Source organism: Pseudomonas sp. SCA2728.1_7 (assembly GCF_018138145.1).
In the GTDB taxonomy this organism is placed as follows: Bacteria; Pseudomonadota; Gammaproteobacteria; order Pseudomonadales; family Pseudomonadaceae; genus Aquipseudomonas; species Aquipseudomonas koreensis_A.
This window is the reverse complement of record NZ_CP073104.1, coordinates 5174853-5288097: the sequence shown is the minus strand read 5'-3', so window position 1 is coordinate 5288097 and position 113245 is coordinate 5174853. Positions and strand designations below refer to the sequence as shown.

The window sequence follows — 113245 nt, the reverse complement described above, 5'->3', positions numbered from 1 at the left end:
CGCGGCACGGTTCAAGGCACCTAATTGGCCGAGAGCCTGACGGGTGTCTTTGACCAGCAGTTGCGGCAGCGTGCTGTCGGCGACTTCACGCTCGACCAGCGCGGCAACCGCGCCTTTGCCAGCGACATCATTCAGATAGTCATGACCATCGAAACGCGGGCCGGTCAACGCAATAAACAGTTGGCCGGGCTGGATCGCGCGGCTGTCGATGCTGACGCCGTCGAAACTGGCATCACCCGCGATCAAACGTGCGTCGAGCGCGTTGGTCAGTTCGCTGAGCTTCAGGGCCTTAAGCATGGGCCACCTCCCAAGCGGTCAGGGCGTGATCGGCCTCGACCAGATCGGAGAAAGCGTGGCGCTCGCCGTTGATTTCCTGATAGTCCTCGTGACCTTTACCGGCCAGAACAATCACGTCATCGGCGGACGCGCCGGCAATCAGTTGCGCGATCGCCTGACCACGGCCGGCGACGAAGGTGACTTTATCCACAGCCGTGAAACCGGCGCGGATGTCATCGAAAATCACTGCAGGATCTTCGGTGCGCGGGTTGTCGTCGGTGACCAGCACTTGGTCGGCCAGACGCTCGACCACTTCGGCCATCAACGGACGTTTGCCGCGATCACGGTCACCGCCGCAGCCGAACAGGCACAGCAGCTGACCTTTGACGTGCGGGCGCAGCGCGGTCAGGACTTTTTCCAGAGCGTCCGGGGTGTGGGCGTAATCGACCACCACCAACGGCTGCGTACCGCCACCCAGACGCTGCATGCGACCGGCCGGGCCTTCGAGTTTTGGCAGCACTTTGAGAATTTCGTCGAGCGCGTAATCCAGACCGAGCAAGGCACCGACGGCTGCCAGTACGTTGCTCAGATTGAAGCGGCCGAGCAGCGTGCTGCGCAGATGATGCTCGCCCTGCGGCGTCACCAATGTGGCACGCACGCCGTGGTCGTCAAACTGCGCTTCACGGCAGAACAGGTACGCGCTGCTGTCGAGCAGGCTGTAGGTGATCAAGCGCGATTCACGTTTTTCAGCGGCCAGTTGCCGGCCGAAATCGTCGTCGAGGTTGACCACGCGGCATTTCAGATCATTCCAGGCGAACAGCTTGGCCTTGGCCTCGGCGTACGCCTGCATGGTGCCGTGATAATCCAGGTGATCGCGGGACAGGTTGGTCATCACCGCCACGTCGAACGCCAGCGCCGTGACGCGGCCCTGATCCAGTCCGTGGGACGAAACTTCCATGGCCACAGCTTTGGCGCCGGCCTTTTTCAGGTCGCCCAACGTCGCTTGCACGGCGATCGGATTCGGCGTGGTGTGCAGGCCGCTTTGCAGCGCGCCATAGAAGCCGGAACCCAAGGTCCCGACGATGCCGCAATGCTGACCGAGCAGATCCAGCGCCTGCGCGACCAATTGGGTCACGCTGGTTTTACCATTGGTGCCGGTCACGCCAATCAGATTCAGGTGATGACTTGGCTCACCGTAAAAACGCCCGGCGATGTCCGACAGCTGCGCTGCAAGGCCTTTGACCGGAATCAGCGGCACGTCGGTGATCGGCAGCACGGTGGCGCCTTCGACTTCATAAGCTACCGCCGCAGCACCGCGCTGCAGTGCATCGGCAATGTGCGCACGGCCATCGAATTTGCCACCAGGCACGGCGAGGAACAGATCGCCCGCGCGCACGTTACGGCTGTCCAGCGCCAATTCACGGATCAACAGATCGTGGCCGGCGTGGGGGAATATCTTGTTCAGACTTAATGACATCAGCCGCGCCCTCCATTGGCTTTCAGCGGAATGACCGGGGTAGCGTTGGCTTGTTGCGTCGTCGGCAGGTTGTCCGGCGTTACGTTCATCAGGCGCAGGGTGCCGGACATCACACGGCTGAACACCGGCGCGGAAACCAGACCACCGAAGTAACCGGCCTTGGACGGCTCATCGATCACCACAACAATCGCGTAACGCGGATCGCTCATCGGGCCGAAACCGGCGAACAGCGAGCGATAAGAGTTTTCCGCGTAGCCCTTGGTGCCCACCGAAGTCTTACGCGCGGTACCCGACTTGCCCGCCACGTGATACGCCGGCACCTGCGCACGGAACACGCCGCGCGGCGCTTCGATCACCTGAGTGAGCATGCCTTGCAGGGTTTTCGCCACGGCTTCCGGCAGCACTTGCGTGGTCTGCGGCGGCTTGTCGGTTTTGATCAGGGTCAGCGGTGCGAGACGACCGTTGTTGGCCAGCGCCGAGAACGCGTGGACGAGTTGAATCGCGGTCACGGAAATACCGTAGCCGTAAGAAAGCGTTGCGGTTTCAGCCTTGCGCCAATCGCGGTAGTTCGGCAGGTTGCCGACACGTTCGCCCGGGAAGCCAAGGCCGGTGTCTTGGCCGAGGCCGACTTTCTGCGCGAGGCGGAAAATCGTTTCGCCGCCGATATCGAAGGCGACCTTACTCATCCCGACGTTACTGGAATTGATCAGGATACCGGTCAGGTCGAGCACCGGACCTTCGCTTTTGGAGACATCCTTGATCGTGTACTTGCCGATCTGCAGGGAGCCCGGATACACCTCGACGGTGTCACTCGGTTTCCAGCGGCCGGTTTCGATGGCAGCGGCCATCGAGATGGCTTTCATGGTCGAACCCGGCTCGAACACGTCGATCATCGCGCGGTTACGCATCATCGCCGGTTGCAGGTTGCGACGGTTGTTCGGGTTGTAGGTCGGCTGGTTGACCATGGCCAGAATCTCGCCGGTCTTGACGTCCATGATCACCAGACTGCCGGCCTTGGCGCCGTTCTCGATGATCGCGTTGCGCAGCTCGCGGTTGGCCAGGTATTGCAGACGCAGGTCAATGGACAACGCCAAGGGCTTGCCGGCCTTGGCGTTTTTGGTGACCTGGACATCCTTGATCAGCCGTCCGCGCCGATCCTTGATGACCTGTCGTTTGCCCGGCACCCCGGCGAGCCATTCGTCATAAGCCAGTTCGACACCTTCACGACCGTGGTCATCGATGTCAGTAAAACCGACCATGTGTGCGGTGACTTCACCGGCCGGGTAGAACCGGCGGAATTCTTCGATGCCGTAAACGCCCGGCACTTTCAGATCAAGCACAGACTGGCCCTGCTCGGGGGTCAGCCCGCGCACCAGATAAATGAATTCTTTGTTGGCCTGAGCTTCGAGGCGTTCGGTCAGGGCTTTCGGATCCTGACCCAGCGCGGCGGCGAGTGCCGGCCACTTCTCTTTCGCCGTTTGCATTTCCTTGGCGTTGGCCCACAGCGTGGTCACCGGGGTACTCACGGCCAAAGGCTCGCCGTTACGGTCGGTGATCAGACCACGGTGAGCCGGAATCGGAATGTGACGCAGGCTGCGCGCATCGCCCTGACCTTTGAGGAAGTCACGGTCAACCACTTGCAGGTCAATGATGCGCCAGCAGATCGCCGCGACCATCACGCCGAGCAGCGCCACCATCAGGCGGAAACGCCATGGGAACAGTGCGCCTTCGAGTTTCATCATGGCGCCACCATCTTCACGTCAGCCGCGCCAGGGATGTGCATTTTCAGTTGTTCGGTGGCCAGCACTTCGATGCGGCTGTGCGCGGTCCAGGTGCTTTGCTCAAGAATCAGGCGGCCCCACTCGGCCTGCGCCTTGTCGCGCACGCTGAGTTCGTTATAAAGGGTATTGAGCAACTGCCGGTTCCAGTGCGCGCTGTACGACACGGCGATGGCCGAGACGAGCACGCCGATGAACAGCAGCAGCATCAGAAAGCTGCCGCCGGGCAGTGGCTTGGCGAAAAGCTTGCTCACCGCAGCTTCTCCGCGACGCGCATGACGGCGCTACGGGAACGTGGGTTGGCTTTGAGTTCGGCGTCGGAGGCCGTCTGCGCTTTGCCATGGACTTTGATTTTCGGTTCGAACGCGACATGGCGAACCGGCAGGTTGCGCGGCAGGTTGTCGGCTTCGCCTTTCACCAGCTTGCGCATGAACAGTTTGACGATGCGGTCTTCCAGCGAGTGGAAGCTGATCACCACCAGACGGCCGCCGATTTCCAGAGCGTCCAGCGCGGCTTCGAGGCCGGCTTCCAGATCACCCAATTCGTTGTTGACGTGAATGCGCAAACCCTGGAATGCACGGGTGGCCGGGTTCTTGCCCTTTTCCCATGCCGGGTTGGCGACTTTCAATACTTCGGCCAGATCGGCAGTGCGCTCGAACGGCTTGATATCACGACGCTCGGCGACGGCGCGAGCCATACGCCCGGAGAAACGTTCTTCGCCGTATTCCTTGAACACCCGGGCGATTTCCTCAGCCGGCGCGGTGTTGACGAATTCGGCAGCGCTGATGCCGCGGGACGGATCCATGCGCATGTCCAGCGGGCCATCGTTGAGGAAACTGAAGCCGCGCTCAGCGTCGTCGAGCTGCGGCGAAGACACGCCGAGGTCGAGCAGAATACCGCTGACCTTGCCGCTCAGACCTTGCTCGGCAACCACCGAACCGAGCTCGGCAAAGCTGCGCTGCACAACGACAAAGCGGCCGTCTTCGGCCGCTAGCGTTTGCCCGGTGGCAATCGCTTGTGGATCTTTGTCGAATCCGATGAGCCGACCGTCCGTGCCGAGCTGGCTGAGGATCAACCGGCTGTGTCCGCCGCGCCCGAACGTTCCGTCCAGATAGCAGCCATCAGGACGTACGGCGAGAGCCTCGACGGCTTCGTCAAGCAGTACGGTGATGTGGTTAAAGCCGCTATCAATAGTCACAGGATCAAATCACGCAGTTCATCAGGCATCGCGCCCGGTTGTTGAATGGCAGCAAGGTCAGCGGCAGATACCGCGTTCCATGCATCCTCGTCCCACAATTGGAACTTGTTCAGTTGGCCCACCAGCATCGCGCGCTTATCGAGCTTGGCGTATTCGCGCAAACGCGGTGGAACCAGAAAACGGCCACTGCCATCGAGCTCAAGGTCGACGGCGTTGCCGATCAATAAACGCTGCAAGCGGCGGTTCTCTTCGCGAAGCGAAGGGAGTGCGCGCAACTTGGTTTCAATAATTTCCCACTCGTCGAGCGGATAGACACACAGACACGGATCAACGGCATCAATGGTCACGATCAATTGGCCGGAACTGCGCGAATCGAGCTCGTCACGGTACCGGCTCGGCATAGCGAGACGGCCCTTTGCGTCGAGACTGATAGCGTTAGCTCCGCGAAACACGTCTGCGTTTCTCCAATTTTTATCGTTTTGAGCTCAAAAAACCCACTTCATGCCACTTTCCGCCACTTGCGCACACTATAGGAATGCGCCCACCACACCGTCAAGGCGCGGATTAAAGGAAAACCCTTACAGAACGGAGATTTAGGAGCATAAAAGGAGGAGTAACGACAATCTGGCGGAGAGTTTCGACCCATAACTTGATGCAGCACTGATAGCTGCGCTCGAAAGTTAAAGTGATTTGTTAAGAGTAAGATTTTTTCGGTATTACGAAAGCGCTTCTGCTGTTGATTGAAGCAAGGTGGGAAATGGCTATTACTGCGTGTGCCGCTGCCGAACTTTCAGAACAGGCCTGCTGATATTACACAGCCCTGTTGCCAATGATTCAAGCAGGGAAAGAAAAAGGTGGAGAGTCGATCTGTAAGCCGGGTTCTGTCTTGAACAGTCATTCGTCTACGATGGCCATCACTGGACATCTTTAGCAACCTACCCGGTCCCAGCGCGGGCCACGCCTTGGGACCCTATTTGGTCTTGCTCCAAGTGGGGTTTACCTAGCCACGAACTGTTGCCAGACGTGCGGTGCGCTCTTACCGCACCTTTTCACCCTTACCGGCGCCGAAGCGCTTAGGCGGTTATTTTCTGTGGCACTTTCCGTAGGCTCACGCCTCCCAGGCATTACCTGGCACTTCGCCCTATGGAGCCCGGACTTTCCTCCCCCCCCTAATTTTCATAGAGGGCAGCGACTGTCCGATCGACTCTCCGCCGCGAAGGTTAACGGCAGAGCGCCCGAAGAACAAGCGCTAAAAGCCTCAAGACCGCTATGGGCGACGGCTTACACGCCTTTCTGTTTCTCCAGCGCGACCTGATACAGCACGTTTTTGCGCTCACCGGTGATCTGCGCGGCCAACGCGGCGGCACGCTTGAGCGGCATCTCTTCAAGCAACAGATCGAGAATGCGCATCGCCTCGCTGCTGACTGCATCTTCAGACTCCGGCGCGGTCCAGCCAGCCACCAACACGACGCATTCGCCGCGCTGCTGATTGCTGTCCGACTCGACGAACGCGCGTAGCTCAGCCAGCGGCAGACCTTTTAGCGTCTCAAAGGTTTTGGTGATTTCCCGGGCGAGCAAGGCCTGACGCTCACCGCCGAACACTGCTTCCATATCCTGCAGGCATTCAAGAATGCGGTGTGGTGCTTCATAGAAGATCAATGTGCGCGGCTCTTCCTTGACGGCTTCCAGTCGCGCCTTGCGCCCGACCGATTTGGCCGGCAGAAAACCTTCAAAGATAAAGCGATCGGATGGCAGACCGGCCGCCGACAGCGCGGCGATAAGGGCACAAGCTCCCGGCACCGGCACCACATTGATTCCAGCCGCGCGAGCCTGGCGCACCAGGTGATAACCCGGATCGGAAATCAGCGGTGTCCCCGCATCGGAAATCAGCGCGACGTTATCGCCCGCCAGCAGACGGGTAATAAAGCGGCTACCTTCATCTCGTTCATTGTGTTCGTGACACGCAGCCAACGGCGTGCCGATCCCGAAGTGCTGCATCAGGCGCGCCGAGTGACGGGTGTCTTCGGCAGCGATCAAGGCGACTTCGCGGAGGATCTTCAGGGCCCGGGCGCTGATGTCGTCCAGGTTGCCGATGGGCGTCGCCACCACATAAAGCGAGCCAGCAGCGGAATTCAGGGAACCTGGAACAGTCAAAGCGCACACCTCGTGATCGGTAAAAGCGGCCATTGTAGCGCGTCACGAGGCTTGCGATGCGTTCAAGCCGAGCCCGGTTTTGCACGCCGTTGTGCGCCGTCGCAACATTTACTCCAGCTAAATCGTCCGATTCACGCCAGTAACATCGCGCCCCGGCCAGTGCTTGGGTACAATTCGACGCTAATTTGATCGAGTATCAGGAACACTTACATGATCGCTTGCCTGCGGCTGTTCACTGCCCTCTGCTTCGCTGCCCTGTTGGCGGCTTGCGCCAGCTCCCCTTCCTCCAGCCTTGGCGAACTTCCACGGACTCCGGATGCCAGCATCGAGCAACTGCTCGAACAGGCTACCCAGGCGAAAACCCCGGAAAAAGCCGCCCTGTTGCGCCTCAGCGCTGCAGATCTGGCTTATCGCCAGGGCAACGCCGGTCAGTCTGCGCAAATCCTGCAGCAAGTGCCGACGGAGCAACTGAAGCCCGGCCAGCAGATTTTTGCCAGCACGCTGAATGCCGAACTGGCCATGACCCGCAATCAGCCGAAAGCCGCGCTGACTGCCCTGAGCCATCCAAGCCTGCAACATTTGGGCGAGATGCCTGAAGAGCAGCAAGTGCGCACCGGCACCGTGCATGCCCGCGCCCTTGAAGCTGATGGCCAGACTTTGGCTGCCGCCCGCGAGCGCGTGTTCATCGCACCGATGCTGCAAGGCGAAGCCGCGAGCAAGAACCACGAAGCGATCTGGACCCTGATCGGCTCGCTGCCAACCGATCAACTGCAGCCCAACACCACCGACGACCTCGGCGGCTGGATGGGTCTGGCACTGGCAGTGAAATCCGCCGGCACCCTGGAACAGCAACAAGCCGCGATCGACACCTGGCGCGCGCAGAATCCAAAGCACCCGGCCGCAATCAACCTGCCGCTGCCGCTGACCAAACTCAAGGAACTGGCCAGCCAGCCCCTGAGCAAAATCGCCCTGCTGCTGCCGCAAGATGGCCAACTGGCAGCGGTCGGTAAAGCACTGCGCGAAGGCTTCATGGCTGCGCACTACCAAGCCCAACAAGCCGGACAAAAGCCGCCAGCGATCGAGTTCTACGACAGCTCCAAGCTGACCTCGATGGACGAGTTCTACCGCAAGGCTCAGGCTGATGGCGTGCAACTGGTCGTTGGCCCGTTGGAAAAACCCTTGGTCAAACAACTGAGCACCCGCCCGCAACTGCCGATCACCACCCTCGCGCTGAACTACAGCGAAGGTGATCAAGGCCCGGCGCAATTGTTCCAGTTCGGTCTGGCCGCTGAAGACGAAGCCCGCGAAGTCTCGCGCCGCGCCCGTGCCGACGGCCTGCATCGCGCCGCGATCATGGTGCCGAAAGGCGAATGGGGCGACCGTGTACTGCGCGCTTTCAGCCAGGACTGGCAGGCCAACGGTGGCAGCATCGTCGCGACCGAGCGTGTTGATCAGCCGGTGCAACTGGCCCAGCAGATCGCTGACATGTTCCAGCTGCGTCAGAGCGAGGCCCGCGCCAAGAGCCTGCAAAATGCCGCTGGCACTAACGTCGCCGCGCAGCCGTCGCGTCGTCAGGACATCGAGTTCATCTTCCTTGCCGCCACGCCGCAACAGGCGCAGCAGATCAAGCCGACCCTGAACTTCCAATACGCTGGTGACGTTCCGGTTTACGCGACCTCGCACGTTTACAGCGCCAGCGGCGACGTCAACCAGTACAACGACATGAACGGCATTCGCTTCTGCGAAACCCCATGGCTGCTGGACAACAGCGATCCACTGCGTCAGCAAGTGGTTGCGCAATGGCCGCAAGCCGCCGGCAGCCTCGGCCGCCTGTACGCGATGGGCGTGGATGCCTATCGTCTGGCACCACGTCTGGGTCAACTCAAAGCCCTGCCGGACAGCCGCATCGATGGTGAGTCGGGCAGCCTCGGCATGACCCAGACCCAACGCGTTGTACGTCAGTTGCCTTGGGCGCAGTTCGTCAGCGGCCAGGTACAGCGCCTGCCGGACACCCCGCGCTGATGCCCGACAGGTCACGCTCGCAAAGCGGCAAGGATGCCGAGCGCCAGGCGCTCGAGCATCTGCAACAACAAGGTCTGCGCCTGCTGGCGCAGAACTGGTTTTGTAAACGCGGCGAGCTTGATCTGGTCATGCTTGATGGCGATACAGTAGTATTCGTTGAAGTTCGTTACAGAAAAAACACTCAATGGGGTGGCGCGCTCGCTAGCATCGATGGGCGCAAGCAGCAGAAACTGATTTTCGCTGCGCAGTATTTTCTTCAGCGCGAGTCGCGTTGGGCCAATTCCCCTTGCCGCTTCGACGTGGTGGCCATCGACAGCCATCCGGATCAGCTGAACTGGTTGCAGAATGCTTTCGACAGTTGATCGCAGGCGTTGCGACCCGGACAATCCCACCGACAAATTTTGCTCTTTGCTTTGCGGGCTGCACATTCATGTGCCGGACAGCCGCGCTACTTAAGGTCACACAGATGGACATGCAATCCCGAATTCGCCAGCTTTTCCAGGCCAGTATCGACACCAAGCAACAGGCGATGGACGTACTTGCACCGCACATCGAGCAAGCCAGCCAGATCATGGTCAACGCCCTGCTCAACGAAGGCAAAATGCTTTCGTGCGGCAATGGCGGCTCGGCCGGCGATGCCCAGCACTTCTCCTCCGAGTTGCTCAACCGCTTCGAGCGCGAGCGCCCGAGCCTGCCGGCGATCGCCCTGACCACCGACACCTCGACGATCACCTCGATCGCCAACGACTACAGCTACAACGAAGTGTTCTCCAAACAGATCCGTGCGCTCGGTCAGCCAGGCGATGTCTTGCTGGCGATTTCGACCAGCGGCAACTCGGCGAACATTATTCAAGCGATCCAGGCCGCACATGATCGCGAAATGATTGTCGTAGCTATGACCGGACGCGATGGCGGCGGCATGGCGTCGCTGCTGTTGCCCGAGGACGTCGAGATTCGCGTACCGGCCAATGTCACTGCACGTATTCAAGAAGTCCACTTGCTGGCGATCCATTGCCTTTGCGATCTGATCGACAGCCAACTGTTCGGGAGTGAAGAATGACCCCTAATCGCCTTGGCCTTCTGGCCTTGACCCTGTGCCTCGGCATCAGCGGCTGCACCTCGGTGGTAAACGCCAGCCGTGAAGCGCCGATCGACGACGATCGTGGCACGCGCACCTTCGGCAGCAAGATCGACGACTCGTTGATTGAAACCAAAGTGGGCGTGAACGTGGCCAAAGCCGACCCGGCCCTGGACAACGATTCGCACATCGTCGTCACCAGCTTCAACGGCGTCGTACTGCTGGCCGGCCAAACCCCTCGCGCAGACCTGAAAGCCAAAGCCGAACAGGCAGCAGCGGCGGTTCAACGCGTAAAAACCGTTCATAACGAATTGCAAGTCATCCCACCGTCCGGTTTCCTGGCGCGCCAGAACGACACTTGGCTGACGTCCAAGATCAAGACCCAGATGCTCACCGACGCCAGCATCCCCGGCTCGCGCATCAAGGTCGTGACCGAGAACGGTATCGTCTACCTGCTGGGCCTGCTGACCAAACAGGAAGCCACTCAGGCGACCAACCTGGTGCAGGGTGTTTCCGGCGTGCAGAAAATCGTCAAGCTCTTCGAATACATCGACTGACAGCCGAAACGCGCACACAAAAAAGGCGATCCATCCGGATCGCCTTTTTTATTACTTCACCACTTTCAAACTAGGCCGGCCGCTAGGGCGCGGTGGCTCGCTGTCCGGTGGCGGCAAGTCGTCATCCGACTCGATCTCTTCTTCGTCATCCATCGGCGACTCAAGATCAAACACCATGCCCTGACCGTTCTCCCGGGCGTAAATACCCAGGATCGCGCTGATCGGCACGTACAAGCTGTGCGGGACACCACCGAAGCGACCTTCGAAGGTCACCACGTCGTTGTCCATGTGCAGATGACGCACCGCGCTTGGCGAGATGTTCAGGACAATCTGCCCGTCACTGGCGAAACCCTGCGGCACCTGCACCGCCGGGTATTCGGAATTGACCAGCATGTGCGGGGTGCAATCGTTATCAACAATCCACTCATAGAGCGCGCGGACCAGATAAGGTCGACTGGAGTTCATAGCGGCTCCTTAAGCCTTAGCGCATATCGCGTTCGACACCAGACAGACTCGCCTGGAAAGCCTCACGCGCAAACGAGCGCTCCATATAATCAAGCAGCGGCTTGGCTGGCCGCGGCAGTTCAATACCCAGAATCGGCAAACGCCAGAGTATTGGCAATAGGCAGCAATCCACCAGACTTTGTTCCTCACTGAGGAAAAACGGCTTGTCGGCAAACAGCGGCGACACACCCGTCAGGCTTTCGCGCAATTCCTTGCGCGCCACGACACGCGCAGCCTCCTTGGACTTGGGATCCAGAATCAGATCCACCAGACCACACCAGTCGCGCTGAATGCGATGAATCAGCAGCCGACTGTTGGCACGCGCCACCGGATAAACCGGCATCAACGGCGGGTGCGGGTAACGCTCATCCAGATATTCCATCACCACGGTCGACTCCCACAACGCCAGGTCACGATCGACCAGCGTCGGCAGACTGCCGTAAGGGTTTACCTCAATCAGTTTAGGCGGCTGACGACCAGCCTCCACATAAATGATCTCGGCGCTGACACCCTTCTCTGCAAGCACAATGCGCACTCGGTGGGAATAGTGGTCGGCGGGGTCGGAGTAACAGGCCAACCGATTGGTCACGCCCATGGCGATCCTCCTCGCTTGTTGAAATTATCGGAACCGGAAAAACGCGCGCGCCCAGAGGGCGCCTCCCGCAACGTCTGGCTGACCAGAGTTGCGCTATCGGAGGCGCCCTTGGGCGCGCGCGATTAACAGCAATGCTTGAAGCGTATCAGTGCACGTCTTTCCAGTATTCACGCTTGAGCAGGTAGGCGAACACAAAGAAGAACGCCAGGTACAGCAAGACATAAGTACCGATGCGCTGATGTTGCAGCTTAACCGGGTTAGCCGAGTAAGCCAGGAAGGTTACCAGATTCTTGACCTTCTCATCGAACTGCTCTTCGTTCAGAGCACCGGATTTCGGCACGATGGTCAGTTGATCGCACGCTTCATGGGTCAGAGGCGTACCGGTCAGCGGATCATATTGCTTCTTGCCGTCTTCGACGATCTGCACCTGTTTGCAACCCACGACCTGACGACCTTGCAGGCCGACCAGCACGTTAGGCATGCCGACGTTCGGGAAGACCTTGTTGTTCACACCCCATGGGCGTGCCGGATCTTCGTAGAACGACTTCAGGTAACCGTAGAGCCAGTCGGTGCCGCGTACGCGAGCGACCAGGGTCAGATCCGGTGGTGCCGCGCCGAACCAGGTCTTGGCGTCCGCCGGCTGCATGCCGATGTTCATGTGATCGCCAATCTTGGCGCCGGTGAACACCAGTTTCTCCAGCATCAGTTCGTGCGGCACACCAAGGTCATCGGCAACCCGCTCGTAACGCTGGAACTTGGCACTGTGGCAACCCATGCAATAGTTGGCGAAGGTGCGCGCACCATCCTGCAGAGCAGCTTTATCGGAGACATCGATGTCGACTTTTTCCAGCTCCGGACCACCATGTTCAGCGGCGAAAGACAGGACAGGCAACGCAGCAAAAATCAGAGCAAAAAATAACTTTTTCATCAGCCAGTCACCCTTTCCGGAACCGGTTTGGTCTTCTCGAGCCGGGTGTAGAACGGCATCAGAATGAAGTAGGCGAAGTACAGGAAGGTGCAGACCTGCGACAGCAAGGTTCGCTCCGGCGTCGGCGCAAGCACACCGAGAATGCCGAGAATCACGAACGAAATGCAGAACACCAGCAGCCAGATTTTGCTCAGCCAGCCTTTGTAGCGCATCGACTTGACCGGACTACGGTCGAGCCACGGCAACACAAACAGCACCGCAATCGCCGCCCCCATGGCGATCACGCCCATGAGCTTGTCCGGGATCGCACGCAAGATTGCGTAGAACGGTGTGAAGTACCAAACCGGCGCAATGTGCTCTGGTGTCTTGAACGGGTTAGCTTGCTCGAAGTTTGGTTTTTCGAGGAAGTAACCGCCCATTTCCGGGAAGAAGAACACAATGAAACAGAAGATAAACAGGAACACTACGACACCGACAATGTCTTTCACGGTGTAGTACGGATGGAAGGCAATGCCGTCCAGCGGGATGCCGTTTTCGTCTTTGTGCTTCTTGATGTCGACGCCGTCAGGGTTGTTCGAACCGACTTCGTGCAACGCCAGAATGTGCAGCACCACCAAACCGAGAATCACGATCGGCAGCGCGACGACGTGCAAGGCGAAGAAGCGGTTCAGGGTGATTCCGGAGATCAGGTAGTCACCACGAATCCACTGGGTCAGGTCGTTGCCGATGACGGGAATCGCACCGAACAGCGAGATGATCACCTGGGCACCCCAGTAGGACATCTGGCCCCACGGCAGCAGATAACCCATGAAGGCTTCGGCCATCAGCGCCAAGTAAATCAGCATACCGAAGACCCAGACCAGCTCACGCGGCTTCTGATAGGAGCCGTAGAGCAGACCACGGAACATGTGCAGATAAACCACGATGAAGAACGCCGAAGCACCGGTCGAGTGCAGCAGGCGCAGGATCGAGCCGTACTCGACGTCACGCATTATGTATTCGACGGAAGCGAAGGCTTCTTCTGCCGACGGCGTGTAGCTCATCGTCAGCCAGACCCCGGTGACGATCTGATTCACTAGCACCAGCAGCGCCAAAGAGCCGAAGAAATAGAAGAAGTTGAAGTTTTTTGGAGCGTAATACTTGCTGAGATGGTCTTCCCACATTTTGGTCGCAGGAAAGCGCGCATCAACCCAATCCATGAACTTGCTCATCACGCTTTCTCCGTATCGACGCCAATGACAATCAGATCATCGGTCTCATAGGAATGCGGCGGAACTGGCAGGTTCAAAGGCGCAGGTTGCGACTTGTAGACGCGGCCAGCCAGATCGTAGTGGGAACCGTGGCAAGGGCAGAAATAGCCACCGACCCAGTCTTTACCGAGATCCGCAGGTGCCACTTCGGGACGGAAGGTTGGCGAGCAACCCAGGTGCGTGCAGATCCCGATCAGCAGCAGAATTTCCGGCTTGATCGAACGCGTTTCAGGGTCGACATAGGTGGGTTGCGTGGAGTTTTTGGAGTTCGGATCGGAGAGCTGGCCCTCGATCTTCTTGAGATTCCCCAGGATTTCCGTAGTACGGCGGACAATGAACACCGGCTGGCCGCGCCACTCAGCAATCATCTGCTGTCCTGGCTCGATTTTGCTGACATTCACTTTCACCGGTGCACCGGCGGCTTTCGCCTTGGCACTGGGAAACCATGACCCCACGAACGGGACCGCAGCCCCCACCGCTCCTGCAGCACCCACCACGGATGTGGCTGCTACCAAGAAGCGACGCCGGCCTGCATTCACGCCGTCATTGCTCATTCAGTCCTCTCCCATCAGCTTTTGTGGCCTGTTAAATCAGGCATCTACTAAATAAATCAATGTTACTTATAAAAATTTTGCCGAGATGGTAATGAAAAGCCCCCATTCTGACAAGGGAATTACCCGGAGCTCATACCCTCAAGCCTTGCAGTATAGGGGGTCTACGGAAGTGGCAAGTTGTCGCAGCGCAATTCTTTAATAAATCACAGGCATAAAAAAAACGCCCGCTTCCGTGAGGAGGCGGGCGTTCTTTTTGAACGCGGAAGCGGAATTAACGCTTCGAGTACTGCGGACGCTTACGCGCTTTACGCAGACCAACTTTCTTACGTTCAACTTCACGGGCGTCGCGAGTAACGAAGCCAGCTTTGCGCAGAGCGCCACGCAGGGTTTCGTCGTAGTCCATCAGAGCGCGAGTGATGCCGTGGCGGATTGCGCCAGCTTGACCACTTACACCACCACCGATCACGGTGACGTAGATGTCGAACTTCTCGACAGTCTCAGTCAGCTCCAGCGGCTGGCGAACTACCATGCGGGCAGTTTCACGGCCGAAGAAGTTTTCCAGCGAACGGTTGTTGATGGAGATGTTACCAGTACCCGGACGCAGGAAAACGCGTGCGGTTGCGGTCTTGCGACGGCCAGTGCCGTAATTTTGAGTCGCCGACATAATGTACTATTCCGTTAAAACTTCAGTTCTTGGGGCTGCTGAGCAGTATGTGGGTGTGCAGCGCCCGCATAGACTTTCAGCTTACGGTACATGTCGCGACCCAGTGGGTTTTTAGGCAGCATGCCTTTAACCGCGGTCTCGATCACGCGCTCAGGGGCTTTAGCGATCAGCTTTTCAAAGTTGATCGACTTGATGCCGCCCGGGAAACCGGAGTGGGAGTAGTACATTTTGTCAGTGGTTTTAGCACCGGTAACACGAATCTGCTCAGCATTGATTACGACGATGTAGTCGCCGGTGTCAACGTGAGGAGTGTACTCAGGCTTGTGCTTGCCACGCAGACGGCTCGCGATTTCGGTGGCCAGACGACCCAGGGTCTGACCAGCAGCGTCGACGACAAACCAGTCGCGCTTTACTGTTTCCGGTTTAGCAGTAAAAGTTTTCATTCTTTATAGCCTCAGGGGCCGCCCTGTAAATTAGACGGCGGATCTTACTGAATAGTGCGTACTTTGACAAGTCAAAGGCAGCCGGATACAGACGCTTTCGGGGGCTCGGGTCGGCGCGTCCGTTCAACGGCAAGATTCTTCGGCGGCGGCGCATCACTTCCACTGCAGAAAGAGGTCGGCAATTATGCAGATTGCGAAAAATATTTCAACCTGCTTTTATGATTGTTTTGCCCAAGGAGCACCTGATGGACTATCGCCAGCTAGGCCGTACCGACCTGAACGTGAGTGCAATCTGCCTCGGCACCATGACCTGGGGCGAGCAAAACACTGAAGCTGAAGCCTTCGCGCAGATAGAAAGGGCCAAGGAAGCCGGGATCAATTTCATCGACACCGCCGAGATGTACCCGGTGCCGCCGAAAGCCGAAACTTACGCCACCACCGAGCGCTACATCGGCAATTATTTCAAAAGTCGCGGCGACCGGGCCGACTGGATCCTCGCCAGCAAGATCGCCGGCCCGGGCAATACCATCGACTACATCCGCGACAAAAACCTGCGCCACAACCGCCAGCACATCACCGCAGCGGTCGACGCCAGCCTCGAACGCCTGCAAACCGACTACATCGACCTATACCAATTGCACTGGCCGGAGCGCAGCACCAACTTTTTCGGACAACTGGGCTACAAGCACAAGATCGAAGCCAACCTGACGCCGCTCGAAGACACCCTCGAAGCGCTCGACGAACAGGTGAAGGCCGGCAAGATCCGCCACATCGGCCTGTCCAACGAAACCCCGTGGGGCACCATGCGTTTTCTCGCACTGGCCGAAGCCCGTGGCTGGCCGCGCGCGGTGTCGATCCAGAACCCGTACAACCTGCTCAACCGCAGTTTTGAAGTGGGCCTGGCAGAAATCGCCATCCGCGAACAATGCGGCCTGCTGGCCTATTCGCCGCTGGCGTTTGGTTTCCTGTCGGGTAAATATGAAGGTGGCGCTCGTCCGCCGAAAGGCCGCCTGAGCCTCTACAGCCGCTTCAGCCGCTATTTCAATGCGCAGTCGGAAGCAGCGTGCAGCCGCTATGTGGCACTGGCCCGTGAACACGGTCTGGATCCGGCGCAGATGGCCTTGGCTTTTGTGAATCAGCAACCGTTTGTCACCAGCAACATCATTGGGGCGACCACGCTTGAACAACTGGACAGCAACATTGCCAGCTTCGATCTGAAGCTGTCGGATGAAGTGCTGGAAGGGATCGAGGCGATTCACAAGGATCACCCGAACCCAGCGCCTTGATTGATTCATAGAGCCAATCGCGAGCAGGCTCACTCCTACATTATGGAATGCATTTCCCTGTAGGAGTGAGCCTGCTCGCGATAGCGGTCTGACAGTCACGAGAATTTCAGAGCGACCGCGCAATGATCTCCTTCATGATTTCATTGGTGCCGGCATAGATCCGCTGCACCCGCGCATCCGCCCACGCCCGGGCCACCGGGTATTCCCACATGAAGCCGTAGCCACCATGCAACTGCACGCACTCGTCGAGCACCTTGCATTGCAGATCGGTGCCCCAGTATTTCGCCATCGCTGCCGTCGGCACGTCCAGCTTGCCTTGCAGGTGCAGCTCCAGACACTTATCGACGAACACCCGGCCGATCTGGATTTCCGTGGCCATCTCTGCCAACTTGAAGCGGGTGTTCTGGAAGTCGGCAATGGCTTTGCCGAAGGCCTTGCGATCGCGGGTGTAATCCAGCGTCCACTGCAACGCTGCTTCGGCTGAGGCCAGACCACCGATTGCTACAGTCAAACGCTCCTGCGGCAATTCCTGCATCAGGTAAGCAAACCCTCCCCCAGCCTGCCCCAACAGGTTTTCCTTCGGTACGCGCACATCCTGGAAGAACAATTCCGAGGTGTCCTGCGCCTTCATGCCGACCTTCTCCAGGCGCTTGCCCTTGTCGAAGCCCGGCGTATTCGCTTCCACCAGAAACAGGCTGGTGCCCTTGGCGCCGGCCTTCGGGTCGGTCTTGGCGACGACGATCACCAGGTCCGCTAGAAAGCCGTTGGTGATAAAGGTTTTCGAGCCGTTGATCACATATTCGTCACCGTCCAGCACGGCGGTGGTCTTCACGCCTTGCAGGTCGGAACCGGCACCCGGCTCGGTCATGGCGATGGCCGTGACCATCTCGCCCGAAACCAGTTTCGGCAGGTATTTGTGCTTCAGCGCTTCGCTGCCGTAATGCAGGATGTACGGCGCAACAATGTCCGAATGCAGCGAGAAACCGATGCCGGTCAGGCCCAGTCGCCCGACCTCCTCGATCACCACCGCACTGTAAAGAAAGTCCGCCCCCAACCCGCCGTACTCTTCCGGCAGGTGCGAGCAGAGCATCCCCGCCTCCCCTGCCTTGTTCCACAGTTTGCGGTCGATATAACCTTGTTTCTCCCATTGCGCATGGAACGGCACCGCCTCTTTTTCGAGGAAGGTTCGTACGCTGTCGCGAAACAATTCGTGCTCGGAGCTGAACAAGGTTCTGGGGATCATGCGGCACCTTTCTTTCTTGTTGGAGGGAGATGACCTTCAGAGACTAAGCCTCCCCTCTGACACAGGACACTGGACACATCCGACAAAAAATAAGACGATCCAGCCGTCTGGTGACCACTTTCCCTTATAAAAACAAAACAAAAGTTGAATTATGTCCAAGCAAGTCTCCACGCCCTTGCGGCGCGTCAGCATCCTGGCAATCGACCGGGTTTTCGCCTCCACTCTCATGCAAGCCAAGGATTTCTTCCATCTGGCTAGCCTGCGTTATGGCAAACAACTGGGCCACGGCCTGACTCCGGCGTTCGAAACACGCCTGGTCAGCCCCGACGGCAAACCGGTGAACAGCTTCAGTGACGTCGTGATGCCGGTCGACGGCGGCCTGGAAAACGCCGATGTCATTATCCTCCCGGCGTTTTGGGACGATTTCGACACGCTGTGCAGCCGTTATCCGCAAGTCCTGCCGTGGCTGCGTGAACAGCACGCCCGTGGCGCGGTGTTGTGCGGCGAAGCCACCGGGGTGTTCTGGCTGGCCGAGGCCGGCCTGCTCAACGGCAAGGAAGCGACCACCTACTGGCGATTCTTCAATGCCTTCGCCGAGCGTTTTCCCAAGGTCTATCTCAATCAGGACAAGCACCTGACCGACGCCGACAATTTGTATTGCGCTGGCGGCACCACCTCAGCCTGCGATCTTTACATCTACTTGATCGAGCGCTTTTGCGGGGCCAACGTCGCACAAGCCGTGGCCCGCGACATTCTCTACGAAGTGCAGCGTAGCTATGCGCCGGGACGTATCGGTTTCGGTGGGCAGAAGCTGCACCAGGACGTGATCATCCTGCAGATCCAGCACTGGCTCGAAGAACACTTCGCCGACAAGTTCCGCTTCGAAGACGTGGCACGCGAGCACGGTATGAGCATCCGCAACTTCATGCGGCGCTTCCAGACAGCCACCGGTGACAAACCGCTGCATTACTTGCAACGGCTGCGCATCGAGACGGCGAAAGGCTTGCTGTCCGGCAGCCGCAAGAGCATCAAGACCATCAGTTATGAGGTCGGTTACGACGACGCGAGCTTCTTTGCGCGGCTGTTCCGCCAGCACACCGAGCTGTCGCCGAACCAGTATCGGCAGCAGTTCCAGCAGGCTGCATAACCCTCTGCCCACACACAAACCCATGTAGGAGTGAGCCTGCTCGCAATTGAGTCCGTCCATGCAGCATTTATGTGACTGATACACCGCTATCGCGAGCAGGCTCACTCCTACAGGGTATTGCGGTGAATTCTGGACATAAAAAAGGGCCTGCAATTGCAGGCCCTTTTTATTTGCCGAAAATCAGCTTAAGGCTTGTGCGCCCGCGACAGGAATTCGTGCGATTGCATCTCTAGCAAACGGCTCAGCGTGCGCTGGAATTCGAAATTCAAGCGGCCGCCGGTGTACAGATCCTTCAGCTCGACTTCAGCCGAAATGATCAACTTCACGTTACGGTCGTAGAATTCGTCGACCATGTTGATGAAGCGGCGGGCGATGTCGTCGGTGGTGACGCTCATCTGCTCGACACCGCTGAGCAGCACGGCGTGGAAGATCTTGCCCAGTTCGATGTAGTCGTTCTGGCTACGCGGGCCGTCGCACAGTTCGCGGAAGTCGAACCAGGCCACGTCATCGCACGTGCGCAGGGCACGGATTTCGCGGTTCTCGATCATCAGCACATCGTTTTCGACCGCGGCAGTGCATTCCGGCGTCAGCGCCTTGAAGCTCTTGCGCAGGCTTTCGTGAGCGGCTTCGTCGAGCGGATAGTGGAACAGCTCGGCTTGTTCGAGGTGACGCAGACGGTAGTCGACGCCGCTGTCGACGTTGACGATCTCGGTGTTCTGCTTGATCAGCGCAATCGCCGGCAAGAAACGCGCGCGTTGCAGACCGTCCTTGTACAAGCCATCCGGAACGATGTTAGAGGTCGCGACCAGGGTCACGCCATTTTTGAACAGCTCTTCCATCAGCGTGCCGAGGATCATCGCGTCGGTGATGTCGGAGACGAAGAATTCATCGAAGCAGATCACCCGCGACTCGGTCGCGAAGCGCTTGGCGATGATGGTCAGCGGGTTTTTTTCGCCGCCGAGGGTTTTCATTTCTTCGTGCACGCGCTTCATGAAGCGGTGGAAGTGGGTGCGGGTCTTTTCCTTGAACGGCAGCGCTTCGAAGAAGGTGTCGACCAGGTAAGTCTTGCCGCGACCTACGCCGCCCCAGAAATACAGGCCCTTGACCGGCGTCTGATCTTTTTTGCCGAACAGTTTGCTCAGCAGACCCGGCTTGTTCTGATCGGCGGCGATCAGATCCTCGTACAGACGCTGCAAGTGACGCACAGCAGTTTCCTGCGCGGCGTCATGGAAGAAGTCCGGGCGTTTCAGATCAGCTTGGTATCGTTCTAGGGGCGTCATAATTCGTTAGCAAGGCAACAAAAACGGGCCGTCACTGTAGCGACGGCCCGTGGGAATGGCAATCGGCCCTTGGTCGGACCGTGCCGCCGATTAGTCCTGAACCGGGGTCAGCGCAACGCGCAGCGCCTCAATGGCCGCGTCCCGCGCAGCAGCGTCGGCGAATGCCGGGCTGTCGCCAACGCACTCACCTTCCAGCCACACGCTGAAGCTCAGATCTTCGCTGCGTACGTCCAGCGGCTGGCCGGATTGCAGTTGCTTGGTCACCTGCCCTGCGGTTTTGCCGTCGGCGAAGTTGCGCGACAACAGCAGTTGCTCGCCATCGGCCGCCAGCAGACGGAAACGGAAGCTGCCGTCGTCTTCGCGGAAGCTGACGAAACGTGCGGCTTTCGCGGCTTTCTTCTTGGTGGTCGCGGCAACCTGAACCTGATTGACGAAGGAGCGCAGGCCAACGGCTTCGCGCAATTCGTTGAGGAACGGCGTTGCCACCGCACGGGCCTTCTTGGCGCCGATCTGCAGGATGTCTTCCAGATCCGCCGGACGCTCGATCAACTGGTGATACTTGTCGCGCGCTTCGCCTAGATCGTTGTCGAGCAACTGGAACAGACGATTCTTCGCCTCGCCCCAACCCAGACCGCCCAACAGTTCGCTGCGGAATTCGTCAGCCTGCGCTGGCGTGGCGAAGGCCTGGAACAGGGTGAACAGGTGCGAGTTGTCAGGATCCTTGGCTTCGCCTGGCGCTTTGGAGTCGGTGACGATCCGCGAGATCGCATCCTTCATTTCTTTGGCGCTGGAGAACAACGGGATGGTGTTGTCGTAGCTCTTCGACATCTTGCGACCGTCGAGGCCTGGCAACGTCGCCACGCTTTCCTCGATCAGTGCTTCAGGCATGGTGAAAAATTCTTTGCCCTGACCGAACAAGTGGTTGAAGCGCTGGCCGATATCGCGGGCCATTTCCACGTGCTGGATCTGGTCGCGACCGACCGGCACCTTGTGCGCGTTGAACATCAGGATGTCCGCCGCCATCAGCACCGGGTAGCTGTAGAGGCCCATGGTGATGCCGGCATCCGGGTCTTCACCGGTTTCGACGTTCTTGTCCACCGAGGCCTTGTAAGCGTGCGCACGGTTGAGCAGGCCCTTGGCCGCGACGCAGGTCAGCAGCCAGGTCAGCTCAGGGATTTCCGGGATGTCGGACTGGCGGTAGAAGGTCACGCGGTCGACATCGAGGCCACCGGCCAGCCAGGTCGCGGCGATTTCCAGACGCGAGCGCTGGATGCGCAGCGGGTCATCGCATTTGATCAGGGCGTGGTAGTCGGCCAGAAAGTAGAACGAATCGGCATTGCTGTCGCGGCTGGCAAGGATCGCCGGGCGGATGGCGCCGGCGTAGTTGCCCAGGTGCGGCGTGCCGGTGGTGGTGATGCCGGTGAGGATTCGGGTACGGTTCGTCATGGGTAATCGCTTGTCAGACTGCAATCAATTCGAGAGACGCGGCAGGAGCAGATCCTTGAGATCGGTCAGCTTGCCATGAAAAAAGTGTCCGCATTCTGCCACTTTCAGCAGCTCATGGGGGCGCTGGAGTTTTTCCGACCAGTCGTAAACCAGCTGCGGATCGATGACTTCGTCGGTTTCCGGCTGGATCACCGTGAGTTCACCCTGCTGCGGCAGTTGATCCTGCTCGCCCAGACGCATTACCGCCGGGGCGACCATGAACAGGTGCTTGAGCTGCACGCCCTGCGCTTCGAGACGACCGCCGAGACTTGCTGCAACAAATCCACCGAAGGAAAAACCGAACAGGGTCAGCGGCAGATCCGGGTGTTTTTCACGCAGCCATGCAGCGGCAGCCTGAGCATCGTCGACTTCACCGGTGCCCATGTCGTGCGAACCTTCGCTGGCACCGACGCCGCGATAGTTGAAGCGCAAGGTGATCAGGCCCGCGTCGCGCGCGGTGCGCTGCAGGGTCGAGACGACCTTGTTGAGCATGGTGCCGCCCTGCACCGGGTTCGGATGACAGATCAGCGCAATGCCGATTGGCTGCTCGTTATCCAGGTACAGAGACTCAAGTTGACCCACCGGGCCGTCAATCACTACAGGGGTTTCACGCATCAGCAAGGAAGGAACTCCGTGACCTCGAATCGGGTCGACTCGTCTAGCAAATTGTCTGTGCCAATCTATTGCGAGTGAATCGCGGTATACAGCGCAGGTTCGAGCCGTTAACGTAAAGCAAAGCCGTTTATAGAGGAAGGACTCGTGGAACACTCGCTCTTAGTTTGGTTGTTACCGACTCTTGCCCTGGTTGTGGGTGTCGCCATTGGATTCCTGATCGCGCGCGTTGCGCCGAACGCCGCGCCGAGCCGTACGCAGCGTCAACTGGATGATATCCAGGAGCGTTTCGACAGTTATCAAAACGAGGTGGTCACCCACTTCAACAGCACCGCGATGCTGGTCAAGAAGCTGACCCAGAGCTATCAGGAAGTGCAGGATCATCTCGCCGAGGGCGCCAATCGTCTGGCCCTGGACGAGCAGACCCGCCAGCGCCTGATCGCTGCCCTGCACGCTGACGCGGCAGTCGCGCCACGTGAACGCCTGACGCCACCGCGCGATCAGGAGCCACCGCGCGACTACGCACCGAAGACCCCGAACTCGCCGGGCATGCTCGATGAGCACTATGGTCTGAAGAAGTAATCAGCCTTCGCTGACAAACAAAAAGCCCCCGGACAGTGATGTGTCCCGGGGGCTTTTTTGTGTCTGATAGTTTTGTGGGGCCTATTTGATCGCCATCGCGAGCAGGCTCACTCCTACATTTTGAAATGCATTCCCCTGTAGGAGTGAGCCTGCTCGCGATGAGGCCATAACAGGCCAGACAAAAAAATGCCCGATCACCGGACCGGGCATTTCTTCATTCGGGCAAGCGCTTACGGATACTGCTGAACCGTACCCGGCTGCTGTTGCTGCTGACCACCATACTGCTGACCCGGAATCGCCTTCAGGTTGACTTCAACGCGACGGTTCTGCGCCCGGCCATTCACGTCACCGTTGCTGGCAATCGGGTTATCCGGACCGGCGCCACGGGCCGACAGATTGGCACCGCTGACACCTTGCGAGGTCAGGTAAGTCGCCACGCTCTGCGCACGACGCTGGGACAGGTCCATGTTGTGCTGGCGGCTGCCCGTGCTGTCGGTATAGCCAACGATTTCGATCTGGTTCTGGCTGAACTCTTTCAACGAGCCCGCAAGGTTGTTCAGCGGCTGATAGAAGCTGGAGGCGATGTTCGCCGAATCGGTAGCGAATGTGATGTTGCCCGGCATGATCAGCTTGATCTGATCGCCCTGGCGCTGCACTTCAACGCCAGTGTTGGCCATGCTCGCGCGCAGTTTCTTTTCTTGCTGGTCGGCGTAGTAACCGTAACCGGCAGCGGAAGCACCGACCACAGCGGCGCCGATCAATGCGCCTTTGCCGCGGTTGTCGTGACCGATGGCGGCACCGGCCAGTGCGCCGGCAAGTGCACCGAGGCCGCCGTATTTGGCGGTTTTGCTCATGCCTTGAGAGCCGCTGTCAGCCTGGCCCTGATTGTCATACGGGTTAGGCGAGGCGCAGCCGGACAGCAAGGCCACGGCAGTAGCGACAATAATCAAACGACGCTTGGTGAACATGGAGAGCTCCTGGTTTTTCGCATTCTGTGGTGCAGCGGCCACTGGGTAAAATGGACCTGCGCGGGCGTTGGATCATGACAATGCACAAAAATTCCGCCGGGCACTCGTGACAAAATATTCAGGCGCGCACAAACGGGTTTTCGCGCATTTCGTCACCCAGACGCGTGTCCGGCCCATGTCCGGTCACCACTGTCGCATCCTCGTCCAGCGTGTACAGCCGCTGCTTGATCGAGCGCACAATGGTCGCCTGATCGCCGCCCCACAAATCCGTGCGCCCTACGCCGCGACGAAACAACGTATCGCCGGCTATCAACAGCTTAGCCTCGGAAAACCAAAAGCTCATGGAACCGGGTGTATGTCCCGGCGTATGCAGGGCCACGCCGCAACCGCAGGCCAGTTCTTCATCGTCGCTTAACCAGCGATCGGGCGATGGCACCGGGATGTATGGCACACCGAACATCTGGCACTGCATTTCGAGGTTGTCCCAGAGGAACTGGTCTTCCTTGTGCAAATGCAGGGTCGCGCCGGTCTTCTCTTTCATCTGCCCGGAAGCGAGGAAGTGATCGAGATGCGCGTGGGTGTGGATGATGCTGACGACTTTCAGGCCATGCGCATCGAGGCGCGCCATGATCAGATCGGGGTTGCCGCCGGGATCGACGACGATGGCTTTCTTGGTGACCGGATCGCCGATGATCGTGCAATTGCACTGGAGCGGGCCGACGGGGAAGGTTTCGCGGATCAGCGCTGAGCCTGGAACGGTCATAGGAGGTAATCCTGGAAAAATAGTCAACAACGGCCGGAACCGGAAAAACCGCAATTTTACCGTCGCTAGATCATTAACCCCAGCTCTTTGGCCCGCGCCACTGCCTGTGTGCGCCGCTCAACCCCCAGCTTGCTGTTGATATGGCTGGCGTGGGTTTTCACGGTGTGCAGGGAAATGAACAATTGCTCGCTGATCTGCTGATTCGAACAGCCTTGAGCAATCAGGCGCAGGACGGCCAGTTCTCGACTGCTGAGTTGTTCGGCCACCGAACCCTCAGCGACGGGACGCGCAGCGGGAAGAGGCAGGTGTTCCAGCAATTGCTGACTGACGGCTGTCGAAGCGATCGCGACCAATTGCCCGCGCAACCAGTCGCCATGCTCCTTCACCAGCAGATCGAATGGCTGCGCCACGCCGCCGGTTGCCGCCTCCAGCGCCTGACTCAGTGCTTTTCTGGCCTCCGGCTCACGCCCCCCCACCAGCAGCAACGCCACTTTCTGCGTCAGTGCCATGACACTGAGCAACTGCCGGCCGGTTTGCTGGCCGTTTTCATGCAACACATTCAACCGCCCTTCGGCGAGCATCGGTTGCCCCTGAATCATGTCAAGCAACGCCTGTTGCAGCTCCACATGCAGCGGCAGTTGTGGATGAAATTCCGGTGGTGCGGCGGCGCGTTCTCCCGTGTACGTCTGTCCCAACCGCGCGAGCCACGCTTCTGCCAGATCAGTACGGCCCTGGGCCAGCCACAGCTCGCATTTGACCAGCGTGATCATCGCCAGGTAGTAGATCGGCGGCACATCCCAGATGTGCATCAGGCGTTCGGCTTCGGCGAGCTCGGCAAAGGCCTTGGCGAACTCGCCACTGCTGCCATCCAGTCGAGCGATCACGCAGTGGCCGATCAACACGCTGATATCGCGACAGGCGCGTGCCTCGCCGATTCCGGCCAACAACCGCACGCGTGCCGCCTGAGGCTGCAAGCGCATGGCCAACAGAAAACCCTCATACAACGTCAGCCGTGCGCGCACCGCGTACAGACGTTGTGGCGACAAGCCACGCAAGCGCTCTAGGCCCTGATGGACTTCATCGAGTGCGCGCAGAATTTCACCACGCGATTGCAACACCCGTGCACGGTCGTAATGGGCCAAAGCTTCGAACAGTGGATTGCCGACCCGTTGCGCCAGTTCAAGGGATTCACGGTTAAGACCGCGTGCACGCCACAGATCGCCGTCGGCAATGGCCAGATTGGACAGGGTCGATAAACACATCAGCCGTTGGCCATAGCGTTTGGCCGGCAGGCTTTCCAGGGCCTCGGTGCAATATCTGATCGTCAGCTCACGATGGCCGCGACCGCGGGCAATGATTCCGCTCAATGCCAGCCATTGCGCCAGCATCGACTTCTGCGCGGTGGCAGAAGGTGCCGGCAGGAAACGGCTCAGGTGGCTGGACAACTCTTCGGCGGCATCGAGCTGACAGGCCAACCCCAGCGCCCAGCTGTACAACACGATCAAACGCGGCGTGCTGATCAGCAGGCTGTCGGGCAAGTCCATCTTCCAGCGCAGCAACATGCCGACGTTTTGCTCGGCCAGCAGTTGCTCCTCGGAAAGGTTTTGCACCAGATTTGCCGCCACATCGAGGTGGCCTGCGCGTAACGCCTGTTCTACCGCCTCGTCGAGCAAGCCTTGGGCGTTGAACCAGCGACAGGCACGCAGATGCAGCGTGGCCGTCGGCACCATCGCTTGCGCAATCGGCCGGCTGCGCAGCAGGTCCGAGAACAAATGGTGATAGCGATACCAGTGGCCGTGTTCGTCCAGCGGCACCAGAAAGACCTGATGCGCCAACAGGAAACGCAGGATCTCGGCGCTGTCATGGGCTTCGCGCACGGTATCGCACAGTTCGCTGCAGAAGCGCTCTTGCGGTGCCGTGTCATAGAGAAAGGCTTGCACTTCGGCTGGCAGACAGTCGATGACTTCTTCCAGCAGATAGTCGCGTATCAGCCCTTCCCCGCCGTTCAGCGCTTGTGGCAATGCGGCATCGCTGCCCGCCTCGGACACCGCCAGCAGCCAGAAACGCAAACCGGCGACCCAGCCCTCACTGCGCAGGATAAGACTCTCGAGGGCTTCTCCGCGCAGTGAGCTGCTGTGGCGATTGAGCAAGGTCAGGGCTTCGTCGTGGGTCAGGCGCAGATCCGCCTCATGCAGTTCCAGCAACTGCCGGGACAGACGCAAGCGTGCCAGATGCCAGTCCGGACGCTGGCGGCTGGTGACCATCACCAGCAAGCCATCAGGCAGATGGTTGAGGAAAAATTGCAGGCAGCGATCGAGCACCGGGCCTTGGGCGAGATGATAATCGTCGAGCACCAGCAGCAATGGTGCAGCGGAATCGAGGTTCAGGGTCAGTTCATCGAGCAAGCCGTCGAGCCATTCTTCGAAGGCAAATGGCTGATGGCGTTGGCGCATTTTCAGCAGGCCGAGTGCGCGACTGCCCAGTTGCGGAAAGTAGTCCTGCAAGCCTTCAAGCAAACGTTCAAGAAAGCGTCCGGGGTCGCTGTCGCGCGGGCTCAGGCCCAGCCAGAGGCTTTGCCAGTGCGTCGGCAGACTCTGACAGAACTCCACCGCCAGCGAGCTCTTGCCGAACCCGGCGGGGGCGCTGACCAGCAACAGTCGGCCACCGAGCCCGGCCTGCAGGCGCTCGCAAAGGCGTGGTCGCAAGACGTAGCCGTCGGGCAACGGAGGGCGAAAAAAACGCCCGTCCAGTGCCGCGACGGCAACGCTTGCGGGACCCGGAAGTGGGGACAGATCAGTCATGGCCGGCTCTTGTTCGAATTGCTGTTGGCGGCGTTGCAGATGTCCGCAGACTAGCCTTAAACGTACCGGGAATGAAGGTTGCTGCTACAAATGGCTACAAAAGTCTTTCCAGAATGCGCCATTCCCCCCCATTTCGACCTGTAGGAGCTGCCGAAGGCTGCGATCTTTTGATCTGCTTTGGCTCCTGCTTTTGATCTGGCTTTTGATCTGGCTTTTGATTTTCGCCCCCATCGGCAGGCCGAGCGAAGGTGTTCATCCGGGGCAGGCGCGCAGCGCCGTGCGGCGTAGCCGCATACATCGAGAGGAGGTGCAGCGAAGCAAACCGTAGGCGATGCCCCCGGATGAACACCGTAGCGAGGGAACACCGAGCCTAAGCGAAGTGCCGTACGCCGGGGGCCAAGCCTTTTGGTTCCTTTTTGCTGGGCCGGCACTCCGGCGTTTGAAAAAGGGACTCGCTGTAAGAGCGAAACCGCCAGAGGCCCCAGCCACAGCAACGGATATGCCCCCAAAACCCACGGTCCAAACAAAAGATCAAAAGATCGCAGCCTTCGGCAGCTCCTACAAAAGCGGTTCGAAGGCGCGGAGGCCGCGCAAAAAAAAACGCCCCGAACCAGTCGGGGCGTTTTCACGAGGATGCGGCCTCGGTTTTACAGCGGTTTAGCGAACACCATCCTGACGCAATGCGGCCGGGGTGAAGTCGCTGGTGGTGGCAGTGAAGCCGAAGTCATACGCACTCTTCTCTTCGTTCTTCATGCCCAGTGCCAGATAGCGGCCGGACTGCAGGTCGTAAAGGGTTTCCAGGGCATACCACGGCACTTGCTTGTCGTAGTAGTTCTCGGCGTGTGCTTCAGCAACGCGCCACAGTTGACCACGACCGTCATAGTGGTCGATCACTGCTGCCTGCCAGGTGTCTTCGTCGATGTAGAAGTCACGCTTGGCGTAGATGTGACGCTGACCTTCCTTCAGGGTTGCTACCACATGCCAGACGCGGCGCAGCTCGTAACGCGCCAGGTCCTGGTTGATGTGGCCGGCCTTGATGATGTCGGCGTATTTCAGTTTCGGATCGTCGAGCTTGTAGCTGTCGGAGGCGATGTACATCTCTTTCTTGCCTTCGAGTTTCCAGTCGTAGCGATCCGGTGCACCGTTGAACATGTCGAGGTTGTCGGAGGTACGCAGGCCATCCGCCGCAGTACCCGGGCCGTCGTAGGACACTTGTGGCGCCCGACGCACACGGCGCTGACCGGCGTTGTAGACCCACGCCGAACGTGGCTCCTTCACCTGATCGAGGGTTTCGTGCACCAGCAGCACACCACCGGCCAGACGCGCTGGCGCGGTCACTTTCTGCTTGAAGTAGAACAGGATGTTGCCCGGGTTTTTCGGGTCGTAGTCCTTCATCTTGTCGCGGAACACGAACTGATCCTGGAAGTACACCAGGCTGTACGAGCCGTTCGGTTGCGGCGTGGCCTGGGTTACCAGACGGGTCACGCTGCCGCCGCGATAGCGGGTGATGTGGTTCCAGATGACTTCCACACCGCTTTTCGGAATCGGGAACGGCACTGCCGTGTCGAAGTTCTCCAGACCGTTGCCGCCGGACACCAGGTTGGTGGTGGTGGCGTTTTTCTTGATGGCGGCAAACACGTCATCCGGCACGGTCGCGCCGCGGTGTGACGGGTACACCGGCATCTTGAAGGTCTCCGGGTAACGCTTGAACATCGCGTATTGACCCGGCGCCAGCTTGTCCTTGTACTTGTCGACATCCTTGGCAGTGATGGTGAACAGCGGTTGTTCACTGGCGTAAGGGTTGGACAGGAAACCACGCGCATCGACCGTGCCGGCGTTTTTCGCCAGCGGCTTCCACGCCGGGATCGAATTGTCGGCATTGCCGGCCATTTCCGCGCCCATCGGCGTCAGGCTCTTGCCCAGTTTATCGGCTTCGGCAGCAGGCACCGCGGCCATGACGCCGGTCGCCAGCAGCGACAGACCCAGAACACCGGCGTGGAACAGACTCTTTGTTATTTTCATAAATTCGTTCGTCCTGAATGCAGTGCTTAGAAGTTCACGCCGAAGCTGAGCGCAACGAAGTCGCGGTCATCCACAGTGGTGTACTTGCCGTCAAAGAAGTTGGTGTAAGCCAGGCTCGCGGTGTAGGTGTTCTGGTATTCGGCATCAACACCCAGGCTGACCGCTTTGCGACCTTCCTCGAAGTTGCCGCCAGGGCCTGGCGAGTAACCGCTGACGTCGTGCGACCAGGCCACGTTCGGCTTGAGGTTCACACCGGCAAAGACGTCGTTGTATTCCCAGATGGCGCGACCACGGTAGCCCCACGACATTGAGGTGGTGAAGCCGTCGTTATCGCAATTGCGGCTGCGGTTGTTCTGCGGCGAACCCGGCCCGGCCCCGTTGATGGTGCTGGCGTTGAGAATGTTGGCGCAGGTGTCGGTTGTGCCAGTGGCTGGCAATTCACCCGGGCCATACACCGGATCGCGGCCATAACGCTTGTCGGAACGGCTTTCCAGCCCGCCGACGTAGGTCGCGCCGACTTCACCGACGAGGGTCAGACGGCTGGCGCCCATGACCTGATCGAAGAAGTGCGTGAACGTCGTCTGGATCTGGGTGATTTCCTTGCGCTCGTAGCCATGCAGGTCCTGACCCGGCACACCATTGAGTATCGATGCGTTGGTCAGTGCACCGCCGATCGGACGCACACCGGCGAACAGAATGTCGGTGGAGTTCAGTTGTACCGGCGCGTTTGGACGGTAGCTGATCTCACCGCTCCACGCCGTACCGGTAGGCAGAGTGGTGGAGAAGCTCAGACCGTAGAGGCGAATGTCTTCTGGATATTCGATGAAGTAGTTCGAGTTGCCCGCGACCAGCAGTGGTGCAAGTGCCGCAAACGGCCCCGGCAGAGCGCGCGCGGTGTTGTAGACCGATTGCGGAGCACCGGTGGCGCTGAAGATCGGCGCACGGCTGTGGTAGTTCATGAAGTAGGCGCCGAACTCGGTATCGAGCGGCTCGTACATGTACTTGAAGGACGCGCCCCACTGGCCGCTGTCACGGGCATCGCGGTCCGGACCACGGCGCACCAGAACGCCTTCTTCGTTGACGTTGACACCGTTGGCCGCCAATGGCCCCAAAGCGATGGCCGGGATTTGCGAACGCTTGTTCAGCACGCGCAGGTTGTCGTTGCAACCGTCGGCCACGATGTCCGGCTGCGAGAAGAACGTGCCGCAGTTGTCGACGACGGTCTGGTCCCATTCCAGCTGATAGAACGCTTCGGCCGACAGGTTTTCGGTGAGGCTCTGCGATACGTAGAACATGTTGACCGGGATCAGGCCTTCCTTGATCTCGGCGCCCGGACGACGGAACGCGGAAACGTCGATCGGGTTGATCGAGTTGATGCCGCCGCCGATGAAGGTACTTTCACCCCAGCTCACGACCTGCTTGCCCAGACGCACGGAGCCCGGCTGATCGGCAATCGAATAGTTGTGGTAAACGAAGGCGTCGAGGATCTGCCCGCCGGACGACTTGGCGCCCTCTTTGCGACCCGAGTCGCTGATGTCCTTGAACTCGCGGCTTTCATCCTTGAGTTCGAAGTCGTACCAGTATTTGCCACGGACGAACACACCGGTGTCGCCGTATTTCAGTTCAAGGTCATGGATGCCCTTGAAGATCTTCGAAAAGGTTTCACCGCTCTTGAAGTTGGCGTGACCGTCATCGGACGTCTGCGACAGGCCGTGGCCGCCGTTGTTGACGCCGATCAGGTTCTTGTTCGGGCTCTGAGTAGACCAACTGGCACCGATCGACAGGGACGAGTCGAACTGGCCTTCGATTTCACCGACGTTGAAACTGACGCCGAATGCGGGCCCGGCGAGCGAAGAGGCAAGACTGACTGCCAGAGGCAGTTTCGCCCGGCGCCAGAACTGGTTTACTGAGGTCATCGACGCTACTCCATGTGCATTATTGTTATGGCAGTGAGTACTTTTAAAAACGTCCGAAGGACCGGGTGCCAGAGACAGCCCGACGTCACTCCAAAGATGCATCGCCCCGATTTGTGCGTGTGCCCCGTTCTTAAAAATCCTTGAGCGGACTATAGCCAGCAGGTGGTACTGCTTGATCCCTCTAAAGTGTGATTTGCAGCTGCCGGCCACTCTGGAACAGTCCTTTCGCCAGTCCGACGCATGTCGGCACGGCAAGGATGGCCTAATTTTTCGATTTCACAAGCCAAGCGCTTGCTTGGTGGGTCTGGCGCGCCGTTTTCGGCGCGCCAGCAGACACTCAAAGTGTCGAGAGGAAGGTGCTGTTGTTGGCCTGCCATTCGGTGATGTCGAGGCGGATGCGCTTCTTGTCGAGCTTGCCGACACTGGTCTTGGGAATTTCGGTAACAAGGGCAATCTGACTCGGAATCGCCCACTTGCTCAGGTGGCCCAATTCCACGAACGGCTTGAGGTGTTCCTTGAGCTCGCGCGCCCCGATCACGTGCCCTTCGCGGATCACCAGCAAGGCAAACGGACGCTCGCCCCACTGCGGATCGGCGATGCCCACCACTGCTACTTCGCGTACCGCGACGTGACGGCTGATCAGGTCTTCGAGGTCCAGCGAGGAGATCCACTCGCCGCCGGTCTTGATCACATCCTTGATGCGGTCGCGGATGTCGATCACGCCCATGCTGTCGAGCGTGGCGACATCGCCGGTATGCAGCCAGCCGCCAGCCCAGAGCTCGGCACCCTTCTGCGGCTCGTTGAAATAGCCCTCGGTGAGCCACGGCGCGCGCAGCACCAATTCGCCTTGGGTCTCGCCATCGGCCGGGAGAAAGTTACCCTCGCCGTCGACAATCGCCGCTTCCACCAGCGGCCCCGGTACACCGGCCTTGATCCGGTAAGTGGTGCGTTCGTCTTCGGTGCCGGCCATCAACTCGTCATTGAGGTGCGCACAGGACACCAGCGGACCCGTTTCCGACATGCCATACGCGGCAGTCAGCTGAATGCCCCGCGCCTTGGCGGTTTCGTAAAGCGTGCGATTGAGCGCACTGCCGCCAATGACGATTTTCCAGCCGCCGAAATCGGTGCCTTGTGCGCCCTTGGCGTTAAGCAGCATTTGCAGAATGGTTGGCACGCAGTGGGAGAAGGTGACCTTCTCTTTGCGCCACAACTCCACGAGAAACTCAGGATCGTAGCGCCCCGGATAAACCTGCTTAAGGCCAAGCATGGTCGCCACGTACGGCAGACCCCAGGCGTGAACGTGGAACATCGGGGTGATCGGCATGTACACATCGTTGGTGCCGAGCAAGCGCACGCTGTCGATGGAGCCCATGATCGTCGACACGCCCATGGTGTGCAGCACCAGTTGCCGGTGGGTGAAATACACGCCTTTCGGGTTGCCGGTGGTGCCGGTGGTGTAGAACGTGGTGGCGACCGAATTTTCGTCGAAGTCCTGGAAATCGTACTGCGTACTCGCCGCCGCCAGCAGTTGCTCGTACTCGCCGACCAGATTCGGCAGATCGGCGGTTTTCTCTGGCAGATCGGTCAGCAGCAGGGTGTTCTCGACCGTGGTCAGGTGCGGTGCGATCGCCTGGTAGAGGCCGACAAACTCGCTGTTGACCAGCACAAAGCGGTCCTCGGCGTGGTTCATGGTGTAAAGGATCTGCTCCGGCGACAGGCGCACGTTGATCGTGTGGATCACCGCGCCAATCATCGGTATCGCGAACATGCATTCCAGGTAACGGTGACTGTCCCAGTCCATCACCGCCACGGTGTCACCGGCCTTCACACCGGCCGTCGTCAGCACGTTGGCCAACCGCGCCACGCGCTCGATCAGGGTCGGGTAGCTATAGCGAATCTGGTCGCGGTAAATGATCTCGCGGGTTTTCTCGTAACGGGCACCGGACATCAGCAGCCGTTTGATCAGCAATGGATACTGGTAGGCCCCATCGGCCGGGGGAATGACGCGAGTCTGCAACATAAGAATCCCTTTTCTGACTGCACGGTGTTGGCGTAGAGATTGGTACTCTAGAACCCTTATACGCCAGCCAAATCAGCCAAAGGAATGATTTGCAAAGCCGTACAAATGCTAGCTTTGCGCCAGCATTTGCCGGTTTTCGTCATCGATCAGGCGGTTTGTCCTACTGCCTCCTCGGAAGGCGTGCGTGGGAAAACCACCGCAGCGAGGAAGGTCAACGCGCCGAAACCCGCAAGAATCAAGTACAGGCCTACAAAACCATGGCGCGGTTCGACATAGGAAATCAGCGGAATCGCCGTCGCACTGGCACCGAACGATAAACAGTAACGCAGGGCGAACACCCGTGATTGCCACTGTGGGGCGACGAAGTTGGCAACCATCGCATCGTTCACTGTTACCTGCCCGAACACCACGAACATGAACGCCGCACCGAGGGCGATCACCGCCCAGCCGTCGGCATAGGCCAGCGCAAACAGCAGCGGTGCCTGGCACAGCGTCAGGACAATGAACGGCCATTTCAGGCTGAGCCGATGCAGCACTCGACCGATGCTCAACTGCGCAACCGCACCAAAGGCATAGGCCAGACTGACCACCACGCCGAGGGTTTGCGGCGAGGCGAACAGCTCATGCAAACGTTCCTGAAACAGCTTCGGATAGGTCATGGTGGTGGCGTTGAACACCACGCCGCCGGTAGCCGTGGCCAACGCCAGCACGCCGAACACCATCATCATCGAGATACGCTGGCCGGCGGCGCCTTTGAGTGGTGTGTGCGCACGCTTCGGAATCGGTTCCTCACGCACCTGCAAGGCGAAGCCAAAACCCAGCACAATCGCCACCGCCCCCGGTAACAGGAACGCTGAGCGCCAGCCGAACTGCGCCACCAGCAAACCGGTGATCAGCGCCGAAAACGCCACGCCAAGATTGCCCCACATGCCGTTGATGCCGATTTCACGGCCACGGTTTTGCGCGTAGGCCACCAGCATCGCCGTGCCCACCGGGTGATAGATCGCAGCGAAAATACCGATCAGGGTCAGGCCGATCACCAGCATCGTCGGACTGTTACTCAGGCCGGTAAAGATCGCCGAGGCGCCGATGCCGAAGAAAAACACCAGCATCATCTGCCGCCGACTCCAGTGATCACCAAGCCAACCAGCGGGCAGCGAACAGGCGCCGAAGGCAATGAAGCCGCCCAGCGACAGGCCGATCAGCGCGGCGTAATCGAGACCGAACGCTTGAGTCATGCCGAGCACGGCGGCGGGAAAAATAAGCATGAACATGTGATCGATCACATGGGCGGCGTTGATGTAGCGGATGACATTACGGGATTGATTCATGGCGGCACGCTTTACGTTGTTGTGTGGCGCTTATGCTAAGTTGGCCGTAAAGCGCATTCCTGCCAAGCAACTCATCAAATCAGACATGTTAATCAGCCACTTCGAACACGGCCCGGTGAGCGCCTACCCTCGGGATTATCTGGATGGCGCGCACCAGCCGCTGCACCTGCATCGCGAGGCGCAACTGCTGTATGCCGTCAGCGGGATCATGCGTGTGGTCACGCAATCGGGGGCGTGGGTGATTCCGCCGAGTCGCGCGGTATGGATTCCACCCGAGGTGGCGCACGAGATTTTCATGAGCGGCGATGTGCAGATGCGCTCGCTGTTCATCGCGCCAGAATTGTCACCCGCCAGCCTGCAACAGTGCTGCGTATTGGCCGTGACGCCGCTGCTGCGCGAGCTGATCCTGCGAGCCGTGCAAGGGCCGCCGCATGCCGACAATCCGCTGATTCAGCAACTGATGCTGGAGGAACTTGCCAGCCTGGAAAACCTGCCACTGCACATTCCGATGCCCACTGACCGGCGCCTGCAAAACATCTGTCTGGCAATGCTGCACACCCCCGATCATGCCAATACCCTGGAAGACTGGGCGCAGCAGGTCGGCGCTAGCTCACGCACGTTGGCACGGCTGTTTCAGCAACAAGTGCAGATGAGTTTCAACGCCTGGCGCCAGCAACTGCGCCTGATGGAAGCCCTGCCGCGCCTGCTCGCCGGGGACAGCGTGCAGCGTGTGGCGCAGGATTTGGGTTACGGCAGCGCGCGGGCGTTCAGCGCGATGTTTCGTCGTTTGCTTGGGGAAAATCCCCGCGAATATCTGAATACCCTGAGCAAGCTCAGCGAGCTTGTGTAAGACCCTGTGGGAGCGAGCCTGCTCGCGAAAGCGGTCTTTCAGCCACCAATAATGTCGACTGACCCAACGCCTTCGCGAGCAGGCTCGCTCCCACAGGTTCAAGTCGCGGTTCTGAGATCAATGCATCTCGGTAAACGCGATTTTCACGCCGAGAGCGATCAGCACCGCGCCCATCGTGCGATCAAACCAGTGGCCCATACGGGCGAAACCGGCACGCACCCGTTGCTGACTGAACAGCATTGCCACCAGACAGAACCAAAACGCAGTCGCGACCGCCAGATAAACCCCGTAACCGGCCTGCACCGCCAGCGGCGTGTGCGGATTGATCACCACGGTGAACAGCGACAGGAAGAACAGCGTGGCTTTCGGGTTCAGGCCATTGGTCACGAAGCCTGAGGTGAACGCGCCGCGAGCGGTGCGAACGCCCGCCTCTTTGTGCAGATCATCGGCCACGACTTTCGCCGGTTGCGCGCGCAGCGCCTTGAAGCCGATGTACAGCAAGTAAGCGGCTGCGGCCCATTTCAAGGCGTTGAACAGCACGATCGACTGCGACACGATCAGGCCGATCCCCAGCAACGAATAACCAACGTGGAGGAAAATCGCCGTGCCCACGCCCAGCGCGGTCCAGGTGCCGGCGCGGCGACCGTGGGTCACGCTCTCGCGCACCACAACGGCAAAGTCCGGGCCGGGGCTGGCGACGGCCAACAAGTGGATCAGTGCAACGGTCAAGAACTCGGTCCAGTACATGGGGGCTCCTTTCGGCCAAGCGTATCAATTTGTTTCATCTGGTAGGCTCGGCAGATTACGCCCAACGCTCACAGCACAAAAGGTACAGTTGATGACGAACACGCGCCGCGCCGTTTTCCTTGATCATCCTTCGCTGGATCTCGGCGACCTCGACCTCAGTCCGTTGCGCGAGTGTTTCAGCGATCTGCAGCTGTTCGCCCAAACGTTGCCCGAACAAGTCGCCGAACGCCTGCAAGGTGCCACAGTGGCGATCAGCAACAAGATCCTGATCGACGCCGTCGCGATGGCCGCCAATCCCGATCTGAAACTGATCCTGATCACCGCCACCGGCACCAACAACGTCGACCTCGCCGCCGCCCGCGCGCAGGGCATCACCGTGTGCAACTGCCAGGGTTATGGCACGCCGTCGGTGGCGCAGCACACGATCATGTTGCTGCTCAACCTCGCCACGCGTCTGGCCGATTATCAGAAAGCCGTCGGCGAAGGTCGCTGGCAGCAGGCGAAACAATTCTGCCTGCTCGACTATCCGATCGTTGAGCTGGAAGGCAAAACCCTCGGCTTGCTCGGTCATGGCGAACTCGGTGGCGCCGTGGCGCGACTGGCAGAAGCGTTTGGCATGCGCGTGTTGCTCGGGCAGATTCCCGGGCGCCGTGCTCGCCCGGATCGCCTGCCGCTGGATGAACTGCTGCCACAAATCGACGCCCTCACCCTGCACTGCCCGCTCAACGAACACACCCGCCACTTCATCGGTGCCCGCGAACTGGCCTCGATGAAACCCGGCGCCTTCGTGGTCAACACCGCACGCGGCGGCCTGATCGACGAACAGGCACTGGCCGACGCTCTGCGCGCCGGGCATCTGGGCGGCGCGGCTACCGATGTGTTGAGCGTCGAGCCACCGACCCAAGGCAATCCGTTGCTCGCGGCGGACATCCCACGCCTGATCGTTACGCCACACAACGCCTGGGGTAGTCGCGAAGCACGGCAACGCATCGTCGGCCAATTGACCGAAAACGCTCAAGCGTTCTTCAGCGGTAAAGCGCTGCGGGTCGTCAGTTGATAAACTGCGGCACTTTTTTTTGAGGAGCAGTTATGGATCCGCGCAGTGAAGTACTGCTTCGTCAGCCCGAGTTGTTCCAGGGTTCGTTGTTGTTGGCCGGTTTGCCCGCCGACGATTTGCTTGGGCGCCTGCCCAACGCATTCGGCTGGTGCTGGCATGCCGGCGATCAAGCCGCGCTGGACGCCCGTTTCGAGGGCCGCAGCCATTTCGGCGTGAACATTCCCGAGCGCGAGTTCGACAGCGCCGTGGTGTTTCTGCCCAAGTCCAAGGACCTGACCGATTACATCCTCAACGCTGTGGCCTCACGTCTGGCCGGGCGCGAAGTGTTTCTGGTCGGGGAAAAACGCAGCGGCATCGAAGGCGCGTCCAAGCAGCTCAACCCGTTCGGCAAGCCGCGCAAACTCGACAGCGCGCGGCACTGCCAGTTGTGGCAGGTGACCGTGGCCAATGCCCCGGAAGCGAAATCCCTGGAAAGCCTGGCGCAGACCTATGAATTGCCACTGGCCGAAGGCCCGTTGAAAGTCATCAGCCTGCCGGGCGTGTTCAGCCACGGTCGACTGGATCGCGGCAGCGCCCTGCTGCTGGAGCATCTGGACAAACTGCCGAGCGGCCATCTGCTCGACTTCGGTTGCGGCGCTGGCGTGTTGGGGGCTGCGGTCAAACGTCGCTATCCGCACAATCAAGTGACGTTGCTGGACGTGGATGCTTTCGCTGCTGCCAGCAGCCGTCTGACGCTGGCGGCCAACGGTCTGGAAGCTGAAGTGCTGACTGGTGACGGTATCGATGCTGCGCCGATGGGTTTGAATGCAATTCTGAGCAATCCACCGTTTCATGTCGGCGTGCACACCGATTATTTCGCCACGGAGAATTTGCTGCGAAAAGCGGCCAAACATCTGAAAAATGGCGGCGAACTACGCTTGGTGGCGAACAGCTTCCTCAAGTATCAACCGCTGATCGAAGAGCATCTTGGCGTGTGTGCGATCAAGGCTGAAGGCAATGGTTTCCGGATTTACCGGGCCAAGCGCGGCTGAAACCTCTTTTAAAAAAGAGGCTTGCTCAATCGGATTTGCCTAGGCAGAATCCGCTCCGTCCTAGGGGAGTAGTCTCCCACGAGCGCCAAGCTCGTCCGGCATACGTCAACATACTTGATCCTCAGATCATGGCGTATGCGACCCAAGCGTCCGCAGCAGACGGATCGCAGGGTTTGACAAGACCTATGACACGCACACCTTACCCGGGGCGGGAAGGCTGTACGTGTCATAGCCGTGTCGACCCGCCCCTTAGGAAATCCTGATGCTGGACTCGTTACTCGTTCCCACCGCAATCGTTGCCTTGGCCGAAATCGGCGACAAGACGCAACTGCTCGCGCTGATTCTCGCCGCTCGCTTTCGCAAACCCTGGCCGATCATTGCCGGCATCGTCGCTGCGACCCTGGCCAACCACGCAGCAGCCGGTGCGGTAGGCGCCTGGTTCGGCAGTTTCTTCTCGAATGCGACGCTGCACTGGATCCTCGCGGCGAGCTTCACAGCCACGGCGTTGTGGACGCTGGTCCCGGACAAAATGGACGACGATGAAACCAGCACCGCGCGCAAGTTCGGGCCGTTCCTGACCACGCTGATTGCTTTCTTCCTGGCAGAAATGGGTGACAAGACTCAGGTCGCTACGGTGATGCTCGCCGCGCAATATCCGGAACTGTGGCTGGTGATTATCGGTACCACGGCGGGCATGTTGATTGCCAACGTGCCGGTAGTATTGGCGGGTAACTTTGCCGCGGACAAATTGCCGCTGACCTTGATCCGTCGCCTCGCGGCGTCGGCGTTCATGATTCTGGCGATCGTTGCGGTGTACAAGGCGATGCAGAGCAGTGGCTGGGTTTGACGGCGTAAGTCGATAGACCGAGTCAGCGTTCTTCGTCGGAACGCCCCCCGGAGACAGGCTCGCTCCCACTTTGGAATGCATTCCAAATGTGGGAACGAGCCTGCTCGCGAAGTGGCCGTCAGCCGACCTGTAAATCCATCAGGATTTAGGCGCCTGTTCGTACAGCGGCATAACCTTCGGAATCGCCGCCTGCAACGAGGCAATCCGGCTGGTCGAAGCCGGGTGAGTGCTCATGAACTCCGGCGGCGAACCTTCCGACGCCTTGCTCATCTTGTTCCACAAGGTGATCGCGGCGTTCGGGTTGTAGCCAGCGCGTGCGGCCAGTTCCAGGCCGATCAGATCAGCTTCGTTTTCGTTGGCGCGGCTGTTCGGCAGGGTCATGCCGTAGTTGGCCACAGTATCGGCCAGCGCCAGACTGTCCTGACCCAGACCGAGCAACGCACCCGCGCCCTGCTTGGCCATTTCAATCCCGTACGCCTTGGACATCGCTTCACGACCGTGCTCGCGCAGGGCGTGGGCGATTTCATGGCCCATGACCGCGGCGATTTCATCGTCGGTGAGTTTCAGGCTGTCGATCAACCCGGTGTAGAAAATGATCTTGCCGCCAGGCCCGCAGTTGGCATTGAGTTCATCACTCTTGATCAGATTGACCTCCCACTGCCACTGCGCCGCATCCGGACGGAAGTTCGGCGCCTGGGCGATCAGGCGGTTGGCAATCGCCTGAACCCGCTTGGCCTCAGGACTGGTCTTGTCCAGCACACCCTTGCTGGAGGCCTCGCCGACAGTCTTCTGATACGACTGGGCATACATCTGGTCGACCTCTTGCGAGGACAGCATGCTGAACATGTACTGCTTGCGCTCCACACCCACGGCGCCGCCGCTGGTGGTGTTGACCGACTGACAACCGGCCAGCAACAGCGCTGCGCTCAGTGCACTTACAACCAATGTCTTGTTCATTCAAAAGCTCCCTGAAAACCTGCGCGTATCCTAGGCGGGTAATTGTATCGACGCCAGATACAACGGACGTATTGCAGCGACTTTCAGACGTTTCCCACTTGAGCTGTCGTAAAAAATTCACAGCGATCGCCAGGCCCGCAGCAACAGCGTCGTGCACCGATCCATTTACGACATCGGCTTGCAATTGCACCTGCTCGCACTCATGGCCCAATGCCGCCTGCCGATACATCAGCGCAGACGTCCTCTTGCGTGCGGAGCTCCCATGAAGTTCAAGTCGATCCAGTTTTCCGTCGCCGCCCTGGCCGGCGCCATCGTCCTTAGCGTGGTGGCCGCGCTGGTGCTGTACGCGCTGTTTTCCGGCGCCCGTACGCAAGAGATGGTGCAACAGCGCACCCAGGCCCAGTTCGAGCAAGTCATCGAACAGCGCCTGACTTCGCTGGCACAAACCCAGGTCAGCCAGATCCAGCGCGAACTCGAAGCGCCGCTGCTGATTGCCGGCGGACTGGTGCGGGTCAACGCCCTGCTCGGCACACCGGGCGCCGATGGCCAGCCGCGCCTGACCGTCAGCCGCGAACAACTGATCAGTCTGATCAAAGAAAACGTCGAAAAGAACCCGAAGATTCTGGGCACGTATATCGGCTGGGAAAAAAACGCCCTCGACCACAATGACGCGGCCTATGTCGGCACCAGCGTGGTCGGCATCGACGCGGCCAACGGGCGCTTCCTGCCGTGGTGGTTCCGCAACGACGACGGCACCCTCGGCCTGGACAAACTGGTCGACGTCGACGACCAGAAAACCCTGTCCACCGGCGTGCGCGCCAGCGAGTACTACCTGTGCTCGAAAGAGAGCAAAAAGTCCTGCGTGATCGATCCGGCGCCATACAAGGTCGGCGACAAGATCGTCATGCTCGCCTCCTTCATTGAACCGATCATGCTCAATGGTGCCTTCCAGGGCATCGTCGGTGCTGACCTGTCGGTGAACTTCATCCAGGAAATGCTCCTCGCTGCTAACCAGAAGCTCTACAGCGGAGCCGGGCAAATGGCCCTGATCGGCGGCAATGGCCGGATCGTTGCCTACACCAAAGACCCGAGCAAATTCGGTGAAAAAGTCAGCGACATCCTCGACGCCGAGCAGACCGCCAACATGGCCAATCTCAAGCGCGGCGAAGTGACTTACTCGGTCAACAAGGACAAGGGCCGCATCGAATTGTACCTGCCGTTCGGCATCGGCCAGACCGACGCGCGCTGGACATTGATGCTGCAATTGCCACTCAACGCGGTGATGGCTGATCTGCAGAAGCTGCAGGCCGACCTCGATGCGCAACGCAAGTCCGACACCTTCGGCATGGCCATGGTCGGTCTGCTCATCGCCGGCCTCGGCCTGCTAGTGATCTGGCTGGTCGGTCACGGCATCGCCCGGCCGCTGAAGCAGATGGTCGCGATGCTCAATGACATCGCTCAGGGCGAAGGTGATCTGACCCGCCGTTTGAGCAGCGATCGCAGCGATGAACTGGGCTCGATCGCCAAGGGTTTCAACACCTTCCTCGCCAAGTTGCAGGCGATGATCACTCAGGTGGTCACGTCGGTGCAGAGCGTCAGCGATTCCTCGGAACACACCGCTGACATTGCCATTCGCACCAACATCGGCATCCAGAAACAAATGGCCGAGATCGATCAGGTCGCCACGGCGGTGCAGGAAATGACCGCCACCGCGCAGGACGTGGCGCGCAACGCGACGCAGGCTGCACAAGCGGCCAGTCATGCCGATCAGGCGGCGAGTCAGGGCATGCAGATCGTGCGTGACACCTCGAATTCGATTGGTGTGCTGGCGGTGGAAATCGGTAAGGCGGTAGGCGTAGTGCAAACGCTGGCCAAGGACAGCGAGAACATCAACGCCATTCTCACCGCCATTCGCGGGATTGCCGAGCAGACTAACCTGTTGGCCCTGAACGCGGCGATTGAAGCGGCGCGTGCCGGCGAGCAGGGTCGTGGTTTTGCCGTGGTCGCCGACGAGGTGCGCAATCTGGCGCAGAAAACCCAGAAAGCCACCGAAGAAATCCAGAGCATGATCCAGCAACTGCAGCAGGGCACACGCGATGTCGTGCGGGTCATGGAAGACAGTCAGAACCGCACCGACGAAAGCGTGCAACACGCGGCGAAAGCGGCTGAGGCGCTGGAAAGGATTACGCAGGCGGTGTCGGTGATCAACGACATGAATACGCAGATCGCCAGCGCAGCGGAAGAACAGAGCGCGGTGGCCGATGACATCAATCGCAATGTGATCAACATCGGGCAAGTGGCCAATGAAGTGGCAGGCGGTGCGGATGAGTCGAGTTCGGCGAGTGCCGATCTGACTAAACTGGCGGAGCAGCAGCGGCGGTTGATCAATCAGTTCAAGGTCTGAAAAGCCAAGAGCCCCCTCACCCTAACCCTCTCCCAAAGGGAGAGGGGACTGACCGAGTTGTCTCCCGTCATACATCGACCTGAAATAACCAGTCGATTATGGATTCAAAGTAGAGCGTTCAAGTCGGTGTATTACTTCAATATCCCCCATTCAGTCCCCTCTCCCTCCGGGAGAGGGCTAGGGTGAGGGGCTTTTGATCTACAGGCTTTAACCCGGAGTCAAACACTCCGGCCCATTGAGCTTCGGATCATTAATCAGATTCGCCAACACCCGCTCACGCAACGCCGCCGGTTCACTCGCCAACAGCCCCTGCAACACATGCAACGGCGTCTCCGGATCCAGCCACGCCGCCTGCCCCGCCTCATCCAGAATCAACGGCCGCCGCTGACTCGACGCCGGTTGAGTAATCACCGCCGTACTCAACCACACCTGTTCCTGTACCGGATACGCCTCCCAGATCGCCGCAAAAAACAGTGACGAGCCTTCCCCCGGCGTCAGCCAGAACGGCCGCTTGCGCTGCGTTCCACGCCACTCGTAAAAACCATTCGCCGGCAGCAGGCAGCGACGTTGACGCAGCGCCTCACGGAACATCGGCTGCTCGGCAACCGTTTCGGCACGGGCATGCGCCGGTGTTTTCGACAAATCGGTCAGCCACGGCGGCGTCAATCCCCAACGGGCGCGGGCCAGAGCGCGCTGGCCATCTTCACCGGCACGCAGCATCAACACCGAATCATTGGGGGAAATGTTCCACTGCGCCTGCTGATCGGCGGGAAAACCTGGCAGGGCCGCGAAATCGCGGTTCCAGCGAAACAGGGCATAACGTCCACACATGGGGCAACACGACTCTGAAGTAAAACGAAGCTCAGCCTAACAGACCAGCGTCCCGGGGAAGCTCTCCGGTTCATCGCCGGGCAGCGGCAGCGCGGCATTGTACGCGGTGATCAGCTCGCGGGCGTATTCGGCCTGATCGTTATCCACAGACAAGCCCAACAGACCGAAGATCGGCAGCTCGCCCGTACCACCGAGCAAATCGCGGCCAATCAAGTGCGCCTCGATGCCTTCGCTGGCGAGCATGCCCTTGAGCATTTCACCTTCCATCAGGTTTTCCGGCTCGTAGATTCGCTGCATGGGCGCCCCTCACTCGTTTTCGCTGAAGACTTCCAGAAACCAGTGCTCTTCATGGACCTGCAAGACGAACGTTATGGGCCGGCAACACACCTGACAGTCTTCGATATAGGTCTGATCGCCGCCGGACAAGTCCACCGTCGTCTCGACAGGCTCTCCACAATAGGGACATTCGTATTCAGCAGGTTCCAGCATCGCGGTCTCCCAAGTGACTTGTGCGTATAATCGCCGGTCTATTTGCAGGGCTATTTTTGTCTGGCTACTTTTTCAGACCGTGCCCCGCGGGTTTTCGATCAAAACCTTTACTTACCCTAGCCGTTTCCAACAAGAGAGCATGATGGGCGAATTCGATGCCATCCGACCTTACGACGACAGCGAAGTACCTGTGGTACTGGCAAGACTGCTCGGCGACAAGGCGTTTCTAGATATCCTCACCCACTTCCGCTTCCCGCGTTTTGCCGGTGCTTTCGGCTGGATGCTCAAACCACTTATAGCCCATCGGCTGCGTCGTGAGTTCGCCGACGTGACCTCAGTGGCGACTTTGCAGGACAAGGTCGAGTCCTACGTCGACCACACCATCGAGCGCGCCACCGACGGCGTGACCTACACCGGTGTCGAGCAATTCAAGTCCGGCAGCGCCTATCTGTTCATCGCCAACCACCGCGACATCGTGATGGACCCGGCCTTCGTCAACTATGCCGTGTACCACGCCGGCCTGCCGACGCCGCGCATCGCAATTGGCGACAACCTGCTGCAAAAGCCGTTTGTCAGCGATCTGATGCGTCTGAACAAGAGCTTCATCGTCCACCGTTCGATCACCGGCCGTCGCGAGAAAATGGCCGCGTATCAACTGTTGTCGGCGTACATCAACCATTCGATCCGCAACGATTGCGCCTCGATCTGGATCGCTCAGGCTGAAGGTCGGGCGAAGGACGGCGACGACCGTACCGAGTCGGCGATACTCAAGATGTTCCACATGAGCCGCAAGGACGAGCCGTTCGGCGAAGTCATTCGCTCGTTGAACGTCACCCCGGTGTCGATCAGCTACGAATACGACCCGTGCGACCAGGCCAAGGCCCGCGAGCTGTTCATCCGCGCCACCACCGGCACCTACGCGAAAGCGCCGGGTGAGGATGACGTGAGCATCGCCAAGGGCATCACCGGCTACAAGGGCCGCGTGCATGTGAACTTTGCCGCGCCAATCACCGAGCTGTTCGAAGACACCAAGCAATTGGCGGTCGAAATGGACAAGCAGATTCTCGGCGGCTACCGGTTATTCCCGGTGCATTACCTGGCGTATGCGCAGTGGGCCGATGCTGATCCGCAGTTGAATGTGCCGAAAGCTGCCGAGGTATTCCCGGCGGATGAACTGGCCAAGGCGCAGGAAGAATGGCAGAGCCGGCTGGATGCGTGCCCTGCAGAGCACCGTCCGTATCTGGTGTTGCAATATGCGACGCCGGTGCGCAATCAGTACCGGGTCAAGGCTGGGTTGCCGTTGTAAGCGGTTTCCACCTGACGCAAAAACGGCGCCTTCGGGCGCCGTTTTTTATGCCTGAAGCTTTTAGAAGCGCGTGCTGATCCAGGAAACGACCAGGGCCAGAGCGAGGCAAGCAAAACCGAAGCGATAGAAAAACCGGTTCATGCGCAAGGTCGCCCAATCCAGGATCGGCTCGGCATTCGGCTGCGCCTGACGCTGGGCGGCAATGCTGGCCATCGCGCGCTGTTCACGGCGGCGGGTGGCGTGCAGCAGCCAACTGCCGGGAAACGCCAACAGCAACGCCAGCAGGTTGATCAACTTGGCGGGATGGGCGGTAAACAGCGTCATCAAGTGCAGCGACATCACAGACCTCTATCTGAACCGGTATGGCAGACGCCAGATCGACGACCGCGGCGCGAATTCTACCGAAACCTTGCTTCCCTGCCCCAGCCTTTGCGACAAATTACCTGACAATCGACCGATGGCTGTCCTGTGTCACGGCTTCGTCATGTGGATAGGCCACCCTGCGCGCCTCGAAACACACATGGAACGCGAAATGCTTCACGCTGAAAACCAGGATCGTCTGTACCTCATCACGCCTTATGAAGAACAACAGAGCCTCGTCGGTAGTCTTGCCTTCAATGTTCAGGATCGCCATTGGCTGGTGTATTGCGCGCTAGGTGGGCATCAGCATGCGGATTTGCCTGAGACGGATTTGCTGACGGGCGTGAGCGTGCTCGACTTTTACTCTCAGGCTGCCTGAAAGCAAAAGCCCCCTCACCCTAGCCCTCTCCCAGAGGGAGAGGGGACTGACCGAGGTGTTTGGTCGAGGTACATCGACCTGAAATATCCAGCCGAACTCAGATTCTGAAAAGCCCCCGATCGGCTCCCTTTCCCCCTCGCCCCCCTGGGGGAGAGGGCTGGGGTGAGGGGGATCGATCTCCCATACGACACAAATTCCAACCCTGACACCCACAAAAAAGCCCGAAACCATCACTGGCCCCGGGCTTTTTCACATCCGCCGAAAACTTACTCAGCCAAAACCTGACCCACAGTCGGGTCCTTGAACAGACGCGTCAACGCATCGCTCAACACATCGCTGACCAGTTTGGTGTTGGTTTCCTGATTCGGCGCCATGCCGAAGCGCTGGTCCAGCGAAGCACCGTAACGACCGCTGTAACGGCGGTTGGCGTTCTGCACGTCGGAGCGGAAGGTTGCGCCGATGGTCGCTTCGGTCACGTACATGCCTTCTTTCGGCGACTGATACTTCAGCTCGGCCAGGGTCACGGTCAACTGCGGAGCATTCGGTGCGTTATTGGTCGGGGTGAACCCGAGCAGACGCACGGCGGCTTCAGCCTGAGCCTGCAGCTTGGGCAGGATCTGCTCGCGCTGCACGGTGATGGCGCTGGTTTCCGGGTACAGGCCGCCACGGGTACCGAGGGTTGGCGACGGACGACCGTCAACCACACGCACGACAACGGGCTGGCCACGGCCGACCGCTGGCAGCTGGGTGGTCAGCTTCGGCTCCGGGTTCAGTTGTTGCGGGCTGTGGGCGCAGCCGGCCAGGGTCAAACCGGCCACAGTGATCAAACCGAACAACAGGCGTTGCAACATGCTCTTCTCTCCAGAATCAGGCACAAACAGGCCGGCAGTATAGCGGTGGGCCACTGCGGGTAACCAGCGCCCGACAGTGAATAATGAAATGTCTGACAAACCCTTGGGAAAGCGGTTCCTGTCACAGATTATTCACCCGCCATACACGTTCACGTCACGGCGCCTTGGCAACCTTGCAATCAGTCCCCCACAAGGTACTCAACCATGCGTTATCTGATCTCGTTGTTCGCACCGCGCCCGCTGCACCGCAGCTTCGCCCTGCTCGATCGCAATGGCCATTGCCAGGCATTCAAGCAGTGCAGCCTGCAACCGATGGGCGACGGCTGGGTGGAAATCGAAGAAATCCGCCTCCACTGGTTGCACCAGCCACTGCCCGCCAGCGCCCGCGTCATAGCGTCGCAGCCCCGTGCACGGGTGCAAGCGATGTTGAGCATCTGACCGGATGCCTAATAAAAGTCATTAAACACGAGCAACTGCCCGCATTTCTTCGATACAATCTCCCCCCGATTATAAGGACGTCTCCTGATCGGGCCCCGCAACAGCGTCAATGCGCATGCATCTGACATCAAAATCGCCCACAGAGAGCCGCCCACACAGATCGAGTGAAGTTGGCGCGCTTGCCTGTTCTTCCGGCAAAAACCCCGCTTTTCGCGAATCTGCAGAGCTGTCATGACGCTCGGCCACCGCGTTGTTTTTGCCCTCGGGCAAGGTGCCAGGCCTGGACAGCCCTTTTTTGAGGTTCACGTCTTCAAAAGAGCGTGAAAAAAACGGGTTTTCACAACTTCACAAGAGTGTGGCGAGCAAATGAAAAGTTTTGCGTCTGAACATGCACCATTAGCGTCTGAAACAGCCCAACGACACAGGACCGGGTATACCTCGAATATCGGAGCCTGAAGCCTGTCCGCTACGGATTTGGTTGCACAAAAACGGATGTCTCGACCATAAGTCGAATTGCCAGCTGCGTGCTGAAATGAGTTCATGGAGCTCTTGAAAGCCAAGCCGCATACATCCGTCGAAGTTGCGAAAAATTGCGAAGATTCGGACATGGCGAACCTGACCACGGATAGCTGGGGCATAACTGATCTGTCCCGGAACGCCTGGCAGCCATGCCGACAATTTGGTGCTGCAGATTTTGGAGACGCGTTAAATGGCGCATAACGAAGCAGTCGACGTAGTTCTGGTTGGGGCGGGCATCATGAGTGCCACCCTGGCCGTGCTGCTCAAAGAGCTCGACCCCGCGATCAAGCTGGAAGTCGTCGAGCTGATGGATTCCGGTGCTGCCGAGAGTTCCAACCCTTGGAACAACGCCGGCACCGGTCACGCTGGCCTTTGCGAGCTGAACTACACGCCGCAAGCCGCCGATGGCACCGTCGACATCAAGAAAGCCGTGCACATCAACACCCAGTTCGAGGTGTCGAAGCAGTTCTGGTCGTACCTGACCAAGAAAGGCACCTTCGGCTCATGCAAATCCTTCATCAGCCCGGTGCCGCACCTGAGTTTCGTCCAGGGCGACAAAGGCGTTTCCTTCCTCAAGGAACGTTTCGACGTCCTGCACAAGCATCACGCCTTCTCCGACATGGAGTACACCGAAGACAAGGCCAAGATGGCCGAGTGGATGCCGCTGATGATGCCGGGCCGCTCGCCGGACGAAGTCCTCGCCGCGACCCGCGTGATGAACGGCACCGACGTCAACTTCGGCGCCCTGACCAATCAGTTGCTCAAGCACCTGACCAGCGCGCCGGACACGCAAGTCAAATACTGCAAGCGCGTCACCGGCCTCAAGCGTAACGGCAGCGGTTGGACCGTCAGCATCAAGGACGTCAACAGCGGCAGCAGCCGTGAAGTCGACGCCAAGTTCGTTTTCCTCGGTGCTGGCGGCGCGGCGCTGCCGTTGCTGCAGGCCTCGGGCATCGAAGAAAGCAAAGGCTTCGGCGGCTTCCCGATCAGCGGCCAGTGGCTGCGTTGCGACAACCCGGAAGTGGTCAAACAGCACCAAGCCAAGGTTTATAGCCAGGCTGCCGTAGGTTCGCCACCGATGTCGGTGCCGCACCTCGACACCCGCGTGGTCGACGGCAAGAAATCCCTGCTGTTCGGGCCATACGCCGGTTTCACCACCAAGTTCCTCAAGCACGGTTCCTTCATGGACCTGCCGCTGTCGGTTCGCGCCGGCAACATCGGGCCGATGCTGGCCGTGGCGAAAAACAACATGGACCTGACCAAGTACCTGGTCAGCGAAGTGATGCAATCGATGGAACAGCGTCTGGATTCCCTGCGCCGTTTCTACCCTGAGGCGAAAGCCGAAGACTGGCGCCTGGAAGTGGCCGGCCAACGGGTGCAGATCATCAAGAAAGACCCGAAAAAGGGCGGCATCCTGCAGTTCGGTACCGAACTGGTCTCGGCCAAGGATGGTTCCCTCGCCGCCCTGCTCGGTGCTTCGCCAGGCGCGTCGGTGACCGTTTCGATCATGCTCGAACTGATCGAGAAGTGCTTCCCAGCCAAGGCCAAGGGTGAGTGGGCTGGCAAACTGGCCGAGATCTTCCCGGCCCGTGAAAAGGTCCTGGAAACCGATGCTGCGCTGTATCGCAAGATCAACACGCAGAACAACATCGCGCTGGAGCTGGTTGAAGAAAGCAGCGAGACCCCAAGCTACGCTTGATCACGCCGCATAAAAAACGCCCCGTACTCAGTGAGTACGGGGCGTTTTTTTATGACTGGGAAAAGCCTCAGGTGCGGGACTTTTCGATCAGCTCGATGTATTCCGGGGCGTTGCGCTGATCGGCGATCAGCTCAACGAAGGTCTTGCCCTGCTCGTCTTTGCCATCAACGTCATAACCGGCAGCGACGAAGAAGCCCAGAAAACGCTCGAAGTCATCGATACGCAGGCCACGGTAGGCCTTGATCAGTTTGTGCAGCGACGGCGAAGTGGCGTCGACCGGCTCAAAATCGAGGAACAGCTTGATCTGCTCATCGCCGATCTCGTCACCAATCACTTGTTTCTTATCTTTACGCATTGCCGACTCCAGCTCGCAGACATTACACGGGGCGGGCAGTTTACCCCTGCCCGGCCGCCCGGCTCAACGCGATCGCACAGCGCCGGTGTGCAAATCGGCCCAGATATGGCCGTTGGCGTAACTGAGGAATTGCACATACACGGTGTCATTGCGCAGCAGATCGATGATCACGCGGTATTGAGCCTGTGGATAAAACAGTGTCAGGGTTTTGCTCTTGTCGTCGTAGATCGGCTTTTTCAGGCTTTTGCTTTCGCCGTCGAAATTGACCAGCACCTGGGTGATCGTCGCGCCCTTGTTCAGGGATTTGCCTTTGAGGCGGATCATCAATGGCGACGTAACCGGAATCGGCTGCTGATTGGACTGGCGTTGCGCGCCGATCACTACGGAATAGTCGGTGACCTGCATGAGTTGCTGCTGCTCGGGTTCGGCATCGCGTACGGTCAGATCGTCCGGCGGCAGGAATTGGCTGTGCATCGGCGCGGCGGACAGTGGCAGGCTGAGGGCCAGCAACAAGGCGGCAAAGCTGCGGATCAAGAGGCTCATGGCTGGCTCCGGGGACGGGCCGAGCACTCTAGCATGGGTATCACGCAAACAAATGTAGGAGTGAGCCTGCTCGCGATTGCGGTCTGTCAGCAACGTTGATGTTGGCTGATACGACGCTATCGCGAGCAGGCTCACTCCTACAGGGGATGGTGCAGGGTCTTACATGCCTTTAACGGCAAAGATCCCGTTGGCGTTGCGCCAGTAGCCTTTGTAATCCATGCCGTAACCGAAGATGTAACGGTCGATGCACGGCAGGCCGACGAAATCGGCTTTCAGGTCAGGACGCGCCTTGCGGTCGTGATCCTTGTCGATCAGCACAGCGGTGTGCACTTTGCGCGCGCCGGCGTGTTTGCAGAAGTCGATGATCGCGCCCAGGGTGTGACCTTCGTCGAGGATGTCGTCGATGATCAGCACGTCGCGGTCGATGAACGAGACTTCCGGCTTGGCTTTCCAGAACAGGTCGCCGCCGCTGGTTTCGTTGCGATAACGGGTCGCGTGCAGGTAGGACGCTTCCAGCGGGAAGTGCAGATGCGTCAGCAGCTTGCCGGAGAAGATCAGGCCGCCGTTCATCACGCAGAACACCACCGGGTTGCTGTCAGCCAGTTGTTCGTTGATTTGTGCACCGACACGGGCGATGGCCGCCTCGACTTCAGCTTCGGTGTACAGGCAGTCAGCCTCTCGCATGATTTGACGGATATGCTCGAGATCAGCGGACATGGCGCTCTCCAGGGGGGAATGTGGGGGGGTATGGCTGCGAAAAGCGGGCAAAGGTACGCATCTCGCGGGGCCGAATCAAGCCTTTATGGACTAACGTACAGAATGTCCTATAGGACATCACCCTCGGATAGATTAATCTAGGCCGGTTTTTTTGCCCGCCGCCGGAGTTTTTCCATGCCCATCCTCGAGATCCGCCATCCGCTGATCCGTCATAAACTCGGCCTGATGCGCCGCGCCGATATCAGCACCAAGAACTTCCGTGAGCTCGCTCAGGAAGTCGGCGCCCTGTTGACCTATGAAGCTACAAAAGATTTGCCGCTGGAGTCCTACGATATTGCAGGCTGGTGCGGCACCGTATCGGTCGAGAAGATCGCCGGCAAGAAGATCACCGTCGTGCCGATCCTGCGCGCCGGCATCGGCATGCTTGAAGGCGTGCTGAGCCTGATCCCGGGTGCGAAAGTCTCCGCTGTGGGCGTTGCCCGTAACGAAGAAACCCTGCAAGCGCACACCTATCTGGAAAAACTGGTCCCGGAAATCGACGAACGGTTGGCGATGATCATCGACCCGATGCTCGCCACTGGCAGCTCGATGGTTGCGACCATTGATCTGTTGAAGAAAGCCGGCTGCAAAGACATCCGCGCCATGGTGCTGGTTGCCGCGCCGGAAGGCATTGCTGCAGTAGAAAAGGCTCACCCGGACGTGACCATCTACACCGCGTCCATCGATGAGCGCTTGAACGAGCACGGTTACATCATCCCAGGGCTTGGCGACGCCGGTGACAAGATCTTCGGCACCAAGCAGAAGGACGCGTAACCATGCAGCAAGAGTTCAACGATCCGCTCTGGCGCACGGTGCTGTCCGGCGCCCAGATGCTGTTCGTGGCTTTCGGCGCCCTGGTGCTGATGCCGCTGATCACGGGCCTGGACCCGAACGTGGCACTGTTTACCGCGGGTCTGGGGACGATCCTGTTCCAGATCGTCACCGGGCGTCAGGTGCCGGTGTTTCTGGCGTCGAGCTTCGCTTTCATCACCCCGATCATTCTCGCCAAGGGCCAGTTCGGCCTTGCCGCGACCATGGGCGGGGTGATGGCGGCCGGTTTCGTCTACACCTTCCTCGGCCTTGCCGTGAAGATCAAAGGCACGGGCTTCATCGACCGTTTGCTGCCGCCGGTGGTGATTGGTCCGGTGATTATTTCCATCGGCCTGGCCATGGCGCCGATTGCCGCGAACATGGCGATGGGCAAGGCGGGCGACGGTTCTGAACTGATCCATTACCAGACCGCAATGCTGATCTCGATGCCGGCATTGCTGACCACGTTGATCGTGGCGGTGTTCGGTAAAGGCATCTTCCGTCTGGTGCCGATCATCTCTGGCGTGCTGGTCGGTTTTGCCATGGCATTCTACTTCGGCGTGGTCGACACGGCGAAGATTGCCGCTGCGCCATGGTTTGCGATTCCGCATTTCACCGCGCCGGAGTTCAACTGGCAGGCGATTCTGTTCATCGTGCCGGTTGCCTTGGCGCCGGCGATTGAGCACATCGGTGGCGTGATTGCCGTCGGAAGCGTGACCGGTCGCGACTATCTGAAGAAGCCGGGCCTGCATCGCACCCTGCTCGGTGACGGCATTGCCACCACCGCCGCCGGTCTGTTCGGCGGTCCGCCAAACACCACCTACGCCGAAGTGACGGGCGCAGTGATGCTGACCAAGAACTACAATCCGAAAATCATGACCTGGGCGGCGATCTTCGCCATCAGCCTGGCGTTCATCGGCAAGTTCGGCGCGCTGCTGCAGAGCATTCCGGTACCGGTGATGGGCGGGATTCTGTGCCTGCTGTTCGGTTCAATCGCGGCGGTGGGCATGAACACCCTGATCCGGCACAAGATCGATCTGGGCGAAGCACGCAATCTGGTGATCGTGTCGGTGACGTTGGTGTTCGGGATTGGCGGTGTGCTGGTCGGCACCGGGACTGGTCCTGACGACTTCGGCCTCAAAGGCATCGCGCTGTGCGCGGTGGTGGCGATTGCGCTGAACCTGATTCTGCCGGGCAATGATGGCTGGAAGAACAAGAAGGCGGATGAGCCGCTGATCTAAGGCCTGAAGATTTTTATTGCCTGACAGATAGCTATCGCGAGCAGGCTCACTCCTACAAGGTCAACGCAATACCTGTAGGAGTGAGCCTGCTCGCGATTTGCTTTTAGAGCGCCAGCGGTGCTCGTTCGCAGAGGGTCGCCAAGGCCTTCGCCCATTGCCGGTCGTCGTTCAGGCACGGCACCAGCACCAACTCCTCGCCCCCCGCTTCGCGGAACTGTTCCTTGCCGCGATCACCAATCTCCTCCAGCGTCTCAATGCAGTCGGCAACAAACGCCGGGCACATCACCAGAATCTTCTTCACGCCGCTTTTCGCCAGTTCATCCAGCCACGCTTCGGTGTACGGCTCGATCCACTTGGCCCGGCCCAGACGCGACTGAAACGACACCGACCATTTGCCATCCGGCAACCCCATGCGCTCAGCAAACAGAGCCGCTGTGCGCAGGCATTGCGCGCGATAACAGGTCGCCAATACCGCAGGCGAGGCGTTCTTGCAGCAGTCTTCATTCTTGAAGCAATGATTGCCGGTCGGATCGAGTTTGGTCAGATGCCGCTCGGGCAAACCGTGGAAGCTCAGCAGCAGGTGATCGTAATCCTGCTGCAGGTGCGGCCTGGCGCTTTCAACCAGCGCATCGAGGTATTCCGGCTGATCATAGAACGGCTGCAGCACCGACAATTGCACGTCGAGCTTATTCTGGCGGATCACCCGTTTCGCTTCTTCGATCACCGTGGTCGTGGTGCTGTCGGCGAACTGTGGATAGAGCGGCGCCAGCGTGATGCGCTTGTGCCCCGCCGCGACTAGCTTGAGCAAACAGGTTTCAATCGACGGCTCGCCGTAACGCATGGCCAGTTCTACCGGGCCGTGGGTCCATTGCGTAGTCATCTGCTGTTGCAGGCGACGGCTGAGCACCACCAGCGGCGAACCCTCGTCCCACCAGATCGACGCATAGGCGTGGGCCGATTGCTCCGGGCGTTTGATCAGGATCAGCGACACCAACAGACGCCGCACCGGCCATGGCAGGTCGATCACGTACGGGTCCATCAGGAATTGATTGAGGTAGCTGCGCACATCGGCCACTGAGGTTGAGGCCGGGGAACCCAGGTTGACCAGAAGCAAGGCGTGATCGGTCATGCAACGTCCTATTTCAGAGGCGGCTGGAGAGATCGTCCAGGGCCGCGCGTAAATCCGTGAACTGGAAAGTGAAACCCGCTTCCAGCAAGCGTGCCGGCATAGCCTTCTGGCCGCCGAGCAACAACAAAGACATCTCGCCGAGGCCGACCTTCAGCGCCAGGGTCGGCATCGGCATGAACGCCGGGCGGTGCAACACGCTGCCCAGCGTCTTGGCAAATTCGCGATTGCGCACAGGTTGAGGCGCGCACGCATTATAAGGACCACTGGCCTGATCCCGGTGTAGAAGAAAATCAATCAGGGCGATTTGATCGTTGATATGAATCCACGGCATCCACTGCCGACCACTACCCAAAGGCCCGCCCAGCCCGAGTTTGAACGGCAACAGCAAGCGCGACAAAAAGCCGCCCTCGGCCGACAGCACCAGCCCGGTGCGCACCAGCACTACACGAATGCCCTGCGCTTCGGCGCGCAGTGCGGTTTCCTCCCAGGCGATGCACAACTGACTGGCGAAGTCGTCGATCACCGGCGGCGAATCTTCGGTCAGTTCGCGCTCACCGCCATCGCCGTACCAGCCGATCGCCGAACCGGAAATCAACAATGCCGGTTTCTGCGCGCGGGTTTCGAGCCACGCCAACAGCGTTTCGGTGAGCTTGATGCGGCTGCTCCACAACAACGCCTTGCGGCGATGGGTCCACGGCCGATCGGCAATTGGCGCGCCGGCCAGATTGATGATCGCGTCGACAGGCTCCTCGCCGAGATCTTCCAGACGCTCGATGCCACGCACCTGCGCACCGCAGATCTTCGCGACCTTCTCCGGTTTACGGCTCCAGACCGTCAGGCGATGGCCCTGCCCTGACCAGTGTCGGCAGAGCTGACGTCCGATCAAACCAGTACCGCCGGTCAGCAATATGTGCATGACATCTTCCTCGCGTGGCGTTTAACCCGGATCACTAGTCTATTTTTATAAGCAGGGATCTTTTCTATCGGGCAGGCTCTATTGTTTAACCATAGGCCAAGCTGTCAGAACGAGAATGCTAGAAGTTATACCAAAAAACAAAATTGTACAGGTTTCATCCACGGCGTAGTCTGTACAGAAAGGTAAACGAGGCCCCTATGACTGTACCTATCGCAATCATCGGCACCGGCATCGCCGGACTCTCCGCCGCCCAGGCTCTGACAGAGAGCGGGCACACCGTCCAGTTATTCGACAAGAGTCGCGGCAGCGGCGGGCGCATGTCGAGCAAGCGCAGCGACGCCGGCTCGCTGGACATGGGCGCGCAATATTTCACTGCCCGCGACCGGCGCTTCGTCACCGAAGTGCAGCGTTGGCAAAGCCAGGGCTGGGTCGCCGAGTGGACGCCGCAGCTCTACACCTACCAGGGCGGGCAACTGAACCTGTCGCCGGACGAGCAGACCCGTTGGGTCGGCGCGCCGCGCATGAGCGCCATCACCCGTGGTTTGCTCGACGGTCTGGAAGTGCATTTCGCCTGCCGGATTACCGAGGTTTTTCGCGGTGAAGAACACTGGCATTTGCAAGACGCCGAAGGCTTCACCCACGGGCCGTTCAGCCACGTGGTGATTGCCACGCCAGCGCCGCAAGCGACGGCATTACTGGCCGCTGCGCCGAAGCTGGCCGGTGCCGCCGCCGGGGTGAAAATGGACCCGACCTGGGCCGTCGCCCTCGCCTTCGACACGCCGCTGGACACGCCCATCGAAGGTTGCTTTGTGCAGGACAGCCCGCTCGACTGGCTGGCGCGCAACCGTAGCAAACCGGGGCGCGACAATACTCTCGACACATGGGTGCTGCACGCCACCAGCGCGTGGAGCCGGCAACACATAGACCTGTCCAAGGAAGCGGTGATCGAACAACTGCATGGTGCTTTTGCCGAACTGCTGCACAGCGCCATGCCCGCGCCGAGCTTCAGCCTCGCCCACCGCTGGCTCTATGCGCGACCCGCGACGGGCCACGAATGGGGCACGCTGGCCGATGCCGATCTGGGCCTGTACGCCTGCGGCGACTGGTGCCTGTCCGGGCGCGTCGAAGGCGCTTGGCTCAGTGGCCAGGAAGCTGCGCGACGCTTGCACGAACACCTGCAATGAACCGCATCAATCCGCAAAAATTGCTGCTGTCGAAATGGACAGCAGCCCACCCGCAAAACCGTGAAAAACACTTTCTGGTGACCGAACTGTTCCGTGATGAGGAAGGCACGGTGCTGGAAGTCGAGTTGCAGGCGGTGTTGACCAAGCGTGCTGAGCGCCTCGATTGGCAAGTCCTCAAGAACAACGATCACTGGTTATTGGGTTGGCAATAAAACCCCCTGTAGGAGTGAGCCTGCTCGCGATAGCGGTTTGTCAGTAACATCGATGTTGCCTGAGACGGCGCCATCGCGAGCAGGCGAAGGCCTACAAGAAATCGCATCAACCGAAAAAGTTATACAAATAATTTGACTTGTACACCCATGAATCTATGCTGAGCAAAGTTGTACAGAGATCAACCTCTGTACAGGTATAGATTCGAGGTGCCCATGTCTGACCCTTGCCTAGCCAAACCAAAAATCGCCATCAGCGCCTGCCTGCTGGGTGCCGAGGTGCGCTACAACGGTGGCCACAAGGAGTCACGCCTGTGCAGCCGCACCCTCACCGAGCATTTCGATTTCGTTCCGGTGTGTCCGGAGGTCGCGATCGGCCTGGGCATCCCGCGCGAACCGATCCGTCTCGTTGGCGATGCCGAGCATCCACAAGCGGTCGGCACGGTGAACCGGGCGATCAACGTTACCCAGCCGCTGGCCGAATACGGCGAGAAAATGGCCGCCGAACTCGATGACATCTGCGGCTACATCTTCATGCAGCAATCACCGTCCTGCGGCCTGGAGCGGGTCAAGGTCTACCACGCCAACGGCGCCCCGGTGAACGGCGGCGGGCGCGGAATCTATGCCCAAGCGTTCTGCGCACGGCATCCGGATCTGCCCGTGGAAGAAGCCGGGCGCCTCAACGATCCGGTGCTGCGCGAGAACTTCATCACCCGCGTGTTCGCCTACAGCGAATGGCAGCAAGTCCTCGCCAATGGCCTGAGCCGTCGCGCCCTCACCGAATTTCATTCGCGCTACAAATATTTGCTGATGGCGCATAACCCGCTGCAATACAAAACACTGGGCAAACTGCTCGGCAACATGGCGCACAGCGATCCCGCCGAACTCGGCCCGCGCTACTTCAGCGAACTGATGGCGGCGTTGAAAAAATGCGCCACGCGCGGCACCCACTGCAACGTGCTGCTGCACATCAGCGGTTATCTGAAACAGGTAATCAGCGCCGAAGACAAACAGGAAATGCAGCACGTCATCGGCCAGTACCGCCAGGGCATCGTGCCGCTGGTGGTGCCGTTGACGCTGCTCAAGCACCACTTTCGCCTCCATCCGGATTCGTACATCGCGCAACAGGTTTACCTGCAACCGCACCCGGAAAACCTCAGCCTGCGAAACGCAATCTAATGAACGACAAAATGGATACCAGCGCCCGGGAAGACCTTGGCGCGGATTTTAAAAAAGCCCTCGACGAGGGCTGGCTGCCGATTCGCGAAGTCGCCCGGCAGACCGGCGTCAACGCGATCACCCTGCGTGCGTGGGAACGCCGCTACGGGCTGGTCGTACCGCAACGCACCCCAAAGGGTCACCGGCTCTACTCCGCCGAACACGTGCAGCAAATTCTGGCCATTCTCACCTGGCTCAACCGTGGCGTTGCAGTCAGCCAAGTCAAACCGCTGCTCGACGCACCACAGGCGTTCAGCGAATCGGTGGAAAACGACTGGCAACGCTTGCGCCAAACCCTGCTTGCCGCCGTCACCCAACTCAATGAACGCAGCCTCGACGACAGCGTCAATCAGGCCATGGCGCTCTACCCGCCACGCACGTTGTGTGAGCAATTGCTGATGCCGCTGCTGGCAGAACTGGAGCAGCGCTGGCAAGGCCAGTTCGGCGCGCAAATGGAGCGGGTGTTCTTTTATTCGTGGTTACGCAGCAAATTCGGCACCCGCATCTACCATAACAATCGTCAGTTACATGGCGCCCCGCTGTTATTGATCAATCATTCCGACCTGCCACTGGAACCTCATCTGTGGCTGTGCGCGTGGCTGATCAGTAGCGCTGATTGTCCGGTGCAAGTGTTTGACTGGCCGCTGCCGGCCGCCGAATTGGCGTTGGCGGTCGAACATCTGCAAGCCCGTGGCGTACTGCTGTATTCCAGCAAAGCCATGAACCTTGCGCAGTTGCCGAAACTATTGAACGGAGTCAGTTGCCCGAAAATGCTGGTCGGACCAACGGTATGCATCCACCACGCCGAGTTGTCCGTAAGAACTTCCGAGATGGCTGATGTGTTCCTGGCTGAAGACGCGCTGCTGGCGCACCAGGTACTCGTGCAGCGTGGGCTGATCTAATGGACGCAGTGAGTTCCGACATGCAATTGATCTGGCTGCGCAGCGACTTGCGCCAACATGACAACACCGCTCTCGCGGCCGCCGCAGCACGCGGCCCGACGGTCGCCGTGTATCTGTTGAGTCCGCAGCAATGGCTGGAACATGACGATGCAGCGTGCAAGGTCGACTTCTGGTTGCGCAACCTGAGTGAGTTAAGCGCAAGCCTTGGCCAACTCAACATCCCGTTGCTGATTCGCACTGCAACCCATTGGGATCAGGCCCCGGCAGAACTGCTCAAGCTCTGCCGGCAGCTGAAGATAGCGGCAGTGCACGTCAACGAAGAATATGGCGTCCATGAAAGCCGTCGCGATGCAGCGGTGGCCGAAACACTGAAGGCCGAGGGCATCACGTTTCACAGCTATCTCGACCAGTTGCTGTTCAAACCCGGCAGCGTGCTGACCAAGACCGAGAGTTACTTCAAGGTGTTCAGCCAGTTCCGCAAAGTCTGTTACGAACGCCTGCATCGCTCGATGCCTGCGCTGATAAAGGCTCCCGGCAAACAAAGCGCTTTGAACATCGACAGCGACCCGGTTCCTGATTCCGTCAAAGGCTTCGCGACCCCGAGCGACTCGCTGCGAGCGCTGTGGCCAGCCGGTGAACAGGAAGCCCGACGCCGCCTCGACACCTTCACCGACGCTCAGATCGATTACTACCAGAGCGAACGCGACTTCCCGGCCAAGCCCGGCACCAGTCAGCTCTCGGCGTATCTCGCTGCCGGCGTGATCTCACCGCGCCAATGCCTGCACGCCGCCCTGCAAAGCAATCAGGGCGAATTCGAAAGCGGCAAGGTCGGTGCGGTCACCTGGATCAACGAGCTGCTGTGGCGCGAGTTCTACAAACACATTCTGGTCGGCTATCCCCGCGTTTCCCGCCATCGCGCTTTCCGCCCGGAAACCGAGGCGCTGGCCTGGCGTGATGCGCCGGACGATCTCGCCGCGTGGCAAGAGGCGCGCACCGGTCTGCCAATCATCGACGCAGCCATGCGCCAATTGCTCGAAACCGGCTGGATGCACAATCGCCTGCGCATGATCGTGGCGATGTTCCTGACCAAAAACCTGCTGATCGACTGGCGCGAAGGCGAACGCTTTTTCATGCGTCACCTCATCGATGGGGATCTGGCGGCGAACAACGGTGGCTGGCAATGGAGTTCGTCGACGGGCACCGATTCGGCGCCGTACTTCCGCATCTTCAACCCGCTGAGCCAGTCGGAAAAATTCGACAGCGAAGGCCTGTTCATCAAGCACTGGCTGCCGGAACTGGTCGGCCTCAACAAAAAACAAGTGCACAACCCGGCCGCCGTCGGTGGATTGTTCGGCGCGGCGGACTATCCGTCGCCGATCGTCAACCTCAGCGCCTCGCGTCAGCGGGCCTTGGCAGCCTTCAAGAATCTGCCTTCGCGAACATCTACAGGAGGCGATGATGAGTGAATTCCTGCGCCGCTTCGCCCGGCAATTTTCAGCGTTGAACAAAGACAACCTGCAAAGCCTGGGCGAGCTGTACAGCGATGACATTCATTTCACCGACCCGCTGCACGAGGTCCAGGGGCTGGCGCAGTTACGCGACTATTTCGGCGAGCTATACGCCAACGTCAGCGAACTGCATTTCGACTTTCATGGTTTCGACCAGATCGGCGACTGCGAAGGTTACCTGCGCTGGGTCATGAGCTATCGCCATCCACGCCTGGCGGGTGGCCGCTTGATTCGCGTCAGCGGCTGCTCGCACCTGCTCTGGCGCGACAAGGTTTATCGCCACCGGGATTACTTCGATGCCGGGGCGCTGCTGTATGAACACTTGCCAGTATTGGGCCGGGTCATTGCCTGGCTGAAAAGGAGAATGGGATGAGTCGTACACCTCCACGGCGGTATTGGTTGACCGGGGCCAGCAGTGGCATCGGCGCCGCGCTGGCTGAAGAGATCCTGAAAACCGGTGCGCACTTGGCGGTCAGTTCCCGTCAGATCGCCCCGCTCAAGGTCTTGTCGCAACGCTATCCGGGGCAGGTTTTGGTGGTACCGGGAGATCTGACCAACAGCCAGACAGTGCGCGAAATCGGTGAGCAGATCGCCGCAGACTGGGGTTCGCTGGACTCGGTGATTCTCAACGCCGGCACCTGCGAATATGTCGACGCCAAGCAGTTCGATTCCTCGATCATCGAGCATGTGGTGCGCACCAATTTGCTCGCCAGCAGTTATTGCATCGAGGCTGCCCTGCCGCTGCTGCGCAAAGGCACTGCGCCGCATCTGATCGGCGTGGCCAGCTCGGTGACCTACCTGCCGCTGCCACGAGCCGAAGCCTACGGCGCCTCGAAGGCCGGATTGCGTTACCTGTTCGAATCGCTGCGCATCGATCTGGCCGACGAAGGCATTGAAGTCACCGTGGTCAGCCCGGGTTTTGTCGAAACACCGCTGACCGCAAAAAACGATTTCCCCATGCCCTTGAGCTGGCCTGTGGATAAAGCCGCACGGCACATCTTCGCCAAGCTCAAGGACCGGCCGCTGGAGATCGCCTTCCCGGCGCTGTTCATGGCCGCGCTGTGGCCGCTATCGAAACTTCCATCGCGGGTACAACTGGCGATCGGCAAGCGCATGGTGCGCAAGTCTCCACCACTGACGGATCCGACATGAAAATAGCCATCGTCGGCAGCGGGATCGCCGGGCTGACCTGCGCTTACCTGCTCAATCGCCGCCATGAAGTGACGGTGTTCGAGGCCGGCGACTGGGTCGGTGGTCACACGCACACCGTCGACGTTACGGTCGCTGGACGGCAGTACGCCGTGGACACCGGTTTCATTGTGTTCAACGACTGGACCTACCCGAATTTCATCCGTCTGCTCGGCCAGCTTGGCGTAGCGTTCAAACCGACCGAAATGAGTTTCTCGGTGACCGACCCGGACACCGGTCTGGAGTACAACGGCAACAACCTCAACAGCCTGTTCGCCCAGCGCAGCAACCTGTTTTCGCCCGGGTTCTGGGGCATGTTGCGCGACATTCTGCGCTTCAACAAAGAAGCCCAGCGCGACCTCCTTGAACTGCGCATCGCCGCCGACACCACCCTCGACGAATACCTCAAGGCTGGCGGTTACGGCGAGCGTTTCATCCTGCATTACATCGTGCCGATGGGCTCGGCGATCTGGTCGATGCCAATGGCGGAAATGCTCAATTTCCCGCTGCAGTTTTTCGTACGTTTTTTCAAGAATCATGGACTGTTGTCGGTCAGTGATCGTCCGCAATGGCAAGTTATCGAAGGCGGCTCGAGCGCCTATATCGCGCCGCTGACAGCCGCGTTCAAGGAGCGGATTCGTATCAATTGCCCGGTAACCCGGGTTGATCGTGACGTGCATGGCGTAGTTATCCACAGCCCGGCAGGCCTCGAACACTTCGATCAGGTGGTGTTCGCCTGTCACAGCGATCAAGCGTTGAAACTGCTGGCGATGCCGAGCGATGCCGAACGCGCGATCCTCGGCGCCCTGCCCTACGCCGCCAACGAAGTGGTGCTGCACACCGACACGCGCTTGTTGCCGACACGCAAACTTGCGTGGGCGAGCTGGAACTATCGGCTCAGCGGCGCTGGCCATACCCACGCCGCCGTCACCTACGACATGAACATTCTGCAGGGCATTCAGAGCAACACCACGTTCTGCGTCAGCCTCAATCAGAGCGCCGGCATCAGCCCCGACAAAGTGCTTGCCCGTTACACCTATGCCCATCCGCAATTCAGCCTCGCTGCGGTGGCGGCACAGAATCGCTGGGGCGAACTGGATGGCGCGCAGCACACACATTATTGCGGCGCCTATTGGGCCAACGGTTTTCATGAGGACGGTGTCGTCAGCGCCTTACGCGTGGCCGCTGCGTTCGGGGAAACCTTATGAACAGCGCCCTGTACAGCGGCTGGATCGGCCATCGGCGTTTCTCGCCGCGCCGCCATGAATTCCGCTATCGGATCGGTCTGCTCTACCTCGACCTCAGCGAACAGGACGCCGTGCTTGCACTGTCGCCGCTGGCCGGGCGCAGTCGCTTTGCGCCGTTTTCCTTTCGCGAGACCGACTACCTGAAGACCTTTACCGGCCGAGGCATGCGCCTGATCGATGCCGTGCGTCAGCAGGTCGGCATCGCCATCGGCCATGAACCGCAAGGCGCGATCTGCCTGCTGACCCAGGCGCGCAGTTGGGGGTTGTCGTTCAATCCGGTGAGTTTCTTTTATTGCCATGAGGCCGACGGACAACTGGCGGCGATTGTTTGCGAAGTCACCAATACGCCGTGGCGCGAGCGTTATCACTATGTGCTGCCGGCGCGCACGCCCGCCAATCTGCAGGATTTTCATCAGCACTTCGCCGTGGCCAAAGCCTTTCACGTTTCGCCGTTTCTGCCCCGCGATCTCGAATACCGCATGAGTTTCAGTCCCGCCGCGCAAGCCCTCGGTGTGCACATGGCCGACTGGCAAGGCGAGCAAAAACTGTTCGACGCCACACTCAATCTGCAACGCGAAAATCTTGATCGTCGCAGCCTGCATCGTTACTTGCGGCGCTTTCCGTGGATGACCGCGAAAACTGCCTTGGCGATTTACTGGCAGGCGATGCGCCTGCTGCTCAAACGCGCACCGCTCTTTGCTCATCAGGCTGCCGACGGCAGCTTTCAAACCGCCACTGTGCCTCCCAAGGAGCACCGCCATGAAATCCTCTAGTCTGTCGGTCAGTCGGTTCAGCGCCAACGGTTTGACCGGATCGCTGCTGCGCCGTGGAGTGCTGCGCCAATTGGCTCAGTTGAAAAACGGGCAACTGCTGGTGGTCGAGGATGGCGAACGTCTGATGTTCGGTACGCCGGGCAGTGCCTTGCTCGGGGAAATCCATGTGCTCGACTCGGCCGTCTGGGGCATGGTTGCCGGCAATGGTTCGATTGGTGCTGGCGAGGCGTTTATCCACGGTTATTGGAGTTCACCGGATCTGACAGCGGTGGTGCGCGTGTTCGTCAGCAACCTCGATGTGCTCGATGCCATGGAGGGTGGCCTGGCCCGCCTCGGCCGGCCGCTGGTGCAAGGCCTGCACTGGCTCAACCGCAACACGCGCAAGGGTTCGCAGAAAAACATCGCCGCGCACTACGACCTCGGTAACGATCTGTTCGAACAGTTTCTCGACCCGACCATGATGTATTCGGCGGCGCAGTTCCTTACGCCCGAAGACAGCCTGGAGCAGGCGCAGCTGAACAAACTGGAGCGGATCTGCCAGAAGCTCGCGCTCAAACCCGATGATCATTTGCTGGAGATCGGCACCGGTTGGGGCAGCATGGCGCTTTACGCCGCCCAGAATTACGGTTGCCGCGTGACCACCACAACACTCTCGAAAGAACAGTACGCGTTTACCGCACAACGCATCGAACAACTGGGTTTGCAGGATCAGGTCACGCTGCTGCTCAAGGACTACCGCGACCTCACCGGCGAATACGACAAACTGGTGTCGATCGAGATGATCGAAGCGGTCGGCCACCGCTTCCTGCCGACCTACTTCAAACAATGCGCGCACTTGCTCAAGAGCAACGGTTTGATGCTGATCCAGGCGATCACCATCCGCGAACAGCGCTACGAACAGGCCAAGCGCGGCGTCGATTTCATCCAGCGCTACATTTTCCCCGGCGGCGCCCTGCCCTGTGTGCAGAAAATGCTCGAGGTGGTCAGCCGCGACACCGATATGAACCTGCTGCACATGGAAGATTTCGGCCTGCATTACGCAAAAACCCTGCGCCTGTGGCATGAGAACTTCCGCCGCGCCCATGGCCGTCTCACCGAACTGGGCTATGACGATTATTTCCTGCGCCTGTGGGAGTTTTACCTGTGTTACTGCGAGGGCGGCTTCCTCGAACGCACCATCGGCACCGCGCAGTTGTTGCTGGCCAAACCGGCTGCAATGACCGCACCGCTGCTCGGACGCTTCGATGCTTGAGCGTGTCGCCAATGCCGTGTTGTTCCAGATCGGCTGGCTGACCTGCGTGCTCGGCGGCAACAGCTTGTGGCTGCTGCTGGCGTTGGCGGTGTTGGTGATTCATCTGCGCTGGATCAGCAGTTGGGCGGCTGAAGGCCGTTTGATTTTGAGCGTGGTGATTGTCGGCACGGCGGTGGACAGTGTGTTGCGTGGTGTCGGGGTGTTCGAGTTTCAGGATCAGTCGCCACTGATTCCGCTGTGGCTGATGCTGCTCTGGGCACTGCTGGCGACCACGTTGCGTCATTGCCTGGCATGGAGCGCCCGGCCATGGTGGCTGGCCAGCGTGCTGGGCGCGGTCGGCGGCGCGTTGTCGTATTACGCTGGCGGGCGACTGGCCGGGGTGCAATTTCCCTATGGCGAGTTACCGACATTGATCGGCATCGGCCTGCTCTGGGCACTGCTGTTTCCGCTGCTGCATTCCATAGCGCGCCGGTTGGCGCACTGAGCGTCTGTCAGACCTTTCACACGCACAGCAGCGACTGCCTTACACTGCCGCCATGAAAACCATTCCCCACCAGCAAATCACCGAGCCGGCGGTCACCTGCTCGACCTGCGCGGCGTGCTGCTGCCAGCTCGAAGTGATGTTGATCACCGACACCGGCGTGCCTGATCGCTTTATCGATACCGATGAATGGGGCGGCGAAGTGATGCTGCGCCTGGACGACGGCTGGTGCGCGGCGCTGGATCGCGACAGCATGATGTGCACGATCTATGAGAAACGACCGTTGATCTGCCGCGAGTTCGAGATGGGCGCGCCCGAGTGCATTGAAGAGCGCAAAGGCATCACGACCGCCTACCGCTGATCCCAAGAACACCCCAAAACAAATGTAGGAGTGAGCCTGCTCGCGATAGCGGTGTGTCAGTCAATATATGTGTGACTGACACACCGCTATCGCGAGCAGGCTCACTCCTACAGGGGGTATGCGCTCGGCTTAGAGCGGCATCGTGTAATGCAGCGAGTAACTTTCTACACCGTCGTTGTCACTGGCAAGGCCGGCGTTGGAATAGTGCGTCGCCCGAATCCCGACTTCATGCCCGCCATTGAAACGCAGACCAAAACCGAGGCGATCTTCAAACTGGAAAGAGCCGCCGAGATTGTTGGATTCGTACTTGGTGTTAGAGAACGCCGCCACGCCAATCCCCGCTTCGATATACGGTTTGACCGACTGACCGGCAAACTCGTAAACAAACACCGGCGAGAACGAAAGGCTGTTGTTGCTCGAGGTCTTGTCGCCTTCCCAGTAGGTGTAGGCGCCGCTCCAGTAACCGGTCAGGCGACCGACGTCACTTTGCAGCCAGCTCTTGTCCCAGTCGAAATTCATGCCCAGGCGGTACGTCATGGTCGAGTCGCTGGTGGCCCCCACTGCGAACTCAACACCTGCCGCTTGTGCAGTAAAACTTTGCCCCATCAGTGCGGCCGCAATCGCGGCCAAGCAGAATAGTCGCTTCACGTTGAAACTTCCTTTTCCGGAACGATCGTTTGGTTTTCTAGATAACTCTTCGCTATAGAAGCTAGCGCCTGCTTAGAAGTTCAGCTGATTTTTTAGTTATTTCACAATTTTTTTACAAGTCGAAGTTTTGCACTTCGCCGGCACTCTGGCCCAGTAGCGGCAGGATGTTTCTGAAGTAGGCAGGATCAGCGCTGGTCCAGAATCTGACCGCCTGGTTCGGGCCGGCAGCGAGCAAATCGCGCTCCGCCAAAAGCCGCTGAAGTTGCCGCGCTACAGCCGCACCGGTATCGATCAGCGTGATGTCCGCTGGGATCATCGACTTGAGCATCGGCTTGAGAAAGGGATAGTGGGTGCAGCCCAGAATGATCGTGTCGCAACCGCTGGCCAACAGTGGCTCGACATACCCTTGCAGCAACTGGCGCAACTCGGCGCTGTGCAGATCGCCGCTTTCAATCAGCTCGACCAGGCCAGGGCATGGCTGGGTGATCACGCGTACATCAGCGGCAAAGCGATCCAGCAACGCGGCGAATTTGGCGCTCTGCAATGTGCCGGTGGTGGCGAGCACGCCGACCACACCGCTGCGGGTTGCGGCGGCGGCGGGTTTGACCGCTGGCTCCATGCCGACTATTGGCCAGTCGGGAAAATCACGACGCAAATCGGCAACGCCCGCGACCGTCGCGGTATTGCAGGCCAGCACCAACGCCTTGGCACCTTGCTCGCGGAAAAACCCGGCCATCACGCTGCAACGCTGGCGAATGAACTCAGGGGTTTTCTCACCGTAGGGAATGTGCCCGCAATCGGCGACATAGAGCAGTGATTCATTGGGCAACAAACGCTGAATTTCCGCCAGTACCGACAAGCCGCCGACACCGGAGTCGAACACGCCGATCGGCGCTTCACGCATGGCGCGAACCACAGACGCTGCAACCCGGATCACGCTTGACGCGCAACTCGCGGAAACGCGAGCCGAGGGCATCGATCAACAGCAAGCGACCCACCAGTGGTTCGCCGAAACCGACCAGCACCTTCAAGGCTTCCAGCGCCTGCAGGCTACCAACCAGGCCGACCAGCGGCCCGACCACACCGGCCTCGCTGCAAGTCAGTTCGGCTTCGCTGCCGTGTCCGTATAAACAGTGGTAACACGGACTCTCGGCACGACGTGGGTCGAACACCGATAGCTGACCTTCCAGACGAATCGCCGCACCGCTGACCAACGGTTTACACGCGGCCACGCACGCCGCGTTGACCGCCTCACGAGTGGAGAAATTATCGGAGCAGTCGAGCACCAGATCCACCGCCGCCACGGCAGCCGCGAGAGAATCTTCGTCCAGTGCCTGACGGTGAGCGATCAGTTGGATCTCGGGATTGATCGCGCCCAGACGCTTGAGCGCCGAGTCGACCTTGCTCATGCCGACGCTGTCGGTGTCATGGATGATCTGACGTTGCAGGTTGGTCAGGTCGACGGTATCGAAATCCGCCAGATGCAATTGGCCGACACCGGCCGCGGCCAGATACAGCGCAACCGGCGCACCGAGACCGCCGAGACCGACGATCAGCACGCGACTGTCCTTGAGCTTCAATTGCCCGTCGATGTCGATGTGTTGCAGCAGAATCTGCCGACTGTAGCGCAGCAATTCCTGATCATTCAGCACGGCAGACGCCCCAGACTGATGCGTTGATGACCGCCCAGATCGGTGCGGCTGTGGACTTCTTCGAAACCGCGGGTCAGCAGCAGATCACGCACGGCTTCGGCTTGATCATAGCCGTGTTCGAGCATCAACCAGCCAGCGGCCTGCAGATGTTCCGGGGCCTGCGCAACGATCAGACGCAGATCGTCGAGACCGTCCTCACCGGCAACCAGCGCACTGGCCGGTTCGAAGCGCACATCGCCTTCGACCAGATGCGGATCGGCGGCAGCAATGTACGGCGGGTTGCTGATGATCAACTGGAAACGCTGACCTTCCAGCGCGCTGAACCAATGGCTGCTCAGCACCGTGGCGTTGTTCAGATGCAGGCGCTGGCGATTGCGCTCGGCCAAAGCTACGGCTTCGAGTACGCGATCCACGGCGGTGACTTTCCACGCCGGACGCTCGCTGGCCAAGGCCAAAGCAATCGCACCGCTGCCAGTGCCGAGGTCGAGCACTTTGGCCGGGGTCGCGGGCAGCAATTCCAGCGCCGCTTCCACCAGCAACTCAGTGTCCGGACGCGGGATCAGCGTGTGCGGTGCGACTTCCAGATCGAGTTTCCAGAACCCCTGCTGCCCGAGAATGTAGGCCACCGGCTCGCCGCCACGGCGACGTTGCAGGTATTCGGCAAAGGTCAGCGCTGCTTCACTTGGCACGATGCGCTCGGGCCAGGTGTGCAGAAAGCTGCGCGATTTGCCCAGTGCCGCGGCCAGAAGCAACTCGGCATCCAGACGCGCAGTCGGTGAATCCGGCAATTCGGCGGCACGCAACAGGCTGGCAATGATGGTCATTTATTCACCTATCGCTGCGAGTTGGTCAGCCTGATATTCGGCCAGCAATGGCTCGATCACCGCTTCAACGCCACCGGCAAGAATTTCATCGAGGGAATACAGGGTCAGGTTGACGCGATGGTCTGTAACCCGGCCCTGGGCAAAGTTGTAGGTGCGGATGCGCTCGGAACGATCGCCCGAGCCCACCAGCAATTTACGCTCGCTGGCGATCGCATTGGCCGCCGCTGCGGTTTGCTGATCATTGAGCTTGGCCGACAACCACGCCATCGCCCGTGCACGGTTTTTGTGCTGGGAACGTTCTTCCTGACACTCGACGACGGTGCCGGTCGGTATATGGGTGATGCGGATCGCGGAGTCGGTGGTGTTGACGTGCTGACCACCAGCCCCGGAGGAACGGAACGTGTCGACGCGCAAATCCGCCGGATTGATCTCGATGGCTTCGCGCTCGTCCGGCTCGGGCAACACCGCCACGGTGCAGGCCGAGGTGTGGATACGGCCCTGGGATTCGGTGGCGGGCACGCGCTGTACGCGGTGCGCGCCGGATTCGAATTTCAGTTTGCCGTAAACGTTGTCGCCTTCAATGCGCGCGATGACTTCTTTATAGCCACCGTGTTCGCCTTCGTTTTCCGAAAGAATCTCGACCCGCCAGCCACGGCGCTCGGCGTAACGCGAGTACATGCGGAACAAATCGCCGGAGAAGATCGCTGCCTCGTCGCCACCGGTGCCGGCGCGAATTTCGAGGAAGACGTTGCGGCCGTCATTCGGATCCTTGGGCAGCAACATGCGTTGCAGATCGGCTTCCAGGGTGATCAGCAATTCCTTGGCTTCGCGGACTTCTTCCACGGCCATTTCGCGCATGTCCGGGTCGCTGTCCTTGAGCAGCGCCTGCGCGCCTTCAAGATCGCTTTGTACGCTGAGCAGCTTTTTATAGCCTTGTACCACCGGCTCGAGTTCGGCGTATTCCTTGGAATAAGCGCGGAATTTGGCCTGGTCGGCAATGACTTCGCCGTCGCCAAGCAGCGCGGTCAGTTCCTCGAAACGGTCCTGGAGGACATCCAGCTTATTGAGCAGTGACGCTTTCATTGCGGTTTTTTATCCGAAAAGCTATCCGGTGAGCCCTCAAGGGCAAAGAGTTCCTGGGCCATGGCCAGCGCATCAAGGCGGCCTTCGGCAGAAAGCTTTTTCAATTGCACGCTCGGGGCATGCAACAGTTTATTGGTCAGGCCACGGGCCAGTTGCCCGAGCACGTCTTCAGCGTTGCCGCCGTTGGCGAGCAGGCGCAGGGCTTTTTGCAGCTCCTCGTCGCGCAGGCGTTCGCTCTGTTGACGATAGGCCTTGAGCACATCGACCGCCGCCAGCTCACGCAGACGCACCATGAAATCGTCAGCGCCGACCGAAACCATTTCTTCCGCCGCCTGGGCTGCGCCCTGGCGACTCTTGAGGTTCTCGGCTACCACTTCGTGGAGATCGTCGACGCTATAAAGGTAAACGTCGTCCAACTCGCCGACTTCCGGCTCGATATCGCGGGGAACGGCGATGTCGACCATAAAGATCGGTTTGTGCTTGCGCAGCTTCAAAGCGCTTTCAACCGCGCCCTTGCCGAGAATCGGCAACTGACTGGCAGTCGAACTGATCACGATATCGCTGCGCACCAGTTCCGCCGGGATGTCCGACAGCAACACCGCGTGAGCGCCGAACTGTTCGGCCAGCAGACTGGCGCGTTCCAGCGTGCGGTTGGCGACGACGATGCGCTTGACCCCCAGCTCGTGCAAATGGCGGGCGACCAGGGTGATGGTCTCGCCGGCGCCGATCAGCAAGGCCTGGCTGCGCTGCAAATCACTGAAAATCTGTTTCGCCAGGCTGACGGCAGCAAACGCCACGGACACCGGGTTTTCACCGATAGCGGTGTCGGTGCGTACCTGTTTGGCGGCATTGAAGGTCGCTTGAAACAGTCGCCCCAGCAGCGGGCCGATGGTTCCGGCCTCGCGGGCCACGGCGTAGGCCGATTTCATCTGGCCGAGAATCTGCGGTTCGCCCAACACCAGCGAGTCGAGCCCGGAGGCGACGCGCATCATGTGACGAACTGCCGCATCATCTTCATGCACATAAGCACTCGCGCGCAGCTCATCGAGGCTTAAATGGTGATAGTCGGCCAGCCAGCGCAGCACGATATCGGCAGAAAGCTGATCCTGTTCTATATAAAGCTCACTGCGATTGCAGGTGGAGAGGATCGCGGCTTCGCGGCTGTCGGTCAGTCGGCAGAGCTGCTGCAAGGCCTCCACCAGCTGTTCAGGAGTAAAAGCCACGCGCTCGCGGACGTCTACTGAAGCAGTCTTGTGGTTGATACCGAGTGCAAGGAAGGCCATTCAAGGTCGCTGATGGTGACGTGAAGCCGGCAATTGTCCACCTTCGAAAGATTCAGAACAACTACCGCTGACTATTGTCCCAATCGTCAGCCCCTATAATGGGCACAATTGAGTCTCGGTTATGTTTGGCCGAAGGCTTGTGTCATGATGATCCGACCGCAGGTTAGTCGTCCTCTTCCTATATGAATAGATCTTCCGCGTTGCTCCTTGCTTTTGTCTTCCTCAGCGGCTGCCAGGCCTTGGCTCCCGTTTCGCCGGACGGTACGCCGTCGGTTGAAGACACCACGCCTGCGCCTGAAAAGCCCAAGGTTTACAGCTCGTTCAGCGAGGAAACCGTTTTCAGCCTGTTGAGCGCCGAACTCGCCGGCCAGCGCAATCGTTTCGACATTGCCCTGGATAACTACGTGACCCAGGCCATCAATACGCAGGATCCGGGCGTCTCCGAGCGCGCATTCCGTATCGCCGAATATCTGGGCGCCGATCAACCGGCCCTCGATACCGCGCTGATCTGGGCGAAAAACGCCCCGGACGACCTCGAAGCGCAACGCGCCGCTGCCGTGCAACTGGCGCGCGCCGGGCGTTATGACGACTCGATGGTCTATATGGAGAAGGTCCTGCAGGGCAAGGGCGACACCCATTTCGACTTCCTCGCGCTGTCGGCAGCGGATACCGATCAGGAAACCCGCAACGGTCTGATGAAAAGTTTTGACCGTTTGTTGCAGCGTCATCCGAACAACAGCCAGCTGATTTTCGGCAAGGCCCTGCTCTTGCAACAGGACGGCGACAACAAAGCCGCGCTGGCCCTGCTCGAAGACAATCCGCCGGATGACGGCGAGATCGCGCCGATTCTGCTGCGCGCGCGCCTGCTGCAAATTCTCAACCGAGGCGACGAAGCGCTGCCACTGCTGCAGAAAAGCATCAAGAAGTATCCGGACGACAAACGCCTGCGCCTGACTTACGCACGCATGCTGGTCGAACAAGACCGCATGGACGACGCCAAAGCCGAGTTCTCCAGCCTTGTGCAGCAATACCCGGAAGACGACGAACTGCGCTACTCGCTGGCCTTGGTCTGCCTGGAAGCCAAAGCCTGGGATGAAGCCAAGGGTTATCTGGAAGACTTGATCGCCCGTGAAAGCCACGTCGATTCGGCGCACCTGAACCTCGGTCGCATCGCTGAAGAACGCAACGACCCGCAAGGCGCCCTCATCGAGTACGCCCAGGTCGGCCCGGGCAATGACTATCTGCCAGCGCAATTGCGTCAGGCCGATATTCTGATGAACAACGGCAAGACCGCTGAAGCGCAAAGCAAACTCGCCGCCCAGCGCGACGAACAACCGGATTACGCGATTCAGTTGTACCTGATCGAATCGGAAACCCTGTCGGCCAATAAACAGGACGACAAGGCCTGGAAAGTCTTGCAGCAAGCTTTGCTGCAATACCCGGACGATCTGAATCTGCTCTACACCCGGGCCATGCTCGCGGAAAAACGCAATGACCTGGCACAGATGGAAAAAGATCTGCGCCTGATCATCAAGCGTGATCCGGACAACGCCATGGCACTCAATGCTTTGGGCTACACCCTGTCCGATCGCACCACGCGCTACGCTGAAGCCAAAACGCTGATCGAGCAGGCACACCAGATCAACCCGGAAGACCCGGCCGTACTCGACAGCCTCGGCTGGGTGAATTACCGCCTGGGCAATCTGGATGACGCCGAGAAATATCTGCGTCAAGCGCTGGAGCGTTTCCCTGATCACGAAGTCGCCGCGCATCTGGGCGAAGTGTTGTGGACCAAGGGCAACCAGCGTGAAGCCAAACAAATCTGGGGCAAATTCCTCAAGGATCAGCCCGACAGCACCATTCTGCGCAGCACCATCAAGCGCCTGACCGGATCCGAGACTCTTTAACTCATGTTTTTGCGCCACGTTATTGTTTTCAGCTTCATCGCCCTGCTCGCTGGCTGCTCGGGTTTTGGCACTCGCGAATCGGTCGAGGGCCACGGCAGTCCGGCTCAATGGGCCGCGAACAAACAACAGCTGAGCGGCCTCGACGGCTGGCAGATCGACGGCAAGATCGGCATCCGCGCGCCGAAAGATTCCGGTAGTGGCACGCTTTTCTGGCTGCAACGTCAGGATTACTACGACATTCGTCTGTCCGGCCCGCTGGGTCGTGGTGCGGCACGCCTGACCGGACGTCCGGGCAAGGTCTCGCTGGAAGTTGCCAACCAGGGTCGCTACGAATCGCAATCCCCGGAAGCCCTGCTCGAAGAACAGCTCGGCTGGAAACTGCCGGTGTCGAATCTGGCCTGGTGGGTGCGTGGCCTGCCCGCTCCCGACAGTAAAAGTCGCCTGAATCTGGATGCCGACAGCCGCCTGGCCAGCCTGGAACAGGACGGCTGGAAAGTTGAATACACCGCGTACACCGAACAAAACGGTTATTGGTTGCCGGAACGCATCAAGCTGCACGGCACTGACCTCGACGTAACGCTGGTGATCAAGACCTGGCAACCGCGCAAGCTGGGGCAATAAAGCATGACCGCTGCACGCCTGACCCTGCCCTCGCCGGCCAAGCTCAATTTGATGCTGCACATTCTCGGGCGCCGTGAAGACGGTTATCACGAGTTGCAGACGTTGTTTCAATTTGTCGATTACGGCGATGAAATCACCTTTGCCGTGCGTGATGACGGTGTGATTCAACTGCACACCGAGTTCGCTGGCGTGCCGCATGACAGCAACCTGATCGTGCGCGCGGCGAAAATGCTTCAGCAACAGTCCGACTGTTCGCTCGGCATCGATATCTGGATTGATAAAGTCCTGCCCATGGGCGGCGGCATCGGTGGCGGCAGTTCGAATGCGGCGACGACTTTGCTCGGCCTGAATCATTTGTGGCAGTTGGGTTGGGATGAAGATCGCCTGGCCGCACTGGGCCTGACGCTCGGTGCCGACGTGCCGGTTTTTGTCCGTGGTCATGCGGCTTTCGCCGAGGGCGTGGGTGAGAAACTCACCCCGGTGGATCCCGAAGAACCGTGGTATCTGGTACTCGTACCGCAAGTCTCTGTTAGTACGGCAGAAATTTTTTCCGATCCTTTGTTGACACGTAACACGCCGCCCATTAAAGTGCGCCCCGTTCCCGAGGGAAACAGTCGAAATGACTGCTTGCCGGTGGTTGCAAGGCGTTATCCAGAAGTACGTAACGCATTGGATTTGTTAGGTAAATTTACCGAAGCAAAACTCACCGGAACTGGAAGTTGTGTGTTTGGGGGCTTCCCAAGCAAAGCTGAAGCTGATAAAGTCTCGGCCCTTCTGACAGAGACCCTTACAGGGTTTGTAGCCAAAGGCAGCAACGTTTCGATGTTGCACCGCAAGCTGCAAAGTCTGCTCTAAAGGAACCAGGTGCTCGGCACTTGATGCAACAGATACAGGGGCGTCGCCAAGCGGTAAGGCAGCAGGTTTTGATCCTGCCATGCGTTGGTTCGAATCCAGCCGCCCCTGCCATTTTCTATACTCATCCAGGTTACCCTCAGCCTCTAGGTACTGCGCGTGTCCAAGATGATGGTCTTTACGGGGAATGCTAACCCCGATCTGGCTCGGCGTGTTGTACGTCAGCTGCATATCCCTCTCGGTGACATCTCTGTCGGTAAGTTCTCCGACGGCGAAATTACTGCCGAGATCAATGAAAACGTTCGCGGTAAAGACGTTTTCATTATTCAGCCGACTTGCGCTCCGACCAACGATAACCTGATGGAACTGGTAGTGATGGCTGATGCCTTCCGCCGCTCCTCGGCTACTCGTATCACTGCTGTTATTCCTTATTTTGGTTATGCCCGTCAGGATCGCCGTCCGCGTTCCGCACGTGTGGCTATCAGCGCGAAAGTCGTTGCTGACATGCTTACCGTAGTCGGCATCGACCGTGTTCTCACGGTTGATCTGCATGCTGACCAGATTCAGGGTTTCTTCGATATTCCGGTAGATAACATCTACGGCTCCCCGGTTCTGGTGGATGACATTGAAGATCAGCGCTTCGAAAACCTGATGATCGTTTCCCCGGACATTGGTGGCGTCGTGCGTGCACGTGCCGTTGCCAAATCCCTGGGCGTGGATCTCGGGATCATCGACAAACGCCGTGAGAAAGCCAATCACTCTGAAGTGATGCATATCATCGGTGATGTCGAAGGGCGTACCTGCATTCTGGTCGATGACATGGTCGATACCGCCGGCACTCTGTGCCACGCGGCCAAGGCCCTGAAAGAGCATGGCGCAGCCAAGGTCTTTGCCTACTGCACACACCCTGTGCTGTCGGGTCGGGCCATCGAGAATATCGAAAATTCCGTGCTGGACGAGCTGGTGGTGACCAACACCATCCCGCTGTCCGCTGCAGCACAAGCCTGTGCACGTATCCGTCAACTGGATATCGCACCGGTTGTTGCCGAAGCGGTTCGCCGCATCAGCAATGAAGAATCGATCAGCGCGATGTTCCGTTAAGGGCCCTGCCCTTGTCGAAATGTCTCGTTGACGAAAAGCGCCCCGCCCCGGCATTCCTGCCGGGGCGGGGCTTTTTTGCCCATACCGTGTTTGGCGCTGGTCGCAAACGCCACTCCGGTCATGGCTATTTTGGAGATACAAAATGAACGATTTTACTCTGAATGCTGAAGTGCGTTCCGACCTGGGGAAAGGTGCGAGCCGCCGCCTGCGTCGTATCGCTAGCCTGGTTCCAGCTGTAGTTTACGGTGGCGAAAAAGCCCCTGAATCCATCAGCATGCTGGCCAAAGAAGTTGCCAAACTGCTCGAAAACGAAGCTGCCTACAGCCACGTTATCGAACTGAACGTTGGCGGCAAAAAGCAGAACGTCATCATCAAAGCTCTGCAACGTCACCCGTCCAAGGGTCACGTCATGCACGCTGACTTCGTACGCGTCGTAGCCGGCCAGAAACTGACCGCTATCGTGCCTGTGCACTTTGTTGGTGAAGAAGCTCCGATCAAGAAAGGCGGCGAGATCTCGCACGTCCTGAACGAAATCGAAGTAACTTGCCTGCCGAAAGATCTGCCTGAGTTCATCGAAGTCGACCTGTCGGCTCTGGAAATCGGCGCAATCGTCCACCTGTCCGACCTCAAAGCCCCTAAAGGCGTTGAGTTCGTTGCACTGGCTCACGGCGACGACAAAGCTGTTGCAAACGTACACGCTCCACGCGTTGCTCCAGAAGCTGAAGAAGGCGCAGCAGAGTAATTCACTCTGTCATGCCTGAGTGAGCAAGTAACATCGCGGACTGGAACGTAGCGAGAAAGCGGGCGAGAACGCGGAGTTTACATCCATGGTAAATGAGCATTTTTCGTCCACTTTCGCCGCTTTGCCTGATCGCGGCGATGTTACTCACCACTCAAAGGAAGGGCCCCTATCGTGACTGCCATCAAACTGATCGTTGGCCTGGGAAATCCAGGCGCCGAATACGACCAGACCCGGCATAACGCAGGGGCCCTTTTTGTTGAGCGCATCGCCCACGCACAGAATGTGAATCTTGTGGCCGATCGCAAATATTTCGGCCTGACCGGGCGCTATTCGCATCAGGGTCAGGATGTTCGTCTGCTGATTCCCACCACTTATATGAACCGCAGCGGCCAGGCCGTGGCGGCACTCGCCGGTTTCTTCCGCATCAAGCCTGAAGAAATTCTGGTGGCGCATGACGAACTCGACTTGCCTCCGGGCGTTGCCAAGCTCAAGCAGGGCGGCGGCCATGGCGGTCACAACGGGTTGCGCGACATCATTGCGCAACTGGGTAATCAGAATACGTTCTACCGCCTGCGGCTTGGCATTGGCCACCCGGGCGTCGCCAGTATGGTTTCAAATTTCGTCCTGGGTCGTGCGCCACGCGCCGAACAGGAAAAACTCGATGCCAGCATCGACTTTGCCCTCGGCGTGCTGCCGGATATCCTCGCCGGTGAATGGAACCGCGCGATGAAAAACCTGCACAGCCAGAAGGCCTGACTCTACTCCGAGGGGAAACACCATGGGATTCAATTGCGGCATCGTCGGCCTGCCTAACGTCGGCAAGTCCACCCTGTTCAACGCCCTGACCAAATCCGGTATCGCGGCCGAGAACTTCCCCTTCTGCACCATCGAGCCGAACAGCGGCATCGTGCCGATGCCGGATCCGCGTCTGGAAGCCCTGGCGGCCATCGTCAATCCGAAGCGCATCCTGCCGACCACCATGGAATTCGTCGACATCGCAGGCCTGGTTGCCGGCGCCTCGAAAGGTGAAGGCCTGGGCAACAAGTTCCTCGCCAACATCCGCGAAACCGACGCGATCGCTCACGTGGTGCGCTGCTTCGAAGACGAAAACGTGATCCACGTTTCCAACAGCGTCGACCCGAAACGCGACATCGAAATCATCGACCTGGAACTGATCTTCGCCGACCTCGACAGCTGCGAGAAGCAACTGCAGAAAGTCGCGCGCAACGCCAAGGGTGGTGACAAGGACGCCGTGGTTCAGAAGGCTCTGCTGGAGCAACTGATCGCGCACTTCACCGAAGCCAAGCCGGCACGCAGCCTGATGAAGAACATGAGCACCGACGAAAAAGCGGTGATCAAGGGCTTCCACCTGCTGACCACCAAACCGGTCATGTACATCGCCAACGTCGCTGAAGACGGTTTCGAGAACAACCCGCACCTGGACGTGGTTCGCGCCATTGCCGAAGAAGAAGGCGCGATGGTCGTTCCGGTCTGCAACAAGATCGAAGCGGAAATCGCCGAGCTCGATGACGGCGAAGAGAAGGACATGTTCCTCGAGGCCCTGGGCCTGGAAGAGCCTGGCCTGAACCGCGTGATCCGCGCCGGCTACGAAATGCTGCACCTGCAGACCTACTTCACCGCCGGTGTCGAAGAAGTCCGCGCCTGGACCGTCAAAGTCGGTGCCACCGCACCTCAGGCTGCCGGCGTGATCCACACCGACTTCGAGAAAGGCTTCATCCGCGCCGAAGTCATCGCCTACAACGACTTCATCCAGTACAAGGGCGAAGCCGGTACCAAAGAAGCCGGTAAATGGCGTCTGGAAGGCAAGGACTACATCGTCAAGGACGGCGACGTGATGCACTTCCGCTTCAACGTGTAAGCGTTACGCCCAAGAAAAAGCCGCGTTTGATACGCGGCTTTTTTGTGCCTGATGCCTCGTCCTAAATAAGGTTTACACCTTCTGGCTTCTTATCAGGAGGGTGCAATGGAGACGGGCGAAAAGCGGAGTCAGCGCGATTACACACTGACTTTTAAATTGTCGGTTGTCGATCAGGTCGAAAAAGGCGAGTTGAGTTATAAAGAGGCTCAACGGCGCTATGGGATTCAAGGCCGGTCGACGGTTCTGGTTTGGTTACGCAAGCATGGTCGGCAGGATTGGAGCCAAGGCGCCTCCATTCGCTCTCAGAGGACTCGACCGATGGACGAGCCAACTTTGCCGCTGACGCCTGAGCAGAGAATCAAAGAGCTTGAAGAACAATTGGCGCTGGCCAATCAGAAAGCCAAATTTTTTGAAGACGTGGTCGATGTTCTGAAGAATGACTATGGCGTATCCGTTGTAAAAAAGCGGCCAGGCAAGTCGTTGCGCAAACCCAAACCCTGAGTGTCAGCAGGGCTTGCCAGTTTATGGGAATAAGTCGCCAAGCCTATTACAAGCGAGATCGGGCTTACCGATCCAGGCTTGAGCAAGACCAGAAGCTCATCAAGTTTGTGCATGAGATCCGCTTACGTCAGCCCTGCATCGGTACTCGTAAGTTACATTCGATGATGCATGCCAAACGCGAGAGACAAGAACTGCATGTTGGAAGGGATCGTCTATTCGATGTTTTGCGCGATCATCGACAACTGGTACGTAGAAAACGGGCCTATCACAAGACGACTGACAGCCATCATCGTTTTCGCTGCCATCCCAACCTCCTGAAACCTGGCCCGCATCAAGTGATTGCGACCGGCCCAGAACAAGTCTGGGTAGCAGATATCACCTACATCCCCACACGAGAAGGATCTGTTTACTTGAGTTTGGTGACAGATGCTTACTCGAGAAAAATTGTCGGCTTTCACGTACATGACAGCCTGCACGCCAAATCCGTGGCTCAAGCCTTCCGAAAGGCGCTAAAAGAGCGCCGAACAAAGCAACGACTGGTGCATCACTCGGATCGAGGCGCACAGTACTGCTCTGATCTTTACCAGAAGCTGCACGCCAAACATGACGTCACTTGCTCAATGACCGATGGCTACGATTGCTACCAAAACGCTCTCGCAGAGCGGGTTAACGGCATTCTGAAAACAGAGCTGCTGCTCTACAGGCCAGAAAATCTAGAACAGGCTGAACAGATGGTGCGGGAGGCTATTACGATCTACAACCAAGAGCGGCCGCACCTTTCCTTAAAATACAAAACGCCCGATGCGGTGCATCGGGCGTTAGGGTGAATAGGTGTAAACCTATTTCAGGACTAGACATGAAACATTCTCCGCCACACCAAAAATCCCCTGTAGGAGTGAGCCTGCTCGCGATAGCGTTCTATCAGCTACAGATGTGCTGTCTGACACACCGCTATCGCGAGCAGGCTCACTCCTACAATGGGTAATGTGTGAATCAGGGCTTTTTGGTGCGCGGCAGGAAAATCGCCAGTACCCCAAACAACGGCAGGAACGAACACAGGTAATACACGTACTCAATCCCGTGAATATCCGCCAGATGCCCGAGCAGCGCCGCGCCAATCCCGCCAAAACCAAACATCAAGCCGAAGAAGATTCCGGCGATCATCCCGACGTTGCCCGGCACCAGTTCCTGCGCGTACACGACAATCGCCGAGAACGCAGAAGCCAGAATGAAGCCGATCACCACGCTGAGAACCGTGGTCCAGAACAGGTCAACGTGAGGCATGAGCAGCGTGAACGGTGCCACGCCGAGGATCGAAAACCAGATCACCGCTTTACGGCCGATCTTGTCGCCGATCGGCCCGCCGAAGAACGTCCCCGCCGCCACCGCGCCCAAGAACAGGAACAGGTGCAACTGCGAACTGGCCACCGACAAGTCGAACTTCTCGATCAGGTAGAAGGTGAAGTAACTGGTGAGGCTGGCCATGTAGAAATACTTGGAGAAAACCAACAGTCCCAGCACCACCAATGCGCTGGTTACCCTGCCCTTCGACAACCCGTGAGTCGCTGCCTGACCGGCCTTGAGCTTGAACAGATTGAGGTGATGGGCATACCAGCGACTGATGCGGTACAGCACGAACAGCGCAAACACCGCGAACAAGCCGAACCACGCCACATTGCCTTGGCCGAACGGGATGATGATCGCCGCCGCCAGCAACGGGCCGAAGGCCGAACCTGCGTTACCGCCGACCTGGAAGGTCGATTGCGCCAACCCAAAGCGTCCGCCCGAAGCCAGTCGGGCAATCCGCGAAGCCTCAGGGTGGAACGTCGAGGAGCCGATACCGATCAGCGCTGCCGCCAGCAGAATCAACGGGAAACTGCCGACCATCGACATCATCACGATGCCAATCAGCGTACAGATCGAACCGGCCGGCAATAGCCACGGTTTCGGGTGCCGATCGGTGTGATAACCGACCCACGGCTGCAACAAAGATGCGGTCAGCTGAAAGGTCAGAGTAATTAGCCCGACCTGAGTAAAGGTCAGGCCGTAATTGGCCTTGAGCATCGGGTAGATCGACGGCAGCACTGACTGGATCAGGTCGTTGATCAAATGCGCCAGCGCCACCGCGCCGATGATCCGCATCACCAATGGACTGCTCTGGGGAGCAGCGGGCGCCGAGGCAGCGGCGGTCTGAACGTTGCTGATAGCCATGGAAGTTTCCGGACAGCAGATGGGTGCACGCAGGCAGGTGCGTCAATGTGCCATTTTTCGGTGCGCCAACGCCATCCCCTTAGCCAGCTAACTAACTGACTGGTCGTCGACTGCAAAGTGATAGCGCAACGCCATGGTCTGAATCTTGCCTTGCTTCTCCCCTTGAACGCGGGCGCCTTACAAAGGCGACCGACAATGGGAAGTTTCGCTACAGAGCCGGCCTACAGAGCGGGCGAGAGTGAACTTTCGAGGCCTTTTAGCAGGGCACAACATCAACGTCCAACGACCGCGATGCACGCCATTGGTGCGTGGTGTCCAGAGGAGTCATGGGGCATGCAGGCTTTCCTTTCACCGGGGATCAATTTGCTGGGGCGGTTTGGCTTCGCAGGTAAATTCCAGTTGTTGTTTCTGTTGTTCATTCTGCCGTTGGCCGGCAGCCTGTTGATGATCGGCCAGGACTATCGCGACAAACTCAATCTGATTTACGGCGAACGCGCTGGCGTGCGGCAGTTGCTCGCACTGGATGCGCTGGACAACCTGCTCGCCGCGCAACGTGACCGTGCCGCCCGTTGGCGCGCCACCGAAACCAATCGCCAACCGACGCCTGCCACGCTCGCCGCCATGGGTGCATTCGACGCGGTACAACCGGCAGTTCTGCAAGCCACCACCGATTTGGGCAACGCGCTGAAAAACGAAGGTGCCGAAGGCGAAACCCTCACCCGCTATCAAGCACTGCAAACCGCGCTCAACAGCCTGGACTCGAAAAGCCTCAGCAGCGTCGGTTGGTGGCCGGACGGTTACGACCGCTTCACCAACGCCCTCAGCGCCCTGCAAGCGTTGCGCGAACAAATCGTCATGGACAATCGCCTGACCCTCGCGCCGTGGCTGGAAACCTACCTGCTGACGCAAATATCCACGCAGCACGCGCCGGATCTCATCGAACGGGTCGGACGCCTCGCTGCGGTCGGTCAGGCCTCGGTGGTCTCCGGCCAATTCACCCTGCAAAGCCGTCTGCAATTACGTGACCTGCGCAGCCGCATCGGCGATGCCCGCGAGCAACTGGTGAAAACCGCCACGCTGCTCGAAGCACGCCTGCCGAAAGACCAGCAGAGCTGGGCCAGCCAATACCACGACAGCCTCAAACACCTCGACAGCGGTTTGAAGGTCCTAGATGACGGCGTATTCGGCGGCAGCATCAACCTCAAACCTGACGACTTCGAACGCAGCCTCGATGCCATGCTGAGCGACCTCGCCGCCCTGCGCCAGCAATCGCTGGTGTCGCTGGATCAAAGGCTCGACGCCTACCACAACTCGGCGATCCGTCAGTTCATCCTCGTCGCAGCCATCTTCGGCTGCCTGCTGCTGGCGGCGCTGTACCTGTTTGTCTGCCTGCAAGCCTCGATCCGCCGCAGCGCCAGCGGCATCACCCTGCTCGCCGAAGCGTTGCGTGACGGCAACCTCAGCCTGCAAGTGCCGGTGGTGGGCCGCGACGAACTGGCGGCAATCAGCACTGCGCTCAACGTTGCCGTGGTGCAACTGCGCACGAGCATGCTCGGTGTCGATCACGAAACCTCGCAACTGAGCAATGCCGTGCGCAGCCTCAACGAACACTCCAGCGGCGCCCTCGACGAAGTCGAAGCGCAACAGTTGCAGATCAGCCAGATCGCCGCTGCTGCCACGCAATTGGCCGCAACCTCGCAAGGCGTGGCGCAGAGTTGCGAGCAGGCTTCTGGCAGCGCCCAACACACCCGGCGCATCGCCGCCGACAGCAGCCGCGACAGCCAGCGCACCACGGCGAGTATTCAACAGCTCAATCAGCGTTTGAACGAAACTGCTGCAGCGCTGGGCCGGGTCAGCGAGCAAGGCCAGCAGATTCAATTGGTCGTCGACACGATTCGCGGTGTCGCCGAACAGACCAATCTGCTCGCGCTCAACGCAGCCATCGAAGCCGCGCGAGCTGGTGAACAAGGACGCGGTTTCGCTGTGGTCGCCGATGAGGTGCGCAGCCTGTCACAACGTACGCAGTCATCCACCGCGCAGATCGCCGGCACGGTCGACAGCCTGCGCGCCACGGTCAACGAAGCCGTGAGCCTGATGGAAGCCGCGTGCGGCCAGGCGCAAACCGATGCCGAGTCGGTCACCGGTCTCGGTGAGCGTTTGGGCGAAATCGCCAGCGCCGTGCAGAGCGTCACCGACACCCTCGCGCAGATCGCCACGGCAGTCGAGGAACAGGCGAGTACCGCCGACGAGGTCAGCGGCAATATCCAGCAGGTCGATCAGGCGGCCGTGCGTTTGCTCGAAGGTGCACGGGCGGTGAACCTCGCGGCGGATACCCTGAGTCAGGGCAGCCACGCCTTGAGCGCCAATACGGCAAGATTTCAGCTGCGTTGATGCCCTGCCCAGCCCGGATTTTCCGGGCTGGAGGATAAGCGGTTGAAAATAAGAAGAAATATTTTAAATTTACGCTTGACGCTTTTCCATTTCAGGGGAATAATGCGCGCCACTTGGCTACATAGCTCAGTTGGTTAGAGCATAGCATTCATAATGCTGGGGTCCGGGGTTCAAGTCCCTGTGTAGCCACCAAGTACTAAAAACGGCTTACCGAAAGGTAGGCCGTTTTTTTATGCCTCGAGAAAAGTCTCGGTAATCTGTTACTTCAAAATATCCTTCTCTTCGTTGCTCGCTTTGGTCGCTGCCTGTGCGATCAGTGCGTCGAGCATCTGCGCAATGACCTTCTGCTGGACCTTCGAAAGCTCATTGATTGACTGCAGCCGTCGATACCACGTCGAGGTCAAGCTGCGTCTGGGCGTCTCCGTGTACGAAGGAACCCCGAGCAGGTCTTCAACAGGCACGCGCAGCGCAAATGCCATCTTCACCAGTGTCGTGACCGGCATGCTGCGAGTGCCCTCCTCGTAGCCCTGAAAGGTTTGCCGGGAAAGACCTAAAGCCCGTGCAAACCGAGTCTGTGTGATCTCGTGCACTGTGCGTAAGTGAGCAATGCGACTGCCCATCGCCACCAGAAAATCGCGGTCCTCATTGGAAACACTCATGACAATGGCCGACTGAAAATAGAATTGAATGGCAACGGACTTATCCCTTTCATCTGAAATCCATCCTGGAGAAAACAACAGAAAACATCCTCAGGCAGCGGTGCGTAAGTTGTCGACCTGAAAAGTCTGTAGGAGAAATGCAGAACAACCGCTAGGTCGGGGGCGAGGTACTACAGGCGCGAAATGCCTTTTCATTCGACAGAATCGGTACCGAGCGATCTGGTTGAAAAAACGCTGTAGGAAACGGGTTCGATCCAGGTATGAAGTAGATCGCGCACCACAAACACAAAAAAACGGCTTACCGCAAAGTGAGCCGTTTTTTGTGCCTGGAGGAAAGTGCCGACAGCCAAGGTACTGATGATTTACTGCGACCAGTTACCCAGCGCCGACAACCCCTTCGCCCAGATCTGCCGAGTGCGCAAACCGACCATTGCGCGCCAGTCCGGATCCGCCGGATAAAACTGCTCCAGCAGATTCAACTTGATCCTCCGCCCCGTCGCATCCAGTGGATCACCATGCAAATGCAACCAGTGGTCATCACGCAAATACCGATGTACATCCGGCCCCGGATACGTCCCGCACTCGATCACGAACGGCATCAATTGCACGTCCGGCAATGCATTAAGCAACGCCTGCGAGGTGTACCCGGTAGCCGTCGCTGCCACTCCGGTTTCGCTCAGGGTGTCGGCGCCGGTGTGCAGCGTGTAAAGCCATGGGCCATAAATTGCCTGGGCCTGCGCGAGTGCCGGGTAAGGCGTTTGGGTGATGGTCAGCAACATCGGATGGCCGTATTCGCCGGCGCCAGTGTGCAGGTCAAAACACATCACGGTTTCAGCGCCAGCCAGATGCGTTTCGATGATTTGATGCAGCGTGCGGTTCGACCAGCTCGGCGCGCGGCCACCGTAAAACAGGCCGTCGGGATGGCTGTGCTGGCCGCCCTCGACAATCGACATCACCGCCGGCCAGCCGTGTTCGTTGATCTCTGCGTCGAGCAAGGCATCGGCGCGCTTGCGCTCGGGGCCGTGCAGATCGGTGCAGGCGTAGATTTCATGCAGTGCGGCGTACGCGCGGTTATCCGGCAACGGCCCGGTGAAATCCAGGTGATTGCGGTTGAGGTCGATGTTGTCTTCATTGACCCGACGCAGCCATGCGGTGCCCCATGGGTTGATCAGGTGAACCATGACCACCGCAACATCCTTGGGCAGTGAGCCCGGTACGAATGCCTTCAGCCAATCGATCTGACAATCCGAACCGTAATAGCCCTCGACGCCGTGCGTACCGCTGAGTGCTACCAGACGACGTTTGGCCTGTGGATCGCCGAGCACGGCGACGTCGGTGCTCAGCGGTTCGCCGAATGGCCCGCAACGTGGATGTGTGTAGGAGGTGAGCGTGGCGCCGGCGGCATTGGCGGCGGCGATGAACTGTTCGCGTTGATCGCGGTAGCTGGATTCGGTGGGGAACTCGCTGTGCATGCTAGGCCTCTTGTGATTTTTATGCCTTTACCTGTAGGAGTGAGCCTGCTCGCGATAGCGGTGGTTCAGTCAACACTGATGTTGGCCGTAATGACGCTATCGCGAGCAGGCTCACTCCTACAGGGGATGTTGGTGCTCCATAAATTTGACATTGACCCTAGCGAACATCCGCCCCGAAAAGAAAGACAAAAATGCCCATCGGTTTGCGTCGCGACCGAGCGGTCGATAAAGTCCCTGAGACTTTTATCCCACGGACGGAGAGCCCGCGTGTTTTCAGCCTTGCCCTTGAGCCGCTTTCGCCTGCCAGCCCTGACGCTGATCATCAGCGCCCTGACCCTCACCGCCTGCAACGCCCCGCCCTCCTCGACCTTGCCGCTGGCACCGGAAGCCGCGTCCGGTTACCGCACCGATCTGCAAACCCGTCACGCCAGCCAACACATGGCCGCCGCTGCCAATCCACTGGCGGCTGAAGCCGGGCGCGAGATGCTGCGTCAGGGCGGTTCGGCGATTGATGCGGCGATTGCGATGCAAGCGGTGCTGACCCTGGTTGAGCCGCAGTCTTCCGGGATCGGCGGCGGCGCGATGATCGTGTTGTGGGACGGTAAACAGGTGCGCACCTACGACGGTCGCGAAACCGCACCGGCCGGCGCGACCGAGAAGCTGTTCTTGCGTGCCGATGGCCAGCCGATGTCGTTCCCGCAGGCGCAGATTGGCGGTCGTTCGGTCGGTACACCGGGCGTGTTGCGTGCGCTTGAGCTGGCGCATAAACAACACGGTCGTCTGCCATGGGCGAAGCTGTTTGAACCGGCGATCAAACTGTCCGAACAAGGCTTTGCGATCTCTGCGCGTCTGCACTCGCTGCTGGAATCAGATCCAGTCATCCGCCAGTCGCCGGACATGGCCAAGTATTTCCTCAATGCCGATGGCAGCGTCAAAACCGTCGGCACGCGCCTGCAAAACCCGGCGCTGGCCGCAGTGCTCAAACGCATCGCCAACGAAGGCGCGGACGCACTGTACAAAGGTCCGATCGCCGAAGAAATCGTCGCCAAGGTGCAGGGCCACGCCAACCCCGGCAGCCTGTCGCTGAACGATCTGCAGCGCTATCAGGCCAAGGAACGCGCGCCGCTGTGCACCGATTACAAACGCTGGCAGGTCTGCGGCATGCCGCCGCCGTCGTCGGGCGGGATCGCCGTGGCGCAGATTCTCGGCACGTTGCAGGCATTGGAAACTCGTGATCCGCGCTTGTCACTCACGCCGCTGAAACCGCAGAAGACCGACAAACCGGCCGGCATCGAACCGGATCCGCAAGCCGTGCATCTGATCGCCGAAGCCGAACGTCTGGCCTACGCCGACCGTGCGCAATACGTCGCCGACACCGACTTCGTGCCAGTGCCGGTCAAAGGCCTGGTCGACCCGGGTTATCTCACCAGCCGCTCGAGCCTGATCGGCGAGCGCAGCATGGGCAGCGCCAAACCGGGCACACCGCCGGGCGTGCAGGTCGCCTACGCGCCGGACCGCTCGCCGCTGCGCATCTCCACCTCGCAAGTGGTCGCGGTGGATGACCTCGGCGGCGCGGTGTCGATGACCACGACCATCGAAGCCGCGTTCGGTTCGCACCTGATGGTTCAGGGCTTCCTGCTGAACAACCAGATGACCGACTTCTCGTTCATCCCCGAAGAGAATGGCCAGAAAGTTGCCAACCGCGTCGAACCTGGCAAACGTCCGCGCTCGTCGATGGCGCCAACGCTGATCTTTGATCGCCACAGCGGCGAATTCGTCGCCACGGTCGGCTCGCCCGGCGGTTCGCAAATCATTGAATACGTGGCGAAAACCACCGTCGGCCTGCTCGACTGGCACCTCGACCCGCAAAGCGCTATCAGCCTGCCCAACTTCGGCAGCCGCAATGGCCCGACCGAACTGGAACAAGGCCAGTTCAGCCCGGCGCTGATTCAGGCGCTGAAAGACAAAGGGCATGCGGTAAATGAAATCGACATGACCAGCGGCACCCAGGCCATCGTGCGGGTCAAGGATGCGCAGGGGAAAGCGTCGCTGGAAGGTGGCGCGGATCCACGGCGTGAGGGGGAAGCGCTGGGGGATTGAGGCTAGGACGCAAAACAAAAAAGGCTTACCGCGAGGTAGGCCTTTTGCTTAGCACACAGCGTATTTCAAATCGGGATGTTTAAAAGCTGCGAGGTAAACAGAGAACCGTCCCACAAGGTTTTCAGGTTGTCCGTCGGACGTCAGCTCTCTAGCCTGTACTCGTCGCTGCCAATTCAGTGACCGGGATTGGAAACCCCGAGTAGAACCGAGCGCACAAGCGCCTTTCATAACGTATCCTTGCGCACCTTCATGGTGTGCACTCCGTTATGGCGGCTGTGCGCGGGAGACCTTCGGGTCAACCGGGTTCTCCGTTCCCCGGGTTTCCAACCTGCGTACAGCTGCCACCTATTCGTTCGGAAACCGAATCGGCCAGCTCCAATCCTGATCGGAGAACACCATGAAAAAACCAACACCCAATCCCCCAGAAACAGACGCCGACCCAACATCCCCGTACGCAACCATCGACAGCAAAAAACTCAACGAAGCGGCCGACCGCGCCCTCGACCACTACCTCAAACCGACCATTCACATCATGGCGTCCGCCCGCGTCGCTGAACCCATGTACCTCGCCAACCCGGTTTACATTACTTCGGCGTATAAAAAATCCGATGCCCGCACAGGCATCGGATTTTTCCTGTAGCCAAAGATTGGGCGAGGGGGCACCGCAAGCCGGAGTCATCGCCCGCTGAAATCAGAGCACCTCATGAACATACTTCCGATTCATACCGAAGAAGACTACCGTGCGGCGCTGCAAGACGTTTCTGCGCTTTTCGACAATGAACCGGAACGTAACTCCCCGGAAGGTAACTACTTCGAGGCCATGATCATCTTGATCGAAGCCTACGAAACCAAGCAATTTCCGCGCTATAGCCCGACCGAAGCATTCAAATTCCGGATGGAACAATCAGGGGATTGAGTTTGCCCTTGGGGCAAGCTTTACCGTTGAGTCCAAGCAGCCAACAGGAGAGGTTCATGCTTACCATCGGACAAATGGCCCGCTGCCACGGGCTCACCACCAAGGCATTGCGTCATTACGACAGCATTGGCCTGTTCAGCCCGGCAGCCACCGGCCGAGACAACGGTTATCGCTACTATCGCCCGGAGCAAATCGTCACGCTTGGCCGGATCATCTGGCTCAAACAGTTGGGCATGGGACTCGACGAGATCAAAGTCTTGTCCGCCAATGGCGGGCTGGACAGTGTCGTCAATCTGCGTGAAACCCTCGAAAAGCATGCGCAGCAATTGAGGGCCGATATCCAGCGCAGCGAAAACGTTCTAGGGCAATTGAACCGTTATCTTGCACAACCGGACCGGCCGCTGCCGGCCATGCAAACGCCTGCACGTATCGACTATCCCGCCCTGCGAATCATGGGCATGACCTGGCAACAAGATGACCAAGGCACCATTGCCGACATGTGGCAGCGGTTTGTACCACGGGAGGAAGAGATCGACCGTCTGCATGAACCGCTAGGCACGTTCGGCGTGTGCCAGCCGCTGGAAGACGGTCAATGGCGCTACATCGCCGGCCTGCCTGTGGGGCGCAATGCGCCGCTGATTTCCGGCATGGTCGAATTGCAGATACCGGCTCGTCGTTATGCCCGTGTGGAGCACCACGGAACAGTCACAACGCTGCCGGAAACCTTTCGCGCCGCTTACAGTGAATGGCTGCCCGCCGCCGGCATGGCGCCAGACGAAGGGATTGAATTCGAGTATTGCGGCGAGCGGTTCTTCGGTCCGATGGACCCGCGCAGCGTGGTCGAGTTGTACATTCCGCTGAAAGACTGATGGTCGTGAACAAGGCTGCAAACGCAGCCTTGTTCACGATCAGCGATTCGCCAGCAGATGCGCACCAAACAACAGGTAGCAACCGCCCGCGAAGCGATCCAGCCATTGCCGCGAACGCTCATACACACCGGCGATCCGCCGACTGGCGAAGAACAGCGCCACGCAGCAATACCAACTGAACGACAGCGTCGCCATGGTCATCACCGCCAGTGCCAGTAACAGCGGCGGGATGTGAGCCGGCATGGCGGTGGCGAAGATGGTCGCGACGAACAATGCCGACTTGGGGTTGGTCATGTTGCCCAGAAAGCCCCGCCCGTAAGCGCCGAGCAACGTTTGCTGCGAGTCATCGAGCGTGCCCGCGACGATCGGCGCCTTGCGCTTGAACTGCTTGAGCCCGAGATAGATCAGGTAGCAGCCACCGGCGATCTTGAAGCTCAGGTACAGCGTCGGCGCGGCACTGAACAACGACTGAATACCCAGGCCACCCGCCAGCCCCCACAACACGGTTCCGCTGGCGACGCCGAGCGCCGCTACGACACCGTGGCGGCGAGAACGGCTGACCGCCAGTTGCGCGATGTTGAAGAAGTTCGGGCCGGGCGTGACCACCGCAACTGTCCACAACAGGGCCAACGACAGCAACGGCGCCAGATAACTTGAAAGGGAAAGATCCATGAGGGTATGCGCCTGATTGGGTTCGACGATGCCCTCCACCTTGCAACATCCTGCAATGTTTTGCTATCAACCGTCATTCAGATCGCTAGCGTCTCGCCATCCACTGCATCGCCAATTTTCAGAAAATGCCCGCCCGCCACGTGGTGCAAGGTGCGCAATCCGTCATGCCCTTCGAAATGCCAGCGCCCGTCGCTGAACACCCGTTCATCGGCGTGGGCGGCGATGACTTCGGCGAGGAACAGGTCGTATTGCTCGTGGTTGCGCGGCTCCGGGAGCAAACGGCATTCAAGCCAGGCCACGCAGCCGTCGAGCAGTGGTGCTTCGACTTGTTCGCCGGCAAACGTCTGCAAGCTGTAAGCCTGAAACTTGTCTTGCCCTTGGGTTTGGCTGATTTCCAGGCCCGAGGTATTGCCGACGGTTTGCACGATGTCGGCCTGATCGACGCACGGGACGTTGAGCACGAAAGTGCCGGACGCCTCGAGTAACTGGCGGGTCCAGGTGGATTTATCGAGGACGACGGCGACTTTCGGTGGTTCGAAATCCAGCGGCATCGCCCAGGCGGCGGCCATGATGTTGCGCTGGCCGTCGTGGGCGGCGCTGACCAGCACGGTCGGCCCGTGGTTGAGCAAACGGTAGGCTTTGTTCAGGGGCACCGGGCGGCGGTGGGAATCGCTCATGGGAGTCTGCTCCGGGGAAAAGGAGCCGATTGTAGCGCCAACGCAAATTTGTAGGAGTGAGCCTGCTCGCGATAGCGGTGTATCAGTCAGCACAAATATTGAATGTCAGACCGTGATCGCGAGCAGGCTCACTCCTACAGGGTTTAGTGCAGGTCAGTGGGAGAGTTGATTGGCGAACTGGCCCACGGCATTGACGACCTTCTGCGCACCGTCCTGAATCTCGACAATCACCGTGCCCGCCTCTGCCGCCAGCGCCAGGCCTTGTTCAGCCTGAAGCTTGCCGTCGGTCATCAGCGCCACGGCGTTGCGCGCCATTTCCTGGTTCTGCCGCACCACGGTGACAATTTCTTCGGTCGCCTGACTGGTGCGCGAGGCCAGTTGCCGTACTTCGTCAGCCACCACGGCAAAACCACGGCCCTGCTCACCGGCGCGCGCCGCCTCGATAGCAGCGTTGAGCGCCAGCAGGTTGGTCTGTTCGGCAATCCCGCTGATGGTTTTGACGATGGTGCCGATCACCTGCGACTGCTCATTCAGTGCCTCGATGCCCTCACCGGCAGCCTGCATGTGCCGCGACAGATCACGCATTACGTTGACCGCTTCAGTCACCACCGTGGTACCGCGCTGGGCGGTGCTGTCGGTTTGCTGCGAGGTGCTGTAGGCAATGCTCGCCGCGTCGGCGACGGCTTGTTCGCGGTTGACCTGATCAGTGATCACGGTGGCGAACTTCACCACTTTGTACAGTTTGTTGTTGGCATCGACCACCGGGTTGTAGGACGCCTCCAGCCACACCGTACGACCGTGGCTGTCGACACGCTTGAAGCGATCAGCCACGAATTCGCCGTTGTTCAAACGGCGCCAGAAGTTCTGGTACTCGGCGCTGTTGTATTCCTCCGGGGTGCAGAACAGGCGGTGATGTTTGCCCTTGATCTGCGCCAGGCTGTAACCCATGCCGCTGAGGAAGCGATCGTTGGCGTTGAGCACATTGCCGTTGAGGTCGAACTCGATCACCGCGGTCGAACGCACCAGCGCACCGATCAGGTTTTCGTGTTCACGAGAGGCTTCGATGGTGCGGGTCAGGTCGCTGGCGAACAGCGAAATGTGCTTGATCCGCCCATCCGAAGAACGCACCGGTTGCACGATCGAGCGCAGCCACGCTTCTTCACCATTGCCACGCAGCAGGCGCACGGCACCGGCGAAATGCTCGCCGCGGGTCATGGCATTTTTGAAGCGGTGGTGGAATTCGTCGGACTTCACGTGCGCCGGGACGATGTCTTCAATGGCACGACCGATCAGGTCCTGACTCTTGTAGAGCATCTCGGTGAGGAAGTTCTGGTTGACCGACTGAATGCGCCCGTCGGGCTCAAGGTTCAGCACCAGCATCTCGCTTTCCAGGCTTTCCTTCACCTGCACGAGGCTGGAGAGTTCTTCACGAAGAGCGGCCAGCTCTTGCTTCAAGCGTTTGTTGAACATGGGGAGTACCGATGGGCAGGTTGGAAAGCGGGATGCAGCCTAACCATCGGCCTTGAAAATCTTTTCTGAAGAGCGTTTGCGACTCGTCAGTCAAAAATAGTTCTGAACGGTAAAATCACGCAGTTCCGGCCACCTGGCAAGGTCCCGTGCGCGGCATCCGCGAGCCGAAATACGCCGCCGTCAGGAGACCCACCACGCCCATCACCGCGCAGAACATCACGCAGATCCATGGGCTCCACGGCATCAGACCGATCAGCAGCAGCGGTGTGATGCTCGCCCATGCGGCGTAGGCGATGTTGTAGGTAAAGGAAATGCCTGACACGCGAATACGCGCCGGGAACAACCCGACCATCACCGACGGCACTGCGCCGACAACACCGCACGCGAGACCGGCCAAGGCGTAGGCGACGCCGACCCAATCACCACCGCTGATCAAACAACCGTAAAGCACGCCGACGCCCAATGGCAGCAACAGGCTGTAGAGCATGACCGTGCGCCACGCGCCAATGCGATCGACCAGCAACCCGGCGATCACGCAGCCGATGTTGAGGAAGACAATGCCCAATGCACTGAGGGCGAAGGTGTGGCTGGCGGTCATGCCGAAGGTTTTCTGCATCATGGTCGGCGTAATGACGACGAACACCACCACCGCCGAGGTCAGCACGCAGGTCAGCAGCATCGCCGGCAGCATTGCCAGCCGATGCTCACGCAGTACCGTGCGCAGCGGCAGTTCGACCCGCGCCTCGCGCTGCGCTTCCATGGCCATGAACACCGGGGTTTCGCTCAGCCAGCGCCGTAGGTAAACGCCGATCACACCGAAGACGCCACCGAGCAGGAATGGATAGCGCCAGGCGTAATCAAGGATTTCCGCCGGAGTGAAGACTTGTGCCAGAAACGTCGCGGTCAGCGCGCCGATCAGGTAACCGAAGGTCAGGCCGGCCTGCAAAAAGCCCAAGGCATACCCGCGATGGCCGGCCGGCGCGTGCTCGGCGACAAACACCCAGGCGCTCGGCACCTCACCGCCCACCGCCGCACCTTGCAGAATGCGCAGCGCCAGCAACAGCAGCGGTGCGAAATAACCGATCTGTGCATAAGTTGGCATGATCCCGATCAGCAGGCACGGCAGCGCCATCATCAGGATGCTCAGGCTGAAGACTTTCTTGCGCCCGAGTTTGTCGGCGAAATGCGCCATCAGAATCCCACCCAGCGGCCGCGCCAGATAACCGGTGACAAAAATCCCGAAACTTTGCAGCAGGCGCAGCCATTCGGGCATTTCCGGCGGGAAGAACAGCTGGCTGAGGGTCAGGGCGAAGAATACGAAAATGATGAAATCGTAGATTTCCAGCGCCCCGCCAAGGGCCGCAAGGCCGAGGGTCTTGTAGTCGGAACGGCTGAACGGCGCAGGTTTGGCCGGGGATTGGGCAGTCATGGCAAAGAACTCGGAAACAGGCAAAAAACCAAGGCGCCCATGGTCTACGCAAATGCGCGGATGGACAACCCGTTAGACCATAGTCCCGGTTTTGCAAAACCTGCTCACAAAGCATCGGCAGTTGAATTAATGTTGAGACTTGGCGAATCCCACAGTCAAAACCCTGTAGGAGTGAGCCTGCTCGCGATAGCGTTTTTACATTCAACAGGTGTATCGACTGACTCGACGCCATCGCGAGCAGGCTCACTCCTACAGGGGATATGCGTTTCGTCCGCAAGATCACAATAATCATAAAAATCCGAGGTACTCCCTGTGGCCGTTGATATCGAAGATAGCCGCTCCGCACGCTTTGCCCTGCGCTGTTCAAGCTTTGCCGAACGCTGGTTCCCCGATTCCTGGGTATTCGCCGCGCTGGCCGTGATCATCGTCGCCCTGGCCACACTGGCGATGGGCGCCAAGCCCACCGATGCCGCGATGGCCTTCGGTGACGGCTTCTGGAGCCTGATCCCATTCACCATGCAAATGGCCTTCGTGGTGATCGGCGGCTACGTGGTCGCCAGCTCGCCGCCCGCCGTGAAACTGATCGATCGCCTGGCGCGGATCCCAAAAAACGGCCGTTCCGCCGTGGCGTGGGTCGCGTTGATCTCGATGGTCGCGTCGTTGCTCAACTGGGGTCTGTCGCTGGTGTTCGGCGGTTTGCTGGTCCGCGCCCTCGCCCGCCGCACCGATCTGAAAATGGATTACCGCGCCGCCGGTGCCGCTGCGTACCTGGGCCTTGGCGCGGTGTGGGCGCTGGGTTTGTCGTCGTCGGCCGCGCAGTTGCAAGCCAACCCCGCCAGCCTGCCGCCGTCGATCCTGTCGATTACCGGGGTGATTCCGTTCACCGAAACGATTTTCCTCTGGCAGTCCGGCGTGATGCTGCTGGCGCTGATCGTGATCTCGATCATCATCGCCTACGCCACCGCTCCCGGGCCGAACTCGGCGCGCGATGCCAAGGCCTGCGGCATCGACCCGGCATTCAACCTGCCACCACTGCAACCGCGCACCCGTCCGGGTGAATGGCTGGAACACAGTCCGCTGCTGATCATCCTGCTGGTGCTGTTGGCAGCGGGATGGCTGTTCCACGAGTTTTCGACCAAACCGGCGATCACCGCGATTTCCGGCCTTAATACCTACAACTTCCTGTTCATCATGCTCGGCGCCTTGCTGCACTGGCGGCCGCGCAGTTTCCTCGATGCCGTCGCGCGTGCGGTGCCGACCACCACCGGCGTGTTGATCCAGTTCCCGCTGTACGGCTCGATTGCCGCGCTGATGACCACGGTCAAAGGCGCCGATGCGCAAACCCTGGCGCATCACATCTCGACGTTCTTCGTCAGCATCGCCTCCCACGACACCTATGCGTTGTTGATGGGCGTGTATTCGGCGATTCTCGGTTTCTTCATTCCGTCGGGCGGCGGCAAGTGGATCATCGAAGCGCCGTACGTGATGCAGGTCGCCAACGATCTGCAGTATCACCTCGGCTGGGCGGTGCAGATTTATAACGCTGCCGAAGCGTTGCCGAACCTGATCAACCCGTTCTACATGCTGCCGCTGCTCGGCGTGCTTGGGTTGAAGGCGCGGGATCTGATCGGTTTCTCCTTCGTGCAGTTGCTGGTGCACACGCCGCTGGTGCTGGTTTTGCTGTGGGCGCTGGGGACGACCTTAGCGTATACGCCGCCAGTCATGCCGTAATCCCGAGCGGGGCGTAGTCATGCTGGCCGCGCCCCGCACTTTTCTCGTGAAACAGCCCTGTATCGGGCTGCCTGTCGCAAATAATGGCTCAGAGCCATCATCCTGCTTTACCGCATCGCACCCTCGGTAATATTCTGCGCGCCGATAAATGTTTCCATTTTTTACCAAGCGCAAAGGGAGTTCGTTGCAATGATCGTAGGGATTGACCTGGGAACCACCAACAGCCTGGTCGCCGTCTGGCGGGGTGATGCCACCGAGCTGGTGCCCAATGCCCTGGGCCAGTTCCTGACACCGAGCGTTGTCGGCCTGGATGATCAAGGCCGGATTCTGGTCGGTCAGGCGGCGCGTGAGCGTCTGCACACGCATCCGCGTCTGACCGCATCGCTGTTCAAGCGCCACATGGGCAGCGCCACGCAAACGTACCTGGCCGACAAGGCGTTTCGCCCCGAAGAACTGTCCGCGCTGGTGCTCAAGAGTTTGAAGGAAGACGTCGAGCGCGCGTTTGGCGAACCCGTCACCGAAGCCGTGATCAGCGTTCCGGCCTACTTCAGTGATGCCCAGCGCAAGGCTACGCGGATCGCCGGCGAACTGGCCGGGCTGAAGGTCGAGAAGCTGATCAACGAACCGACCGCTGCCGCCCTCGCCTATGGACTGCACCAACGGGACAAGGAAACTTCGTTCCTGGTTTTCGACCTCGGTGGCGGTACCTTCGACGTGTCGATTCTGGAGCTGTTCGAAGGCGTGATGGAGGTACGCGCCAGCGCCGGTGACAACTTCCTCGGCGGTGAAGACTTCGACACCGTGCTGCTTGAGCACTTCATCAGCCATCACCGTTCCGCCGCAGACTTCCCGGAGCGCAGCAGCGTCATCCAGCCGCTGCGTCGCGAGGCCGAGCGCGTGCGCAAGGCGCTGGGTCAGGACGACAGTGCCGAATTCCGCCTGCAACTCGGTGAGCGCCAGTGGACGCAAACCATCACCCAGCAACAGTTGGCGACGCTGTACATGCCGCTGCTCGAGCGCCTGCGCGCGCCGATTGAACGGGCGCTGCGCGATGCGCGCATCCGTGTCAGCGACCTCGACGAGATTCTGTTGGTCGGCGGCACCACGCGCATGCCGCTGGTACGCAAACTCGCTGCCGGGCTGTTCGGCCGCTTCCCGTCGATCACCCTCGACCCGGATCAGGTCGTGGCACAAGGCGCGGCCATTCAGGCGGCACTCAAGGCCCGCGCCGCCGCGCTGGAAGAAGTGGTGCTGACCGATGTCTGCTCCTACACGCTGGGGATCGAGACTTCGACGCAGGTCGGTCGCAACTATGAGAGCGGCCACTACCTGCCGATCATCGAGCGCAACAGCATCGTCCCGGTCAGTCGGGTGAAAACCGTGTACACGCTGCACGACAATCAGGAACAGGTAGTCGTGCGCATCTTTCAGGGCGAAAGCCGTCTGGTCAAAGACAACGTCGCACTCGGCGAACTGGACATCAAGGTACCGAAACGCAAGGCCGGCGAAGTTGCCCTCGACGTGCGTTTCACCTACGACAACAACGGTCTGCTCGAAGCCCAGGTGAAAATCCCCCTGACCGGACAACAGCATTCGCTGGTCATCGAGAACAACCCGGGCGTGCTGTCTCCCGAGGAAATCCAGCAACGCCTGCAAAACCTGGCACAGCTGAAAATTCATCCGCGCGAGCAGCAGGTCAATACGCTGCTGACTGCACGTCTGGAACGCCTCTATCAGGAAAGCCTGGGCGATCTGCGTGATCTGATGGGCGATTGGGCCAAGCAATTCCAGATAGCCCTCGACTCTCAGGACGAGCGCCAGATCCGTGAAGTGCGCACCGACTTGAGCCGCCGCCTGAGCGAACTTGATCGCACCCCGTGGCAATAAGGAGCCTGGCCATGGATTGCTGGTCGGTGCTGCACCTGCACGATGACGCTGAAACCCGCGACATCAAACGCGCCTATGCGCGCCTGCTGAAAACCTTCCGCCCCGATGAGGATGCCGAAGGTTTCCAGCGTCTGCGTGAAGCCTACGAACAAGCGCTGGCGATTGCCCGGTGGCGCGTTGAAAACGCTGAGCCTGCCGACGAAGAAGATGTCGCCGTGGCCACGGCTTCCAGCGCCTTTGCCGCACTGGCACTCGATGCTGCACTGGCAAACAAACACAGCCACCGGCAAAACCCGTCGTGGGATTTTGCCGATCTCGACGTTCCGCCCGTCACCCCGGCAGCCCCCGAGCCTTTTGCGCCGCCAGCGAAGGATGATGTTTTGCCTGTCGAGCCACTGACGGCGGCCCCGGACACAGAGGCGTATGCGCTTGAAGCGCAGGCCGCACGGCAACTGCTTGAGGGGCTGTCGCCCGAAAACCTCGACGAGCGTTGGGATCAGGCGCAACAGCAAGGCTGCGCCAAGGCCTTCGAAAGGCTGTTGCTGCAATTGTGTTTTGAACAGCCGCAACTGCGCAGCCCGGTGCTGAACTGGGCCGTCGAGCAACTTGGATGGTTGGGGCCGTGGCAGGACGTGCTGATCAATGATCGCCAGCGTGAGGTTCTCGCCGAGAATCTGATGGCCGATTATCAAAACGTCCTGCGAGCACTGCTCGAAAGTCAAAGCGAGCGCGAATTCCTCAACGTGCTCAAACGCTACAGCGCCCAACCGTGGCTGCAGGTATTCGATCGCCGCGAACAATGGCAGCAAACCCTGCTGCACTTGCTCAATGACACTGAGTGGAGCGTGCCGCTGTTCGACCGCATCGGCCAACTGTTCGGCTGGGATCACAACAAAGGCCTGCACCCGCAACCGGACTGGCTCTGGGACACCTTGATCGAACGCTGCAATCAGGAAAGTTTCTACGACAATCTGCGCGCCAAGGCTGCAAGCGACCGCACCTGGGCGGCCGACGTGCAAGCGGCGCATCTATTGATCAATCCGCTCAAGCCCCGGCAGCAGAAGAAGATCATCGACGGCTTTGGCCAGAATGAATGGCAGGCCTGCCATGACTTGTCGGAAAAACTCACGTGGCGTTTCCCCGAACTGCTCGCACGTTTGCCCTATGCCGATGCTTTTTACTGGCGGCGTTTTTTTCCACGGCCCATCGCTGCCGAAACCTGGGTACGCGTGTGGGCGGCCATTGCCTTGGCGCTGTGCCTGTTTTATCTGGGCCTCGAGAAAAGAGATGCCGCCAATCTGATCTTCATTCCGATGATCTTTGCCTGCGTACCGGTATGGTTTTTTCGCTTTGCATTGAGTTGGTGGGTGGTGCTCACGGCCCACGTGATCGTGCCGGATCTGTGGCTCACCGAGGGACTGATTCCGCGCAAATGGAACCCTGACACGCGCTGGCTGGTGATACGCCACGGGGTTCCGCAGGTGGTGATGCTGCTGTTGTTTTCGCTGATGCTCGGGCCGCTGGGCGCGCTCACTTATGTCGGCACGCTGCTGATCGGGCTGGTGCACAAACGCCGTATCGGTTCGCTCGATCCGCAGCTGAGCAGCCGCCGTCCTTGGCTGACCGCACTGCACTGGGCGCACTTCAGTCCGCTGCAATTGCTCTTTCTGGTGGTCATGACCGCGATCACGGCAGCCAGCAGACTCGGTTTTTCGCTCAGCCAACTCATGCCCGCCTAGGCAAGCAGCGCCAGTGCCGCTTGTCATCCATCCGTCACATTCACTTGCTAGCGTCCGCCCGAAACATACTGAAACAATTAAGCAAGAACGGGCTGACAGATGAAAGACGACACAGACGGCACTGATGCACCGGAATCCAATCACCCTACCGACACCAGTCGCCGCCGCTTCCTCGGCGGCGTCGCGGTGCTCGGTGTCGGTGCCACGCTGGCCGGGTGTGGCAGCGCCAGCGATCAACCGGGCAAACCGGCCGAGCACCCGCTGACGCCCGCCGAGCTGGACAAGGCCCTGCGCGACCAAGTGAAAACCGTGGTGGTGATCTACGCCGAAAACCGCAGCTTCAACAACCTGTTCGGTGATTTCCCCGGTGTCGAAAAACCGCTGGCAGCGCTCAAGCCCGGCGACTATCAACAACGTGACCGCGACGGCTCGCTGCTGCAAACCCTGCCGCCCGTCTGGGGCGGCGTTCTGCAGATCGGCCCGCAAACTCTCGATGGCGTGACCTACCCCAGCGCCATGCAGTTTCAGCAAAACCTGGCCAATGCACCGTTCGCCCTCAAAGGCCCGAACGCTGAAGATTTGCCATTTGGCCTGGTCACCCGCGATTTATGGCACGTGTTCTATCAGAACCAGATGCAGATCAATGGCGGCAAGAATGATGGCTTCGTTGCCTGGGCCGATTCCGGTGGCTTGACCATGGGCCACTACGCGCAGAGCCGTTATTCCCTACGCCTGTGGGACGTTGCTCGGGAGTTCGTGCTGTGTGACAACTTCTTTCAGGGCGCCTTCGGTGGCTCGTTCCTCAACCATCAATACCTGATCAGCGCCACCGCGCCGTTCTATCCGGACGCGGCCAACTCCGTCGCCAAATCACAGATCGCCGCGCTGCAAAGTGATGATCCGAGCGACCCGCGCCTCAAGCCGCTGGACGCATCGCCGGCCAGCGCCATGACCGGCCCGCCGCAGTTCGGGCCGAGTGCGCTGACTCCGGATGGCTTCGGCGTCAACACCCTCGCCCCGCCCTACTGGCCCACCTGGATTCGCGACCCTGAGCGCCCGGCGTATTCCAAAGCGGATCTGCCCAACGTCATGGTGCCGCAGACACACGAGCACATCGGCGACAAGCTGTCGAAAAACAATATCGATTGGGCGTGGTACGCCGGTGCGTGGCAGGCGACGCTGGAGCAGTACAAGGACTCCGGCGGCATCCCGAAGATTCCGAATTTTCAGTATCACCACCAGCCGTTCAACTACTTCAAGCAGCAAGGTCCGGAGAACCCCGATGAGCGCAACAAGCGTCTGCGTGATGCTGGCTTGGGTGATGAATCGAGCAGCAACAAGTTCTTCGCCGATGCCGAAGCGGGCAAGTTGCCGGCGGTGAGTTTCTACAAGCCCCAGGGCAACCTGAACATGCACGCCGGTTACGCCGATGTGGCGTCCGGGGATCGGCACATTGTGCGTGCGTTGAAAGTGCTGCGTGAAAGTCCGCAATGGCAAAACATGGTGGTGATCGTCACGGTCGACGAGAACGGCGGCTGGTGGGACCACGTCGCACCGCCCAAGGGCGACCGCTGGGGCCCGGGGTCACGCGTGCCGGCGCTGGTGGTGTCGCCGTTCGCGCGCAAAGGTACGGTGGATCACACGGTCTACGACACCGCGTCGATCCTGCGGCTGATCACTCGGGTCTTCCAGTTGGAGACCCTCGACGGCCTTAAACAACGTGACGAAGCGATGATTGCCCGGGGCCAGAAACCCATGGGCGATCTGACCAACGCCCTGCATTTTCAGGCTTGAAAACCAGCCCTGCGAGTTTGCGCAAAATTCTGCCGATGACGGCTTCTCTGTCAAACGCGGCTGCTCCACTATGAGCCGCCCCCGAAACGCGGGGAACCGACGCTGAAAAGGATCTGAGCATGTTCAAACTCGCAGGACTTACCCCCGTTGCACTGGCTCTTACCGCACTCACGCTGAGCGCGGCCGCCCACGCCGATGTCGACTTGAAACTGGGCAGCACCGAACGCGTCACCCGCCTCTTCGCTTACCCCAACAACTGCAACGTCATCTGTTTCCGCAACTGGACGCTGGAACAGACCGTCGCCCATTACCTGAACCAGAGCGTGCAACGCGATGGTTATGCCGATGCCAAGGTGTTGGTAAAAACCGACAACGGCCAGCTCTACGCCGAAATCACCGGCGTGCCGAAGGATTACGACAAACCGCTGTCGGCGCTGCTGGATGCGGGGGATCTGGCCTACACCGGCGCCAGCAAACTCAACGCCGACGGCAAATGGGCCTACAGCTGGTATCTGTTCCTGCCACTGGGCATGGCCCTGGAGAACCGTAAAAGTGTCGAACTGCTGCACTTCCCGCCGGATTATTCGCTGACCCAGGCGCAGGATTATCTGCGTTCGAATACCACCGATCGCTGGGCGACGCTGCTGACTGACAATGGCATTCCTGCCGAGCAGACACCGGCCTATCAAACCATCATCGATATCGCTCCGATCGCTGCGCCGTCCAATGCTGGCAGTGATCTGGAAGGCGTGTATGACTACTTCAAGGACTACCAGACCACGCTGGTCAAACAGTTCAGCCAGACCGCCAGCGGCACGACGCTGCCGATGGTCGCGTTTGGCGCGCCGGTGCGTAACTGGATCAAGCAGCAATATGGGCCAACCGTGAATGTCTTGGGCCTGGCGACGATCAGCCCAAGCGAAGGCGTGAAAGTGCCGGTGCTGGGTTCCAACCACCCGAGTTATATCTGGTACGCCGCTGACCCGAAGAGCTACACCGGCGATGATGCCCAGGCCAAGGCCGATGCAGCAGGCCTGAAAGTCATGGGTCAGGATTTGAGCGCGGCCTGCTGGCAGGCCGGGATGGGCAGCAAACCGGGCAGCGATGCCCAGGCTACCCTCAGCAGTTGCACACAGACGTGGCAGGTCACGCAGAAAGTCAAAACCTGCGAGCTGTTCTACACCTCGATCCGTAATCTGACCCCGGAACAAGCCACCGCCAAGTGCTCCACCACCCCGATCAAGGCTCAACTGAAGCAATTGCAAGCACCGTTGCCAGCCGCCGCCGTCCCTGCCCCGCACCTATAACCGCTTGAAGCGTTCCCGTGTCAGCCAATGCTGACGCGGGAAAGCGTCTAAATCGCCTGTCAGATCTGACAGTAGACCCGCTATACCTAATAGGACACGATTGGATCCAAGCAGCAGCGTTGCAGTAGTGACAGGACGTCAACCCAAGGAAGTCGCAAAGCCTTGCGACAAGGACTGATATGAATATCCACGCCATGGCGCAATCGGCGTCACGCGATACTGAAGGCATTTATCCTTTCGCCGGTCTGCCCGTACGGCTGGGGTTTCCAGCGAGCGTCGATTTCGAAATCATCCAGGATGAGCACGGCACCCCAACGGCGGTCGCGGCGCGGCGCGAGTTTCTGCACACCCACCGGATGTGCCGGGTGTCTGGGCAATTGCTGCCCTATCGTTGCCGACAGACTCGACAATTGCTGACGGGGATCCACATTTACGACCCGCGCTTCTGTGGATTGATCGAACACGCCTGCGACCCCAACGTATTTCTCGACATGAGCGAGTTATGGCTGTGGGCGCTGAAAGATATCCACAGGGGGGAACGGTTGACCATGGACTACGCCGCCACCGAAGACAAACTCTTGCACCAGTTCGCCTGCGGTTGCGGTTCCTCACGTTGCCGCGGGTGGATCACCGGTTTCGACGAACCACCCAGCCTCGAAGGCCACCACTTTCTACAGCGCTGGCGGCATTCCAGATTGCGCTGAAAGGTGCGCTGAAAAGCGGCTTACAACGCGCCGACCGGCCGCAAACGATACTGCGGCGGCAATTGCTCGAAGCCACTGATGGTGGTGTTGAGACTTTTCCAGCGGCCATCCTTGATGCCGTAGATGCAACCGTGGATCGACAGGCTCTGCCCGCGATGCCAGGCGTTCTGGATGATGCTGGTGTGGGCGACGTTGGCCACTTGCTGGATCACGTTGAGTTCGCACATGCGATCAACCTGCTCCTCTTCGGTCGGCAACTTGGCCAGTTCTTCACGTTTTTCGTAATACAGATCACGGATCGAACGCAGCCAGCCGTCGATCAGACCGAACTGCCGGTCCTGCATCGAGGCGCGCACACCGCCGCAGCCGTAGTGGCCGGTGACAAGGATGTGTTTGACCTTGAGCACGTCGACCGCGTACTGGATCACCGACAGGCAATTGAGGTCGGTGTGCAGCACGACGTTGGCGACGTTGCGGTGCACGAACAGATCGCCCGGCAACATGCCGACGATTTCGTTGGCCGGCACGCGTGCGTCCGAACAACCGATCCACAGATATTCCGGCGTTTGCTGGCGTGCCAGTTTGGCGAAGAAATCCGGGTCTTCCTTGGTGATCGCGTCAGCCCAACGCTCGTTGTTATCAATCAGGTCTTGTAAGTCATGCATGCTGTAAGGCCTCAAGAAAGATGCGCTGGTATGACAGACGACCACCCGTCGGGGTCACGCCGCCATCGCAAGTGATTTCATTGGAATTCTCGTGTGCCCGGTGAGTCCACCTAAGTAAGGCCCACAGTATGAGGAATTGCCATGACTGATTCACGACGCCCTTACGATGCGGTGCAACCAGAGCCCATCGATGATAACGAAGACCGCATGGGTTCGGTGCATGAACTGGATTTCGATGAAGACGAACCGAGCGCGAAAATCGGTGATGAGATTCCCGAACGTGAACGCGAGCAGTTGATGCCGCGTGAACGGGTGCGCGAGGCCGGGATGACCGGGGCTTCAGTCGGTGATCATGAGCCGACTGACGACGACATGAGCCCGGAAACGCTGATTCTTGAAGATGGCGCGCGGGATGCCGAAGAGGCCGGGGAAGGCAATCAGGCGGATTGGGATTTGAGCATTGTCGATGAGGATGACATTGGCGGTGGCAATGGGCTGGATGAGGCGGAGCTGGCGCGGCGTGAACCGCTGGATGGTAACCTCTGATCTGTGTCGGTTGGTAAATAGCTATCGCGAGCAGGCTCACTCCTACAAGGGAACGCATTCCAAATTGTAGGAGTGAGCCTGCTCCGGGCGGCGTTCCGACGATGCTTTTAAGGTTTAATCGACCAGAGTGCAGGCCATGACCACGGCATCTTCACGCCCACCCACCGCCGGATAATAATCCCGACGCCGGCCAATCTCGTTGAAGCCATAACGCTCATACAACTTGAACGCGCCCGTATTGCTGTCGCGCACTTCCAGAAAACATTCCCGCGCCGAAGCCGCATACGCCCGCGACATCAAGTGCTCGAGCAACGTCAGCCCCAGCCCGCGCCCCTGATTTTCCGGTTTGACGGTGATATTGAGCAGATGCGCCTCATCCAGAATGATCTGCACCACGCCGTGGCCAACCTGCTGCTCACCTTCGAACATCAGCCAGATCTGGTACTTGCCCAGGCCGTCGAGAAAAATCCCGCGAGTCCACGGATGACTGTAAGCGGCGTACTCGATTTTCAGCACGGTTTCCAGATCCGCCTCGGTCATCGGGCGGAACGATACAGCGTCACTCATTCGATTCTTTCCAGCGCGCCATCAGCCGACGCATGGCTTGCCACACAGCGGCCTTGCGCTGTGGCTCTTCCATTAACAATTCCAGACCGGGAATGGCCCAGGCCGGGCCCAGACCTTCGATCTGCAATTCACGATTGAACGCTTCGGCATCCGCTTCACCAGCAAAACGCACGGCCGGCAGGCCGATCAGCCACAGACAGGCACACGGAGCGGCTTCCATTTGCACGGAAAGGAAACCCTGCACAAAGTCACGCGCCGCTTCCGGGCCCTGATCCATAGTGCCGCGATTGAGCCATGGCCAACGCACCGGCTCGCCGACAATTTGCGGTGCATCCGGCAGACCGGCGGCACGCAACATATCTTTGAGCAACAGATAAGCCGGATCGCGGCTCTGGAACGGTTCGCCTGTGGGTAACTCGACCAGCAGCAGGCACCGCCCGGCGCGCAGCAGTTGCAGGGCGAAACGCGGTGGCGGCACCGGTGCCGGTTTGGCGACCACTGGCGTGTTGTCGGCCTCTTCCACCGGTTTGGCGTTGGTCCGGGTGCTGGCCAACGACGGACGCGGCACTTCGATCTTCGGCCGTTCGACCGGACGAGCGGCAGGCTGCGCGGGCGTTTCGACCTGAGGCGCGAGAACAACCGGAGCCTCTACCTCGGGCTCGGGCATGTCCAGCAGCTCGGGCCGCGAGGGTGCGGCGAAGGGCAATTCGGTGCGCGGCAGCCAGTTGACCACCTGCATGGCGTTCAAATAGGCGCGGCGGCGGGACTCGATTAGCAAGGGTCGGCCACTTGTGGATAACTGAAGTGCGCTGATTCTACCGCCCTTCGCTCAAGATCGCCCGTTGTTGATCGATAGACTTGACCAACACCCTTTGCCGACGCGCTTCACCCATAGAAAGCAACAGTCCGTCCCAAGAGTGAATCGCATCCTTCGTGATGCAGTACAATCGCCCCTTTTCATTGCCAACCAGCCGGGCATTCCGATGATCGAACCCAAGCGCGTCTTGCGCGCCCTCGCTGAACACTGGGCACTGCTTGAGCCACTGTGTGAGCACTTCGACCAAGGCACATTGAGCCTCAACGAACTGCGCGCGCAACTCGCCGCCCAACAACTGGACAGCACGCCGCAGGACATCACCAGCCTGCTCGATGTGTGGATTCGCCTCGATATTCTGATTCCGGTGGCGAAAAGCCCGAACCGTTTCGAGCTGAACGCGCAGATTCACGACTTCCTCGCTTACTTGCGGCGTGAACACCGCTTGGGCCTGTGCCTGGAAATCGAAGCCTATCTGCGCCATCTCGAGCGTCTGGCCGGTTATATCCAGGACGCGTTCGAGGTTCGCGACGGCCACGACCTCGCCCGCCAGTTGCGCCTGCTAGATATGCGCGTGCGCGACGTACTGAAGAAGCTCGACAACGACGAACAGGCACTGGTCGCCGTCGCCGAACGGGCGAAGACCAGCGACCGGCAGATTCCGCTACGTCAGCGTTACGCCGAAGTACTGGCGACGTGGGACGAATACGTCGAGCCGATGATCGATCTGGTGAACGCCGACGGCGCCTTCGAACAAGGCGTGCGCAAGGTCGAAACCGTGCTGCTGAAGATGCTCAGCGAACAGCAGCGCCTCGGCCATCTGGTCGATGACGACATGCTCCTGCGCACCCACGCGCGCATCCTCGAAATGCAGACCAGCGCCCAGCTGACTTTGCGTCATGCCCGCGAACTGCTGCTGCCGCTGCGTGAAGAAGCGCGCCGGCACAACGCCGTGACCCGTGGTGCTGCTTTGGCTTTGGCAGCGATTCGCCGTAAAGGCATCGATGCCGTGCCGCAAGCGGCGATGCCGCTGTTCACCCGCCCGCAAAGCACCTTCCTCGGCAGCGCCAGTCAGGTCGAAGCCTACGTGTACGCCTTGGCGCGTTTCGAGCCGAAACCGGCGCGCTTCCCCAAGGCGCACAAAACGCAGAAAGGCGAAGCCCCACGCGCACCACGCACCGTGCGCGAGATGGTCGACCGTTGCGAAGAAGCCCTGCCGATGCCGGATCTGATGACCTGGTTGCTGGAGCAGGAGCCGGACGGCGCAACCGACGAATTGCTCTACTGGTTCTCGCGTCTGTCGCGGGAAAAACGCTTCAAGCGCGAGCGTCTGGAACGCCGCGAATACCACACTCATGAGCATCAGGTCAGCCTGCGCTCCTTCGCCCTGCTCTCGGCCAGCGATACCGCCGCCGAGGATTCTGCGAGCATCCCCAATGCATCTTGATCTTTCCGAACTGTCGCAACTCGCACCGATCTTCCGCGAGCTGTTCAAGGGTTACCACGTCAGCCGCCGCGACCCGGAGCTGTACGCGCAACTGTCGAACTTCCAGGATCAATACCGCACGCTGTTCAAGGCGCTGGGCTTTGAGCTGGTCTGCGACACCCGTGGTTTCTACTACTTCGTGCCGGACATGGCCGCCGCAGCGGTGAACAAAACTGCGCAGCGTCTGGCGCTGTTCACCTTCATCCTCGTCGAGCACCTGGCCGATCAGGGCCGCGATCCGATCGCCGTGCTCGATGGCGGCAGCCTCGGCCGTGAAGAACTGCCATCGCTGCTGGAAAAATACCGCGACCTGTTCATTCAGGCCGAAGTGCAGACCGTTGAAGAGCTCGAAGAAAAGATCATGCGCCGCATGACTCAACTGGGTTTCGCCGGCGAAGAAAACGGCGTGTATCGCTTCCTGCCGCCGATGCACCGTTTCCTCGATGTGTGCCTGTCGGTACAGCAGGATCGCGATCTGGCGGCCAGCGTGCACAGCGTATTGCCGCTGCCAGCGCCGGTGCTGATCGACGAAGCGGCGGAAGCCAAATTCCTCGAAACCGACGATCCGCTCGATCTTTCCGAGTTTGATGAAGAAAGCGAAGAAGACGCACTGGCCCGCGCCATTGCCGAAGAACAGGAGTCCGACGCATGAGCCAGGAACGCTACGGCATCCGCCGCTTTGCCCTTTTGAACACCGCCGGTTACAGCCTCGGCCTGTTCCCGCTGGAAGAACCGTTGTCGGTTTACGGCGCGAACAACCTCGGTAAATCGGCGTCGATCAACGCCTTGCAGTTCCCGATTCTGGCGCGCATGTCGGACATGAGTTTCGGCAAGTACAGCCTCGAACAATCGCGGCGCTTCTACTTCGCTTCCGACACCAGCTACATCCTTGTCGAAGTGAACCTGCCCCACGGCCCGCACGTCATTGGCGTGGTCGGTCGCGGCCCGGGCGGTGGTTTCGGTCACCAGTTCTTCGCCTACGCCGGCAAGCTTGATCTGGCGCATTACCAGAAGAACGACACCTGCCTGCGTCAGAAAGAGCTGTTCAGCAACCTTGAGAAAGAAGGCCTGAAAGCCTACGAACTCAAGCCGGACGAACTGCGTCGCTTGCTGGTTGGCGGTCACACGTCGATCCCGCTCGACCTGACGCTGATCCCGCTGCGCTCCACCAGCGAGCAGAGCCTGAAGACCTTCCGCGCGTTGTTCATCAACCTGCTGCACATGCGTGAAATCACCGCGGCCAAGCTCAAGCAGTTGTTCCTCGATGCCTTCGAACACAGCCTGCGCTCCGGTAGCGTCGATTACATCGCCGCGTGCGAAGAAGCCTTCCGCGACGTGCGTCGCATGGAACAGGACTACAACTCGCTGGTCGCTGCCGGCCCGTTGGTTGAAGCCCTGGCCAACGGCGTGAAACAGCGTGACGTGCTGCGCGGCAAGCTGCATCGCCTGTCGCCGCTGCTCGATTCGTTGCTCGGCACCTGGTCGGACTACGCCAGTGCGCGCAAGGAAGAGCTGACCATTCAGGCCGACCACTACCGTGGCGAGCAGGACAGTCTGCAAAACAATCAGCGCGGTGGCACTCAGGAACTGATGCGTCTGGAGCGGGAAATTTCCGGCATTCAGCGCTGGCTCGGCGAGCTGTCGGTGTTGAAGAATCGCTTTGCCCTGGTCGACGACGTCAAAGTGCTCGAGCAACAATTGCTCGCCGCCAAAGACGCCCACGACGAACTGGCCGGCGCCTTGGCGCAATCGCGTCAGTTCAGTGCGGAAGATCTGGAAGAGCGCGTACGCGATCTGGAAAAACGCCTGAAGTCGGTGAAACAGCAACTCGATCACGCCGACAACAACAGCTACGCCCGTCTGCGCGAAGAATTCTCGCAGCAGGACGTCGAGCGTCTGATGCGTCTGTTCAACAGCGCCCTGTTCAGCCTGCCGCTGGGTGAACACGGCATCACCCTCGACGACGATGGCGAGTGGGTCAAATCGGTTGAGCTGATTCTCGATGGTTTCAAAGGCGAGCGCTTCGAAGTGCCGGGCCTGTCGATCGACATCTCGCACATCGAGCCGCCGGCGCTGCAAGCATTGGCTGACCGCGCTGCGCTGCGCGACCAGAAAGAACGCTTGGAAAAAGAACTCAAGCAACTGAAAACCCAGCAAGCCGTGGCCGCCGACCGCGCTGCGAGCAAGACCCAGACCGAAGCGCTGTATCAGCAAGTGCTGGATGCGCAGAAAGCCCTGGAAGATTTCCGCCGCACGCAGACCCTGAGCGCCGAAGAAAGCGACAAGCTCGAGCAACTGGCGCAGATGGAAGGCGCGCAGGACGAACTCAAGCGTTCCAGTGATGCCTTCACCGAGCGCGTCCAGCAACTGTCGGCCAAGCTGCAACTGGTCGGCCGCCAGATCGCGGATATGGAAGCCAAGCAACGCACCCTCGACGATGCGCTGCGTCGTCGTCAGCTGCTGCCGGCAGATCTGCCGTTCGGTACGCCGTTCATGGATCCGGTCGACGATTCGATGGACAACCTGCTGCCGCTGCTCAACGACTATCAGGACAGCTGGCAAGGCCTGCTGCGCGCCGACGGTCAGATCGAAGCGCTGTACGCGCAAGTGCGCCTCAAAGGCGTGGCCAAGTTCGACAGCGAAGACGACATGGAGCGCCGCCTGTCGCTGCTGATCAACGCTTACGCGCACCGTACCGACGAGGCGCTGACCCTCGGCAAGGCGCGTCGTGCCGCGGTCACTGATATCGCCCGGACCCTGCGCAACATTCGCAGCGACTACGACAGCCTCGAGCACCAACTGGCGCTGTTCAACCGCGAGATCAACAAGCGTCAGGTCTCCAACCTGCAGAGCTTCCGTATCGTCCTCGCGCCGAACAAGGAAGCGCTCAAGCACATCGACCAGATCATCCACAGCGCCGGTCAGTACGAAGAAGGCGAAACCCTGTCGGTGTTCGATCTGAGCCAAAGTGCCGAGCAGGACAACAAGAACGAAGAGGCCAAGGAATATCTGGCGCGGCTGGTGGCGGCAAACCACAACCAGCTCGGTCTCAAGGACTTGTTCGAACTGGCGTTCGAGATCACCAAGGTCAACGGCCAACCGGTGATCCACACCGACATCGATGGCGCGGCGTCCAACGGTACGACCATGACCATCAAGGCGCTGACCAACATGTATTTGTTGCTGCACTTGATGGATCGCGATCAGGCCGGTCGCGTGCGTCTGCCGTACTACCTCGACGAGGCCGCAGACATCGACGAGAAGAACCAGGCCGCACTGCTGGAAACCAGTCTGCAACTGGGCTTCGTGCCGATTCTGGCGAGTGTGAAGCCGCAGGTCTGCGCCAGTGTCGCGATCGACCTCGAAGGCGGCAGCGGCCCGGCGGGGATTTACATTGATGAGGCGGACTGGAAGTACATCCGTCGCCATGATGTGGTGAAGGCGACGGTCAATGTTGAAGCGGATGAGCCGGAGCTGGATGCGGTTTGATCGGCTTTAGCTGAAGGCAAAAAAAGGGCCGCGATCTGTTTGGATCGCGGCCCTTTTTTATGGCTTGAGATTTGTGCTGAATTGGCTGGCCCTATCGCGAGCAGGCTCACTCCTACAGTTGGAATGCGTTCCCCTGTGGGAGCGAGCCTGCTCGCGAAGGCGTCTTTTCAGACGCCGAATATCTGGAGGTTACTTACCGAGGGAAATCTTCGGCGCCCACGTCAGCCACTCATCCTCAAACTTGTCGAACAGCGGGAACGTCTGCTCAGCCCGCGCCGGGTTGCCCATGCGCTCGCCATCCGGCGTGGCGAAAGCAATCCCACCCTGAATCGCCGTCTCCAGCGACTCGGTGCGCACTGTCAGCCCATTGAACAAACCGATATCAAACCCGACACCACTGGTATTCCAGAAGCGGCTACCGCTACGCACCAACGGCGCATATTTCGGCTCGATCAGAATGTGTACCAACACACGATCGGCGGTCTGCCCGAGTTCATAACCGGTGACTTTACCCACGGTAATTTCGCGATACGTCACCGGCACACCCGGCTTCAGCGAACCACGACGGGCAGCGCTCAACACCAGACTCAGCCCCGCCTCCTGCTTGGTCACTTCCGGCGCATTCGCCAGCGCGACGAAGTTCTTCTGCGGGCCGAGGTTCTTCGCCGCCGGTTGCACTTCGATGTACTGCCCGGTCACCAGGGTTTCCAGATTGGCAGTCTTGATCAGGCCCAACTCAGGCTTGACCACCCAGAATTGGCTGCCGACCCGGGCGATCTTCTCTGGCACTTCGGTGATGCGCGCCGTGAGGATGACCGACTGCAAGTCATCGGTCAGATCAACACTTTCAATCTTGCCGACATCCAGTCCCTTGAAGCGCACTGGGGTACCACTGCGCAGACCATCAGCGCGATCGACTTTGATCGTCACCACCGTGCCTTTCTGATTCGCCTCATCATGGTTGGCGAACAGGCGGAAACGCGGAATACGTTTCTGCAGCGGCGCCTTGGCTTGCGGTGTCTCGAAGGCGATGCCACCGGCCATCAGGGTCTGCAGCGACTCACTCTTGACTTGAATGCCACCGGTCAGTCCGCCGGTCAACGTGATGCCACTGACATTCCAAAAGCGCGTGGAGGCGTTGACCAGGTTTTCGTATTCCTTATCGATGTGCACGCCAATGACCAATTGCTTCTTGGTCTTGGAGAACTGATAGCTCTGCACCGAACCGACCTTGACCTGTTTGTACAAAATTGGACTGCCCACATCGATCGAGCCGAGGACATCGGTGAACAGCACCAGGTGCAAGCCCGGTGAGCGCAGATCCAGCGGCGGCGCCTTTGGCCGGGCCTCGAATTCGCGTTTCGGTGCCGCACCTTTATCGCCCGGGCGTACGGCGATGTAGTTACCCTTCACCAAGGCTTCCAGACCGGTGATCCCTGCCAGAGAAATCGACGGTTTAACTACCCAGAACTGCGTGCCATCGACCAGATAGTCCTCAGCCAATGGATCGAGGGTGAGCTCGGCTGTGGCGCTGTTCAGGTCAGGATCAACCTTCAGCGCCTTCATGTTGCCGACTTGAATGCCTTTGTACATCACCGGTGTGCGGCCAGCCTGCAGTCCTTCGAAGTCGCTGAGTTTGACCTTTACGCGAATCCCGGCAGCGGCAGCGTCGAAGTCCTCATACAGACGGAACGGCAGGCTCGGATCAGTCGGCGGGCTGTCCTTGCGATTCTCGGGTGTAGCGAAAGCGATACCGCCGGCGACGATGCTGGCTAGCGATTCGCTGCGTACTTTCACGCCGGACAGGTTGGCGTCGATACTGATGCCGCTGGCGTTCCAGAAACGCGTGTGTTTGCGCACCAGTTTGGCGTAGGTTGGTTCGATGAAAACCTTGAGTTCGACGGTACTCTGGTCTTCCGAGAGCAGGTAGCTTTTGACCTGGCCGACTTTGATCTGCTTGTAGAACACCGGGCTGCCACGGCTCAACGAGCCAAGACGATCAGCTTTGATGGTCAGATGCAGGCCAGGCTTGGCGTCGGACAGCGGCGGCTCTTCGGAGAGTGCCTTGAACTTGCGCACAGGCTCACCTTCGCCGGGGCTGATAGCGACATAATTACCCGAGACCAATGTCTCCAGCCCAGTAATGCCAGCCAGGGTGACGCTCGGTTTGACCAGCCAGAAGCGCGTGCTGGTCTTGAGGTATTGCTCAACGTCTTTATTCATCTCGACGGTGGCGATGACGCCTTTGGAGTTACCCTCATCGTCGAGTTTGAGCGCCTTGACCTTACCGACCGACATGCCCTTGTACATGACCTCGGTCTTGTTGGCCTGGATGCCTTCGCCACTCTCGAAGCGGATCTGGATCTCGATACCGGTTTCGGAATAGGCGCGCCAGCCGAGCCAGCCACCGATGATCAGCGCGATCAGAGGCAGAACCCAAATGGCAGACCAGTTCGAAGCCGGTCGGGTTTTCGCTACGGGCAAATCAGTCATGGTCGTCGTCCGACTCCGTGTTATCCCAAATCAGTCGGGGATCGAAAGTTACTGCGGCGAGCATCGTCAGAATCACCACACTGGCGAAGGCGATGGCGCCAAGATTGGCTTCGACACTGGCAAGCCGGCCGAAGTTGACGACCGCCACGAGAATGGCGATCACAAATATATCGAGCATCGACCAGCGGCCAATGAACTCGATAAAACGGTACATCCAGATGCGCTGACGAGCGGATAACGGCTGGCGTCGTTGCACCGAAAACAACAGCAGCGCGATACCCACCAGTTTGAA

General features: G+C 59.5%; 106 protein-coding genes, 2 tRNA genes, 1 other RNA gene, 2 pseudogenes and 1 riboswitch (2 of these 112 only partly in view). Of the genes and pseudogenes, 55 read left to right on the top strand and 56 right to left on the bottom strand.

Annotated features, from left to right (window positions below; translation table 11 throughout):
• The 8 genes from murF to rsmI form a co-directional block, all read right to left on the bottom strand.
• On the bottom strand, positions 1-297 hold the beginning of the coding sequence (gene murF / locus KBP52_RS23760) for a UDP-N-acetylmuramoyl-tripeptide--D-alanyl-D-alanine ligase (protein WP_212621077.1). The gene continues 1071 nt to the left of window position 1, outside the view; the window shows 297 of its 1368 coding nt (coding positions 1-297); it begins with the start codon at positions 295-297; its stop codon lies off the left edge, out of view.
• On the bottom strand, positions 290-1753 hold the full coding sequence (locus tag KBP52_RS23755) for a UDP-N-acetylmuramoyl-L-alanyl-D-glutamate--2,6-diaminopimelate ligase (protein WP_077574478.1): 1464 nt from the start codon (positions 1751-1753) through the stop codon (positions 290-292). Before KBP52_RS23755 ends, murF begins: the two co-directional genes overlap by 8 nt.
• A complete protein-coding gene (locus KBP52_RS23750; RefSeq protein WP_174244529.1) occupies positions 1753-3492 on the bottom strand; it encodes a penicillin-binding protein 2 in 1740 nt (579 codons plus the stop codon). The genes KBP52_RS23755 and KBP52_RS23750 overlap by 1 nt, the downstream gene beginning before the upstream one ends.
• Positions 3492-3785: a cell division protein FtsL gene (gene ftsL, locus KBP52_RS23745; RefSeq protein ID WP_007917008.1), complete on the bottom strand. Its 294-nt coding sequence runs from the start codon at positions 3783-3785 to the stop codon at positions 3492-3494. The genes KBP52_RS23750 and ftsL overlap by 1 nt, the downstream gene beginning before the upstream one ends.
• Positions 3782-4723 carry a 16S rRNA (cytosine(1402)-N(4))-methyltransferase RsmH gene (gene rsmH, locus KBP52_RS23740; RefSeq protein ID WP_085989806.1) on the bottom strand — a complete coding sequence of 314 codons (942 nt, stop codon included), beginning with the start codon at positions 4721-4723 and terminating at the stop codon, positions 3782-3784. The genes ftsL and rsmH overlap by 4 nt, the downstream gene beginning before the upstream one ends.
• A gap of 2 nt (positions 4724-4725) precedes the next feature.
• Complete coding sequence (mraZ, locus tag KBP52_RS23735) at positions 4726-5181, bottom strand: division/cell wall cluster transcriptional repressor MraZ (protein ID WP_007917012.1); 456 nt, start codon at positions 5179-5181, stop codon at positions 4726-4728.
• A gap of 402 nt (positions 5182-5583) precedes the next feature.
• Positions 5584-5937: RNase P RNA component class A (gene rnpB / locus KBP52_RS23730), an RNA gene on the bottom strand.
• Positions 5938-6010: 73 nt separating this feature from the next.
• Positions 6011-6916, bottom strand: a complete 906-nt coding sequence (gene rsmI / locus KBP52_RS23725; protein WP_212621076.1) for a 16S rRNA (cytidine(1402)-2'-O)-methyltransferase — start codon at positions 6914-6916, stop codon at positions 6011-6013.
• 177 nt (positions 6917-7093) lie between these two features.
• On the opposite strand from rsmI, the gene KBP52_RS23720 reads away from it, so the two are divergent.
• The 4 genes from KBP52_RS23720 to KBP52_RS23705 all read left to right on the top strand — a co-directional run bounded on the left by KBP52_RS23720 (position 7094) and on the right by KBP52_RS23705 (position 10540).
• On the top strand, positions 7094-8905 hold the full coding sequence (locus tag KBP52_RS23720) for a penicillin-binding protein activator (RefSeq protein WP_212621075.1): 1812 nt from the start codon (positions 7094-7096) through the stop codon (positions 8903-8905).
• Positions 8905-9267, top strand: a complete 363-nt coding sequence (locus tag KBP52_RS23715) for a YraN family protein (RefSeq protein ID WP_034156479.1) — start codon at positions 8905-8907, stop codon at positions 9265-9267. Before KBP52_RS23720 ends, KBP52_RS23715 begins: the two co-directional genes overlap by 1 nt.
• 104 nt (positions 9268-9371) lie before the next feature.
• Positions 9372-9965 carry a phosphoheptose isomerase gene (locus KBP52_RS23710; RefSeq protein WP_007917022.1) on the top strand — a complete coding sequence of 198 codons (594 nt, stop codon included), beginning with the start codon at positions 9372-9374 and terminating at the stop codon, positions 9963-9965.
• Positions 9962-10540: a BON domain-containing protein gene (locus tag KBP52_RS23705; protein ID WP_007917023.1), complete on the top strand. Its 579-nt coding sequence runs from the start codon at positions 9962-9964 to the stop codon at positions 10538-10540. Before KBP52_RS23710 ends, KBP52_RS23705 begins: the two co-directional genes overlap by 4 nt.
• Before the next feature lie 51 nt (positions 10541-10591).
• Here KBP52_RS23705 and KBP52_RS23700 read toward each other — a convergent pair whose 3' ends face one another.
• From KBP52_RS23700 to rplM, 7 genes are all read right to left on the bottom strand, one after another.
• Complete coding sequence (locus tag KBP52_RS23700) at positions 10592-11005, bottom strand: ClpXP protease specificity-enhancing factor (RefSeq protein ID WP_007917024.1); 414 nt, start codon at positions 11003-11005, stop codon at positions 10592-10594.
• Positions 11006-11021: 16 nt separating this feature from the next.
• On the bottom strand, positions 11022-11639 hold the full coding sequence (locus KBP52_RS23695; RefSeq protein WP_007917025.1) for a glutathione S-transferase N-terminal domain-containing protein: 618 nt from the start codon (positions 11637-11639) through the stop codon (positions 11022-11024).
• Between the two features lie 145 nt (positions 11640-11784).
• Positions 11785-12567 carry a cytochrome c1 gene (locus KBP52_RS23690; protein WP_038361065.1) on the bottom strand — a complete coding sequence of 261 codons (783 nt, stop codon included), beginning with the start codon at positions 12565-12567 and terminating at the stop codon, positions 11785-11787.
• Positions 12567-13778, bottom strand: coding sequence for a cytochrome bc complex cytochrome b subunit (locus tag KBP52_RS23685; RefSeq protein ID WP_077574482.1), 1212 nt, complete (start codon positions 13776-13778; stop codon positions 12567-12569). The genes KBP52_RS23690 and KBP52_RS23685 overlap by 1 nt, the downstream gene beginning before the upstream one ends.
• Positions 13778-14371 (bottom strand): ubiquinol-cytochrome c reductase iron-sulfur subunit, encoded by a 594-nt coding sequence (petA, locus tag KBP52_RS23680; RefSeq protein ID WP_077574483.1) that lies wholly within the window; start codon positions 14369-14371, stop codon positions 13778-13780. The genes KBP52_RS23685 and petA overlap by 1 nt, the downstream gene beginning before the upstream one ends.
• A 271-nt stretch (positions 14372-14642) precedes the next feature.
• Positions 14643-15035 (bottom strand): 30S ribosomal protein S9, encoded by a 393-nt coding sequence (gene rpsI, locus KBP52_RS23675; RefSeq protein ID WP_008080273.1) that lies wholly within the window; start codon positions 15033-15035, stop codon positions 14643-14645.
• A 14-nt stretch (positions 15036-15049) separates the two neighbouring features.
• Complete coding sequence (gene rplM / locus KBP52_RS23670; protein WP_007917032.1) at positions 15050-15478, bottom strand: 50S ribosomal protein L13; 429 nt, start codon at positions 15476-15478, stop codon at positions 15050-15052.
• 245 nt (positions 15479-15723) lie between these two features.
• On the opposite strand from rplM, the gene KBP52_RS23665 reads away from it, so the two are divergent.
• A complete protein-coding gene (locus KBP52_RS23665) occupies positions 15724-16764 on the top strand; it encodes an NADP(H)-dependent aldo-keto reductase (RefSeq protein ID WP_212621074.1) in 1041 nt (346 codons plus the stop codon).
• A 106-nt stretch (positions 16765-16870) separates the two neighbouring features.
• On the opposite strand, the gene KBP52_RS23660 is transcribed toward KBP52_RS23665, so the two are convergent.
• Complete coding sequence (locus KBP52_RS23660; RefSeq protein WP_212621073.1) at positions 16871-18007, bottom strand: acyl-CoA dehydrogenase family protein; 1137 nt, start codon at positions 18005-18007, stop codon at positions 16871-16873.
• A gap of 250 nt (positions 18008-18257) precedes the next feature.
• Between KBP52_RS23660 and KBP52_RS23655 the strand changes: the two genes are divergently transcribed.
• Positions 18258-19154, top strand: a complete 897-nt coding sequence (locus KBP52_RS23655; protein WP_176091778.1) for a GlxA family transcriptional regulator — start codon at positions 18258-18260, stop codon at positions 19152-19154.
• Between the two features lie 185 nt (positions 19155-19339).
• Here KBP52_RS23655 and zapE read toward each other — a convergent pair whose 3' ends face one another.
• The 3 genes from zapE to KBP52_RS23640 form a co-directional block, all read right to left on the bottom strand.
• Positions 19340-20434, bottom strand: coding sequence for a cell division protein ZapE (zapE, locus tag KBP52_RS23650; protein ID WP_034156483.1), 1095 nt, complete (start codon positions 20432-20434; stop codon positions 19340-19342).
• Positions 20435-20524: 90 nt separating this feature from the next.
• Complete coding sequence (locus KBP52_RS23645) at positions 20525-21880, bottom strand: tryptophan--tRNA ligase (RefSeq protein WP_034156484.1); 1356 nt, start codon at positions 21878-21880, stop codon at positions 20525-20527.
• Between the two features lie 24 nt (positions 21881-21904).
• The gene (locus KBP52_RS23640; protein ID WP_212623157.1) at positions 21905-22534 is read right to left on the bottom strand and encodes an alpha/beta fold hydrolase; all 630 of its coding nucleotides are present in this window, start codon (positions 22532-22534) and stop codon (positions 21905-21907) included.
• Positions 22535-22678: 144 nt separating this feature from the next.
• On the opposite strand from KBP52_RS23640, the gene KBP52_RS23635 reads away from it, so the two are divergent.
• On the top strand, positions 22679-23113 hold the full coding sequence (locus KBP52_RS23635; protein ID WP_007917055.1) for a DUF1043 family protein: 435 nt from the start codon (positions 22679-22681) through the stop codon (positions 23111-23113).
• Positions 23114-23343: 230 nt separating this feature from the next.
• On the opposite strand, the gene KBP52_RS23630 is transcribed toward KBP52_RS23635, so the two are convergent.
• From KBP52_RS23630 to KBP52_RS23600, 7 genes are all read right to left on the bottom strand, one after another.
• The gene (locus KBP52_RS23630) at positions 23344-24081 is read right to left on the bottom strand and encodes an OmpA family protein (protein ID WP_077574486.1); all 738 of its coding nucleotides are present in this window, start codon (positions 24079-24081) and stop codon (positions 23344-23346) included.
• A 118-nt stretch (positions 24082-24199) separates the two neighbouring features.
• The gene (locus KBP52_RS23625) at positions 24200-24844 is read right to left on the bottom strand and encodes an MBL fold metallo-hydrolase (protein WP_212621072.1); all 645 of its coding nucleotides are present in this window, start codon (positions 24842-24844) and stop codon (positions 24200-24202) included.
• A gap of 65 nt (positions 24845-24909) precedes the next feature.
• The gene (locus KBP52_RS23620) at positions 24910-27645 is read right to left on the bottom strand and encodes a LuxR C-terminal-related transcriptional regulator (protein ID WP_212621071.1); all 2736 of its coding nucleotides are present in this window, start codon (positions 27643-27645) and stop codon (positions 24910-24912) included.
• 657 nt (positions 27646-28302) lie between these two features.
• Positions 28303-29667: a DUF1329 domain-containing protein gene (locus KBP52_RS23615; protein WP_077574489.1), complete on the bottom strand. Its 1365-nt coding sequence runs from the start codon at positions 29665-29667 to the stop codon at positions 28303-28305.
• Positions 29668-29693: 26 nt separating this feature from the next.
• Positions 29694-31583, bottom strand: a complete 1890-nt coding sequence (locus KBP52_RS23610; RefSeq protein WP_077574490.1) for a DUF1302 domain-containing protein — start codon at positions 31581-31583, stop codon at positions 29694-29696.
• A gap of 337 nt (positions 31584-31920) precedes the next feature.
• Entirely contained in the window at positions 31921-33603 is a 1683-nt protein-coding gene (locus KBP52_RS23605) for a fatty acid--CoA ligase (RefSeq protein ID WP_116031524.1), read from the bottom strand.
• A gap of 146 nt (positions 33604-33749) precedes the next feature.
• Entirely contained in the window at positions 33750-34934 is a 1185-nt protein-coding gene (locus KBP52_RS23600; protein ID WP_077574492.1) for an MFS transporter, read from the bottom strand.
• 85 nt (positions 34935-35019) lie between these two features.
• On the opposite strand from KBP52_RS23600, the gene KBP52_RS23595 reads away from it, so the two are divergent.
• Positions 35020-35784, top strand: coding sequence for a helix-turn-helix transcriptional regulator (locus KBP52_RS23595; protein ID WP_077574870.1), 765 nt, complete (start codon positions 35020-35022; stop codon positions 35782-35784).
• A 117-nt stretch (positions 35785-35901) separates the two neighbouring features.
• On the opposite strand, the gene KBP52_RS23590 is transcribed toward KBP52_RS23595, so the two are convergent.
• Positions 35902-36531, bottom strand: a complete 630-nt coding sequence (locus KBP52_RS23590) for a LysE family transporter (protein ID WP_007967726.1) — start codon at positions 36529-36531, stop codon at positions 35902-35904.
• Between the two features lie 91 nt (positions 36532-36622).
• On the opposite strand from KBP52_RS23590, the gene KBP52_RS23585 reads away from it, so the two are divergent.
• The 3 genes from KBP52_RS23585 to KBP52_RS23575 all read left to right on the top strand — a co-directional run bounded on the left by KBP52_RS23585 (position 36623) and on the right by KBP52_RS23575 (position 39466).
• Entirely contained in the window at positions 36623-37588 is a 966-nt protein-coding gene (locus KBP52_RS23585; RefSeq protein ID WP_212621070.1) for a 2-hydroxyacid dehydrogenase, read from the top strand.
• A 32-nt stretch (positions 37589-37620) separates the two neighbouring features.
• The gene (locus KBP52_RS23580) at positions 37621-38619 is read left to right on the top strand and encodes a class I SAM-dependent methyltransferase (protein ID WP_077574494.1); all 999 of its coding nucleotides are present in this window, start codon (positions 37621-37623) and stop codon (positions 38617-38619) included.
• 51 nt (positions 38620-38670) lie between these two features.
• Positions 38671-38793, top strand: a riboswitch (yybP-ykoY riboswitch).
• Between the two features lie 88 nt (positions 38794-38881).
• Positions 38882-39466, top strand: coding sequence for a TMEM165/GDT1 family protein (locus KBP52_RS23575; RefSeq protein ID WP_077574495.1), 585 nt, complete (start codon positions 38882-38884; stop codon positions 39464-39466).
• 138 nt (positions 39467-39604) lie between these two features.
• On the opposite strand, the gene KBP52_RS23570 is transcribed toward KBP52_RS23575, so the two are convergent.
• Positions 39605-40423 carry a M48 family metallopeptidase gene (locus KBP52_RS23570; RefSeq protein ID WP_007912815.1) on the bottom strand — a complete coding sequence of 273 codons (819 nt, stop codon included), beginning with the start codon at positions 40421-40423 and terminating at the stop codon, positions 39605-39607.
• 262 nt (positions 40424-40685) lie between these two features.
• On the opposite strand from KBP52_RS23570, the gene KBP52_RS23565 reads away from it, so the two are divergent.
• Positions 40686-42827, top strand: coding sequence for a methyl-accepting chemotaxis protein (locus tag KBP52_RS23565; RefSeq protein WP_212621069.1), 2142 nt, complete (start codon positions 40686-40688; stop codon positions 42825-42827).
• A gap of 207 nt (positions 42828-43034) precedes the next feature.
• Here the strand turns inward: KBP52_RS23565 and KBP52_RS23560 are convergent, their stop codons facing one another.
• From KBP52_RS23560 to KBP52_RS23550, 3 genes are read right to left on the bottom strand one after another with little or no spacing between them, the layout of a single operon-like run.
• A complete protein-coding gene (locus KBP52_RS23560) occupies positions 43035-43658 on the bottom strand; it encodes an SOS response-associated peptidase (protein ID WP_034154341.1) in 624 nt (207 codons plus the stop codon).
• A gap of 36 nt (positions 43659-43694) precedes the next feature.
• Complete coding sequence (locus KBP52_RS23555) at positions 43695-43955, bottom strand: DUF2007 domain-containing protein (protein WP_007912819.1); 261 nt, start codon at positions 43953-43955, stop codon at positions 43695-43697.
• Positions 43956-43964: 9 nt separating this feature from the next.
• Positions 43965-44147 (bottom strand): CPXCG motif-containing cysteine-rich protein, encoded by a 183-nt coding sequence (locus KBP52_RS23550; RefSeq protein ID WP_116031510.1) that lies wholly within the window; start codon positions 44145-44147, stop codon positions 43965-43967.
• 142 nt (positions 44148-44289) lie between these two features.
• On the opposite strand from KBP52_RS23550, the gene KBP52_RS23545 reads away from it, so the two are divergent.
• Positions 44290-45453: a 1-acyl-sn-glycerol-3-phosphate acyltransferase gene (locus tag KBP52_RS23545; protein ID WP_176091772.1), complete on the top strand. Its 1164-nt coding sequence runs from the start codon at positions 44290-44292 to the stop codon at positions 45451-45453.
• Positions 45454-45513: 60 nt separating this feature from the next.
• On the opposite strand, the gene KBP52_RS23540 is transcribed toward KBP52_RS23545, so the two are convergent.
• Complete coding sequence (locus KBP52_RS23540) at positions 45514-45792, bottom strand: hypothetical protein (protein WP_077574500.1); 279 nt, start codon at positions 45790-45792, stop codon at positions 45514-45516.
• 193 nt (positions 45793-45985) lie between these two features.
• On the opposite strand from KBP52_RS23540, the gene KBP52_RS23535 reads away from it, so the two are divergent.
• The gene (locus KBP52_RS23535; protein WP_108226064.1) at positions 45986-46192 is read left to right on the top strand and encodes a hypothetical protein; all 207 of its coding nucleotides are present in this window, start codon (positions 45986-45988) and stop codon (positions 46190-46192) included.
• A gap of 266 nt (positions 46193-46458) precedes the next feature.
• Here KBP52_RS23535 and KBP52_RS23530 read toward each other — a convergent pair whose 3' ends face one another.
• Positions 46459-47043, bottom strand: a complete 585-nt coding sequence (locus KBP52_RS23530; protein ID WP_008086137.1) for a YajG family lipoprotein — start codon at positions 47041-47043, stop codon at positions 46459-46461.
• 204 nt (positions 47044-47247) lie between these two features.
• Here KBP52_RS23530 and KBP52_RS23525 point away from each other — a divergent pair, with 204 nt between their 5' ends.
• Together KBP52_RS23525 and mqo are read left to right on the top strand one after the other, a co-directional pair.
• Positions 47248-47481, top strand: coding sequence for a hypothetical protein (locus tag KBP52_RS23525; protein WP_116031505.1), 234 nt, complete (start codon positions 47248-47250; stop codon positions 47479-47481).
• Between the two features lie 709 nt (positions 47482-48190).
• Positions 48191-49699 carry a malate dehydrogenase (quinone) gene (mqo, locus tag KBP52_RS23520; protein ID WP_212621068.1) on the top strand — a complete coding sequence of 503 codons (1509 nt, stop codon included), beginning with the start codon at positions 48191-48193 and terminating at the stop codon, positions 49697-49699.
• Positions 49700-49766: 67 nt separating this feature from the next.
• On the opposite strand, the gene KBP52_RS23515 is transcribed toward mqo, so the two are convergent.
• From KBP52_RS23515 to KBP52_RS23505, 3 genes are all read right to left on the bottom strand, one after another.
• Entirely contained in the window at positions 49767-50054 is a 288-nt protein-coding gene (locus KBP52_RS23515) for a PA4642 family protein (RefSeq protein WP_093441345.1), read from the bottom strand.
• 63 nt (positions 50055-50117) lie between these two features.
• Positions 50118-50597 carry a hypothetical protein gene (locus tag KBP52_RS23510; protein WP_212621067.1) on the bottom strand — a complete coding sequence of 160 codons (480 nt, stop codon included), beginning with the start codon at positions 50595-50597 and terminating at the stop codon, positions 50118-50120.
• Positions 50598-50756: 159 nt separating this feature from the next.
• A complete protein-coding gene (locus tag KBP52_RS23505; protein WP_064387625.1) occupies positions 50757-51314 on the bottom strand; it encodes a hypoxanthine-guanine phosphoribosyltransferase in 558 nt (185 codons plus the stop codon).
• 174 nt (positions 51315-51488) lie between these two features.
• On the opposite strand from KBP52_RS23505, the gene upp reads away from it, so the two are divergent.
• Together upp and KBP52_RS23495 are read left to right on the top strand one after the other, a co-directional pair.
• The gene (upp, locus tag KBP52_RS23500; RefSeq protein ID WP_007912842.1) at positions 51489-52127 is read left to right on the top strand and encodes a uracil phosphoribosyltransferase; all 639 of its coding nucleotides are present in this window, start codon (positions 51489-51491) and stop codon (positions 52125-52127) included.
• A 2-nt stretch (positions 52128-52129) separates the two neighbouring features.
• Positions 52130-53404 (top strand): uracil-xanthine permease family protein, encoded by a 1275-nt coding sequence (locus KBP52_RS23495; RefSeq protein WP_077574503.1) that lies wholly within the window; start codon positions 52130-52132, stop codon positions 53402-53404.
• A 103-nt stretch (positions 53405-53507) separates the two neighbouring features.
• Here the strand turns inward: KBP52_RS23495 and hemH are convergent, their stop codons facing one another.
• Together hemH and KBP52_RS23485 are read right to left on the bottom strand one after the other, a co-directional pair.
• Entirely contained in the window at positions 53508-54533 is a 1026-nt protein-coding gene (hemH, locus tag KBP52_RS23490; protein WP_212621066.1) for a ferrochelatase, read from the bottom strand.
• A gap of 13 nt (positions 54534-54546) precedes the next feature.
• Entirely contained in the window at positions 54547-55449 is a 903-nt protein-coding gene (locus tag KBP52_RS23485) for a TIGR01777 family oxidoreductase (RefSeq protein ID WP_212621065.1), read from the bottom strand.
• Positions 55450-55646: 197 nt separating this feature from the next.
• On the opposite strand from KBP52_RS23485, the gene KBP52_RS23480 reads away from it, so the two are divergent.
• From KBP52_RS23480 to KBP52_RS23425, 12 genes are all read left to right on the top strand, one after another.
• Entirely contained in the window at positions 55647-56633 is a 987-nt protein-coding gene (locus KBP52_RS23480) for an FAD-dependent oxidoreductase (RefSeq protein ID WP_212621064.1), read from the top strand.
• A complete protein-coding gene (locus KBP52_RS23475) occupies positions 56630-56845 on the top strand; it encodes a TIGR02450 family Trp-rich protein (RefSeq protein ID WP_116031496.1) in 216 nt (71 codons plus the stop codon). Before KBP52_RS23480 ends, KBP52_RS23475 begins: the two co-directional genes overlap by 4 nt.
• Before the next feature lie 213 nt (positions 56846-57058).
• Positions 57059-58021: a DUF523 and DUF1722 domain-containing protein gene (locus KBP52_RS23470; RefSeq protein ID WP_212621063.1), complete on the top strand. Its 963-nt coding sequence runs from the start codon at positions 57059-57061 to the stop codon at positions 58019-58021.
• Entirely contained in the window at positions 58021-58962 is a 942-nt protein-coding gene (locus tag KBP52_RS23465) for a MerR family transcriptional regulator (RefSeq protein ID WP_212621062.1), read from the top strand. The genes KBP52_RS23470 and KBP52_RS23465 overlap by 1 nt, the downstream gene beginning before the upstream one ends.
• 20 nt (positions 58963-58982) lie before the next feature.
• The gene (gene phrB / locus KBP52_RS23460) at positions 58983-60428 is read left to right on the top strand and encodes a deoxyribodipyrimidine photo-lyase (RefSeq protein WP_212621061.1); all 1446 of its coding nucleotides are present in this window, start codon (positions 58983-58985) and stop codon (positions 60426-60428) included.
• Positions 60421-60843 carry a nuclear transport factor 2 family protein gene (locus tag KBP52_RS23455; RefSeq protein ID WP_077574511.1) on the top strand — a complete coding sequence of 141 codons (423 nt, stop codon included), beginning with the start codon at positions 60421-60423 and terminating at the stop codon, positions 60841-60843. The genes phrB and KBP52_RS23455 overlap by 8 nt, the downstream gene beginning before the upstream one ends.
• Complete coding sequence (locus KBP52_RS23450) at positions 60840-61622, top strand: SDR family NAD(P)-dependent oxidoreductase (RefSeq protein WP_123595789.1); 783 nt, start codon at positions 60840-60842, stop codon at positions 61620-61622. Before KBP52_RS23455 ends, KBP52_RS23450 begins: the two co-directional genes overlap by 4 nt.
• Positions 61619-62866: an FAD-dependent oxidoreductase gene (locus KBP52_RS23445; protein ID WP_212621060.1), complete on the top strand. Its 1248-nt coding sequence runs from the start codon at positions 61619-61621 to the stop codon at positions 62864-62866. The genes KBP52_RS23450 and KBP52_RS23445 overlap by 4 nt, the downstream gene beginning before the upstream one ends.
• On the top strand, positions 62863-63678 hold the full coding sequence (locus KBP52_RS23440) for a DUF1365 domain-containing protein (RefSeq protein ID WP_212621059.1): 816 nt from the start codon (positions 62863-62865) through the stop codon (positions 63676-63678). Before KBP52_RS23445 ends, KBP52_RS23440 begins: the two co-directional genes overlap by 4 nt.
• Complete coding sequence (locus KBP52_RS23435; RefSeq protein ID WP_123595796.1) at positions 63665-64930, top strand: cyclopropane-fatty-acyl-phospholipid synthase family protein; 1266 nt, start codon at positions 63665-63667, stop codon at positions 64928-64930. The genes KBP52_RS23440 and KBP52_RS23435 overlap by 14 nt, the downstream gene beginning before the upstream one ends.
• On the top strand, positions 64923-65414 hold the full coding sequence (locus KBP52_RS23430; RefSeq protein ID WP_212621058.1) for a DUF2878 domain-containing protein: 492 nt from the start codon (positions 64923-64925) through the stop codon (positions 65412-65414). Before KBP52_RS23435 ends, KBP52_RS23430 begins: the two co-directional genes overlap by 8 nt.
• A gap of 52 nt (positions 65415-65466) precedes the next feature.
• Positions 65467-65772: a YkgJ family cysteine cluster protein gene (locus KBP52_RS23425; RefSeq protein ID WP_007912865.1), complete on the top strand. Its 306-nt coding sequence runs from the start codon at positions 65467-65469 to the stop codon at positions 65770-65772.
• 129 nt (positions 65773-65901) lie between these two features.
• Here the strand turns inward: KBP52_RS23425 and KBP52_RS23420 are convergent, their stop codons facing one another.
• The 6 genes from KBP52_RS23420 to hemA form a co-directional block, all read right to left on the bottom strand.
• On the bottom strand, positions 65902-66420 hold the full coding sequence (locus tag KBP52_RS23420) for an acyloxyacyl hydrolase (RefSeq protein ID WP_016987213.1): 519 nt from the start codon (positions 66418-66420) through the stop codon (positions 65902-65904).
• A gap of 112 nt (positions 66421-66532) precedes the next feature.
• Positions 66533-67324, bottom strand: a complete 792-nt coding sequence (gene murI, locus KBP52_RS23415) for a glutamate racemase (protein ID WP_212621057.1) — start codon at positions 67322-67324, stop codon at positions 66533-66535.
• Positions 67317-68072, bottom strand: coding sequence for a molybdopterin-synthase adenylyltransferase MoeB (locus KBP52_RS23410; protein WP_123595810.1), 756 nt, complete (start codon positions 68070-68072; stop codon positions 67317-67319). The genes murI and KBP52_RS23410 overlap by 8 nt, the downstream gene beginning before the upstream one ends.
• Positions 68066-68896 (bottom strand): peptide chain release factor N(5)-glutamine methyltransferase, encoded by an 831-nt coding sequence (gene prmC, locus KBP52_RS23405; RefSeq protein ID WP_212621056.1) that lies wholly within the window; start codon positions 68894-68896, stop codon positions 68066-68068. The genes KBP52_RS23410 and prmC overlap by 7 nt, the downstream gene beginning before the upstream one ends.
• Positions 68897-69979 (bottom strand): peptide chain release factor 1, encoded by a 1083-nt coding sequence (gene prfA, locus KBP52_RS23400; protein ID WP_077574521.1) that lies wholly within the window; start codon positions 69977-69979, stop codon positions 68897-68899.
• Positions 69976-71262, bottom strand: coding sequence for a glutamyl-tRNA reductase (hemA, locus tag KBP52_RS23395; protein ID WP_007951716.1), 1287 nt, complete (start codon positions 71260-71262; stop codon positions 69976-69978). The genes prfA and hemA overlap by 4 nt, the downstream gene beginning before the upstream one ends.
• 182 nt (positions 71263-71444) lie before the next feature.
• Here hemA and KBP52_RS23390 point away from each other — a divergent pair, with 182 nt between their 5' ends.
• The 9 genes from KBP52_RS23390 (at position 71445) to KBP52_RS23350 (ending at position 79692) form a co-directional block, all read left to right on the top strand.
• Positions 71445-73169, top strand: coding sequence for a tetratricopeptide repeat protein (locus KBP52_RS23390; RefSeq protein ID WP_077574522.1), 1725 nt, complete (start codon positions 71445-71447; stop codon positions 73167-73169).
• A gap of 3 nt (positions 73170-73172) precedes the next feature.
• On the top strand, positions 73173-73790 hold the full coding sequence (gene lolB, locus KBP52_RS23385) for a lipoprotein insertase outer membrane protein LolB (protein ID WP_212621055.1): 618 nt from the start codon (positions 73173-73175) through the stop codon (positions 73788-73790).
• A 3-nt stretch (positions 73791-73793) separates the two neighbouring features.
• Positions 73794-74645: a 4-(cytidine 5'-diphospho)-2-C-methyl-D-erythritol kinase gene (gene ispE / locus KBP52_RS23380; protein WP_116031477.1), complete on the top strand. Its 852-nt coding sequence runs from the start codon at positions 73794-73796 to the stop codon at positions 74643-74645.
• A 36-nt stretch (positions 74646-74681) separates the two neighbouring features.
• Positions 74682-74756, top strand: a tRNA-Gln gene (locus KBP52_RS23375).
• Positions 74757-74801: 45 nt separating this feature from the next.
• Positions 74802-75743, top strand: a complete 942-nt coding sequence (locus KBP52_RS23370; protein ID WP_003171603.1) for a ribose-phosphate pyrophosphokinase — start codon at positions 74802-74804, stop codon at positions 75741-75743.
• Positions 75744-75885: 142 nt separating this feature from the next.
• Entirely contained in the window at positions 75886-76485 is a 600-nt protein-coding gene (locus tag KBP52_RS23365) for a 50S ribosomal protein L25/general stress protein Ctc (RefSeq protein ID WP_038360906.1), read from the top strand.
• Between the two features lie 171 nt (positions 76486-76656).
• On the top strand, positions 76657-77241 hold the full coding sequence (gene pth / locus KBP52_RS23360; RefSeq protein WP_008079560.1) for an aminoacyl-tRNA hydrolase: 585 nt from the start codon (positions 76657-76659) through the stop codon (positions 77239-77241).
• Positions 77242-77263: 22 nt separating this feature from the next.
• Positions 77264-78364 carry a redox-regulated ATPase YchF gene (ychF, locus tag KBP52_RS23355; protein ID WP_034156038.1) on the top strand — a complete coding sequence of 367 codons (1101 nt, stop codon included), beginning with the start codon at positions 77264-77266 and terminating at the stop codon, positions 78362-78364.
• 105 nt (positions 78365-78469) lie between these two features.
• Positions 78470-79692, top strand: a protein-coding gene (locus tag KBP52_RS23350; protein ID WP_212620801.1) for an IS3 family transposase whose coding sequence is annotated in 2 segments (ribosomal slippage) — positions 78470-78821 and positions 78821-79692 — 1224 coding nt in all. Because the reading frame shifts where the segments join, the coding sequence is not laid out codon by codon here.
• A gap of 166 nt (positions 79693-79858) precedes the next feature.
• Here KBP52_RS23350 and KBP52_RS23345 read toward each other — a convergent pair.
• Positions 79859-81076 (bottom strand): MFS transporter, encoded by a 1218-nt coding sequence (locus KBP52_RS23345; RefSeq protein ID WP_077574525.1) that lies wholly within the window; start codon positions 81074-81076, stop codon positions 79859-79861.
• Positions 81077-81409: 333 nt separating this feature from the next.
• On the opposite strand from KBP52_RS23345, the gene KBP52_RS23340 reads away from it, so the two are divergent.
• Together KBP52_RS23340 and KBP52_RS23335 are read left to right on the top strand one after the other, a co-directional pair.
• The gene (locus tag KBP52_RS23340) at positions 81410-83467 is read left to right on the top strand and encodes a methyl-accepting chemotaxis protein (protein WP_212621054.1); all 2058 of its coding nucleotides are present in this window, start codon (positions 81410-81412) and stop codon (positions 83465-83467) included.
• Positions 83468-83582: 115 nt separating this feature from the next.
• Positions 83583-83659: transfer RNA gene (locus KBP52_RS23335), tRNA-Met, on the top strand.
• Positions 83660-83727: 68 nt separating this feature from the next.
• Here the strand turns inward: KBP52_RS23335 and KBP52_RS23330 are convergent.
• Positions 83728-84204, bottom strand: coding sequence for a helix-turn-helix transcriptional regulator (locus KBP52_RS23330; protein ID WP_212621053.1), 477 nt, complete (start codon positions 84202-84204; stop codon positions 83728-83730).
• Positions 84205-84488: 284 nt separating this feature from the next.
• Positions 84489-85598 carry a DUF2817 domain-containing protein gene (locus KBP52_RS23325; protein WP_212621052.1) on the bottom strand — a complete coding sequence of 370 codons (1110 nt, stop codon included), beginning with the start codon at positions 85596-85598 and terminating at the stop codon, positions 84489-84491.
• A gap of 267 nt (positions 85599-85865) precedes the next feature.
• Here KBP52_RS23325 and ggt point away from each other — a divergent pair, with 267 nt between their 5' ends.
• The 4 genes and pseudogenes from ggt (at position 85866) to KBP52_RS23305 (ending at position 89483) form a co-directional block, all read left to right on the top strand.
• Positions 85866-87698, top strand: coding sequence for a gamma-glutamyltransferase (ggt, locus tag KBP52_RS23320; protein ID WP_212621051.1), 1833 nt, complete (start codon positions 85866-85868; stop codon positions 87696-87698).
• A gap of 397 nt (positions 87699-88095) precedes the next feature.
• Positions 88096-88293, top strand: a pseudogene (locus KBP52_RS23315) (hypothetical protein); the annotation flags it as partial.
• 108 nt (positions 88294-88401) lie between these two features.
• Positions 88402-88608 (top strand): annotated as a pseudogene (locus tag KBP52_RS23310) (transcriptional regulator); the annotation flags it as partial.
• A gap of 62 nt (positions 88609-88670) precedes the next feature.
• Positions 88671-89483: a MerR family transcriptional regulator gene (locus KBP52_RS23305; protein WP_212621050.1), complete on the top strand. Its 813-nt coding sequence runs from the start codon at positions 88671-88673 to the stop codon at positions 89481-89483.
• A 39-nt stretch (positions 89484-89522) separates the two neighbouring features.
• On the opposite strand, the gene KBP52_RS23300 is transcribed toward KBP52_RS23305, so the two are convergent.
• From KBP52_RS23300 to KBP52_RS23285, 4 genes are all read right to left on the bottom strand, one after another.
• Entirely contained in the window at positions 89523-90155 is a 633-nt protein-coding gene (locus KBP52_RS23300) for a LysE family transporter (protein WP_212621049.1), read from the bottom strand.
• A 77-nt stretch (positions 90156-90232) separates the two neighbouring features.
• Positions 90233-90832 carry a flavin reductase family protein gene (locus KBP52_RS23295; protein WP_212621048.1) on the bottom strand — a complete coding sequence of 200 codons (600 nt, stop codon included), beginning with the start codon at positions 90830-90832 and terminating at the stop codon, positions 90233-90235.
• A 153-nt stretch (positions 90833-90985) separates the two neighbouring features.
• Positions 90986-92302, bottom strand: coding sequence for a methyl-accepting chemotaxis protein (locus KBP52_RS23290; protein ID WP_077574532.1), 1317 nt, complete (start codon positions 92300-92302; stop codon positions 90986-90988).
• 115 nt (positions 92303-92417) lie between these two features.
• Entirely contained in the window at positions 92418-93731 is a 1314-nt protein-coding gene (locus KBP52_RS23285) for an MFS transporter (protein WP_212621047.1), read from the bottom strand.
• A gap of 312 nt (positions 93732-94043) precedes the next feature.
• On the opposite strand from KBP52_RS23285, the gene KBP52_RS23280 reads away from it, so the two are divergent.
• The 6 genes from KBP52_RS23280 (at position 94044) to KBP52_RS23255 (ending at position 102893) form a co-directional block, all read left to right on the top strand.
• On the top strand, positions 94044-95462 hold the full coding sequence (locus KBP52_RS23280; protein WP_077574534.1) for a TIGR00366 family protein: 1419 nt from the start codon (positions 94044-94046) through the stop codon (positions 95460-95462).
• 189 nt (positions 95463-95651) lie between these two features.
• Positions 95652-97349, top strand: a complete 1698-nt coding sequence (locus tag KBP52_RS23275; RefSeq protein WP_116031445.1) for a molecular chaperone HscC — start codon at positions 95652-95654, stop codon at positions 97347-97349.
• 11 nt (positions 97350-97360) lie between these two features.
• Positions 97361-99088, top strand: coding sequence for a J domain-containing protein (locus KBP52_RS23270; RefSeq protein ID WP_212621046.1), 1728 nt, complete (start codon positions 97361-97363; stop codon positions 99086-99088).
• Between the two features lie 99 nt (positions 99089-99187).
• On the top strand, positions 99188-100882 hold the full coding sequence (acpA, locus tag KBP52_RS23265; protein ID WP_212621045.1) for an acid phosphatase: 1695 nt from the start codon (positions 99188-99190) through the stop codon (positions 100880-100882).
• A 119-nt stretch (positions 100883-101001) separates the two neighbouring features.
• Entirely contained in the window at positions 101002-102189 is a 1188-nt protein-coding gene (locus KBP52_RS23260) for a hypothetical protein (RefSeq protein WP_137219405.1), read from the top strand.
• A 179-nt stretch (positions 102190-102368) separates the two neighbouring features.
• Entirely contained in the window at positions 102369-102893 is a 525-nt protein-coding gene (locus KBP52_RS23255) for an SET domain-containing protein-lysine N-methyltransferase (RefSeq protein ID WP_116031434.1), read from the top strand.
• A 20-nt stretch (positions 102894-102913) separates the two neighbouring features.
• Here KBP52_RS23255 and can read toward each other — a convergent pair whose 3' ends face one another.
• Positions 102914-103558 carry a carbonate dehydratase gene (can, locus tag KBP52_RS23250; RefSeq protein ID WP_007912954.1) on the bottom strand — a complete coding sequence of 215 codons (645 nt, stop codon included), beginning with the start codon at positions 103556-103558 and terminating at the stop codon, positions 102914-102916.
• 141 nt (positions 103559-103699) lie between these two features.
• On the opposite strand from can, the gene KBP52_RS23245 reads away from it, so the two are divergent.
• Complete coding sequence (locus KBP52_RS23245; protein WP_212621044.1) at positions 103700-104104, top strand: serine kinase/phosphatase; 405 nt, start codon at positions 103700-103702, stop codon at positions 104102-104104.
• Between the two features lie 114 nt (positions 104105-104218).
• Here the strand turns inward: KBP52_RS23245 and rimI are convergent, their stop codons facing one another.
• Together rimI and KBP52_RS23235 are read right to left on the bottom strand one after the other, a co-directional pair.
• Positions 104219-104671 (bottom strand): ribosomal protein S18-alanine N-acetyltransferase, encoded by a 453-nt coding sequence (gene rimI, locus KBP52_RS23240; RefSeq protein ID WP_007912963.1) that lies wholly within the window; start codon positions 104669-104671, stop codon positions 104219-104221.
• On the bottom strand, positions 104664-105410 hold the full coding sequence (locus KBP52_RS23235; protein ID WP_212623156.1) for an energy transducer TonB: 747 nt from the start codon (positions 105408-105410) through the stop codon (positions 104664-104666). Before KBP52_RS23235 ends, rimI begins: the two co-directional genes overlap by 8 nt.
• A 244-nt stretch (positions 105411-105654) precedes the next feature.
• On the opposite strand from KBP52_RS23235, the gene mksB reads away from it, so the two are divergent.
• From mksB to mksF, 3 genes are read left to right on the top strand one after another with little or no spacing between them, the layout of a single operon-like run.
• Positions 105655-106932 (top strand): Mks condensin complex protein MksB, encoded by a 1278-nt coding sequence (mksB, locus tag KBP52_RS23230; RefSeq protein WP_161986622.1) that lies wholly within the window; start codon positions 105655-105657, stop codon positions 106930-106932.
• A complete protein-coding gene (mksE, locus tag KBP52_RS23225; protein WP_053123840.1) occupies positions 106922-107623 on the top strand; it encodes an Mks condensin complex protein MksE in 702 nt (233 codons plus the stop codon). The genes mksB and mksE overlap by 11 nt, the downstream gene beginning before the upstream one ends.
• Entirely contained in the window at positions 107620-110460 is a 2841-nt protein-coding gene (gene mksF / locus KBP52_RS23220; protein ID WP_095122933.1) for an Mks condensin complex protein MksF, read from the top strand. The genes mksE and mksF overlap by 4 nt, the downstream gene beginning before the upstream one ends.
• 189 nt (positions 110461-110649) lie before the next feature.
• On the opposite strand, the gene KBP52_RS23215 is transcribed toward mksF, so the two are convergent.
• Both KBP52_RS23215 and KBP52_RS23210 read right to left on the bottom strand, forming a co-directional pair.
• Complete coding sequence (locus KBP52_RS23215) at positions 110650-112953, bottom strand: MlaD family protein (protein WP_077574544.1); 2304 nt, start codon at positions 112951-112953, stop codon at positions 110650-110652.
• Positions 112946-113245: the 3' end of a paraquat-inducible protein A gene (locus tag KBP52_RS23210; protein WP_034156070.1), read on the bottom strand. Its footprint extends 324 nt past the window's final position; the window shows 300 of its 624 coding nt (coding positions 325-624); the start codon falls outside the window, past its right edge; its stop codon occupies positions 112946-112948. The genes KBP52_RS23215 and KBP52_RS23210 overlap by 8 nt, the downstream gene beginning before the upstream one ends.

Bases quoted from the DNA above. Each gene is read 5' to 3' on its own strand.
- KBP52_RS23665 (WP_212621074.1), top strand. From the start codon at position 15,724: ATGGACTATCGCCAGCTAGGCCGTACCGACCTGAACGTGAGTGCAATC.
- KBP52_RS23255 (WP_116031434.1), top strand. From the start codon at position 102,369: ATGAATATCCACGCCATGGCGCAATCGGCGTCACGCGATACTGAAGGC.
- rsmI (WP_212621076.1), bottom strand. From the start codon at position 6,916: ATGGCCGCTTTTACCGATCACGAGGTGTGCGCTTTGACTGTTCCAGGT.
- rpsI (WP_008080273.1), bottom strand. From the start codon at position 15,035: ATGTCGGCGACTCAAAATTACGGCACTGGCCGTCGCAAGACCGCAACC.
- KBP52_RS23695 (WP_007917025.1), bottom strand. From the start codon at position 11,639: ATGGGCGTGACCAATCGGTTGGCCTGTTACTCCGACCCCGCCGACCAC.
- mksF (WP_095122933.1), top strand. From the start codon at position 107,620: ATGAGCCAGGAACGCTACGGCATCCGCCGCTTTGCCCTTTTGAACACC.
- KBP52_RS23325 (WP_212621052.1), bottom strand. From the start codon at position 85,598: ATGCACAGCGAGTTCCCCACCGAATCCAGCTACCGCGATCAACGCGAA.
- KBP52_RS23585 (WP_212621070.1), top strand. From the start codon at position 36,623: ATGACGAACACGCGCCGCGCCGTTTTCCTTGATCATCCTTCGCTGGAT.
- KBP52_RS23620 (WP_212621071.1), bottom strand. From the start codon at position 27,645: ATGACTGATCTGTCCCCACTTCCGGGTCCCGCAAGCGTTGCCGTCGCG.
- KBP52_RS23755 (WP_077574478.1), bottom strand. From the start codon at position 1,753: ATGTCATTAAGTCTGAACAAGATATTCCCCCACGCCGGCCACGATCTG.
- KBP52_RS23495 (WP_077574503.1), top strand. From the start codon at position 52,130: ATGCAGCAAGAGTTCAACGATCCGCTCTGGCGCACGGTGCTGTCCGGC.
- KBP52_RS23715 (WP_034156479.1), top strand. From the start codon at position 8,905: ATGCCCGACAGGTCACGCTCGCAAAGCGGCAAGGATGCCGAGCGCCAG.
- rplM (WP_007917032.1), bottom strand. From the start codon at position 15,478: ATGAAAACTTTTACTGCTAAACCGGAAACAGTAAAGCGCGACTGGTTT.
- KBP52_RS23535 (WP_108226064.1), top strand. From the start codon at position 45,986: ATGCTTCACGCTGAAAACCAGGATCGTCTGTACCTCATCACGCCTTAT.
- KBP52_RS23600 (WP_077574492.1), bottom strand. From the start codon at position 34,934: ATGAATCAATCCCGTAATGTCATCCGCTACATCAACGCCGCCCATGTG.
- KBP52_RS23390 (WP_077574522.1), top strand. From the start codon at position 71,445: ATGAATAGATCTTCCGCGTTGCTCCTTGCTTTTGTCTTCCTCAGCGGC.
- KBP52_RS23590 (WP_007967726.1), bottom strand. From the start codon at position 36,531: ATGTACTGGACCGAGTTCTTGACCGTTGCACTGATCCACTTGTTGGCC.
- mksE (WP_053123840.1), top strand. From the start codon at position 106,922: ATGCATCTTGATCTTTCCGAACTGTCGCAACTCGCACCGATCTTCCGC.
- acpA (WP_212621045.1), top strand. From the start codon at position 99,188: ATGAAAGACGACACAGACGGCACTGATGCACCGGAATCCAATCACCCT.
- phrB (WP_212621061.1), top strand. From the start codon at position 58,983: ATGCAATTGATCTGGCTGCGCAGCGACTTGCGCCAACATGACAACACC.
- KBP52_RS23710 (WP_007917022.1), top strand. From the start codon at position 9,372: ATGGACATGCAATCCCGAATTCGCCAGCTTTTCCAGGCCAGTATCGAC.
- KBP52_RS23645 (WP_034156484.1), bottom strand. From the start codon at position 21,880: ATGACGAACCGTACCCGAATCCTCACCGGCATCACCACCACCGGCACG.
- KBP52_RS23440 (WP_212621059.1), top strand. From the start codon at position 62,863: ATGAACAGCGCCCTGTACAGCGGCTGGATCGGCCATCGGCGTTTCTCG.
- KBP52_RS23570 (WP_007912815.1), bottom strand. From the start codon at position 40,423: ATGAACAAGACATTGGTTGTAAGTGCACTGAGCGCAGCGCTGTTGCTG.
- KBP52_RS23555 (WP_007912819.1), bottom strand. From the start codon at position 43,955: ATGCAGCGAATCTACGAGCCGGAAAACCTGATGGAAGGTGAAATGCTC.
- lolB (WP_212621055.1), top strand. From the start codon at position 73,173: ATGTTTTTGCGCCACGTTATTGTTTTCAGCTTCATCGCCCTGCTCGCT.
- KBP52_RS23640 (WP_212623157.1), bottom strand. From the start codon at position 22,534: ATGCGTGAAACCCCTGTAGTGATTGACGGCCCGGTGGGTCAACTTGAG.
- KBP52_RS23545 (WP_176091772.1), top strand. From the start codon at position 44,290: ATGGGCGAATTCGATGCCATCCGACCTTACGACGACAGCGAAGTACCT.
- KBP52_RS23540 (WP_077574500.1), bottom strand. From the start codon at position 45,792: ATGTCGCTGCACTTGATGACGCTGTTTACCGCCCATCCCGCCAAGTTG.
- KBP52_RS23625 (WP_212621072.1), bottom strand. From the start codon at position 24,844: ATGACCGTTCCAGGCTCAGCGCTGATCCGCGAAACCTTCCCCGTCGGC.
- KBP52_RS23470 (WP_212621063.1), top strand. From the start codon at position 57,059: ATGTCTGACCCTTGCCTAGCCAAACCAAAAATCGCCATCAGCGCCTGC.
- KBP52_RS23530 (WP_008086137.1), bottom strand. From the start codon at position 47,043: ATGTTGCAACGCCTGTTGTTCGGTTTGATCACTGTGGCCGGTTTGACC.
- KBP52_RS23465 (WP_212621062.1), top strand. From the start codon at position 58,021: ATGAACGACAAAATGGATACCAGCGCCCGGGAAGACCTTGGCGCGGAT.
- KBP52_RS23610 (WP_077574490.1), bottom strand. From the start codon at position 31,583: ATGACCTCAGTAAACCAGTTCTGGCGCCGGGCGAAACTGCCTCTGGCA.
- KBP52_RS23245 (WP_212621044.1), top strand. From the start codon at position 103,700: ATGACTGATTCACGACGCCCTTACGATGCGGTGCAACCAGAGCCCATC.
- KBP52_RS23630 (WP_077574486.1), bottom strand. From the start codon at position 24,081: ATGTTCACCAAGCGTCGTTTGATTATTGTCGCTACTGCCGTGGCCTTG.
- KBP52_RS23595 (WP_077574870.1), top strand. From the start codon at position 35,020: ATGTTAATCAGCCACTTCGAACACGGCCCGGTGAGCGCCTACCCTCGG.
- KBP52_RS23485 (WP_212621065.1), bottom strand. From the start codon at position 55,449: ATGCACATATTGCTGACCGGCGGTACTGGTTTGATCGGACGTCAGCTC.
- KBP52_RS23525 (WP_116031505.1), top strand. From the start codon at position 47,248: ATGCGTTATCTGATCTCGTTGTTCGCACCGCGCCCGCTGCACCGCAGC.
- KBP52_RS23480 (WP_212621064.1), top strand. From the start codon at position 55,647: ATGACTGTACCTATCGCAATCATCGGCACCGGCATCGCCGGACTCTCC.
- prfA (WP_077574521.1), bottom strand. From the start codon at position 69,979: ATGAAAGCGTCACTGCTCAATAAGCTGGATGTCCTCCAGGACCGTTTC.
- KBP52_RS23455 (WP_077574511.1), top strand. From the start codon at position 60,421: ATGAGTGAATTCCTGCGCCGCTTCGCCCGGCAATTTTCAGCGTTGAAC.
- KBP52_RS23450 (WP_123595789.1), top strand. From the start codon at position 60,840: ATGAGTCGTACACCTCCACGGCGGTATTGGTTGACCGGGGCCAGCAGT.
- upp (WP_007912842.1), top strand. From the start codon at position 51,489: ATGCCCATCCTCGAGATCCGCCATCCGCTGATCCGTCATAAACTCGGC.
- KBP52_RS23285 (WP_212621047.1), bottom strand. From the start codon at position 93,731: ATGACTGCCCAATCCCCGGCCAAACCTGCGCCGTTCAGCCGTTCCGAC.
- hemA (WP_007951716.1), bottom strand. From the start codon at position 71,262: ATGGCCTTCCTTGCACTCGGTATCAACCACAAGACTGCTTCAGTAGAC.
- KBP52_RS23445 (WP_212621060.1), top strand. From the start codon at position 61,619: ATGAAAATAGCCATCGTCGGCAGCGGGATCGCCGGGCTGACCTGCGCT.
- KBP52_RS23705 (WP_007917023.1), top strand. From the start codon at position 9,962: ATGACCCCTAATCGCCTTGGCCTTCTGGCCTTGACCCTGTGCCTCGGC.
- KBP52_RS23510 (WP_212621067.1), bottom strand. From the start codon at position 50,597: ATGAGCCTCTTGATCCGCAGCTTTGCCGCCTTGTTGCTGGCCCTCAGC.
- KBP52_RS23275 (WP_116031445.1), top strand. From the start codon at position 95,652: ATGATCGTAGGGATTGACCTGGGAACCACCAACAGCCTGGTCGCCGTC.
- mqo (WP_212621068.1), top strand. From the start codon at position 48,191: ATGGCGCATAACGAAGCAGTCGACGTAGTTCTGGTTGGGGCGGGCATC.
- KBP52_RS23700 (WP_007917024.1), bottom strand. From the start codon at position 11,005: ATGAACTCCAGTCGACCTTATCTGGTCCGCGCGCTCTATGAGTGGATT.
- KBP52_RS23720 (WP_212621075.1), top strand. From the start codon at position 7,094: ATGATCGCTTGCCTGCGGCTGTTCACTGCCCTCTGCTTCGCTGCCCTG.
- KBP52_RS23580 (WP_077574494.1), top strand. From the start codon at position 37,621: ATGGATCCGCGCAGTGAAGTACTGCTTCGTCAGCCCGAGTTGTTCCAG.
- ispE (WP_116031477.1), top strand. From the start codon at position 73,794: ATGACCGCTGCACGCCTGACCCTGCCCTCGCCGGCCAAGCTCAATTTG.
- KBP52_RS23690 (WP_038361065.1), bottom strand. From the start codon at position 12,567: ATGAAAAAGTTATTTTTTGCTCTGATTTTTGCTGCGTTGCCTGTCCTG.
- KBP52_RS23750 (WP_174244529.1), bottom strand. From the start codon at position 3,492: ATGAAACTCGAAGGCGCACTGTTCCCATGGCGTTTCCGCCTGATGGTG.
- KBP52_RS23300 (WP_212621049.1), bottom strand. From the start codon at position 90,155: ATGGATCTTTCCCTTTCAAGTTATCTGGCGCCGTTGCTGTCGTTGGCC.
- KBP52_RS23340 (WP_212621054.1), top strand. From the start codon at position 81,410: ATGCAGGCTTTCCTTTCACCGGGGATCAATTTGCTGGGGCGGTTTGGC.
- petA (WP_077574483.1), bottom strand. From the start codon at position 14,371: ATGAGCAATGACGGCGTGAATGCAGGCCGGCGTCGCTTCTTGGTAGCA.
- KBP52_RS23560 (WP_034154341.1), bottom strand. From the start codon at position 43,658: ATGTGTGGACGTTATGCCCTGTTTCGCTGGAACCGCGATTTCGCGGCC.
- rimI (WP_007912963.1), bottom strand. From the start codon at position 104,671: ATGAGTGACGCTGTATCGTTCCGCCCGATGACCGAGGCGGATCTGGAA.
- murI (WP_212621057.1), bottom strand. From the start codon at position 67,324: ATGCGTGAAGCGCCGATCGGCGTGTTCGACTCCGGTGTCGGCGGCTTG.
- KBP52_RS23260 (WP_137219405.1), top strand. From the start codon at position 101,002: ATGTTCAAACTCGCAGGACTTACCCCCGTTGCACTGGCTCTTACCGCA.
- KBP52_RS23270 (WP_212621046.1), top strand. From the start codon at position 97,361: ATGGATTGCTGGTCGGTGCTGCACCTGCACGATGACGCTGAAACCCGC.
- hemH (WP_212621066.1), bottom strand. From the start codon at position 54,533: ATGACCGATCACGCCTTGCTTCTGGTCAACCTGGGTTCCCCGGCCTCA.
- KBP52_RS23475 (WP_116031496.1), top strand. From the start codon at position 56,630: ATGAACCGCATCAATCCGCAAAAATTGCTGCTGTCGAAATGGACAGCA.
- KBP52_RS23235 (WP_212623156.1), bottom strand. From the start codon at position 105,410: ATGCAGGTGGTCAACTGGCTGCCGCGCACCGAATTGCCCTTCGCCGCA.
- KBP52_RS23345 (WP_077574525.1), bottom strand. From the start codon at position 81,076: ATGGCTATCAGCAACGTTCAGACCGCCGCTGCCTCGGCGCCCGCTGCT.
- KBP52_RS23435 (WP_123595796.1), top strand. From the start codon at position 63,665: ATGAAATCCTCTAGTCTGTCGGTCAGTCGGTTCAGCGCCAACGGTTTG.
- mksB (WP_161986622.1), top strand. From the start codon at position 105,655: ATGATCGAACCCAAGCGCGTCTTGCGCGCCCTCGCTGAACACTGGGCA.
- KBP52_RS23575 (WP_077574495.1), top strand. From the start codon at position 38,882: ATGCTGGACTCGTTACTCGTTCCCACCGCAATCGTTGCCTTGGCCGAA.
- KBP52_RS23615 (WP_077574489.1), bottom strand. From the start codon at position 29,667: ATGAAAATAACAAAGAGTCTGTTCCACGCCGGTGTTCTGGGTCTGTCG.
- KBP52_RS23215 (WP_077574544.1), bottom strand. From the start codon at position 112,953: ATGACTGATTTGCCCGTAGCGAAAACCCGACCGGCTTCGAACTGGTCT.
- KBP52_RS23430 (WP_212621058.1), top strand. From the start codon at position 64,923: ATGCTTGAGCGTGTCGCCAATGCCGTGTTGTTCCAGATCGGCTGGCTG.
- KBP52_RS23565 (WP_212621069.1), top strand. From the start codon at position 40,686: ATGAAGTTCAAGTCGATCCAGTTTTCCGTCGCCGCCCTGGCCGGCGCC.
- KBP52_RS23515 (WP_093441345.1), bottom strand. From the start codon at position 50,054: ATGCGTAAAGATAAGAAACAAGTGATTGGTGACGAGATCGGCGATGAG.
- KBP52_RS23305 (WP_212621050.1), top strand. From the start codon at position 88,671: ATGCTTACCATCGGACAAATGGCCCGCTGCCACGGGCTCACCACCAAG.
- KBP52_RS23550 (WP_116031510.1), bottom strand. From the start codon at position 44,147: ATGCTGGAACCTGCTGAATACGAATGTCCCTATTGTGGAGAGCCTGTC.
- can (WP_007912954.1), bottom strand. From the start codon at position 103,558: ATGCATGACTTACAAGACCTGATTGATAACAACGAGCGTTGGGCTGAC.
- KBP52_RS23365 (WP_038360906.1), top strand. From the start codon at position 75,886: ATGAACGATTTTACTCTGAATGCTGAAGTGCGTTCCGACCTGGGGAAA.
- KBP52_RS23295 (WP_212621048.1), bottom strand. From the start codon at position 90,832: ATGAGCGATTCCCACCGCCGCCCGGTGCCCCTGAACAAAGCCTACCGT.
- KBP52_RS23660 (WP_212621073.1), bottom strand. From the start codon at position 18,007: ATGATCCCCAGAACCTTGTTCAGCTCCGAGCACGAATTGTTTCGCGAC.
- zapE (WP_034156483.1), bottom strand. From the start codon at position 20,434: ATGACGCCCCTAGAACGATACCAAGCTGATCTGAAACGCCCGGACTTC.
- KBP52_RS23425 (WP_007912865.1), top strand. From the start codon at position 65,467: ATGAAAACCATTCCCCACCAGCAAATCACCGAGCCGGCGGTCACCTGC.
- KBP52_RS23505 (WP_064387625.1), bottom strand. From the start codon at position 51,314: ATGTCCGCTGATCTCGAGCATATCCGTCAAATCATGCGAGAGGCTGAC.
- KBP52_RS23685 (WP_077574482.1), bottom strand. From the start codon at position 13,778: ATGAGCAAGTTCATGGATTGGGTTGATGCGCGCTTTCCTGCGACCAAA.
- KBP52_RS23605 (WP_116031524.1), bottom strand. From the start codon at position 33,603: ATGTTGCAGACTCGCGTCATTCCCCCGGCCGATGGGGCCTACCAGTAT.
- prmC (WP_212621056.1), bottom strand. From the start codon at position 68,896: ATGACCATCATTGCCAGCCTGTTGCGTGCCGCCGAATTGCCGGATTCA.
- KBP52_RS23290 (WP_077574532.1), bottom strand. From the start codon at position 92,302: ATGTTCAACAAACGCTTGAAGCAAGAGCTGGCCGCTCTTCGTGAAGAA.
- ychF (WP_034156038.1), top strand. From the start codon at position 77,264: ATGGGATTCAATTGCGGCATCGTCGGCCTGCCTAACGTCGGCAAGTCC.